This window comes from Imperialibacter sp. (assembly GCF_040222385.1).
In the GTDB taxonomy this organism is placed as follows: Bacteria; Bacteroidota; Bacteroidia; order Cytophagales; family Cyclobacteriaceae; genus Imperialibacter.
Genome location: NZ_JAVKDF010000035.1, coordinates 288,151 through 403,220, shown reverse-complemented (window position 1 = coordinate 403,220; position 115,070 = coordinate 288,151). Strand labels below are relative to the sequence as shown.

Annotated in this window: 117 protein-coding genes (2 of these 117 only partly in view); 51 read left to right on the top strand and 66 right to left on the bottom strand. The window is 46.7% G+C overall.

Annotation, left to right across the window (positions count from 1 at the left end; genetic code table 11):
• The 5 genes from RIG68_RS17670 to RIG68_RS17650 form a co-directional block, all read right to left on the bottom strand.
• Positions 1-487 carry the 5' portion of a GSCFA domain-containing protein gene (locus RIG68_RS17670; RefSeq protein ID WP_350125179.1) on the bottom strand. Its footprint begins 476 nt before the window's first position, so 487 of the gene's 963 nt are visible here — the first part of the coding sequence; it begins with the start codon at positions 485-487; the stop codon falls past the left edge of the window.
• 77 nt (positions 488-564) lie between these two features.
• Positions 565-1,008: a 50S ribosomal protein L9 gene (gene rplI / locus RIG68_RS17665; RefSeq protein ID WP_350071986.1), complete on the bottom strand. Its 444-nt coding sequence runs from the start codon at positions 1,006-1,008 to the stop codon at positions 565-567.
• Positions 1,009-1,021: 13 nt separating this feature from the next.
• Positions 1,022-1,276 carry a 30S ribosomal protein S18 gene (rpsR, locus tag RIG68_RS17660; protein ID WP_151997139.1) on the bottom strand — a complete coding sequence of 85 codons (255 nt, stop codon included), beginning with the start codon at positions 1,274-1,276 and terminating at the stop codon, positions 1,022-1,024.
• Positions 1,273-1,632, bottom strand: a complete 360-nt coding sequence (gene rpsF / locus RIG68_RS17655) for a 30S ribosomal protein S6 (RefSeq protein WP_350125176.1) — start codon at positions 1,630-1,632, stop codon at positions 1,273-1,275. Before rpsF ends, rpsR begins: the two co-directional genes overlap by 4 nt.
• A 131-nt stretch (positions 1,633-1,763) precedes the next feature.
• Positions 1,764-2,666 carry a DUF8428 domain-containing protein gene (locus RIG68_RS17650; RefSeq protein WP_350125173.1) on the bottom strand — a complete coding sequence of 301 codons (903 nt, stop codon included), beginning with the start codon at positions 2,664-2,666 and terminating at the stop codon, positions 1,764-1,766.
• 98 nt (positions 2,667-2,764) lie between these two features.
• Between RIG68_RS17650 and RIG68_RS17645 the strand changes: the two genes are divergently transcribed.
• Positions 2,765-3,346: a methyltransferase domain-containing protein gene (locus tag RIG68_RS17645; protein ID WP_350125170.1), complete on the top strand. Its 582-nt coding sequence runs from the start codon at positions 2,765-2,767 to the stop codon at positions 3,344-3,346.
• A gap of 19 nt (positions 3,347-3,365) precedes the next feature.
• Here the strand turns inward: RIG68_RS17645 and RIG68_RS17640 are convergent, their stop codons facing one another.
• Positions 3,366-4,157: an O-methyltransferase gene (locus RIG68_RS17640; protein WP_350125167.1), complete on the bottom strand. Its 792-nt coding sequence runs from the start codon at positions 4,155-4,157 to the stop codon at positions 3,366-3,368.
• A 3-nt stretch (positions 4,158-4,160) separates the two neighbouring features.
• Positions 4,161-4,547 carry a Co2+/Mg2+ efflux facilitator ApaG/CorD gene (apaG, locus tag RIG68_RS17635; RefSeq protein ID WP_151997133.1) on the bottom strand — a complete coding sequence of 129 codons (387 nt, stop codon included), beginning with the start codon at positions 4,545-4,547 and terminating at the stop codon, positions 4,161-4,163.
• 91 nt (positions 4,548-4,638) lie between these two features.
• Here apaG and ung point away from each other — a divergent pair, with 91 nt between their 5' ends.
• From ung to RIG68_RS17565, 14 genes are all read left to right on the top strand, one after another.
• Entirely contained in the window at positions 4,639-5,301 is a 663-nt protein-coding gene (gene ung, locus RIG68_RS17630; protein WP_350125164.1) for a uracil-DNA glycosylase, read from the top strand.
• 54 nt (positions 5,302-5,355) lie between these two features.
• Positions 5,356-6,456 carry a glycoside hydrolase family 43 protein gene (locus RIG68_RS17625; RefSeq protein WP_350125161.1) on the top strand — a complete coding sequence of 367 codons (1,101 nt, stop codon included), beginning with the start codon at positions 5,356-5,358 and terminating at the stop codon, positions 6,454-6,456.
• A gap of 14 nt (positions 6,457-6,470) precedes the next feature.
• Positions 6,471-6,863: a DUF7793 family protein gene (locus RIG68_RS17620; RefSeq protein ID WP_350125158.1), complete on the top strand. Its 393-nt coding sequence runs from the start codon at positions 6,471-6,473 to the stop codon at positions 6,861-6,863.
• Positions 6,864-6,944: 81 nt separating this feature from the next.
• On the top strand, positions 6,945-8,951 hold the full coding sequence (locus RIG68_RS17615; RefSeq protein WP_350125155.1) for a sigma 54-interacting transcriptional regulator: 2,007 nt from the start codon (positions 6,945-6,947) through the stop codon (positions 8,949-8,951).
• A 155-nt stretch (positions 8,952-9,106) separates the two neighbouring features.
• Positions 9,107-9,523: a DUF1348 family protein gene (locus RIG68_RS17610; RefSeq protein WP_350125152.1), complete on the top strand. Its 417-nt coding sequence runs from the start codon at positions 9,107-9,109 to the stop codon at positions 9,521-9,523.
• 355 nt (positions 9,524-9,878) lie between these two features.
• Positions 9,879-10,436: a hypothetical protein gene (locus tag RIG68_RS17605; protein ID WP_350125149.1), complete on the top strand. Its 558-nt coding sequence runs from the start codon at positions 9,879-9,881 to the stop codon at positions 10,434-10,436.
• An 89-nt stretch (positions 10,437-10,525) separates the two neighbouring features.
• On the top strand, positions 10,526-11,083 hold the full coding sequence (locus RIG68_RS17600) for a hypothetical protein (protein WP_350125146.1): 558 nt from the start codon (positions 10,526-10,528) through the stop codon (positions 11,081-11,083).
• Entirely contained in the window at positions 11,080-11,304 is a 225-nt protein-coding gene (locus RIG68_RS17595) for a hypothetical protein (RefSeq protein WP_350125143.1), read from the top strand. The genes RIG68_RS17600 and RIG68_RS17595 overlap by 4 nt, the downstream gene beginning before the upstream one ends.
• Positions 11,305-11,314: 10 nt before the next feature.
• Positions 11,315-12,739, top strand: a complete 1,425-nt coding sequence (locus RIG68_RS17590; RefSeq protein ID WP_350125140.1) for an amidohydrolase family protein — start codon at positions 11,315-11,317, stop codon at positions 12,737-12,739.
• Positions 12,740-12,979: 240 nt separating this feature from the next.
• On the top strand, positions 12,980-15,376 hold the full coding sequence (locus tag RIG68_RS17585) for a TonB-dependent receptor (RefSeq protein ID WP_350125129.1): 2,397 nt from the start codon (positions 12,980-12,982) through the stop codon (positions 15,374-15,376).
• 12 nt (positions 15,377-15,388) lie between these two features.
• Positions 15,389-16,333 (top strand): DUF4249 domain-containing protein, encoded by a 945-nt coding sequence (locus RIG68_RS17580; protein WP_350125126.1) that lies wholly within the window; start codon positions 15,389-15,391, stop codon positions 16,331-16,333.
• 257 nt (positions 16,334-16,590) lie between these two features.
• On the top strand, positions 16,591-16,962 hold the full coding sequence (locus tag RIG68_RS17575) for a DUF6567 family protein (protein WP_350071997.1): 372 nt from the start codon (positions 16,591-16,593) through the stop codon (positions 16,960-16,962).
• 75 nt (positions 16,963-17,037) lie between these two features.
• Entirely contained in the window at positions 17,038-17,748 is a 711-nt protein-coding gene (locus tag RIG68_RS17570; protein WP_350125123.1) for a DUF4386 domain-containing protein, read from the top strand.
• Between the two features lie 41 nt (positions 17,749-17,789).
• The gene (locus RIG68_RS17565) at positions 17,790-18,749 is read left to right on the top strand and encodes an NAD(P)-dependent alcohol dehydrogenase (RefSeq protein WP_350125120.1); all 960 of its coding nucleotides are present in this window, start codon (positions 17,790-17,792) and stop codon (positions 18,747-18,749) included.
• A gap of 19 nt (positions 18,750-18,768) precedes the next feature.
• Here the strand turns inward: RIG68_RS17565 and RIG68_RS17560 are convergent, their stop codons facing one another.
• Positions 18,769-19,347, bottom strand: a complete 579-nt coding sequence (locus RIG68_RS17560; protein ID WP_350125117.1) for a Crp/Fnr family transcriptional regulator — start codon at positions 19,345-19,347, stop codon at positions 18,769-18,771.
• Between the two features lie 180 nt (positions 19,348-19,527).
• Between RIG68_RS17560 and RIG68_RS17555 the strand changes: the two genes are divergently transcribed.
• Positions 19,528-19,995: a nuclear transport factor 2 family protein gene (locus RIG68_RS17555; protein WP_350125115.1), complete on the top strand. Its 468-nt coding sequence runs from the start codon at positions 19,528-19,530 to the stop codon at positions 19,993-19,995.
• A 73-nt stretch (positions 19,996-20,068) separates the two neighbouring features.
• Here RIG68_RS17555 and RIG68_RS17550 read toward each other — a convergent pair whose 3' ends face one another.
• Positions 20,069-20,242 carry a hypothetical protein gene (locus RIG68_RS17550; RefSeq protein ID WP_350125112.1) on the bottom strand — a complete coding sequence of 58 codons (174 nt, stop codon included), beginning with the start codon at positions 20,240-20,242 and terminating at the stop codon, positions 20,069-20,071.
• Positions 20,243-20,319: 77 nt separating this feature from the next.
• On the bottom strand, positions 20,320-20,904 hold the full coding sequence (locus tag RIG68_RS17545; RefSeq protein WP_350125110.1) for a porin family protein: 585 nt from the start codon (positions 20,902-20,904) through the stop codon (positions 20,320-20,322).
• A 251-nt stretch (positions 20,905-21,155) separates the two neighbouring features.
• On the opposite strand from RIG68_RS17545, the gene RIG68_RS17540 reads away from it, so the two are divergent.
• The 22 genes from RIG68_RS17540 to RIG68_RS17435 all read left to right on the top strand — a co-directional run bounded on the left by RIG68_RS17540 (position 21,156) and on the right by RIG68_RS17435 (position 43,284).
• The gene (locus tag RIG68_RS17540; RefSeq protein ID WP_350125108.1) at positions 21,156-22,589 is read left to right on the top strand and encodes an RNA polymerase sigma factor; all 1,434 of its coding nucleotides are present in this window, start codon (positions 21,156-21,158) and stop codon (positions 22,587-22,589) included.
• A gap of 207 nt (positions 22,590-22,796) precedes the next feature.
• Entirely contained in the window at positions 22,797-23,930 is a 1,134-nt protein-coding gene (locus RIG68_RS17535) for a Gfo/Idh/MocA family protein (RefSeq protein ID WP_350125105.1), read from the top strand.
• Between the two features lie 41 nt (positions 23,931-23,971).
• On the top strand, positions 23,972-24,550 hold the full coding sequence (locus RIG68_RS17530) for a Crp/Fnr family transcriptional regulator (protein WP_350125102.1): 579 nt from the start codon (positions 23,972-23,974) through the stop codon (positions 24,548-24,550).
• Between the two features lie 108 nt (positions 24,551-24,658).
• On the top strand, positions 24,659-24,967 hold the full coding sequence (locus RIG68_RS17525) for a type II toxin-antitoxin system RelE/ParE family toxin (protein WP_350125099.1): 309 nt from the start codon (positions 24,659-24,661) through the stop codon (positions 24,965-24,967).
• 15 nt (positions 24,968-24,982) lie between these two features.
• The gene (locus RIG68_RS17520; protein WP_350125096.1) at positions 24,983-25,285 is read left to right on the top strand and encodes a helix-turn-helix domain-containing protein; all 303 of its coding nucleotides are present in this window, start codon (positions 24,983-24,985) and stop codon (positions 25,283-25,285) included.
• 158 nt (positions 25,286-25,443) lie between these two features.
• Complete coding sequence (locus RIG68_RS17515; RefSeq protein WP_350125093.1) at positions 25,444-26,421, top strand: cyclase family protein; 978 nt, start codon at positions 25,444-25,446, stop codon at positions 26,419-26,421.
• Positions 26,422-26,425: 4 nt separating this feature from the next.
• A complete protein-coding gene (locus RIG68_RS17510) occupies positions 26,426-26,872 on the top strand; it encodes a DMT family transporter (protein WP_350125090.1) in 447 nt (148 codons plus the stop codon).
• A 5-nt stretch (positions 26,873-26,877) separates the two neighbouring features.
• On the top strand, positions 26,878-27,507 hold the full coding sequence (locus RIG68_RS17505; protein ID WP_350125087.1) for an NAD(P)H-dependent oxidoreductase: 630 nt from the start codon (positions 26,878-26,880) through the stop codon (positions 27,505-27,507).
• 152 nt (positions 27,508-27,659) lie between these two features.
• Positions 27,660-28,586, top strand: coding sequence for a hypothetical protein (locus RIG68_RS17500; RefSeq protein ID WP_350125084.1), 927 nt, complete (start codon positions 27,660-27,662; stop codon positions 28,584-28,586).
• A gap of 494 nt (positions 28,587-29,080) precedes the next feature.
• Positions 29,081-29,800, top strand: coding sequence for a YARHG domain-containing protein (locus RIG68_RS17495; RefSeq protein WP_350125081.1), 720 nt, complete (start codon positions 29,081-29,083; stop codon positions 29,798-29,800).
• Positions 29,801-29,972: 172 nt separating this feature from the next.
• Positions 29,973-30,413, top strand: a complete 441-nt coding sequence (locus RIG68_RS17490; RefSeq protein ID WP_350125078.1) for a hypothetical protein — start codon at positions 29,973-29,975, stop codon at positions 30,411-30,413.
• Between the two features lie 32 nt (positions 30,414-30,445).
• On the top strand, positions 30,446-31,012 hold the full coding sequence (locus tag RIG68_RS17485) for a hypothetical protein (protein ID WP_350125075.1): 567 nt from the start codon (positions 30,446-30,448) through the stop codon (positions 31,010-31,012).
• 313 nt (positions 31,013-31,325) lie between these two features.
• Positions 31,326-32,378, top strand: a complete 1,053-nt coding sequence (locus RIG68_RS17480; RefSeq protein ID WP_350125072.1) for a ThuA domain-containing protein — start codon at positions 31,326-31,328, stop codon at positions 32,376-32,378.
• A 79-nt stretch (positions 32,379-32,457) separates the two neighbouring features.
• Positions 32,458-32,646 carry a hypothetical protein gene (locus RIG68_RS17475; protein WP_350125069.1) on the top strand — a complete coding sequence of 63 codons (189 nt, stop codon included), beginning with the start codon at positions 32,458-32,460 and terminating at the stop codon, positions 32,644-32,646.
• Positions 32,643-33,014, top strand: coding sequence for a type II toxin-antitoxin system death-on-curing family toxin (locus RIG68_RS17470; RefSeq protein ID WP_350125066.1), 372 nt, complete (start codon positions 32,643-32,645; stop codon positions 33,012-33,014). Before RIG68_RS17475 ends, RIG68_RS17470 begins: the two co-directional genes overlap by 4 nt.
• Before the next feature lie 115 nt (positions 33,015-33,129).
• Positions 33,130-35,109, top strand: coding sequence for a hypothetical protein (locus RIG68_RS17465; protein ID WP_350125063.1), 1,980 nt, complete (start codon positions 33,130-33,132; stop codon positions 35,107-35,109).
• A 24-nt stretch (positions 35,110-35,133) separates the two neighbouring features.
• Positions 35,134-36,282: a YncE family protein gene (locus RIG68_RS17460; protein ID WP_350125060.1), complete on the top strand. Its 1,149-nt coding sequence runs from the start codon at positions 35,134-35,136 to the stop codon at positions 36,280-36,282.
• A gap of 167 nt (positions 36,283-36,449) precedes the next feature.
• The gene (locus RIG68_RS17455; protein ID WP_350125057.1) at positions 36,450-38,918 is read left to right on the top strand and encodes a glycosyl hydrolase 115 family protein; all 2,469 of its coding nucleotides are present in this window, start codon (positions 36,450-36,452) and stop codon (positions 38,916-38,918) included.
• 156 nt (positions 38,919-39,074) lie between these two features.
• The gene (locus RIG68_RS17450; RefSeq protein ID WP_350125054.1) at positions 39,075-40,349 is read left to right on the top strand and encodes a serine hydrolase domain-containing protein; all 1,275 of its coding nucleotides are present in this window, start codon (positions 39,075-39,077) and stop codon (positions 40,347-40,349) included.
• 185 nt (positions 40,350-40,534) lie between these two features.
• Complete coding sequence (locus RIG68_RS17445) at positions 40,535-40,906, top strand: BlaI/MecI/CopY family transcriptional regulator (RefSeq protein ID WP_350125051.1); 372 nt, start codon at positions 40,535-40,537, stop codon at positions 40,904-40,906.
• On the top strand, positions 40,903-41,979 hold the full coding sequence (locus tag RIG68_RS17440; protein WP_350125048.1) for a M56 family metallopeptidase: 1,077 nt from the start codon (positions 40,903-40,905) through the stop codon (positions 41,977-41,979). Before RIG68_RS17445 ends, RIG68_RS17440 begins: the two co-directional genes overlap by 4 nt.
• A gap of 36 nt (positions 41,980-42,015) precedes the next feature.
• Positions 42,016-43,284 (top strand): alpha/beta hydrolase-fold protein, encoded by a 1,269-nt coding sequence (locus tag RIG68_RS17435; RefSeq protein ID WP_350125045.1) that lies wholly within the window; start codon positions 42,016-42,018, stop codon positions 43,282-43,284.
• A 31-nt stretch (positions 43,285-43,315) separates the two neighbouring features.
• Here RIG68_RS17435 and RIG68_RS17430 read toward each other — a convergent pair whose 3' ends face one another.
• The 17 genes from RIG68_RS17430 to RIG68_RS17350 form a co-directional block, all read right to left on the bottom strand.
• The gene (locus tag RIG68_RS17430) at positions 43,316-43,645 is read right to left on the bottom strand and encodes a putative quinol monooxygenase (RefSeq protein ID WP_350125042.1); all 330 of its coding nucleotides are present in this window, start codon (positions 43,643-43,645) and stop codon (positions 43,316-43,318) included.
• A gap of 2 nt (positions 43,646-43,647) precedes the next feature.
• Positions 43,648-44,427 carry a glutaminyl-peptide cyclotransferase gene (locus tag RIG68_RS17425; protein ID WP_350125039.1) on the bottom strand — a complete coding sequence of 260 codons (780 nt, stop codon included), beginning with the start codon at positions 44,425-44,427 and terminating at the stop codon, positions 43,648-43,650.
• Between the two features lie 112 nt (positions 44,428-44,539).
• A complete protein-coding gene (locus RIG68_RS17420) occupies positions 44,540-44,950 on the bottom strand; it encodes a DoxX family protein (RefSeq protein ID WP_350125036.1) in 411 nt (136 codons plus the stop codon).
• A 122-nt stretch (positions 44,951-45,072) separates the two neighbouring features.
• Positions 45,073-45,522: an SRPBCC domain-containing protein gene (locus RIG68_RS17415; protein WP_350125033.1), complete on the bottom strand. Its 450-nt coding sequence runs from the start codon at positions 45,520-45,522 to the stop codon at positions 45,073-45,075.
• A 68-nt stretch (positions 45,523-45,590) separates the two neighbouring features.
• Positions 45,591-46,586 (bottom strand): 2-hydroxyacid dehydrogenase, encoded by a 996-nt coding sequence (locus tag RIG68_RS17410; protein WP_350125030.1) that lies wholly within the window; start codon positions 46,584-46,586, stop codon positions 45,591-45,593.
• Positions 46,587-46,767: 181 nt separating this feature from the next.
• A complete protein-coding gene (lepB, locus tag RIG68_RS17405; protein WP_350125027.1) occupies positions 46,768-47,859 on the bottom strand; it encodes a signal peptidase I in 1,092 nt (363 codons plus the stop codon).
• Between the two features lie 315 nt (positions 47,860-48,174).
• Complete coding sequence (gene dapB, locus RIG68_RS17400; protein WP_350125024.1) at positions 48,175-48,909, bottom strand: 4-hydroxy-tetrahydrodipicolinate reductase; 735 nt, start codon at positions 48,907-48,909, stop codon at positions 48,175-48,177.
• Positions 48,910-48,911: 2 nt separating this feature from the next.
• On the bottom strand, positions 48,912-49,568 hold the full coding sequence (locus RIG68_RS17395) for a DUF5683 domain-containing protein (RefSeq protein WP_350125021.1): 657 nt from the start codon (positions 49,566-49,568) through the stop codon (positions 48,912-48,914).
• Positions 49,568-50,479, bottom strand: coding sequence for a ParB/RepB/Spo0J family partition protein (locus RIG68_RS17390; protein ID WP_350072029.1), 912 nt, complete (start codon positions 50,477-50,479; stop codon positions 49,568-49,570). The genes RIG68_RS17395 and RIG68_RS17390 overlap by 1 nt, the downstream gene beginning before the upstream one ends.
• On the bottom strand, positions 50,479-51,267 hold the full coding sequence (locus RIG68_RS17385; protein WP_151997090.1) for a ParA family protein: 789 nt from the start codon (positions 51,265-51,267) through the stop codon (positions 50,479-50,481). Before RIG68_RS17385 ends, RIG68_RS17390 begins: the two co-directional genes overlap by 1 nt.
• A gap of 254 nt (positions 51,268-51,521) precedes the next feature.
• Entirely contained in the window at positions 51,522-53,342 is a 1,821-nt protein-coding gene (gene yidC, locus RIG68_RS17380) for a membrane protein insertase YidC (protein WP_350125016.1), read from the bottom strand.
• 24 nt (positions 53,343-53,366) lie between these two features.
• Positions 53,367-54,989 (bottom strand): CTP synthase, encoded by a 1,623-nt coding sequence (gene pyrG, locus RIG68_RS17375; protein WP_350125013.1) that lies wholly within the window; start codon positions 54,987-54,989, stop codon positions 53,367-53,369.
• Between the two features lie 197 nt (positions 54,990-55,186).
• Positions 55,187-55,759, bottom strand: coding sequence for a YceI family protein (locus tag RIG68_RS17370; RefSeq protein ID WP_350125010.1), 573 nt, complete (start codon positions 55,757-55,759; stop codon positions 55,187-55,189).
• 100 nt (positions 55,760-55,859) lie between these two features.
• Positions 55,860-56,981 carry an aspartate aminotransferase family protein gene (locus RIG68_RS17365; RefSeq protein ID WP_350125007.1) on the bottom strand — a complete coding sequence of 374 codons (1,122 nt, stop codon included), beginning with the start codon at positions 56,979-56,981 and terminating at the stop codon, positions 55,860-55,862.
• Between the two features lie 111 nt (positions 56,982-57,092).
• Positions 57,093-58,310 (bottom strand): DUF5050 domain-containing protein, encoded by a 1,218-nt coding sequence (locus RIG68_RS17360; RefSeq protein ID WP_350125004.1) that lies wholly within the window; start codon positions 58,308-58,310, stop codon positions 57,093-57,095.
• Positions 58,311-58,400: 90 nt separating this feature from the next.
• On the bottom strand, positions 58,401-59,306 hold the full coding sequence (locus RIG68_RS17355; protein WP_350125001.1) for an aminotransferase class IV: 906 nt from the start codon (positions 59,304-59,306) through the stop codon (positions 58,401-58,403).
• Positions 59,307-59,469: 163 nt separating this feature from the next.
• A complete protein-coding gene (locus RIG68_RS17350; protein ID WP_350124998.1) occupies positions 59,470-60,282 on the bottom strand; it encodes a sulfotransferase-like domain-containing protein in 813 nt (270 codons plus the stop codon).
• 69 nt (positions 60,283-60,351) lie between these two features.
• Here RIG68_RS17350 and RIG68_RS17345 point away from each other — a divergent pair, with 69 nt between their 5' ends.
• Entirely contained in the window at positions 60,352-61,491 is a 1,140-nt protein-coding gene (locus RIG68_RS17345) for an MFS transporter (protein WP_350124995.1), read from the top strand.
• A gap of 15 nt (positions 61,492-61,506) precedes the next feature.
• Here the strand turns inward: RIG68_RS17345 and RIG68_RS17340 are convergent, their stop codons facing one another.
• The 10 genes from RIG68_RS17340 to RIG68_RS17295 form a co-directional block, all read right to left on the bottom strand.
• Positions 61,507-62,769 carry an outer membrane beta-barrel protein gene (locus tag RIG68_RS17340; RefSeq protein ID WP_350124992.1) on the bottom strand — a complete coding sequence of 421 codons (1,263 nt, stop codon included), beginning with the start codon at positions 62,767-62,769 and terminating at the stop codon, positions 61,507-61,509.
• Between the two features lie 100 nt (positions 62,770-62,869).
• The gene (locus RIG68_RS17335) at positions 62,870-63,871 is read right to left on the bottom strand and encodes a nucleoside hydrolase (RefSeq protein ID WP_350124989.1); all 1,002 of its coding nucleotides are present in this window, start codon (positions 63,869-63,871) and stop codon (positions 62,870-62,872) included.
• A gap of 34 nt (positions 63,872-63,905) precedes the next feature.
• The gene (locus RIG68_RS17330; protein WP_350124986.1) at positions 63,906-64,208 is read right to left on the bottom strand and encodes a DUF1330 domain-containing protein; all 303 of its coding nucleotides are present in this window, start codon (positions 64,206-64,208) and stop codon (positions 63,906-63,908) included.
• Positions 64,209-64,219: 11 nt separating this feature from the next.
• Positions 64,220-64,759 (bottom strand): NUDIX domain-containing protein, encoded by a 540-nt coding sequence (locus RIG68_RS17325; protein WP_350124983.1) that lies wholly within the window; start codon positions 64,757-64,759, stop codon positions 64,220-64,222.
• A gap of 20 nt (positions 64,760-64,779) precedes the next feature.
• Complete coding sequence (locus RIG68_RS17320) at positions 64,780-66,306, bottom strand: TonB family protein (RefSeq protein ID WP_350124980.1); 1,527 nt, start codon at positions 66,304-66,306, stop codon at positions 64,780-64,782.
• The gene (locus RIG68_RS17315) at positions 66,303-66,665 is read right to left on the bottom strand and encodes a BlaI/MecI/CopY family transcriptional regulator (protein ID WP_350124977.1); all 363 of its coding nucleotides are present in this window, start codon (positions 66,663-66,665) and stop codon (positions 66,303-66,305) included. Before RIG68_RS17315 ends, RIG68_RS17320 begins: the two co-directional genes overlap by 4 nt.
• A 149-nt stretch (positions 66,666-66,814) precedes the next feature.
• Positions 66,815-68,071 carry a beta-ketoacyl-ACP synthase II gene (gene fabF / locus RIG68_RS17310; RefSeq protein WP_350124974.1) on the bottom strand — a complete coding sequence of 419 codons (1,257 nt, stop codon included), beginning with the start codon at positions 68,069-68,071 and terminating at the stop codon, positions 66,815-66,817.
• 37 nt (positions 68,072-68,108) lie between these two features.
• Positions 68,109-68,675, bottom strand: a complete 567-nt coding sequence (locus tag RIG68_RS17305) for a TetR/AcrR family transcriptional regulator (protein WP_350120438.1) — start codon at positions 68,673-68,675, stop codon at positions 68,109-68,111.
• Positions 68,676-68,797: 122 nt separating this feature from the next.
• Complete coding sequence (locus tag RIG68_RS17300; RefSeq protein WP_350124971.1) at positions 68,798-69,067, bottom strand: hypothetical protein; 270 nt, start codon at positions 69,065-69,067, stop codon at positions 68,798-68,800.
• Between the two features lie 66 nt (positions 69,068-69,133).
• Positions 69,134-70,711 (bottom strand): N-acyl-D-amino-acid deacylase family protein, encoded by a 1,578-nt coding sequence (locus RIG68_RS17295; protein ID WP_350124968.1) that lies wholly within the window; start codon positions 70,709-70,711, stop codon positions 69,134-69,136.
• 208 nt (positions 70,712-70,919) lie between these two features.
• Here RIG68_RS17295 and RIG68_RS17290 point away from each other — a divergent pair, with 208 nt between their 5' ends.
• The 5 genes from RIG68_RS17290 to RIG68_RS17270 all read left to right on the top strand — a co-directional run bounded on the left by RIG68_RS17290 (position 70,920) and on the right by RIG68_RS17270 (position 78,514).
• Complete coding sequence (locus tag RIG68_RS17290; RefSeq protein ID WP_350124965.1) at positions 70,920-72,914, top strand: tetratricopeptide repeat-containing sensor histidine kinase; 1,995 nt, start codon at positions 70,920-70,922, stop codon at positions 72,912-72,914.
• Positions 72,915-73,098: 184 nt separating this feature from the next.
• A complete protein-coding gene (locus RIG68_RS17285; protein WP_350124962.1) occupies positions 73,099-73,491 on the top strand; it encodes a BlaI/MecI/CopY family transcriptional regulator in 393 nt (130 codons plus the stop codon).
• On the top strand, positions 73,488-75,578 hold the full coding sequence (locus tag RIG68_RS17280; protein WP_350124959.1) for a M56 family metallopeptidase: 2,091 nt from the start codon (positions 73,488-73,490) through the stop codon (positions 75,576-75,578). The genes RIG68_RS17285 and RIG68_RS17280 overlap by 4 nt, the downstream gene beginning before the upstream one ends.
• 90 nt (positions 75,579-75,668) lie before the next feature.
• A complete protein-coding gene (locus RIG68_RS17275) occupies positions 75,669-76,103 on the top strand; it encodes a hypothetical protein (RefSeq protein WP_350124956.1) in 435 nt (144 codons plus the stop codon).
• A gap of 272 nt (positions 76,104-76,375) precedes the next feature.
• On the top strand, positions 76,376-78,514 hold the full coding sequence (locus tag RIG68_RS17270) for a hypothetical protein (protein WP_350124953.1): 2,139 nt from the start codon (positions 76,376-76,378) through the stop codon (positions 78,512-78,514).
• Here the strand turns inward: RIG68_RS17270 and RIG68_RS17265 are convergent.
• The 3 genes from RIG68_RS17265 to RIG68_RS17255 are packed head-to-tail and all read right to left on the bottom strand — an operon-like array spanning position 78,511 to position 80,129.
• Positions 78,511-78,957 carry a DinB family protein gene (locus RIG68_RS17265; RefSeq protein WP_350124950.1) on the bottom strand — a complete coding sequence of 149 codons (447 nt, stop codon included), beginning with the start codon at positions 78,955-78,957 and terminating at the stop codon, positions 78,511-78,513. The two genes, RIG68_RS17270 and RIG68_RS17265, sit on opposite strands and share 4 nt — an antisense overlap.
• A 13-nt stretch (positions 78,958-78,970) precedes the next feature.
• A complete protein-coding gene (locus tag RIG68_RS17260; RefSeq protein WP_350124947.1) occupies positions 78,971-79,555 on the bottom strand; it encodes a TMEM175 family protein in 585 nt (194 codons plus the stop codon).
• Positions 79,556-79,607: 52 nt separating this feature from the next.
• Positions 79,608-80,129: a hypothetical protein gene (locus RIG68_RS17255; RefSeq protein ID WP_151997062.1), complete on the bottom strand. Its 522-nt coding sequence runs from the start codon at positions 80,127-80,129 to the stop codon at positions 79,608-79,610.
• 428 nt (positions 80,130-80,557) lie between these two features.
• On the opposite strand from RIG68_RS17255, the gene RIG68_RS17250 reads away from it, so the two are divergent.
• Entirely contained in the window at positions 80,558-81,475 is a 918-nt protein-coding gene (locus RIG68_RS17250; protein WP_350124944.1) for a ThuA domain-containing protein, read from the top strand.
• Positions 81,476-81,485: 10 nt separating this feature from the next.
• Here RIG68_RS17250 and RIG68_RS17245 read toward each other — a convergent pair whose 3' ends face one another.
• From RIG68_RS17245 to RIG68_RS17230, 4 genes are all read right to left on the bottom strand, one after another.
• Positions 81,486-82,073, bottom strand: coding sequence for a hypothetical protein (locus RIG68_RS17245; protein WP_350124941.1), 588 nt, complete (start codon positions 82,071-82,073; stop codon positions 81,486-81,488).
• A 70-nt stretch (positions 82,074-82,143) separates the two neighbouring features.
• A complete protein-coding gene (locus RIG68_RS17240; RefSeq protein ID WP_350124938.1) occupies positions 82,144-83,337 on the bottom strand; it encodes a Gfo/Idh/MocA family protein in 1,194 nt (397 codons plus the stop codon).
• Between the two features lie 100 nt (positions 83,338-83,437).
• On the bottom strand, positions 83,438-84,628 hold the full coding sequence (locus tag RIG68_RS17235) for a nucleoside permease (protein WP_350124935.1): 1,191 nt from the start codon (positions 84,626-84,628) through the stop codon (positions 83,438-83,440).
• Between the two features lie 49 nt (positions 84,629-84,677).
• Positions 84,678-85,535: a phytanoyl-CoA dioxygenase family protein gene (locus RIG68_RS17230; RefSeq protein WP_350124932.1), complete on the bottom strand. Its 858-nt coding sequence runs from the start codon at positions 85,533-85,535 to the stop codon at positions 84,678-84,680.
• 222 nt (positions 85,536-85,757) lie between these two features.
• On the opposite strand from RIG68_RS17230, the gene RIG68_RS17225 reads away from it, so the two are divergent.
• Genes RIG68_RS17225 through RIG68_RS17215 form a run of 3 tightly spaced genes read left to right on the top strand, consistent with a single transcriptional unit; the run spans position 85,758 to position 88,715 of the window.
• Complete coding sequence (locus RIG68_RS17225) at positions 85,758-87,071, top strand: gluconate:H+ symporter (protein WP_350124929.1); 1,314 nt, start codon at positions 85,758-85,760, stop codon at positions 87,069-87,071.
• A gap of 58 nt (positions 87,072-87,129) precedes the next feature.
• Positions 87,130-87,591, top strand: coding sequence for a RidA family protein (locus tag RIG68_RS17220; RefSeq protein WP_350072064.1), 462 nt, complete (start codon positions 87,130-87,132; stop codon positions 87,589-87,591).
• Positions 87,592-87,602: 11 nt separating this feature from the next.
• The gene (locus tag RIG68_RS17215) at positions 87,603-88,715 is read left to right on the top strand and encodes a D-TA family PLP-dependent enzyme (protein ID WP_350124926.1); all 1,113 of its coding nucleotides are present in this window, start codon (positions 87,603-87,605) and stop codon (positions 88,713-88,715) included.
• Positions 88,716-88,759: 44 nt separating this feature from the next.
• Here the strand turns inward: RIG68_RS17215 and RIG68_RS17210 are convergent, their stop codons facing one another.
• The 6 genes from RIG68_RS17210 to RIG68_RS17185 form a co-directional block, all read right to left on the bottom strand.
• Positions 88,760-89,965, bottom strand: a complete 1,206-nt coding sequence (locus RIG68_RS17210; RefSeq protein ID WP_350124923.1) for an alpha/beta hydrolase-fold protein — start codon at positions 89,963-89,965, stop codon at positions 88,760-88,762.
• Between the two features lie 46 nt (positions 89,966-90,011).
• Complete coding sequence (locus RIG68_RS17205) at positions 90,012-90,986, bottom strand: glycosyl hydrolase (protein WP_350124920.1); 975 nt, start codon at positions 90,984-90,986, stop codon at positions 90,012-90,014.
• A 147-nt stretch (positions 90,987-91,133) separates the two neighbouring features.
• Positions 91,134-92,060, bottom strand: a complete 927-nt coding sequence (locus RIG68_RS17200) for a DUF6624 domain-containing protein (protein ID WP_350124917.1) — start codon at positions 92,058-92,060, stop codon at positions 91,134-91,136.
• Positions 92,061-92,207: 147 nt separating this feature from the next.
• The gene (locus tag RIG68_RS17195) at positions 92,208-92,945 is read right to left on the bottom strand and encodes a rhamnogalacturonan acetylesterase (RefSeq protein WP_350124914.1); all 738 of its coding nucleotides are present in this window, start codon (positions 92,943-92,945) and stop codon (positions 92,208-92,210) included.
• A complete protein-coding gene (locus tag RIG68_RS17190; protein WP_350124912.1) occupies positions 92,917-93,384 on the bottom strand; it encodes a histidine triad nucleotide-binding protein in 468 nt (155 codons plus the stop codon). Before RIG68_RS17190 ends, RIG68_RS17195 begins: the two co-directional genes overlap by 29 nt.
• A 25-nt stretch (positions 93,385-93,409) precedes the next feature.
• Positions 93,410-94,636 carry a DUF711 family protein gene (locus RIG68_RS17185; RefSeq protein ID WP_350124909.1) on the bottom strand — a complete coding sequence of 409 codons (1,227 nt, stop codon included), beginning with the start codon at positions 94,634-94,636 and terminating at the stop codon, positions 93,410-93,412.
• Between the two features lie 177 nt (positions 94,637-94,813).
• Here RIG68_RS17185 and RIG68_RS17180 point away from each other — a divergent pair, with 177 nt between their 5' ends.
• The gene (locus RIG68_RS17180) at positions 94,814-95,467 is read left to right on the top strand and encodes an FAD-binding oxidoreductase (protein WP_350124906.1); all 654 of its coding nucleotides are present in this window, start codon (positions 94,814-94,816) and stop codon (positions 95,465-95,467) included.
• 24 nt (positions 95,468-95,491) lie between these two features.
• Here RIG68_RS17180 and ablB read toward each other — a convergent pair whose 3' ends face one another.
• The 8 genes from ablB to RIG68_RS17140 form a co-directional block, all read right to left on the bottom strand.
• Positions 95,492-96,328, bottom strand: a complete 837-nt coding sequence (gene ablB, locus RIG68_RS17175; protein WP_350124903.1) for a putative beta-lysine N-acetyltransferase — start codon at positions 96,326-96,328, stop codon at positions 95,492-95,494.
• Between the two features lie 3 nt (positions 96,329-96,331).
• On the bottom strand, positions 96,332-97,606 hold the full coding sequence (locus tag RIG68_RS17170) for a peptidase (RefSeq protein ID WP_350124900.1): 1,275 nt from the start codon (positions 97,604-97,606) through the stop codon (positions 96,332-96,334).
• Entirely contained in the window at positions 97,599-98,249 is a 651-nt protein-coding gene (locus tag RIG68_RS17165) for a 3-oxoacid CoA-transferase subunit B (RefSeq protein ID WP_350124897.1), read from the bottom strand. Before RIG68_RS17165 ends, RIG68_RS17170 begins: the two co-directional genes overlap by 8 nt.
• A complete protein-coding gene (locus RIG68_RS17160; RefSeq protein WP_350124894.1) occupies positions 98,228-98,926 on the bottom strand; it encodes a CoA transferase subunit A in 699 nt (232 codons plus the stop codon). Before RIG68_RS17160 ends, RIG68_RS17165 begins: the two co-directional genes overlap by 22 nt.
• A 3-nt stretch (positions 98,927-98,929) precedes the next feature.
• On the bottom strand, positions 98,930-100,333 hold the full coding sequence (locus RIG68_RS17155; protein ID WP_350124891.1) for an aspartate aminotransferase family protein: 1,404 nt from the start codon (positions 100,331-100,333) through the stop codon (positions 98,930-98,932).
• Positions 100,308-100,946: a cation efflux transmembrane domain-containing protein gene (locus RIG68_RS17150; RefSeq protein ID WP_350124888.1), complete on the bottom strand. Its 639-nt coding sequence runs from the start codon at positions 100,944-100,946 to the stop codon at positions 100,308-100,310. Before RIG68_RS17150 ends, RIG68_RS17155 begins: the two co-directional genes overlap by 26 nt.
• 55 nt (positions 100,947-101,001) lie before the next feature.
• A complete protein-coding gene (locus tag RIG68_RS17145) occupies positions 101,002-103,431 on the bottom strand; it encodes a CehA/McbA family metallohydrolase (protein ID WP_350124885.1) in 2,430 nt (809 codons plus the stop codon).
• Positions 103,432-103,585: 154 nt separating this feature from the next.
• A complete protein-coding gene (locus RIG68_RS17140; protein WP_151997037.1) occupies positions 103,586-104,137 on the bottom strand; it encodes a DUF3124 domain-containing protein in 552 nt (183 codons plus the stop codon).
• A gap of 174 nt (positions 104,138-104,311) precedes the next feature.
• Between RIG68_RS17140 and RIG68_RS17135 the strand changes: the two genes are divergently transcribed.
• Positions 104,312-105,358: a potassium channel family protein gene (locus RIG68_RS17135; protein ID WP_350124882.1), complete on the top strand. Its 1,047-nt coding sequence runs from the start codon at positions 104,312-104,314 to the stop codon at positions 105,356-105,358.
• A gap of 2 nt (positions 105,359-105,360) precedes the next feature.
• Here the strand turns inward: RIG68_RS17135 and RIG68_RS17130 are convergent, their stop codons facing one another.
• The 6 genes from RIG68_RS17130 to RIG68_RS17105 all read right to left on the bottom strand — a co-directional run bounded on the left by RIG68_RS17130 (position 105,361) and on the right by RIG68_RS17105 (position 112,005).
• Entirely contained in the window at positions 105,361-105,831 is a 471-nt protein-coding gene (locus RIG68_RS17130; RefSeq protein WP_350124879.1) for a DUF6265 family protein, read from the bottom strand.
• A gap of 210 nt (positions 105,832-106,041) precedes the next feature.
• Positions 106,042-106,311: a DUF3303 domain-containing protein gene (locus RIG68_RS17125; protein WP_350124876.1), complete on the bottom strand. Its 270-nt coding sequence runs from the start codon at positions 106,309-106,311 to the stop codon at positions 106,042-106,044.
• 16 nt (positions 106,312-106,327) lie between these two features.
• Positions 106,328-107,851, bottom strand: a complete 1,524-nt coding sequence (locus RIG68_RS17120) for a sulfatase family protein (RefSeq protein ID WP_350124873.1) — start codon at positions 107,849-107,851, stop codon at positions 106,328-106,330.
• Positions 107,852-108,011: 160 nt separating this feature from the next.
• On the bottom strand, positions 108,012-109,361 hold the full coding sequence (locus RIG68_RS17115) for a DEAD/DEAH box helicase (protein WP_350124871.1): 1,350 nt from the start codon (positions 109,359-109,361) through the stop codon (positions 108,012-108,014).
• A 270-nt stretch (positions 109,362-109,631) separates the two neighbouring features.
• The gene (locus tag RIG68_RS17110; protein ID WP_350124869.1) at positions 109,632-110,360 is read right to left on the bottom strand and encodes a hypothetical protein; all 729 of its coding nucleotides are present in this window, start codon (positions 110,358-110,360) and stop codon (positions 109,632-109,634) included.
• A gap of 289 nt (positions 110,361-110,649) precedes the next feature.
• Positions 110,650-112,005: an Lcl C-terminal domain-containing protein gene (locus tag RIG68_RS17105; RefSeq protein ID WP_350124866.1), complete on the bottom strand. Its 1,356-nt coding sequence runs from the start codon at positions 112,003-112,005 to the stop codon at positions 110,650-110,652.
• A 598-nt stretch (positions 112,006-112,603) separates the two neighbouring features.
• Here RIG68_RS17105 and RIG68_RS17100 point away from each other — a divergent pair.
• Positions 112,604-114,037 (top strand): ATP-binding protein, encoded by a 1,434-nt coding sequence (locus RIG68_RS17100; protein ID WP_350124863.1) that lies wholly within the window; start codon positions 112,604-112,606, stop codon positions 114,035-114,037.
• A gap of 108 nt (positions 114,038-114,145) precedes the next feature.
• Here RIG68_RS17100 and RIG68_RS17095 read toward each other — a convergent pair whose 3' ends face one another.
• Positions 114,146-114,895, bottom strand: a complete 750-nt coding sequence (locus RIG68_RS17095) for a CPBP family intramembrane glutamic endopeptidase (protein ID WP_350124860.1) — start codon at positions 114,893-114,895, stop codon at positions 114,146-114,148.
• Between the two features lie 60 nt (positions 114,896-114,955).
• Positions 114,956-115,070, bottom strand: partial view of a dihydrofolate reductase family protein gene (locus tag RIG68_RS17090; protein ID WP_350124857.1) — the final stretch only. 437 nt of this gene lie beyond the right edge of the window; 115 of the gene's 552 nt are visible here — the last part of the coding sequence; the start codon falls outside the window, past its right edge; the stop codon is at positions 114,956-114,958.

Here is a 115,070-nt window from a genome sequence, read left to right as displayed (position 1 = left end):
CGTAAGCCCTGATCACCTCTTTAACCGACAGGATACTCTTGGTAAACTGATTAGCTGGCACCTTGTGGCAATTGGCTACTATTTCTCCTGAGCGTTCGTATACTACGGCCGTGCCTAAGGTAACGATTAGCCATTTCGCTTCAGCGAGGGCTTTGTCGGTTTTTCGCTCAAGTTGTTGGATCTCTCTTTCGAGTTCTTCTTTGGTTCCCTTTCCAAACTTTGAATGCAGGTCGAAGTGCTGGTAAATGCCCTGACTTTCGACGATTCCTTCTTTTGTAAAACTCGTGTTGTTTGCAGCTTGCGAAAGCAGCTTGAAAATGGAGACAGGATTGTAAACGGTGCCAAATGGATTGATGTCGACTGAAAACTTGTTTTCAGCCAGGCGATTGCCTATGATGTCAGCAAAACAGGAGCCAAGGGTTAGGATCGAATCCCGATGGGTGATCAAATGCTGATGTGGTGTTGTGCTAATTTCGGTGCGGAACATCCAGCAAGTTAATGTAAAGAAAAGGCACAAAAAAAGGCGCCTTATGAGCGCCTTTTCTTTATGATCTTGTATTCGGATTATTCACCGACAACATTCACAGTGATCTCGTGCTTCACATTCTTGTGAAGATCAAGCAGTACTGTGTGTTCACCAACGTTCTTCACAGCCTCTTTGAAAGTGATTCTCTTACGATCCACTTCAAATCCTTTGTCTTTCAGAGCGTCAGAAATTTGAAGAGCTGTAACAGCACCAAATATTTTGCCGCTTTCGCCAGCTTTGGTGTTGATAGTTACAACCAACTCGCCGATAGATGCTGCAAGCGCCTGAGCGTCCTGAATGATCTTCTCTGCTTTGTGAGCAGCCTGGCGGATGTTTTCTTCAATTTGCTTCTTATTGGAGTTATTGGCGATAATGGCCAATCCCTGAGGAATCAGGTAGTTACGTCCAAACCCTGGCTTTACAGAAACTGTATCGTTTTTGTAGCCAACGCCTTTTACGTCTTCTTTTAGTATAATTTCCATGATCCTCGGTGGTTTACTTCAATGAATCAGTTACGTACGGTAGAATAGCAATGTGCCTTGCTCTTTTTACCGCCTGGGCTACTTTCTTCTGGAACTTAAGGCTGGTGCCTGTTAGTCTTCTTGGAAGAATTTTACCTTGTTCGTTTACAAATTTCAACAGGAAGTTAGCATCCTTGTAATCGATGTATTTGATTCCGTTTTTCTTGAAACGGCAATACTTCTTAATTTTCTGGATGTCCCTGTTGATGGGCTCGTTCATCAGTGTCATGCTGCGACCTCCTTTTCTTTTTTGTTGAATTCGCCTTTCCTACGCTTGTTGTTGTACTCGACTGCGTCTTTGTTCAACGCAACGGTAAGGAAACGCATAACTTTTTCGTCACGGCGGAACTCGGTTTCAAGTGCTGCCACAACCCCAGGAGCTGCTTTAAATTCAAAATAGTGATAGAAACCTGTGGTTTTGTGCTGGATCGGATACGCCAGCTTTTTCAAGCCCCAATTTTCCTCATTCACCATGTCGGCACCATTTTCGGTCGCCACGGTTTTGAATTTGTCAACAGCATCCTTCATCTGAGTATCAGACAAAACGGGAGTTAAAATGAATACTGTCTCGTAATTGTTAAGCATTGTATAACTTATTAATTAAATGGGCTGCAAAGGTATGTAATCGAATCGTAATTGGCAAGGAGCCGTCAGATAAGTTGATAGGCCTCTTGATTATGTATTGTAGTCCCCGAAGTGGAGTGGAGATGCCAGGCTTATTTCACAGTGAAAGAGCCTGCACCCATCAGGTAGCCATCGGTATATACCTCTACTTTGTGGATTCCTATAGCATATTCACTGCCTTTGTTGTAAAGGAAGGACAGTTTTTGGCGGGTGTTGTCGAACAGGATTTCCTGCTTGGCAGTGAAATACATCTCCCGGTTGTCGAATATAAAGGTGCCTGATCCCCTTGTAACGTCGAATAGCACATTGCCATCTGGTGCCACAATCCGTACCAATACATCTTTGCCATCTACGGGCGCTACTTTGTTTTCTGCGATATTGAAGGTGACTTTGATGGACTCGATCTGGCGATTTTTAAACTCGCCAACAGTTTCTTTGCCACGGCTGTTGACAGCTGCTATTACCATGTTTTCGACCTTCAGTTGAGAGGCGATAGCCACTTTTTCTTCCAACTTGTTTTTGGATTGATTGAGGTCTCTTATGGAGGCTGTCAACTCATTTTTCTCTTCTTTAAGACCTGTGTTCTCAGTCAGTAGCTTCTCATTGATAGCTCTCAGCTTGGTTATTTCTTCATCCTGTGCTACCAATAGTTCACGGTAACCTTCCACTCTTGCCTTCAGCTGCCCAATTTCTCTGTTGCTCCGTGTTCTTATGGCCTCTTTTTCTTTTTCCAGCTGCTCTTTCACTTTCAAAAGTGTGTCTACTTCACCACCTAGTTCGGTAATGGTTTGGATTCGTTTGTCCAGCTCAGATGATACCGAATCAAGACTGAAATATGTCTCAGTCAGCTCCTCCTGCTTCGCCATATTGTCTGCCGTGAGCGATTTATTAGTGCTGTAGTCGATACCGATCTTCACTAAAGCCAGCAACAATAGGATAGCCAGGGCTATGACGATTGATTGCTGCTTTTTATTATTACTTCCTCCTTCACTCATGGTATTGGTCTATTACTGTGCTGTAATGTAAAAACAGCCGCAAAATTAGGGAACTAATGTCTTAAAACAATGTTAATTGCCGTCATTACAGCCAGTTTATGAATTTGGATACCGATTTCTGGACAAAAAGATACCGTGAGGGGTCAACTGGTTGGGACGCCGGTGCCATTACCACACCACTCAAAGCCTATTTCGATCAGCTCACCGATAAACAAATCAAGATTCTGATCCCAGGAGCGGGAAATGGCTATGAAGCCGAGTACCTTTTCAAGGCGGGCTTTGAAAACGTCTCAGTGGTTGACTTGAGCCACGAGCCGCTGGATAACCTCCGGGCGAGGGTGCCGAAGCTGCCGCCTGACCAGTTGATCCAGGGCGACTTTTTTCACCACCAGGGTCACTACGACCTCATCGTTGAGCAGACTTTCTTTTGTGCTATTGATCCGTTGCTAAGGCAAAGCTATGCAAGGAAAATGTATGAACTGTTGAAACCAGGCTGTAAGCTGGTAGGCGTTTTGTTTAATAATCCGCTAAATAATGACCGTCCTCCTTTTGGTGGCAATGCTGCGGAGTACAAGGCGTATTTCGAGCCACTATTTGATTTTAAAGTATTTGAGACCTGCCACAATTCAATACCGCCCAGGGCTGGCAGGGAGCTATTTATCCATTTGACAAAAAAGTAAATCACTTCTTAGACGTCAGTTAGCACCATAGTACCTCTGTCTCTTTCCTCAAGTCGGGGTTGAAGAAAAGAATACCGGCATGAAAAATATCTACCGACAGTGTCACCGATTCATGCTGGGTTAGCTGCTGCCATGCCCGCTCCATGCCTGCCGACCAGTGAATATCTCCGATCACTAAGATACTTTGCTGGTGCAGGCTTCCACTCAACAAGTCAAAAAAGGAAAGTGTGGCTTCTTCGCTATGATGAGCATCTATGAAGGCTAGGTCAAGTTTTGGTGTGGTTTGAATGTAGGAGATGAGCACTTCCTGCGCTTTCCCCTCTATTAGCCTAATGTTTTGACAGCCCAGATGATCAAACGTGTCTCTTGCTATGGCGGCAATGGCCGGGCTTCCTTCAATAGTCGTTAATGAACCAGAAAAAGCTTGTTGGAGGTATGCGGCTGAAATACCCAGAGAAGTTCCAATTTCCAGCAGGCATTTGGGCTGCTGAAATTGAACAAGGCGATACAAAAATGAGCAAAAGGCTGGTGATGAGAGGCTATGTTTCGCTACACTGCCCACTGTTCGTTGTTGTGAGCGACTGACGAGCGAACCTGCTCCAGGGTCTTGCAAGTCGATGAGCCTTTTGTCTTTTATTAAAGCCTTTCGCTGCTGTTCAATGGGCTCGAAAGGTGCAGACGGGCTTTTCGGTTTTAGTACCTCATTGTAAAACTTAAATAGGAAGGGGCTGTGCAAAGACTGCTCGTCGACCGCATCTAGCCAGTAGGACAGATAAGCTTTGGCAGGATAAAGCCTTTTGAGCAGCGACAAGAATCAATTGAGTTTATACGGCACCACCATGGTGAATTCGGGAATCTTCACCTGGAATTTTTTACCATCAAGCACTTTTTCCATAAGGTAGGAGCCGAGCATTTTGCCAACGCCCGATCGGAGGTTGCATCCGCTTACGTACTGATGGGTTTCGCCGGGTTCCAGAATCGGTTGCTGGCCCACCACGCCCTCGCCCTCTACTTCTCTCACTTGCGTGTTGAGGTCGTGGATGTACCAGTGGCGGCGCAAAAGCTGTATGGTATTGTCTCCGCAGTTCTCAATAGTAATCTTGTAAGTAAACACAAAGTGCATCTGCTTCGGATTGGAGTATTCCGGCTGATATTCTGTGATGACGCTCACTTTTACCCCTTCTGTAATTTCAGTTACCATGAAATTGTAAGACTTAAATGCGGATGCCTATATTAGGGTTGGTTGTTGCCAGGAGGCGATTAAGATACAAAGAAAATCAAAAAAATGATTCATGGATGTAAAAATTGAAGAAAGCTGGAAGAAGAAATTGTTACCTGAATTTGACAAAAGCTATTTCGTCGACCTTACTTCTTTCGTAAAAGATGAATATTCAAAGCATATTGTTTACCCTCCAGGCAAAGAAATTTTTAGTGCATTTGCCCACTGCCCCTTTGATCAGGTAAAGGTGGTGATCATTGGCCAGGATCCCTATCATGGGGCAAATCAGGCTAATGGCTTGTGCTTTTCGGTAAAGGACGGAATTAAAATGCCGCCGTCGCTGGTCAATATTTTTAAAGAACTGGCCAACGACCTTGGAAAGGATATTCCTCCTTCGGGCAACCTGGAACGGTGGGCCGATCAGGGAGTGTTGTTGCTAAATGCTACCCTGACAGTAAGAGCCAGCAGCCCTGGATCGCATCAGAACAGGGGGTGGGAAACTTTTACTGACGAAGTAATAAAGCTGGTGTCAGCCGAAAAGGAAAACGTGGTTTTTATTTTGTGGGGAGCTTATGCTCAGCGAAAAGGGGCCGTTATTGATAAGTCGAAACATTATGTGATAGAATCGCCGCACCCTTCTCCTTTTTCTGCTCACAGTGGTTTTTTTGGTAGCAAGCCGTTTAGTAAAACGAATGAATACTTACAATCAAAGGGATTAAAGGAAGTTGATTGGTGATCAACAGAAACTAAAAATTTCATAAATTGACCTCACCAAACTAATACCTACAAAATGAAACTACTTACCAAACTCAATCAGTTAGTCCTGCTCTGCGCAGTTATTTGCTTTAGCGCTTGTGATCAAAAAACTACTTCCAATTCCTCCGAAACTGAGGCAGAAACGGATACAGACAGCTTGGGTGCCATTTCCCAACCCCTGGTAACAGACCTTTACACGGCTGATCCGTCGGCCCATGTTTTCAATGGAAAAGTCTATATCTATCCTTCGCACGATTTTGACGCTGGTATTCCTGCCAACGACAACGGGGACCACTTTGGCATGGTGGACTATCATGTTTATTCCATGGATAAAATTGGTGGGCCAGTAACAGATCATGGCATAGCGCTCCATATAGACAATGTGCCGTGGGCGGGCAGGCAAATGTGGGCACCCGATGCGGCCCTGAAAGACGGTAAGTACTTTTTTTATTTTCCTGCTAAAGACAAAGAGGATGTGTTTAGAATAGGCGTGGCAGTGGCTGCTACGCCCGAAGGGCCATTTACACCAATGGATGAGCCTATTGAAGGTAGCTACAGCATCGACCCGGCAGTATTTACCGATGCCGATGGAAGCTCTTATATGTATTTCGGTGGTATCTGGGGTGGGCAATTACAGCGCTGGGAAACCGGCGAATACGAGCCGTACGACTCCTTTCCAGCCGGCGACCAGCCAGCCATCAGGCCCAGGGTAGCTAAAATGAATGATGATATGCTGGGCTTCGCCGAAGAGGTGAGACAGGTGGATATTCTGGATGAAAATGGAGCTCCATTGCTTGCGGCGGACAATAACCGCAGGTTTTTTGAGGCGGCCTGGTTACACAAGTACAACGGTAAATACTACTTCACCTATTCTACAGGCGACACCCATTTTATCTGCTATGCTACGGGCGACAATCCTTACGGGCCGTTTACCTACCAGGGCGTTGTGCTCAATCCTGTTATTGGCTGGACCAACCACCATTCGATTGTAGAGATTGATGGTAAATGGTATCTGTTTTACCATGACAGCACCCTTTCTGGCGGGCAAACCCATTTAAGAAACATAAAAGTTACTGAGCTTACTCATCGGCCCGATGGAAGCATTATTACTATTGATCCCTACACCAAAAAATAGAACAGAGCGAGCCCATGGATGTAAAAGTACCAACCGACAGGCCGACCTGGGAAGGCGAAATTGCCACTTATTGGTTTGAAGATGAAATACTCATATCGTTATCAAAAAGTATTAAGAGGACGGTAGAGTTGATCAGAGGGAATGTGGAATTGGTAAAAGACATAGCTCATAGCAAACCTGTGCCATTACTCATTTATCTCAAAAACTCGCCTGTGCCCGACAAAGAAACCCAGAAGTTTTCCAGAGAAATGCTGCCGGAGATTTATACGGCCATGGCCATGGTTTCGAAGCCTGGTCTGTCGAGGTTCATTATGAACCTGCTTTTCAGCATGAGCAAACCGCCCATTCCGATGAAAAGCTTTACCGATGCGGAAAAGGCGAAAAAATGGCTGAAGAAGGTGGGTTGACCATATGACCGATACACAAATACTCCTCTCATGATGTAGCGATGCCTTGAGGATAATTATAGGGAATTTATAAATTTGGCTATGGGCCAGGATCAATCACTTGCAGCGCTGCTGGAACAAGCCATTGAAAAAGTACTGAGCGGATCAAGCGATGTTCAAATCTCCCTTACAGGGAACGATCAGGAGGATGCCATTATTTCCAGTGTAAATAAGCTTTTCCAAGTCTTCGACCAGCAAAAAAAGTCTCTTGCTGAGGGGAGTATTTTCAAGGAACTTTTCGAAAGGTCAGGCGACGCCATCTCTATTATTGAAAATGGCGTTTTTATTGATTCCAATTTTTCGGCGATGCGTCAGTTTCAGTACACCACAAAGTCGGAAATTTTGAAGGTGCATCCTTCCGCCTTGTCACCTGAGCAACAGCCCGATGGAAGAAGCAGCCGGGAGAAAGCCGACGATATCATGAATACAGCACTTGCTCAAGGGTCAATCCGCTTCGAATGGTGGCACAAACTCAGAAGTGGTGCTCTTTTTCCCGCAGAAATCGTCCTCACCACGTTAGTGAACGAGCCTGGGCGTAAGGTGTTCCACTCCGTGATGCGTGATATTACTGAGCAAAAGAGGAATCAGAAAGAGCTGGAAGACGCCAATGTGGAGATTAGCCGATTACACAAGGAGACGGAGCTCATTTTGCAGTCGACAGGCGAAGGGATTTATCGACTTGACGACCAGGGAAAGATCACCTTTATGAATAAGGCCGGGTTGACATTGGTAGGCAGGGTGCTGTCCGAGGTGGTAGGGTATTCTCCGCATGACCTGATTCATTCACCTACTCAAAGTGAGCACGAAGAACCAAGAAACTGCCCATTGTGCAATACAGTGACTTCCGGTAAAACACATCTCACTGATGATGGAGTTTTTTGGCGGAAAGACGGCACAAGCTTTCCGGTGGAGTACATTAGTGTTCCTATCAAATCGGACGAGGGAGTATTGCGGGGGGCAGTGGTTTCATTCCTCGATATCACCGAAAGAAAAAAAGCGGAAGCAGAATTGAAGCATTCTAACGAGCGGCTGAAGCAAGCCGTTGAAGAAATTCAGCGCTTAAAAATGCAGTTGGAACAGGAAAATGACTATCTGCAGGAGGAGATCAAGTTGGATCATAACTTCGAGGAGATCATTAGCAAGAGCAAAGTTTTTAGAAAGGTGCTGAAGGACATTGAGCATGTAGCACTCACTGATGCCACGGTGTTGATTGAGGGAGAGTCTGGCACTGGCAAGGAATTAATAGCCAGAGCCGTACATAATTTGAGTGACCGAAAGAGCAGAGCGTTAGTGAAAGTGAATTGTGCGGTGCTCCCGGCAAACCTTATTGAAAGTGAACTGTTTGGTCATGTAAAGGGGGCTTTTACAGGAGCCTACAGCGACAAAACCGGACGATTCGAACTGGCTGATAAAGGCACTATTTTTTTAGATGAAATAGGCGAGATGCCCATGGAACTTCAGGCCAAACTGCTGCGGGTGTTGCAAGAAGGAGAGTTTGACAGGCTTGGCTCTAACCGAACCTTAAAGGTTGACGTTCGGGTGATCGCCGCTACCAACGTGAAGCTGAAAGAAGCCGTGAAAGATGGGAGGTTCCGGGAAGACTTGTACTACCGCCTGAATGTGTTTCCGATGAGAATTCCGCCTTTGAGGGAAAGAAAGGAAGACATTGGTATATTGGCACAGCACTTCCTTATGAAGTACAACCTCAAGTTCAACAGGCATATTGAAAGCATTTCACGGCATGTGTTGACCCAACTTACTAATTACAACTGGCCGGGCAACGTACGGGAGCTGGAAAATGTGATAGAAAGGGCCGTTATCACCTCGAGAGGAAAAAGCCTTGAGATAACCGAAAGCCTACAAATGACAGAGGTTGATAATCAAAATGATGGTATTGCGACCTTGACAGAAATAGAGAAGAGTCACATAACTAAGGTGCTTAACAAAACCAATTGGCGTGTCGGCGGCGACAATGGAGCAGCCTCGCTCCTTGGCTTGAAAAGAACTACCCTTGTGGAGAAGATGAAAAAGCTTGGCATCGAAAGGTAAGTGTCAATATTTTGACATTACGCCAAAATATTGACTTTTCAATCCTGCTCATTTCCTCAGAAACAATCAACAAATAGCTAATAATCAATTAGTTATTCACTTTGGCATCATGCTTGGTATCGGATTTGAAAAACAAACGATACTGCACTGTCAAGATGAAAATTCAAACATTACAATTTCCTTTTACACTTGAGACAGTCAATGCTGTCAACCAGCAATTAGCCAACGCATGGAATTCCAATAACCCCGATAAACTGGTGCTGCTATTCTCTCCGGAGTCAAGGTGGCAATGTGGCGAGCATACTTTCGCTGGCCGGGATGCTATCAAAAGCTTTTTGATCCGGAAGTGGTCAATGCAGCGCCACTACCGCCATGTGGTTGAACTGTGGGCATTCCACGAAAATAGGATTTCGAACAGGGTGGCCTACGAATGGCAAAGCGCCGAAGATGGACAATGGTTTAGGGCAACGGGCGTCGAGAATCTGGAGTATGAAGTCAACGGCCTGGTGACCGCCAGGTACGAATACATCTTTGATACTAAAATTCTGGAGGCACACAGGTGGTTCAAGTGACAAACACGGATGCTGGGGCTTTTCTTAAGGTAGCTTAAGATATATGGCTCCGGCAAGTGTCACCTTTGAATAGCCACGGCGACGAAAGTGGTGACTAATTAAACGGCCGGAATGATGCAAAGAGCACTTTTTGGAGAGGTTTTGAAGGCTCTGTTACGTCATAACTTATATGTTTTCGTCATAGTTTTTGGCCAGATCGCCAAAATTTATGGCTTTTGCTTCATACGTGTTGAGTGTGCCTCGGCCGACCGCCAGACCTTTGTAACGGTAACAAGAAATTCATTCCGCTGACACTGGCGGTAGCTTTAGAAAAGAGAATTATCAATAAAAACGAAAACCAAAAACCACAATCAAAATGAAAAGGATTATTCTAACATCAATCTGCGTGCTGGGCTTGTTTGCTGCCAAAGCACAAAATGTAACACCCATCAGAAAAGGATTCAGCATCGGCGGGTCATTTGGCGTCGGGGTACTACACTTTACGAAAGGAGCTGGTGACGCCGAAACGGGTGGAGATATCTCTTTGCCTAACCTTAAAATAGGCTGGCTTTTTAACGACAAGCTCGGAGTGTACCTGAACGCACCAGGCCAGATGTATCAGCAGAACAGTCGTGACAGAAGTTTTGAAGGGCTGATTCCGGCGGTGCAGTACTGGCCTGCCAACAAATGGTGGATAAGTGGTGGCATGGGGCTGGCTATGGATATGCCTGCTTTTTATGATGTTGTAGACTTTGGGAAGGAAGAGTTCAACTTCGGAAAAGGAGTGTTGATCAGCACGGGTTATGAAGTGCTCCAAAGAAGAAAGTGGGCCATTGATCTGCAAGGCCGGTTGCTCATGAGCAGCGTGAATATAGAGGCAGGAAAGCGGGAAGGTACCAGCCTGACGCTTGCTTTAGGATTCAATTTCTATTAACAGGGTAGCCGGCAGACCATACCTGACAAGAAAGGTCACCTGTCGGGGAAGGCTGTCGGCTCCAATTTTGCCACTAATATTTTGTAGCTATGACACTTAAGACTACTACACTCCGAGGAGTGATCAGGCTTCAGATCATGGTCAACCACTTGATACGGCCGTTGCCCATCCAGTCTGCCGTGATCAATGGATTGATACTGATACTCAGACTGGTGCTGGCTGCCTTTGTCTGCACTGATTGGGGAAGAGCGTTGCTTGGTCTATCGCTGCGGACGGAGCTTGATCCGGAAGAGTGGAAGGCCCTGGGCATGACTGACACATGGCAAATGGCATGGATCAACAGCCTTGAGGTTGTATTCCGTTGGCTTGAGGCGGGTGTTATCGCAGTGGGCCTCAATACCCGCTTCATGGTGCTTGCTGTTGTTTGCACGATGGTGTATCAATCATTCTGGGCGTCACCCGATGCTAATCTGGTGGTGCAATTCGTAATTATAGCCCTGGTGCTAATTCTCCTTGTGCTTGGATCGGGCCGCTATGGGCTGGATCAACTCATTGTGATCAACGGTCGAAAAACCAAACAGCATTGGTGGGCAACAGCTTTTAAAAAACTGGCTGGAAAAAGGGCTGTTAAACCGGAAATGCAATGAAAAAGCTTCTCCTGATCATACTTGGAGTGTTGATTGCCATTGTTACACTCTTTTTTAGTAGCCCTTCCAATGAGCAGCCCGGAGACGTTGAAAAGGGTGGCGGAGAGTCGGCCGGGCAATCCACAGGTGGAGGCTTCGAAAGGTTCGACTTTTTGGCAGACTTTGATAACTTTCCTTCAGAAAGTTTAAAGCAAGCATGTTACACGTTTACAAAATTTTAATAGCTGGAATATGAAGTTTTTGAAAATAGCCACCATTGTTGTATTGTCTTTAATCACCATTTGTGCGCTAAGTGTTCTGGTAATTTTGGGAATAGACAAGCGCAGTGCCGATTATCTCAGCATAGCCGAGAATGAGCAACTCAAAGCAAACTCTTACTTGATTACCAACATCAATCTGGTGCCGATGACTTCGGATACTGTTTTGATGAACCAGTCGGTGCTGGTAAGGAATGGGCGTATTGAGCAAATTGGCCGTGGTATTTCGGCAGAGGGCATCACGGTAGTCGATGGACAGGAACAGTACTTGAGTCCGGGCCTGATCGACATGCATGTACATGTTTGGGACAGGCAGGAGCTGGGGCTTTATCTCGCCAACGGCGTGACGACAGTAAGAAACATGTGGGGCATACCCTTCCATTTGAGACTTAAGCAGGAAATAGCAGATGGTGAATTGCTGGGCCCCACCTTTTCTACAAGTACGCCCAAACTTACAGGGCCAAATGATGAAGGCGTCGACAAAGTGCAGATTCAGTCGCCTGAGGAAGCAAAAAACCTCATAGCCCAATACAAGGCTGATGGATACGATTTCATAAAAACTTATGCCGGCATGACGGAGGAGATCTTTGATGCCGTTCTTGAGCAGGCCAAAGAAGAGCAAATGACCATTGCGGCGCATCCCAGCTTTGAGGTCGCCTATAGCTATCATTTCAAACCGGCATTTGAGAGTGTTGAACATACCGAGGAGATTGTGCAAACAGCACTGAGATTTGACATAGATAGTGTAAAGTTGAAGCAGGTGGTGGACTTGTATGTGCAGCACGGCATGGCGCACACGCCGACGCTGAGCATTTTCCAAAACATTATTGATATCATCGAACAGGGAGAAGGTATGCTGAATGGTGAGGAGGCCAGCTACATGAACCCCACTTTTGTGGCCCTAGGCTCTATGGATGATTACAATAGATGGACGAGTGAACAGCTTTACAACCCGGAAACTTTGGAAAGAATAAGTAACCAGCATGAACTGCATCAGGATATAGTGAAGATGATGCACGAAGCAGGAGTTACTCTTCTTTGCGGCACCGATGCGGGTATCATGTTTGCAGTGCCTGGTTTTTCGCTACACGAGGAGTTGTTCTATTTTCAGCAAGCTGGACTTACGCCTTATGAGGCATTAAAAACAGCAACAATTAATCCTTCGAAGGCATCGCAAAGGTATGCTGATGCCGGTACCATCGAAGTGAGAAAATGGGCCGACCTTGTCCTCTCGAAGAGCAATCCGCTTGATGACCTGAGCACCCTGCACCAGCCAGTGGCAGTTTGGGCTCAGGGGCGGCTGATTGATGAGGAGTGGATACAGCTACTCAAAGACCGGGCGAAAAGTAGAAAAACTGGAGCCGCTACTTTACTTCGAATCGTCGAAAGCCTGCTGTGAAACATACCAACATGGTAGAATAAACCTGATTATCCTGAATAGACACAGGAACATTTAAACCAAAATTTACAGTGATACGAATGATTTATCTGGTCATGGAGTGACCATGAGTGGCATTGCCATGGCTAAAAGCCAGTGCCGATTCATCACCAGCCAGGTAATCGCTTCTTAACTAAAGTCAATGAAACACATCATTGGGGTGACTTGTTTTGCCTCATCAAACTCAAAACAATAAGAACTATGAAAACAATCTTTACCGGAGCGCTATGTCTCCTGCTAGCCTTGACCGCCTTTGGCCAGGGAAAGCAATTCACAATCAGTGGATACCTTAAAGATGAAAGCAATGGAGAGGCTCTGATCGGTGCCAACGTTTTTGTCAGAGAGATATCGGGTGGCACCACGGCCAACGTTTATGGCTTTTATTCCATTACGTTGGCAGAGGGTAGTTACAACCTGGACGTCAGCTATGTTGGTTACGGCGACACACACAAGGTTATTGACCTGACCCAGGATATTAGACTGGATTTGGAACTGCGGTCGGCTGACGCAGAACTGGAAACAGTAGTGATCACCAGCGAGGCCATCGACGAAAATGTGGCCAGCATTGAAATGAGCACCATTGAGCTGGAAATGAAAGCCATTGAAAAGCTACCGGCATTTGCCGGGGAGGTGGACGTGCTTAAAAGTATTCAGTTGCTGCCTGGTGTCAGTTCTGTAGGCGAAGGTACTGCTGGTTTCAATGTGCGTGGAGGAAGCGTCGGGCAGAACCTTGTATTGCTTGACGAAGCTCCGGTGTACCAGTCGTCACACCTGTTTGGCTTCTTTTCGGTGTTCAACCCTGACGCTGTGAAAGATGTGAAGCTGTACAAAGGTGGTATACCCACCCGCTACGGTGGCCGCTTATCCTCCATTCTCGATATCCGCATGAAAGAAGGCAACAACAAAAACTATGATGTAGCCGGAGGTGTTGGTACCGTGTTTAGCAGGCTGGCGGTGGAAGGGCCAATTAAGAAGGATAAGTCTTCCTTCATTATTGCGGGTCGCCGGTCGTATGCCGACGTGCTGGTGCGGCCTTTTACCAACATGCTGTCCGACGGCGCAGGCATGTATTTCTACGACCTCACTGCCAAAACCAATTTTAACATCAATGATAAAAACCGTGTGTACGTTTCCGGCTACCTGGGGCGTGACGTTTTTTCGTTTGACGAGTCACAGGGTTTCGACTGGGGCAATCGCACAGCCACGGTACGCTGGAATCACCTGTATGGCAACAAGCTCTTTTCCAATTTCTCAGCTTTTTACAGCAACTACGACTACGGCTTCAGCTTTGGCACCAACAAACTGGATAAGTTCGACTGGGCCGCTGAAGTAAGCACCTGGAATTTCAAGCCGGAGTTCAACTGGTTTCTGAATGTGAACAATGAGCTAACCTTTGGAGGGGAAGCAATTTTGTACGGCTTTGAGCCAGCCAATGCCTCGACTGTGAACAATGGCATCAGAACCGATATCAGCCTCGACAGGCGCAAAGCCCTGGAAACAGCTGTTTATCTCAGCAATGACCAGAAGCTTAGTAACAAACTGTTTGCTCAATACGGAGTGCGGTTCAGCTATTTTAATAATCTGGGGGGCAGCCTAATGACCTATGGCGACACTCTGGCAGGTGTGGAGAAGCCGTTACTTTCAGTTACAGAAAAAGGCAACTGGGAGTCGATCGCTTCTTATCAAAACGTTGAGCCGAGGGCCTCGCTGAGGTATCAGCTTTCGGAGTCGAGCTCTATAAAAGCCAGCTACAACCGCATGAGCCAGTACATCCATCAGATATCTAACACTACCGCTTCTACGCCAATTGATATTTGGCAGCCATCGGACAACAACATTGCTCCGCAAATGGGTAATCAGGTGGCCATGGGCTACTTCAGGAACATCGGTGGAAAGCATTTCGAGACCTCTGCCGAAGTGTACTACAAGTGGAACAAGAACCAGGTCGACTACATTGATGGGGCTGAGCTGTTCATCAACGAATTCATCGCCTCTCAGCTGTTGTCAGGCGTTGGCAGGGCTTATGGTTTGGAGCTTTATGTGAAGAAGAACGCCGGGAGACTGACCGGCTGGGTGAGCTACACACTTGGCAAGTCGGAGCTGAAAGTGGATGGGATCAATTTTGGAAACGACCGCAAGAATCACGAGGGCAACTGGTATGCTACCCGTTTCGATCAGCGCCACAACCTCAAGGTGGCTGGCTTCTACGACCTGACTGAGAGGGTTTCCCTTTCCGCCAACTTTAGCTTCATGTCAGGCACACCCACCACGTTTCCAACGGATCGTTACATGTCAGCAGGTTACGTCATTCCCTACGTGAGCGGAAGTGAGAGAAACAATTTCCGGATTCCAAACTACCACAGGCTGGATGCTTCACTTACCATCAACAATGTGTGGCGTGGCAAGAAGAACCGGTCGGGCAATGACCATATCGTTTTCTCCGTGTACAACCTGTACGCCAGAAAGAACCCTTTCAGTATCTACTTTTCTCAGGGCAGGGACAGACAAATGGCAGATGCCCCACAGCAAACAGCTGCTAAGCAGCTTTCTCTGATAGGCACGCTGATTCCCGCCGTTACTTACAACTTCAAATTTTAACATTCAACAACAATGAAAAAGATCATATATATCGCATTAATCGCTCTTGGCATTGGTTGCGAAACAGCCATTCAGCCGGAGCTCAAAGAAGCCGAGGAAATACTGGTGATAGACGCCTGGCTTACTCAGAAAATGGAAAGGCAGAAAGTGATGGTGTCACGATCGCAACCGTATTTCGATAACTCCTACCCAAGCCTGACACCTGGAGCGCAGGTAACGGTGGAAGACCTTAACACAGGAGTGGTTTACAACTTTCAGGAAGGTGCCGATGCCTACTACTGGGATCCTGCCGATGCGCCGCTGGGCGAAGTAGGCCATACTTACAAACTGGAGGTTACTTACGGTGGAGAAACTTTCGAGGCGCTGTCAACGCTCGGTCGTGTGCCTGAGGTTGATACCATATTGTACAAGTACAATTCCAAAGACTTCAATATACTGGAATCTTATTATTCAGCTGAGTTTGTGGCGGTTGACCTGGTGGGGCCCGGCGATGCATATTGGATCAAGGCCTGGAAAAATGGTAACTACCTGAGCAAACCGTCAGAGATCAATATTGCTTTCGATGCGGGCCTATCTCCCAGCCAGTCGGTGGATGGGGAAGTGTTTCACCAGGTTATTCGCCGTGACTTTGTGAACCCGTTGGATCCAATGCCAGACAGAAAAAACTACTACCATCCGCCTTACAAAATCGGCGACTCGTTGTATGTAGAGATTCATTCGATTGACCCTGTGGCTTTTGAGTATTTGACAGGCGTTATCCTGCAGACCAACAGGCCAGGAGGTTTCTCTGAGCTTTTTGCTACGCCCCTTGCCAATGTGATGACTAACGTGAAGAGTACCAACGAAAATTCGAACACCAGCGTGGCAGGTTTCTTCAATGTGTCGGCTGTGAGCAGCGGCGGAGGAAGGATCACCCTGGAAATTGCAGACGAGGCGAAGGCGGACGCTGGAAAATAGTGAAGTTTCTCTTCTGGTGTAACTGACGATTCATTTTTAATAGGGTTCAGACCCCGCCAGGATGGTTGCTTTAGTTAACGAGCAATCCCTTTTCAAAGGGATTGCTCTTTTATTTTCCAGGCATTCTTTTGAAAAAAAACAAGTATTCTCTCTTCTTAACCAAAGTCAATGAAATCGGTTTTTCACCACTCTAATTTTGGGTATTCAAAAACGAAAAACAGTTAAATCAATTTCAAAAACTCAAAACAATGAAGAAGATGAAAAAGTCAATTTCAACAATCGCAGTAATGATCATGATGGTGGTTATCAGCTCTTGTGGAGCTGGTAGAGCCATCATGCTTAACCAAAATCAAAGCTCCACTCAGGTGCATCTGAAGGAGGATAATTTTAAGGTGGTCAGCAGTGTCAGCGGTAGCGCTGAGGCAAAGTACTGGGTGCTGATCGGTGGAAGAAAAAGACAGCAGATGTACAACGAAGCGTACGCTGAAATGGTGAAGTCGGCAGAATTGATCGACGGCCCCAGAGCGTTGGTGAATTTGCTTACAGAGGAGCATGTCGGTGGTGTGCCTCCATTCTTTATCAAGAGAACCATTACCGTTAGCGGCCACGTGGTAGAATTCAACAGATAGTTAAAAACTCAAAAGGCCGGTGTTGACCACCTCGGTTGACCCCGGCCATTTTCTTCAACAACAAAAATTAAAACCATGAACTCAAATAAAAAAATGGCAAGGATCGCCGGATTCTTGTATCTCATTATTTTCATTACCGCTGGTTTCAGCGAAGGCTACGTACGGGCCGGTGTGATGGTGCCTGGCGATGCAGCAGCGACGGCTCAAAACATTGTAGCTGCTGAAGGGCTGTTTCGTCTCGGCTTTGCAGCCGACCTGGTGGCTTTTCTGTGCGACCTGGTGGTGTCCGTGCTGCTGTATCAGCTGCTTAAGCCAGTGAATAAAACCCTTTCGCTCACAGCAGCGCTACTTCGGTTGCTGGCTCATCCGGCCATCGCCAGCGTAAACCTGCTCAACCACTACATGGCCCTGCAGCTACTCAATGGCTCCGACTACCTGGCGGTATTCAGTCCCGATCAGCTCAACGCTTTGGCGCTGTTTTTCCTCAACATGCACACAGTTGGCTACCTGATCGCAGGGGCATTCTTTGGCCTTCATTGTGTATTGCTTGGCTACCTGATCATCAAGTCCGATGGCTTCCCAGCCTGGTTGGGGACTATGATCATCATCGCCGCTTTGGGCTACTTAATCAACAGCTTCGGCAATTTTCTGGCTCCGGGACACGAAGAGCTCTTCGACAATATAGTGGTGGGGCCGGCAGTGCTGGCAGAAATGTCACTCTGTCTGTGGCTACTGATCAAGGGTGTGTCAGTCAGAAAGGTGACATCGAAGGCCGTCGGAGCCTGATTGTAGAAATAAGATCAGAAAACTCAAACTCATTAATCAAAATGAATGCAATTATATATCAACGATATGGTGCGCCGGATGTACTGGAACTGAAGGACGTACAAAAGCCCACGCCGGGGCCCGGTGAGGTGCTCGTAAAAGTGCATGCAGCCTCCGTAAATGCGGCTGACAAGCACCTGTTGAGAGGGCAGCCGTTTCCTGTTCGAATGATGGCTGGTTTTTTCAAGCCGAAGAACAAAATCCTTGGTGCCGATATGGCCGGAGAGGTTGAAGCCGTTGGCAAAGGCGTGAGTTATTTCAAGCCTGAAGATAAAGTGTTTGGTGAGCTGTCGGCTTACGGCTTTGGCGCATTTTCAGAGTACGTAGCAGTTTCCGAAAAAGCGTTGGCACACATGCCATCAGATGCCTTGTTCGGAGAAGCTGCCGCTTTGCCGATGGCGGCTGTAACTGCCCTACAGGGGCTACGGGACAAAGGGCAGATCAGTCCCGGAAAGAAGGTGCTGATCAACGGAGCTTCCGGCGGCGTGGGCACCTTTGCCGTGCAGATAGCCAAAGCTTTCGGTGCGGAAGTGACTGCCGTAGCCAGTACCGGCAAGACGGAGTTGGCGAAGATTCTGGGTGCAGACCACACCATTGACTACAAACTGGCTGACTTCACAAAGGGTGATGAGTGCTATGATCTCATTTTTGACGTCGTGGGTAATCATTCGGTGTCAGCGCTGAAGCGAGTGCTTAACAAGCATGGCAGGTATGTGACAACCGCTTTTTCGCCTGGAGCCATGTTTTTGGGCCCATGGATTGCTATCACTGAAGGCAAGAAAATGATCAATATGCTAGCCAGTGCCAACAGAAAAGACCTCGAGGCAGTCAGGCAGATGGTGGAGGCTGGCGAGGTAAGGCCGGTAGTGGAGAGAAGCTATCCGCTGGCAGATGTTGCAAAAGCCATCAGCTATATGGAAGAAGGGCACCCGTTTGGGAAGATAGTGATACAAGTACAGTGAAAATAAGGCGGGCGGAGGACTACCTCTTCTCCGCCACCCTCTTCCTGATCCTGCTCAGCGACTCCGGTTTCACACCCAGGTAGCTTGCCAGGTGATACTGAGGTACCCGGTTAAGCAGACCTGGTCTGGTTTCGAGAAGGTTGAGGTAGCGCTCTTCGGGGCTCTGGATGATGTAGTTGGCCAGCATTTCCTGCTGCTTGCCGAAATCATCCTCCATCGAAAGCCGGCAAAGCGATTCAAACTTTGGATGCTTTCGGTACAGCTCCTTCTCCTTTTCGTACCCAAATACAGCCAGGGTGGTGTCTTCTACGCACTCCAGATAGTGGTTGGCGGGCACTTTGTTGAGGTAGCTGTTCATGGAAGCGATCGACTGCTCTTCGGTATAAAACTGGGTGGTCTTCTCTTCACCATCAGAAAGGTAGTAGTGGCGTACGCAGCCTTTGATGTTGAAATAACACTCGGTGGCTATTTGGCCTTCCCTCAGCAGGATCGTACCTTTTTTGAAGCTGCGAATGGGAATGCAGTCGTTGAGCACCTCGGTTTCTTCTTCGGTGAGGGTCATGTGCTGACCAATCATTTCGGAGATATTCTTTACCATGACTTCTGGTTTGGTTAATAGCAGGCGGCCAGATCATGCCTTGTTAATGATATGTTAAAGATAGAAACTATCTGCAATTTGGTTAGGCTATACGTTTATTTAGAGGTGTAGTTCTGACTTTTTAAAAATGAACCCACAACTAATGGTTGGGGTAAAATCTAAAACTCAAGAATTTCAACAATGACAAAAAAAGCAATACACTTTTTTCTATCTCTTTTTATGGCTTCAGCTGCTATTGTGGTAAATGCCCAGGATGGGAAGCTGACCCACGAAGACTCTCTGAACACAGTGCTCGAAAAGTATTATGAACTTAACTTGAAAGTCTTCCAAGCCAACTCCCAACCGAAAGACATAGACAATATTTTTGACCTTTTCACAGACGACTTTGAATATATCCATCCCCATTATGGCGGCACTTATTCTCGTCAGGATCTTTATGATGGCTATGTCCGTAATCAGAAAAATGGAGGCTACGATGGGAGCGTTGTAGACATCAAAATCCACAACAAAATCGCAGGGCTCAATGCTATTGCCGTTAGCAGAAGCTATGTGACCAGAAAAGACGGGAAAGAGGAAGTTGGCGAGGCCCAAATGACCCTTTTCGAATTCAGGGACGGGAAGATTGCCAGGATCTACGAATACTGGTAGAGTTTCCCTTTGGGTAGGATGGTAAATGAAAAGATGGTTGTTTCGGTGTGCCCTGCCCAAGGGAAGTTAATGCCTAGATCTCTCTAAAAGTCGTGCCGGCAGCCAGCACCAGAAAACCTACTAATAACAGCGTGTAGTTGTACTCGCTCAGAATCTGTACATGGGCGTAGTGACCAATGATGCCGAGAACGCCAGAGATTAGTCCGATGATCCAGGTAATTTTCTTCGGTGCGGAAGGTGCTTTCATATTGACTGTTTTTTTAAGGTCGATGGATGTGAGAAAAAGAAATAGGGCAACAGAATGGCTATTGCCCTATTCTGATATTATGATTTGTGCTGAAAAAGGTAGAACAAGCCTAATTGAAAGCCTCTGTTGTAAGAGTTAGACGCATTGTTTTCGCTGATGTCGGTCAGGCCATGAACGTATCGAAGGTCATATCCAAAACCTGTAGAGGGCTTCACGTAACTCATTCCCACTACTAGTCCTATGTCGGTGCTTTTATAGTTATTTTTCACGTCGGTACTGTTACTGCCGATTTCCGATTTAGCACTGGCCAAAATGCCCAACTGCGGGCCTGCTTCCAGTCTGAACCCATTGTCGAACATGTATTGAAAGAGTAGCGGGATGTTCACATAGTTCAGGTTGAGCTTTACATCGTTGTCGCCACTTTTGTATTGAGTACCCTGTCCGGAAAAAACAATTTCCGGTTGAAGCGCAAATTGATTGTCCATATGGATATGACCCAACAAACCCACATTGAAACTGAGTTTGGGGTCGAAGTTGCCGCTATTGTCGCCCTTGATCGTGTAGGCGTTCAGGCCGCCTTTCAGGCCGACATTTACGTGTTGTGCCTGGGTAGAAACAGTTACCAACAGAAGGGCAATAAGTGTGAATAAAAGAGATTTCATATTTTTCTTGGGAGTGGAGTCCACCACTACATTATGGTGGATCATCAAAGTGAATGCAAAGCTCACTGCAATGGCCGCTGGAATTGTTGCACAAGCGCAGCTATTAGTTACATATATCACGGATGGAGGGGTCGCTTTGACGCAAGCAGACTGGGTGATGAGGTGGCTAGAATGGAATATAAATTGTAGTTTTATTTGCCGGCGTTACTTTTTGCTCACATGTGCGACTATCTGAGCAAAACAGGAATCCCATGGACAACAAATCTAAACAGCAAGTATTCAAGGAGGCGTATCAGCCTTGTAGCAAACCATTTCTACGCTATTGCTCCGCATTGGCCTATGGAAAAATGGAGGCGGACGATCTGGTGCAAGACGTTCTTCTGACTGCCTATGAGCGGTTTGAAAGTATCAGACAGAAGGATCATCTGCTACACTATTTGATCAGGGCAGCGAGGAACCGTGCCATCAGTGTTTGGCGGAGGTCAAAATTCAAAGCAGACTGGGTAGAGCACCATATCACTCAAATGTCAGCTGGTGATGTTTCACAGGACACGCTTGTTGATATCCAATTTTTGTATGGGGCCTTGGACGAGTTACCCTGGAAGCAGCGGGAAGCCATCATTCTTTTCGAGATCAACGGGTTTCATATTAAAGAAATAGCTGCCTTACAAAACACTTCTGAGGGAGCTATTAAAAGCGCCTTGGTAAGGGGACGAGCCAAACTCAGGCAGTCGCTGGAGTCGCCGGAGAAGAAGCGCAAGATTTTTATTTGGCTTTTCTCAACGGGTTCAGCTGGCCATATGCCAAGTCTGGGTTTAGATGAACTATTTAAAAAGCTGGCACAGTCCGACATGGGAGTAAGTGCCGGTCATCTGGAAAGAGTCTTTGCTAAGGCAATGACTCATCACGGAGCAATTTCTGGCGCCTTTTCGATAGCCAAGGCAGGGTCTTTCGCCAAAAGCGCTCTTTCAATTGCACTCGTAGGCTCTCTGGTTTGCATGAAGCCGGCAGTTGACAAAGATCCGGAGATCAGTTCTGATGCTTCATCCATCGAGCGGGCGAGCGTGCCAAATTTCAACCTTTCCTGCAAAAGTATGAGCCAACCTGGTATGACTATTAAGCCGTTAATGTTAGGGGGTTTTCAGGTGCAAGTGGTGGAGCTGCCTGAAGTGAAGGGGCCCGATGAACGACCAACCTTCTCTTTTGCTCCGGTCGCAAAAGCTCAGTCGCCCATCAGACTGGCTTCGCATGTCGTAGCTTCCGCCACAATCGGCCAACAAATTATTTTCCCGGCGAAAAACGAAAATTCGCCTGACACCAACAGCACCAATACCTGGGGTACGAACTGTGATACCGAAATAACTATTTTACCCGAGCAATTAAAGGTCTTCAAAAGGAAGTTACTTGACCGCCTCAGATCTGATAAGCTAAGCAATAGAAAGAATGGGAAAACGACTATTATCTTTAAGGAGGGAGGGTTAATGTTGAATGGACAACTCATTCCGGATGATTTGGAAAAAGGATACTATAGACTACTAGGTGATTTTGAGATAACGCCATGCCCCATACGCCTGATAGAGATTACGGATGACTATGTCGCCGTCGGGGATATCATGCCGGATGGCTTTCACGGTACTTTAATGGGTAAAATTGACCTCATGGATCTACCAAAAAGCCTTAACTAGCAAATAGACTTTCATGGGAGTGTAGACAGAAGAGGTGGTGGTCAGACAGGATTAAGTCAGGGGAAAGCAGGCATTCATTTAACCAACTGTGTAGGATGCCTTACCATTTTAAATTCTTTTCAGTATAATTATAGGAGCTGACTTAATGATGCCCATGCATGATTGGTCAGCTCTTACATTCTACTTAAACACAACCACTGTTAACCTATGACACATCCTCAATCCAGCCGCCGCCAATTCATTAAAAATACCGCTTCTGCAGCCACCGGCATCGCCTTGCTTTCTTCATTACCCAAAGGAGCCATGGCGATGATGCAGGAAAAACCAAGGATCAGGTTCTCTGTCATTGGTATGAACCACGGCCATATTTATGGTATGACAGAGGCCGTGAAGCGAGGAGGAGGAGAACTTGTTTCGTTCTACGCCCCAGAGCGAGAATTAGTAGCAGCCTTTTCTAAAAGATATCCTGAAGCAAAACTGGCCAAAAGCCAAAAGGAAATACTGGATGACAAGTCCACTCAGGTGGTGCTGAGTGCTGGCATTCCGGTAGACAGGGCTCCTCTTGGTGTCGAAGTAATGAAGGCTGGCAAAGACTACCTGGTGGACAAACCGGGCATCACTACCCTGGCGCAGCTGGCGGAAGTGCGCAAGGTGCAGAAGGCCACAGGGCGCATTTACGATATCATGTTCAGCGAAAGGTTGGAGAACAAGGCGACCGTTAAGGCTGGGGAACTTGTGCAATCTGGCGCCATCGGTAAGGTGATCCAAACAATAGGCATGGGCCCACACAGGATAGGTCTGACAAACCGGCCGGAGTGGTTTTTTGACAAAAAGTACTTCGGAGGCATTATCACCGACATTGGCTCCCATCAGTTTGATCAATTCCTGTTCTTCACAGGCTCTACCACAGCTGAGGTGATTGCGTCCCAAGTAGGTAATAACAAATACCCGGAATATCCGCAGTTTGAAGACTTCGGCGATGTGATGGTAAAAGGCAATGGCGGAGCGGGTTATGTGCGAGTCGACTGGTTTACACCCGACGGACTTGGCTCCTGGGGCGACGGACGCCTGACAATACTCGGAACGGAAGGCTATATTGAGATAAGAAAAAATATCGACATCGCCTCCGGGCACAAAGGTGGCAACCACCTGTACATGGTGACCCAGAAAGAAACCCAGTACATCGACTGCAATGATGTGGAGCTGCCCTTTGGTAGGTTGTTTGTGGATGATGTGCTCAACCGCACCGAAACTGCCTTGCCGCAGGCACACGTATTCCTTGCTACAGAATTGGCTCTCAAGGCCCAGGATCAGGCAAAGAAGCTGGTGATTACGAAATAGCCGAATGGTTTTGAGTTAAGTGACTGAAGAACGTCGATGATATGACGCCATCCGATAAACTCATACATCACCTGCAGCAAACCATTCCGCTTACGGAGAACGAGGCGGAATTGGTGAAGCAGAGTTTTAAGGAAGTTACCTTAAAGAAGAAGGAGATGCTTCTCTTCAAAGGCGAAATTTCTTCGCACATGCGGTTCATAGCCGAGGGCTGCCTCAGGAGCTACTACATGGATGAGGAGGCGAAGGAGCACGTTATCCAGTTTGGTATCGAGGGGTGGTGGATCAACGACTTGTATAGTTATCTCACCCAAACGCCCGCCAGGCAGTTTATTCAGGCCATCGACGACAGTGTGCTTCTTCAAATTCACAGAGATACCCTAAACAGGCTTTATGATGAGGTGCCCGCAGTAGAACGATTTTTCAGAATGAAATTCGAAACTGCCTACGTGGCCCTGCAGGATCGCACCATCAACTCAATGAGTAAAACCGCCGAGCAGCGGTATGTGGAGTTTCGCTCCAGGTACCGGGACATTGAGCAGCGGGTACCCCAGTACATGGTGGCCTCCTACCTAAAAATCACCCCCGAGTTTTTAAGTGCTATCAGAAAGAATTTGAATTGATAGAGAAGTTCAGTCAGGTGCATGCGTGATCTACCTGATAGAGCAACTATGCGGACAGAGGCGTGATGCTAAGTTGTACTAAAGTGAAACTTTTAATACATTTGCCAGGTGAATAGTAAAGTTAGAAAGGTCGTCTTCTACAAAGATTATTTCGAATTCTTCTTCCTAAAGCAAAGTGATAAAGTTCAGAAGAAAATTATCTGGACAATTAACTTGATAGAAGAGATTAAAGGGATTCCTGAAACTTATCTGAAGCGCATCAAAGGAACTGACGGGTTGTATGAAGTGAGGGTTCAAACCGGAAGCAATATTTACAGAATCTTTTGTTTCTTCGATAATGGACAGTTAGTGGTGTTAATGAACGGTTTTCAGAAGAAAACTCAAAAGACCCCAGGGCTGAGATCGAAAAGGCATTGAAAATTAAACAAGAGTATGAGCAAGAAAAGTAATATAATGACCCTTGATCAATTCAAGAATAAGCATTTTGGTGAGGTTGGCACGCCGAAGCGAGATGACTTGGAAGAAAGCTACGAAAATTTCAAAATCGGAGCACTAATCCACGAGGCTAGACTTGAAAGGGGGCTAACTCAGGAAGAACTTGCTCAAAAGGTGGGGACTACCAAGTCATATATTTCAAAAATTGAAAACAATATAAAGGAGGTTCGGCTATCGACCTTAAAGAAAATTGTGGAGCTCGGTCTTGGTGGACAAGTTGACCTTTCCATAAAGCTGTAAATCGATAACGGGATCATTTGAAGCTCTTTTGGGATGTTTCGCTGGCGATCCCAGGGAGCAGTGCTCTCAGGAAGAATTTGAGTTGATGGGTCGTTCTTAAGATACCTTAAGGCAACCGGTTTTCATGACGCCCAACTTTGTAAGAAAAAGTTAAAGTCATGAAAACAACAACATTCATTTTGGTCACGCTGCTCACCACTACGGCCGCAACGGCACAGCAAAAAGAAGCAGTAGGTGAAAGTCCCTGGGGCCCGGACGATGAAATAGGCACCCTCAACATGATGACAGAGGCATCGCAGCTAAAAGTGCTGTCGGAGATTGTCTCAGGTAAGGTTTACGACCTCAGCGTCGACTACTTCGTAGGCATGCCAAGCTTCCATTCCCTGGGCGACCCCGGTTATCAGTACTGGCTCACGCACACCCCTCACGGCACTGTTGTCGATGATCCTAACGGTTTGGGAGAGGCCATGAACCAAAAGGTAAGCTACACCGGAGATGCCATATCTATGTATACCCACATGGGTACCCACATTGATGCGCTGAACCATTTCGGGCTGAACGGACAAATCTGGAACGGCTTTACACCTGAAGAACACCTGGGCGACAAAGGGTGGAAAAAGACAGGTGCGGAAACCATTCCGCCTATCATTGCCCGGGGTGTGCTACTGGATGTGGCAGCTTCCAAAGGTTCACTTCCCAAAAACTACCGCATTACTGCCAGCGATTTGCAGCATGCACTCAAAAGGCAGCAAATGAAGCTGCAAAAGGGTGACGTCGTGTTGATTCGCACAGGCCAGGCTCAGCACTATGAGAATGCTGCTGACTATCTTGACAACTACCCAGGCATCAGCCTCGATGCCGTGAAGTGGCTGGTAGAAGAAATGGACATCATGCTGCTGGGCGCCGACAACCTCAGCTTCGAGGCTTTTCCACCTGAGCGAGCCGACAACTGGGTGCCGGTGCACACTTACCTGCTGGCTGAAAAAGGAGCCATGTTTATAGAGCAGATGTTCCTAGAAGAGCTATCGGCTGACGAAGTGTATGAGTTTGCCTTTGTTGCCGCCTCACTCAAGCTAAGAGGTGCCAGTGGCTCTCCTATGCGTCCGGTGGCATTTCCTATTCAAACAAAGCAATAAGGTCATGAACAATGCATTATTACTCCTCCTTTCATTTTCAGTAGGCGTTATGGTCGTGATCCAGGGTGTGATTAATTCCCGCCTCGGTGTCATGCTCCACAACTCGCTTGTGGCCACTGGCATAGCCCTGGTGATGAGTGCGAGTGTCACGCTGCTGGTGGTGGTAGCCACTGTAAGGCATCTTCCGACAGCAGGCGAGCTGAGGCAGATCCCCACCTACATGTGGTTTGCAGGTGGCGTTTTTAGCTTCATCGCTGTGTCGCTGTTTTACTATGTTATTCCCAGGGTGGGCATATCTACCGCAGTCACCTTCAGCCTTACCGGGCAGGTTATTTTCGCTGCCGTCGCCAGTCATTTTGGTTGGTTTGGTATGCCACTGGAGCCCGTATCAATAAAAAAGATCGCCGGTATGCTTGTAATGATTGCCGGCGTAGTACTTGTAAAATCATAAATAAGATGAACTTAATAGATAAACTTAACTGGCGTTATGCCACCAAAATATTTGACTCCGAAAAGAAGGTAAGCGCTCACGACCTGGCATTCCTGAAGGAAGCGATCAGGCTTTCGGTGTCCTCGTATGGCTTGCAGCTCTACAAAGTGCTCATCATCGAAAACGGTGACATCAGAAAGGAGCTCAGGAAGGCTTCGTGGAACCAAAGCCAGATAACCGATGCTTCCCACCTTTTCGTTTTTTGCAACTACACTCGCAACTACGACCAGCATGTGGATAGCTATGTTCGACGGATCATTGAATTGCAGGGAAAAGGTGATGACGGCCTGAAGCAGTACGGCGAATTTATCAAGAAGACCATTGCGGGCATGCCCACGGAAGAGCGAAAGAGCTGGTCTGAGAAGCAAACCTACCTCGCTTTGAATAACTTGCTGATGGCCTGTGCAGAGCTGAAGATCGATGCTTGCCCGATGGAAGGGTTTGATAAGCAGGACTACAATCAGCTCCTCGGCCTTGATGAACTGGGATTGAATGCGGCAGTCATTGCGCCGGTAGGTTATCGCTCTGATAACGACGAAACCCAGCAACGACAGAAAGTAAGAAAATCGATGGAGGAATTGTTCCAGATGGCTTGATGACAAGGAGGGGAATGCGTTCAGGCTTTTTGCCATTGGCGAGGTGTCTTCGTACCTGACAAGCATTTCTTAAAACAAGAATAACACGCAGCCATGTGTGTTATTTTTGTTTTAGTGCCATCTTGGTGGATTGTTTAAAGTCAACGCTTGTCATGTTCAGCAATAATTTAGTGAGACTGTTCTTTCTGCATGCTGTCATCTGTGTGCAGCCAATCGTTAGCCAGGCCCAGCAAGTAAAAAATGTGCCAGCAGCTTTTGAAGCCTTAAGTCCCGAACCCGAAGTGATTTTGCTAACGAATGACATCGACGTGCCTACGAAATCAGGCCATTTGCAGGGTGTACAAGTGATGGAAAAGGACGGAGCTGAAAAGCTGCTGATGTCGGGCAGCTCGCTTACCCAGGCCTATATTTTGCAAGCCGATTTGGAAACAAGAAAGACTGACAAGCTCATTCCTTTGATGAAGGAACCGTTTCGCCATGCGGGAGGCATTCAGGTGACTGATAAGTACCTGGGCGTGGGCATTGAAGACAATATGAAGAAAACAGTATCGAAGGTGCACTTGTACAACTACAAAGACGGAAGCCTCTACGGGGATAAGCCAGCAATAACCATCGACAGGGAAGGAGCACCTGAGCTGAAAACTTCCGGTGCAACGGGGGTACTGGCGTTGGAAAATGACTACCTGATGGTTGTGAGCAATTGGGACAGCCGCAACTGGGACTTCTACCGAATAGACCCCGACAAACCAGATAAGTCGATCATAGCTTCTTTTGCTGCTCCTTCCGACTGGGGGAGCTACCAGTCCATCAACCTGATCAGGGATGAGGAGGCCATTTACGCCATTGGGTTTTACAAGACTGACGATGGCAACTACGCCGATCTAATCCTTGTGAGTAAGCCCGGGGCTTTTGAGCCGATCATGGAAAAAGTGCTTAGCAAAGCCTTTAACTGTAAAGGCGACGTGAGTTTTGGTGCCGCTGCTGGCTTGCAAGTGGACAAAGAAGGAATATTGCACCTGTGGGCCAACCAGCCAAATGCCCTAAAGCAGATTACAGTGAACAAATTTTCTCAACGATAAACTACCTCGTGAGCCCCATCTTTTGGGTGAAAATTTCGTATATTAGAAAAGGCAGTCACTGCTCTTCGTTCCTTTCTCTGTCAAATATCCCCTTTTCTTTGCAGCGCAGCTAATACTCATTTGCTACGCAGCAAGTACCCTGTTTGCTGCGCAGTAAACGACTGAAACATGCCTATCTTTCAGGTCAAACATAGCTATGATGCCGGTGAAATGTAGCTATGTTGAGGAGAAATTGTAGCTATAATGGAAGTTCATTATAGCCATGTTTCGAGGTGGCCCTTGTTATGACAGTTAAGTAAGCGGTTTTAGTTGTGCAAGGTGCGGAGTAGACGGACGATCAATAGTCGCATAATATGTGTATATTATACGTTTTTAAACGGATAGAGGTATCAGAGTGTCTTTTGTTGGTCATTTTAAGAATGAGAACAAAAGAAAGTTATAAGGGAAATATAGGTAACTAGTTGCGTATATTCGGATGGACAATGTGATCTGCTATGAGAAAATTAATACTGACTTTTCTGCTATTTCCCAACCTATTGCTCGGTCAGGTGATTGTGGACGATCAGGTAGACGAGTCTCTGATAACCGTTTGGTCGACCGAAAACCCTTCAGGGTACGAGGGTGTTTACAGGTTTGGCTGGTCGGAATGGGAATCTGAATTTTATCTGGCTGTAGATGGAAATATTATCTCCGCTCAGGTTAAGGACCATGATTGGGTAGAATCAGAAGACGAGAACCTTAGGGGCTGGCAAGCTCAATATCGCAACTACCACAATGTGAGAATTATCGGGAATAAATTTTTCAGCGACGAGACCAACGGAGAATTTGTTAGGTATGTGCGTAATGGCGAGAAAATTAATGGATTGAAGCTGGACACTCCTCCAAACGTATCCGAGTCTGGATATGAAATTGGACTATTTCAGACTGGCGATAAATTGAAATTCTTCGATGGAAAATATCGTCAAACAAAATTTGAGATATTATCAGATGAAACCTTAAAATCGTATTTAACAGAACAGTTGAAAATTATGCGTAACGAAATATTTGCTAGATATGGCCACGCTTTTATAAAGGGCGGGGAGATGGCTGAATATTTTGGGCGACAACGGTGGTATTACTCACTCGACCGAGATGCAACACCATTTTTGACTGAGATAGAGAAACAAAACATTGCTCATATTCGAGCCGTCGAGGCGAACAAAAAAAGTCCATAACACAAAGCTAAGACATTATGGGGCCTTACCTGCAAGGAAATCGCAGTGGGGATTGCAGTCCCCGCCACTTTGTGTATTTTTATTCATCGGCGTGGCTATTTGCGGAGGGCAGCGGTATCTCTTACCAATCCCCACGCTGCTTAGCTAGGTTAGCATCAATAGGACTGCGTAAATGAAGAAGTACATAATCCTGGCAACCCAGTTATCAACTATATTTATCCTAGGGATTCTTCTTTTAATGCCAATAATACGGAACACTTCTCTCGACATGGAAGCCACAATGATTGGCTCATTCTTTCTGGCATTTGGCGTTTCTGGGGTTGTGGGATTTTTCTGGAAGACCAAAGTGGGGTATATGGCTACATTGACTTTCCAATATTTCACAACTATATTATTTTTCTTTTCAGCACTAGCCTGGAAAGGAAATTTTCTGTTCAATTCATCGATCACAGCAATTTCTGGACTATCATTCTACGCAGTCTTTCTACTGAACTCTGAAGCCTTCCGCAAGGATTACGGTCATGAAACAGTCGGATATGGGCGAAATATTACCTCGGTAATCTTGGGTCTGCTCGTAGCAGCTTCACTTGCGATTTTGTATCATCACACTTAATGTTTTGCGTTGACATCAATGGGATCTTCTAAATGGCTAAAATTCTGTGCGTAATTCTCATGACACTAACCACCGCTGTATCAACGGCGAGACAGGTTGAGCAAAGCCAAGCAAAAAATGCTTCTCTTAGCTTCATCCGAATAAACAGAAACGGCCATCAAATCGATACGACCTACAAGCATCTGAACTCAATCGCTTTCAAGGACTCGATATATTACCTGACTTACACAACTCTAGATGCTGATGGTGACATTACCAGGACAAGTTACGAACTTCCAATTTCCAACTCCCAACGGACAAAACGCCTCCTGCTAGACTCCACTGACTATCGGCTCAAATACAAAGGTTTAATGTATTTAAAGTACGACAAGCAATACACCGCATACAAGTTTCTATTTGACGACCCAAATGCCGACGACGAAGAAATGAACTATTACTTCATTCCTGAATTTGGCGTCGTAATTTTCAGATTCCGAGCATGGGGAGGTTATGAGCGACTGATCAACAACGGCCAGCAGGACGATTTCGACAGACTCTTCTATCTGACGGAAAAGATAGTAAGCGACTTTAACGGCTTCTACCATCCAACGGACGAATAAAAGATGCTAACAAGGGCCTAAAAATGAATGTGGGCTGTTCAAGTAAGTGGAGTGTTGCTGGCTTGGAATGCCCGGCACAAAAGTTAATTTTATCATCGGCGTGGCTAGGTGGTGATGGATGCGGAGCTGCATAAAACCCCCACACTCATTTTACCGAGGCGTCAGCAGCATTGTCAACTGACAGTAACAACCCCGACCAATCTATACCGCTTTTCACAAAGCTTTTTGTAGGCATTCTGTAATCCTTTAACTTATCTTTATTCCTGGCAAATGCCGGATGTCATTAGCATGACCCTATCTTAAACTACCTATAATGAAAAAAATCAATTGGATTGTTGCAGTCGTACTTCTGGCCACGGCTTGCGGCCCGGCCAACAAGGAAGAACAGGCCAGCAACGAAGAAGCTGAAGCTTCGAAACTCAAGGTGCTGATCGTTGACGGTCAGAACAACCACTACATATGGCCTAAAACCACCATGATGATGAAGGACTACCTGGAGGAGACTGGCCTCTTTGAGGTTGACATCCACCGCATGGATTCCGTGTGGCTGGGTATCAAATACAACAAGTCCCGCCCTGCTGCCTACGAGTACTATATCCAAACCTATCCATTGGATTCAACCGCATACGCCATTTCTAAAGATCCGGTGAAAACCTCCCGGTTTTCAATTGACTTCAGTCAGTACGATTTAGTGGTTTCTAACCTCGGTGCGGCAAGTCCAAGGTGGCCTGAGGCTACAGAAAAGGCTTTTGAAAAGTACATGAGCGAAGGCGGTGGGCTGATCGTGGTGCACGCCGCCGATAACGCCTGGGGCGATTGGGAAGAATATAATAAAATGATTGGTGTGGGTGCCTGGGGTGGCCGTGACAGCATCACAGGCCCTTATGTGTACTACAACGATGCCAACGAGCTCATCATTGATCCTTCCGCAGGCTTTTGCGGCTCACATGGCGCTGAGTACGAATTTCTAATGACCACACGTGCCCCCGAGCACCCCATTATGAAGGGTTTGCCTGCCGCATGGATGCACACGCAAGACGAGCTATATGAGCGCATGAGAGGCCCATGGGAAAACGCCACCGTGCTGGCTACTGCTTATGCAGACGTGGAGGGCAATTCACCTCCATGGAACCCTAAAGTAAAAGGTATGGGACAGCATGTGCCACTGCTGATGGCGATGGACTACGGCCAGGGCCGTGTTTTCCACACCGCTCTTGGTCATTTCGACTACTCCATGGAATGCGCAGGCTTTATCACCACGCTACAGCGTGGTGCAGAGTGGGTGGCAACAGGTGCGGTTACCCAGGCCATTCCGACAGATTTTCCTTCAGAGGAAAAGGTAACTGTTAGGAAATGGGACAAATAGAAACGACGGGCGTAAGTGTCTTTCGTTACCTTGAGTTCAGTGAGAGGCAAGTTTCACGGCGTTTTCGTAAATTTGAGTTATGAGCAGAGAAGAAGTAAAAACAGCCATTCAAGAGCTCCTGGATAATTCCTCTGAACAAGTGCTCAATGAGGTTTTTGAATACTTGAAAGCTACGAAAGGAAAATCTCCGGAAGCCGTGTCTCTTTCCAGCCATCTTCGGACTATCCTGACTGAAGACAAAGAACTGCTGGAAAGACTGGCCCAATGATTTCGGAACAAGAAGTTCTTGGAATTCACTCGATCCTAATTGAACGGTTTGGCGGATCAAATGGAGTCCGGGATGTAGGGCTTTTACAATCGGCGCTGGGTCGGCCTTACCAAACATTTGATGGTGGAGAACTTTATCCTACAGCAATTGACAAGGCAGCGGCAGTTCTGGAAAGTATCGTCAAAAATCATCCATTTATTGACGGAAACAAGCGAACTGGATATGTGCTGGCCAGGCTTCTGTTAATGAACGAACAAATGGATATTTCTGCCAGCCAACAAGAGAAGTATCAATTTGTGATCGATGTTTCAACTGGTAAGCTGACCTTCGAACAGATCAGGGACTGGCTTCAAAGAAACTCAAAGTAAGCGAAGCAGGATAGATATGCCCGCTGCGCCAGCCAACGACACCACCATTTGTCCCATTCTATCATGGTCAATACTTAGCTTTTCGCTACATTCAACCATCAATCAAACCCAACCTATGAAAAAGTTTATACTCCCCTTTATTACCCTGCTCCTTAGCGTAGGATTTCTGCAGGCACAAAAACTGTCTCTTAAAGTCGGCTCAGAAAATGTGTCCATGAAAATCGGCCAGTCGGTGCAGCTAGAAGCTGTGGTGGTAGATGCCGCCGGAAAAAAGGTAGCAGACCGGGACTTTATTTTTTATTCAAGAAACCAGCGTGCTCTGTCTGTAGTAGACAGCACTGGAATGGCTACGGCGATCAGGCATGGAGAATATGGTGTGGTAGTGATAAGCCCGGGAGAGCCCATGCTCAGGGCGAACATTACCGTCAATATCGCACCAGCGCCCATAGCCAAAGTAGCTTTCGGCCCAATCCCTGACAAGATTTATGCAGGAGTGAACGTGCCACTTACGTTGGTAGTTACCGATGAAGCCGGATTTGAGCGCCCCGAAGTCACTGTCTCGCTGAAATCGTCAGATGAAAGCAAGGTGGCTGTTGCGCCGTTTTATAAATTAATTCCCCGTGAAAAAGGCAAAGTGACCCTAACAGCCTCGGTTGGCGGTGTGCAGGGAAAGCTGGAGGTGAATGTATTGGAAAACCCCATTGCTAAAATCGATTTGAAAGCCGACATGACGGAAGGCCGATCTGGCGATGTATTTACACTGACTGCCGTGGCGATGGATAAAAGCGGCAATGTAGTGGCCGATGCCCCCATCAATTACTCATTTACTGGCGAATCGTATGATGTGTCTGCCGCTCCGTCGGGTTTAATGACAAAGGAAGGAAAGTTTGTAGCAGATCAGCCCGGGCTCTATGTGTTGAATGCTACCTGTGGCCCGGCTGCAGCCTCTGTCACTGTGAGCGCCAACAACCGCAATATCTCACGGAAAATCGACCTGGTAGGTCAGGGTTCAGTCAACAACAAGCACACATCCGACTTCTGGATTTGGGAGGGGGTTGATGGAAAAGACTACGCCGTAACCGGCACATGGGGCGCCGACGGCACGGCCTACTTCTGGGATGTAACCGATCCAGCCGACATGATGCTGATTGACTCTGTGAAAGTAGATGCCCGGACTGTGAACGATGTAAAAATCTCGGAAGATGGGAAAATCTGTGTGATCTCCAGAGAAGGTGCTTCCAACAGGAAAAACGGCCTGGTAATTATCGACGTGACCAACCCAAGGGATGCAAAAGTGATCTCAGAATTCTCTGAGAACCTCACTGGCGGTGTGCACAATGTATTCATTTACAAGAAGCATGTTTATGCGCTAAGTGCCGGTAGAAAATACTACTCGATTAATATTGAAGACCCGACCAAGCCTAGAATTGTAGGTGAGTTTGAGCTGGACACCCCCGGCCACTCCATCCACGATGTGTGGGTGCATGATGGCATCGCTTATTCTTCTAACTGGGACGACGGCGTGCAACTGGTCGACGTGGGCAATGGCATTGCCGGTGGCTCTCCCTCGAACCCGGTGCAGTTTGCCAGCTACGCCTATCCAAGCGGATCGAACCATGCGGCGTTCCCTTACAAAGACGAAAAGACTGGTAAATTCTACGTCATTCTCGGCGACGAAGAGTTTCCTTACGGGCTGGATCCCGATGGCCGTAAGCCAGGCAGAGCGGCAGGATTCCTTCATATCATTGACTTCACAGACCTTAAAAACCCCAAAGAGGTGGCCTGGTTCCAGGTGCCATTTGCTGGATCGCACAATTTCTGGATAGAAGATAATGTGCTGTATGCAGCCTTCTACAATGGAGGTGTGCGGGTTGTTGACATCAGCGGCGAGCTACTTGGCGACCTCAACCGTCAGGGCCGTGAGATTGCCTGGATAGTGCCGGAGGATCCCGATGGCTATATATCCAATGCGCCATTTACCTGGGGAGCACAACCACACAAAGGCCATATTTTCTATTCCGACTGGAACAGTGGCTTGTGGTCGGCCAAGCTTAGACCAGTGGTGCCAGAGAATGCTAAGATACAAACTAAGTAGGCTGACGCTTTGCATATGAACACTATGATCAAATCATTCCTGCTGTCAGCGGCCATCTTCTTTGGTTACACTGCTGGTGCGCAGAATTACTATGTGTATGTTACTGCTGAGTCGGAGGATGAGGTAGCGCTCATAAAATTTGACGGAGCAAAGGCCACAGTGGAAGAGACCATTGCTGTGGGCATCTGGCCAGCAGAAATTGAAGGGCCGCATGGTATCAATGTAAGCCCCGACGGCAAGTATTGGTACCTGTCGCTGGCACATGGCAACCCTTATGGCACGCTCTATAAGTTCTCCACTGCAACGAATCAGGTAGTGGACACAGTCAGGCTGGGGCTTTTCCCCGCCTCTTTGCAGGTGTCGAAAGCGACTGGCCTGTTGTACTGTGTGAATTTCGACCTGCATGGCGACATGGTACCCAGCACGGTGTCGGTGGTAGACCCCGAAGAAATGATAGAGATCGACCGAATAGAAACCGGGGTCATGCCGCACGGTTCCAGGATCTCTTTCGATGGGATGTACCACTATTCCGTGGGCATGATGTCGGGCGAGCTTTTTGAGATTTCAACAACTAAGCTAAAAGTCACCAGAAAGCTGAACCTGGACGGAAAAGAGGAAGAGCCGGCAATGGCCAGTATGGGTGGTATGGATCACAGTTCGATGGATCATTCAAAGATGGATCATTCACAAATGGGGCACTCTATGATGGCCTCTGGCGGTGAGAAGATGTATCATAGCGCTGTGAAACCTACCTGGGCCATTCCTCATCCGACAGAGAGAAAAGTGTATGTGGCTGGCAACGGATCGGATGAGATACTGGAGGTAGACCTCGATAAGTGGGCCATCACCAACCGTTTCAAAACAGGAAAAGCACCCTACAATGTGGACGTCTCACCAGATGGCCGTTGGATGGTAGCGACCTACAAAGGCAGCGCCGAGACAGGTGTGTGGGACTTGAAGAAAGCGAAGGAAACCGCCAGGATAAAGAATACCCGCAAAGTATCGCATGGGGTCTCCATTTCATCCGATAGCAAGTACGCTTTTGTTTCCGTAGAAGGGATAGGAGGTGAACCAGGCACCATGGATGTAATCGATATCAAAAAAGGGACAAAAGTAGCTTCTGTTGACATGGGCAAGCAGGCTGGTGGGATTATTTTCTGGAAGATGGAGTAACCCCATGGTCGCAAGAATTTTAACAAAAAGGGTCAGTTGCTGACCCTTTTTGTTTTACCAGCTGCTACTTTTATTGATGGTGGGTTTCTGAGCAGGAGGGTGCAGTATGGATATGTCATTGGCAAGAATTTAATTGGCTTACCGAAGTGAATAAATATCAGATTGACATGAAATTCTACCCTTTCCTCTTACTACTCTTCACCTTTTGCACCTCAAAGCAGAACAACGAATTCATTGTTGCAGATGAGTCATCGGTGACGACGATCTACGTGGATGAAAGCACTGACGAGCTTGTCAAGTGGGCCGTAGCCGATCTTGCCAGCGACGTTGAGCAAATGACTGGAAAGAACGTGCAAGTGGTTGCCGCCAACGGCTTTAGCGCAGACCTTGCCGGGATTTATGTTGGTGTGCTTAATGATCAGCTCATTGAAAGTTCGCCCGCTGGCTATCAGGCCCGGCTTTCCGGCCAATGGGAGAAATTCATCATCAGAAAGGAAAGTGGAAGCTTGTTTTTGGTAGGTAGCGACGTTAGAGGAACCGTGTATGCCGTGTTTGAGCTGGCAGAAAGGATAGGCGTCTCTCCCTGGAAGTGGTGGGCCGACGTTACGCCAGGCAAAGCAGCATCCATTAAACTGGCGTTGCCTGCCGAAGGAATTGAGGAGAGCCCATCGGTGCAGTACCGGGGTATTTTTTTGAATGACGAGGATTGGGGCCTGCAGCCCTGGGCAGCCAAAACCTTTGAGCCTGAAACGGGAGACATTGGGCCTGGAACCTATGAGAAAATATTTCAGCTGCTACTCAGGCTAAAGGCTAATACTATCTGGCCTGCCATGCACCCCTCCACGAAGGCATTTTTTCAGATTCCCGGCAATAAGGAAATGGCCGAAAAATATCACATATCCATTGGCACTTCCCATGCCGAACCTATGCTTAGAAACAATGTGGATGAGTGGGATGAGGAAGTATATGGAGATTTCAACTATTTCACGAACAGCGAAAGGGTAAAACAGTATTGGCAGGAGCGAATTAGTGAAGCCAGGAATGGAAATAATATCTACTCGCTTGGAATGCGGGGTGTTCACGATTCGGGAATGCAGGGAGACGCCACTACTGGTGAGAAAGTGGAGTTGCTGGAAACGATCATCGCCGATCAGCGGGAAATGTTGATGGATAGTATGGACAAGCCGATTGAAGAGGTGCCGCAGGTTTTTACTCTTTATAAAGAGGTATTGGATCTTTACAATGAAGGCTTGAAAGTGCCCGACGATGTCACCCTGATGTGGACAGACGATAACTATGGCTACATTCGCAGGCTAAGCGATGAAGCGGAACGGAAACGCAAGGGAGGAAGCGGTGTCTACTACCATTTGAGCTACTGGGGGCGTCCCCACGACTACCTTTGGCTCTCCACCACCCAGCCGGGGTTGATTTGGTACGAAATGAGGAGGGCCTATGAAAATGGCGCTCGAAAAATATGGATCGCCAATGTGGGCGATATCAAACCTGGCGAGTATGATATGGAGCTTTTTCTCGACCTGGCCTGGAATATCAATAGCGTTTCTGAGGCGACAATTGAGCAGCATTTGATCGATTGGTTTGCAAGAGAGTTTGGAGGCGAAAGTGCGAGTGAAATAACCGACGTACTACAGGAATACTATCGTTTGGCCATGTTACGCAAACCTGAGTATATGGGGTGGAGCCAAACGGAACCTATTACACCCACAAGAATGAGTGAGTTTAGTACAAAGGGCGGCAACAACGAGGTGCAGCGGCGAATGGATGCTTATGCTGAACTTGTTAGAAGGGTAGACAAGATAAAAACGGCTGTTTCCGAAGGCAGGAGGGATGCCTACTTTCAGCTGGTGGAGTACCCTGTGAAGGGTGCCGCCTTAATGAATGATAAATTTTTGCTTGCGCAGCAATCCTTCGTTGCCACTGACCCTGCCGAGAAATTGCAACTGGCCGACCAGGCACAAAGCGCCTACGAACAAATTGCTACTCTTACTGAAAAGTACAACACAGGGGTAAGCAATGGCAAATGGGAGTGGATGATGTCGATGCATCCACGGGATCTTCCTGTGTACGCTATGCCGGACTATCATTTATCGCCTCCGTCAGATGGGAGTCAAAGTGCCGGAGAAAGCCCACAAGATTTTCAGATAGCCATACAGGCCAATGAGTTTGTAGCAAGCAAAGGCGCTGAAAACTTTGAGTGGAAAGTCGTTGACGGACTTGGTTATAGCTCCGCAAGTGTGACGCTCTTCCCATTTGAAAACCACAGTTTTTCGAATGAACTGCCTTATCTTGACTACCAGTTTAGCCTGGATAAAGCAGGGGGCTATGAGCTGGAAGTTAGGTGCCTCCCTACGCACGCCAACCAATTCGACTTTACTGTAGATATAGAAGTAAATCGGGGAGAGCGAAAATCTTTTTCTATCAATACCAGGGGGAGGAGTGAGAAGTGGAGGACCAATGTGCTGAGGAACTTTGTTTCGGTGATGTATCCATTTACTGTTCAGAAAGCTGGCATCCAGACGGTGCGAATCTATGTCAATCAAACGGGAATAGTCATTGATCAGCTCGCCGTGTTGCCTGAAGGACATCCGGGTTACTACGAAATCGTTCGCTCAAAATAGACGTCTTGCGGCTGGTTAGCATAGCTGCTATGCAGCAGCCCGGTCTCAGTGAGTAAAGTATGTCAGGCAACCGAAAAGCTTTGCTATATTTAACAACTGAATCTTAATAAAAAGGCAGGTTAATATCTGTAAAAAAGCGAACCTACTCTATCTACTATGAAAGCTACCAAATACCTTTTTGCCATTCCTCTCCTTTGTTTTATCGCCTGTAGCGCACCCAAAGAGGAAGCAGGCGTGGTTGCCAACAATGAAATAGCCAAAGCCAGGCTCGATTCGACGCTCAACGGCCTGGTAGAAACGGGCATGGTGGCGGGCGCTTCTGCGCTGATTTTTGAAAAAGGAGAAGAAGTATACTTCAATGCCTATGGATATGCTGATCGGGAGGCCAAAGCGCCCATGGACAGAAACACCATCGCCATCATTTATTCAATGACCAAACCGGTGACGGGTGCGGCGCTGATGACGCTTTACGACAAAGGCGCCTTCCAGCTAGACGAGCCACTGTCGAAATATGCTCCGGAGTTTGCGGACATGCAGGTGTTTGCAGGGATTGATTCTGTTTCCGGGGAAATGATACTGGAGCCGCTGGATCGTCCGATTACCATCAGAGACATTACCCGCCACACGGCAGGTTTTGCTAACAATCCCAACATGCCGGGCTTGGGAGACATGCTGCGGGAGGTAGACCCCGCTAACCCGAAAAATACCCTGGTGCAAATGGCAGAGAAGATGGGCACCATACCGTTGATGTTTCAACCCGGCACACAGTGGGCCTATGGTCCGTCGGTAGATGTACAGGCGTTTTTGGTAGAAAGGATTTCGGGGGTGCCTTATGGCGAGTATGTGAAGAAAAATGTGCTTGACCCACTCGGGATGAACGAAACCAGGTATTTCGTGCCTGGGAGCGACCGTGACAGGCTATCGGCGCTGTACAGAAAAGACGAAAGTGGTAACCTGATCCAGTTACCTGACTCAACAGCGCATGCTTTTAATACCAATCAATGGGCACTTACTCCCGGTGGCTTCGGCCTTACCTCAACTGTAGACGACTATATGCGCTTGGCTCAGATGTATGTCAATGGTGGCAGTCTTGACGGTGTTACGATTTTAAAGCCCGAAACCGTGAAACTGATGGCGACCAATCACCTCGATGAAAACATCAAAGAGCGCATGTGGCTGCCCAGCAAAGGGCAAGTTGGCTTTGGGATTGACTTTGCCGTGAGGTTACGTCCACCTGCGTCTGCCGATGAGAACCATGGCATTGTAGGTGAATTCTTCTGGGATGGCGCTGCCAGTACCCTGTTTTGGGTGGATCCTGTGAACGACCTGACGGCTGTATTATTCGTGCAGATCATGCCGTTTGCCGGACAGGTACACAAGAAGTTTAGGGATGCAGTGTACGGGCCTTATGTGCCAGGCGAGGTGAAGTAAGCGTTTCAACTTTTAGGTATAACTATTTATCCCCCAGATCGACTGCCGTCAAAGTCGAACTGGGGGATTACTGTTTTTAAGGGCCACGTCGTCCGTTGGAATAAGTTTTCACTGCTCTACGTTTGTAGAATAGAAAAGTTTCTCTACATTTGTAGAGTAAGATAGATAACCAACATATATCGCAGATGAAGTTGTCACAAAAGGAAGAGGAATTGATGAATTACATATGGCAATCGGACGAGACCTATATGAAGGACCTCATCGATGCCTACCCCGAGCCAAAGCCGGCAGTAACTACCATCGCCACTTTGCTGAAGAGACTTACCAACAAAGGAGCCATAGGATTTCGGGCCAATGGCAATTCGAGGGCTTACTACCCACTGATCGGGAAGTCAGACTATTCTACGTCTTATGTCAAGAATATGATTGCCACCTTCTTTCAGGGGTCGTCCGGGAGGTTTGCCTCCTTTTTTACAAAGAACATTAAGTTAAGTAAGGAAGAACTGCTTGAGCTTCGGGATATGATTGATGACCAACTTAAAGAGTCGGACAAATGATTATTTACGTCATCCGCTTCAGTCTGTCTTTGGCCATTGTTTATGTTTTCTACAAAGCTTTTTTTGAGAACGAAAAGGGTCATGGGTTCAACAGACTGGTGTTGTTGGGTGGTCTGGTCGTGTCGCTAGTGGTGCCGATTATCTCCGTCGATACGTCGCAAAGCGTAAAAAGTGCCATCACGGCCATTGAGCCATATATCCCGACGAACTATTTCTTTTGGGAGTGGCTGGCAGGTGCTGTCTATCTACTTGTCGTTGCCGTATTGCTGGTGCGCTTCTGCGTCGATATTTACAGGTTTCTCAGGAAAGCAGCCCGCCATGAACGGTGCCGGTACGGCCGGGCTATAGTTGTGCTCCTGACAGAAGAGACCTCACCTTATTCCTTCCTTCACTATATTTTCATCAACAAGGCTCAGTTTGAGGCCATCCCGCCGGAACTATTAAAGCACGAGTTGGCTCATGTGCAGCAGTGGCATACGCTCGATATCTTCCTGGTGGAATTGGTGAAAGTGCTCGTTTGGATCAACCCAATGGTGGGGAGGTACAAAAGGGCGATGCAGCTCAATCATGAGTTTCTGGCCGATGGCGATGTGCTCAGAACGCACGATCTCCGCCACTATCAGGCCATTCTGCTGAGCTATCTTGATGGCCAGCAACCGATGAACATGGTTAGTGGTTTCAATTTTTCTCCTACCAAACAACGATTCCAAATGATGACAAAGGGAAAGAGCCGCATGTACTCACTGAAGCAAGTACTCATTATTCCGATGCTGGCGGTCATTTTGATCTCTTGCTCCGATAATCCCGGTGTGTCGGGCAAGGAGATGCTGTACTACTGGCGTTATACCGCTGGTATGCGAGAAGTGTTGGAAACCGGCGAAATGAGCGAAAAGGACCTGAAGGAGGGGATTCTGTTGCCGATAGAAACAAAAGGGCAATACGACACGCTTATGAGTATCTACAAAAACATGAGCAATGGCCAGCGGGGGTCAGTTTATAAACTTCCCGCATACCTTGAGCCTCTCACCGACGAAGACTGGCAACAAATGAAACAGAGCATGCAAGCTCAGTAAATCAAGTCTCACTACTACATCTAATACTTCCATCATATGAACTATCATGGCTTGAACAACTATGCAAAAATTTTCCTGGCCCTGGTCTGCCTGGTCATCAGCGGCCACACCGCCAGTAGCCAGGAGCAGCAGTCTTCTTACCTGCTTCAGCTAGGCATGAAGGACAGCGTCTATTCGAAAGTCTTGAAAGAGCAAAGAGACTTCTGGGTGCAACTCCCTGAAGGCTTCAACCCGGAAAGCAAGACGACTTACCCGGTCATTTATCTACTGGACGGCGGCGCACAGTTGGGTGCACTGGCGGCAGTGTATAGCTATTACACCGGCCACCACCTGCCCGACATGATTCTGGTGGGTATTTCCAACCGAACCAATCGGACGAGGGATTTGACCACCTCTGAAGTCAAGTTTCGGAATGGGGGCGAAGTGAGAGAGGCTACCGGTAGTGCCGAAGCCTTCACCCGTTTTCTTGAAACTGAGTTGATCCCCTACGTAGACGGAAAGTATCCAACCTCACAGTTCAAAACGCTCATAGGGCATTCTTACGGCGGCTTGTTCACCATCAACACGCTGGTCAATCACACCCATGTGTTCGACAATTACATCGCCATCGACCCCAGCCTCGATTGGGACGACCAAAAGCTCATGAAAGAAGCAAAGGAAGCGCTAAAGAGCCGGCAGTTCCAACGGAAGTCGCTTTTTATAGGTTTAGGTGCTGGGCAATTGCATATGCTAGATGAATCAGTTACCCTGGATAACGTGATGCAGGACACCTCGGAATACAGCCTGTTCGGCCGTTCTATTATTGAGTTTTCCAGGTTCGCAGAAAGCCAGCAACAAAACGGCCTTTCCTTTTCTTGGAAGACGTACCCCGATGACTATCATTGGACTGTGCCGCTACCTGCTTTGCGTGATGGGCTCATCAGGCAGTTTGAGTGGTACCAGCTTCAGTCGCCCACAAAATACAGCAGCCCTGACACACCTTTGAGTGAATTGCTCACCCTGATCAAACAGCGGGAGAAAGTGCTGAAGGACCACTTTGGTTATTCGTATCCAGCCATGCCGGAGGAGCTTTTTATCCAGACAGGCTACATGTACCTGCAAATGGGGCAGGTAGCGAAATCAGAGGTGTTTTTTAAGATGGGGATTGAGTACTATCCGGGAAGTGCCAATGCCTACGACTCAATGGCTGATTATTATGAATCACAGGGTGATTATGCCAATGCCCTGGCTAACCTGACAAAAGCGTTTGAGATTAGCGGTGCGGAGTACTATGCTGAGAGGATGAAAAAACTAGAGAAGATGTAGCTGTTGGCGATGAAAAACCTTGTTGGGTGGGTTAGCTCGCTAGCCCCAATCCACCCACTACTTCCCAAACAATACCCTTCTCAGGCATGCCGTCCAGTAGAGGCATGGCTTTGGCAATAGCTGCTCTCACACTTTCTAGTTTCAATGAGTTCGCATGATCTTCCTTGGATTCCCAAACCTCCGATATGAGGATGATATCCTCGTTGTCCGGGTCTTTGCCGATAAGATACTGCAGGCAGCCTGGCATGCGGATGTCTGTCCCTGCGCTTTCCATAAGGATAGCGATTAACTCATCGCATTTTCCAGGCTTGGCTTTAAGTTTGCCGAAAAGGCCGTATTTGGGATTGGTTTTAGCTGCCATGTTTATTCTTCCAGTTTTAGTGCGTAGATAGTGGGCCAGTACTTGCCGGTTACCAGCAACGATTTGGTGCCTTCGTACCAGGCAATGCCGTTGAGTACATCCACTTCAGGGTTTTTGATCCTGGCTTGTTCGGCCAGGGCGGAGAGGTCGAGAACGCCTATGACCTCACCATCGGCAGGGTCAATTTTTACGATGGAATTGGTTTGCCAGATGTTGGCGAAGATATATCCGTTTACATATTCCAACTCGTTGATCATGGTTACGGGCTGGCCCTGGTAGGTAACAGGAAGTGTTTTTATGACTTTGAGGGAGGCGCTATCAAGATAAAACAGGCTGCTTTTGCCGTCGCTCATGATCAGGTCTTTGCCATCGTGGGTAAGTCCCCAGCCTTCGGTTTCATAGGTGAACTCATTCACTTTTTCGAACGTGTTCAGGTCGTAAACAAAGCCCTGCTTGTTCTTCCAGGTGAGCTGATACACTTTATTGTTCAGGATAGTAATCCCTTCGCCAAAGTACTCTTCAGCCAAATCCACCTTCTTTTCCGGCTTGCCTGTTTTGATATTAAGCACACCAAACCATGAGTGCCCTTCTTCGCCGGTGCTTTCATACAGCTTGCCATTGTGCACAACAAATCCTTCGGTGAAGGAGCCGGTATCATGAGGTAATTGGCTGTGGATTTTAAAGTCTATTATATCCGACGTAGCTTCTTCCTTTTTGTCGGTTGAAGTACAGGCCGCTGCCAACACGGTAATGATAAGCCAGGAAAAGCTTTTGTAAGTCATATAGTACAGTCTACTTTTCCTGGCAATTTAATTACTTTACTTTCTCTATAGGAGAAAAAAAGGCCCAACTTTTCCAGAAGAGCAGTTTCTTGAAGAAACGCTGGTCTCCATATTACTTTGCTGCAATCGGTGCTTTTTTTGACCTTCCCCAGCCCACAAAAAAGGCCAACGCCATAAAGACCAGATTAAAAGCAATGCCTGAGTATTCGCCTCTGCCGGCATGAAACAAGGCAGCCAGCAGCATGACGATGACCAGCCCCCAGCCAGCGTATGCTGTGAGTATAGGCTTGATACGGGTGAGGGCAGGAAGGATTAAACCCAACGCCGCTGCAAGCTCAGAAGCACCGATGAAACGGACAAGTGCGGCCGGTATGTCGCCGGGCCACACCATCTGGGCAGCCAGGTCGGAAATTGGTGTCGTAAGTTTCATAAAACCGGCCATGCCGAAAGAAAGGGCAAGGAGGACTTGTACTACCCATAGTGCGACATGAAGTACTTTTGAGGGTTTTTGTTCTGTAGCCATAGTATTTTGCAGATGTTTCTTTAATGAATGTACATACATTGATAAGAAAAAACATCTTTATAATGACTTACTTACACTATACTTCAGGATAGTATGGCCTCAATTGTAAAAAAAAACACAATTTATGCCTCCACAATGCCTTTTATCTGCTCGAGAATGCCTGCCCATCCTCCTTCATTCATTGTGTCATCATACCGTTTTTGTCCTTCGGCCACTGTTGAGTAGTCTCCCTGGGTGACTGTGAATTCGGTGCTTCCACCTTTCTCCACTAGCCTATAAGTAACGATAAGGTGATTTTCAGGCAAATCGGGGTAGGTGCCATTGGGATCGAACGTGGTGTAGGCAAGTGATTTTCCTTTGTCTATGCTGACCACCTTGCCGGTAACCGCCACCAATTCTTGCCCGTCAAACACGCCTCTCCAAATGATTGAACTCCCAGGCACCCAGTCGGTCACAGGTTCGCAGCCAAACATGTATTTTTTGGTTTGTTCGGGGTTAACAAGAGCATCCCACACTTTGGAGGCGGGCGCAGCAATAGCAACAGTGTTTTTGATTGTCATTTCTTTGGGCATGAAGCAACGGCTTTAGATGAAACATACGACAAAGAAACGTGGCCTACTGACAACCCTATGTCAGTGGCTCAGCTGAGCACCTCGGGGTTGATGATATAGGGAACCTTACCAGTCGTGTAGAATTCGATAATATTGACGGCCGCCATTCTCGACATTTCATTTCGGGCGTTGACCGAAGCAGAGCCAATATGGGGCAGCACAGCCACGTTTTCCATTTCGAGCAGAGGGTTGTCTGCTTTCATAGGTTCGGGGTTGGTTACATCAAGCCCGGCGCCCCAGATCGTACCTGCCTTCAACGCTTCGATGAGGTCGGTTTCATTATGAGTGCCACCACGGGAAGTATTGATAAAAATAGCCGAAGTCTTCATTTTATCGAAGGCTTCCTTATTGAATATACCTCTGGTTTCATCGCTGAGTACGCTGTGCACAGAGATAACGTCACTTTTCTCCAGCAACTCATCGAAGCTCACTTTTTTGGCTCCAAAGCGTTTTTCTGCTTCTTCGTTCTGGCTGCGGTTGCAGTAAATGATCTCCATGTCGTAGGCACCGTGGCACCGTTTGGCCATTTCCATGCCGATGGCCCCGAGACCAAAGATGCCCAGCGTTTTCCCTTTTTGCTCCAGACCCAGGTTGGCTTTTGGCTGAAAGGCACCCCATTCGCCTCTGCCAATGGTTTTATGCATGTGAAAGAACTTGCGGCTCACTGCCATCATCAGACCGAAGGCAATGTCGGCAGTCGCATCGCTCATGGCTCCGGGCGTATTGCCAACTGGGATACCTGCCTTGATCGCAGCCGGTATGTCGATGTTGTCGTACCCTGCCGCAAACTGCGATACAATGTCGAGATGGCTGCACTCCTGAAAGAAATTTGCGTTTAGTTTGTCGGCGCTGAGGGTAACGATGGCGTGCATTTGGTTTGCCTTCTCGATCAGCTCTGGCTGTGTCATCGGTGTCTTCCCTGGCCACACCGTTACCTGAAAGCCTGCCTCTTTCAGCATGTTGATACCGAGGTCTGGAATTTCTCTAGCTACAAGTACTTTGGTTTCGTGGGCCGGTCTTTTCATAACAACGTGATGGGGTTTGATGCAAAGATAACAGCCAAACCGGGTTTATTGGTTTTGAAGACTGCTTACTGATGTAACGAATGACAGGGTCGTTTGTGTTCGCTTGCAGCTACATAAAAAAGGGCCACCCCTAAAAAAGGATGGCCCGTATTATCACGCCTGGGAAGTTTCTACAATATAGTTAATCAATCAGATTGAAGAACCTGCGCCACCTGATTTTGTTCAGGAAGCTTTCCTGGGCATCAAGTGACAGCCAGATGAAGGCAGCCTCACCCACCACGTGGTCGGCAGGTACAAATCCCCAAAAGCGGGAATCTTCAGAGTTGTGGCGATTGTCGCCCATCATAAAGTAGTAGTCCTGTTCGAACGTGTAGTCGGTCACTTCCTGGCCGCCAATATACAGTTTGTAGTCTTTTACCTCAGCATTTTTATGGCCTTCGTAGTCAACAATGGTGCTGCCATACTTGGCAACGAGTGTGTCGTTCAGCTGAAGCTTCATGCCCTCATAGGGTATTTCAAGAGGCCCCCAGTTGTCGGCATTCCATGGGAAATAATTGGCGTCAGGAAAAATTCGAGGGTTGGGCTGATCCGACGGCATCAAGGTGCTTATCACATCTTCTATAAAAGGTTCTGCCTTCAATAGTTCGGCGGTGGCTGGGGTAGTATGCACCAGATAGCCACCCTGAAGCTGGTTGTGCTCTGAGATTTCGTATTTCGCAAATACCCTGTCGTTGATCCTTTGATTAGTTTTTATAAAGTACCTGTATTGCATCAGCTCGGGGTTTTCACCCTTTTCACCGTTTACGTACACTTGCCCTTCTCTTACTTCCACCACGTCGCCATGGATACCAATACACCGCTTGATGTAGTGGGTTTTCAAATCGACCGGATGCTCGAACTCGGGTGGATAGTTAAAAACAACCACATCGTTTCTTTCCACTTCGCTAAAGGCCGGCAAACGATATTGCGGCAATTGGATCCAGTCGAGGTAAGAAGGGACGTCGGTACCCCAGATTTTGGCATGCGTTAAAGGTATTTGAAGAGGAGTGGCCGGGGTGCGGGCACCATACGACACTTTGCTTACAAAAAGGAAGTCGCCAACGAGCAGAGATTTCTCCATGGAAGGGGTGGGGATGGTGAAAGCTTCCATGAAAATCCACCGGATGAGGGTAGCGGCTACCACTGCAAAAACAATGGCGTCTAACCACTCTCTCAGAGGAGATTTTTTCACTTGCTCCTTTTCTTCCCTTTTACCAAAAAACTTCAATTTCATCTGTATAAAATTTAATTTTTAGCGGCCAGATGGAATAGCCCAAACCCTTTGAGAATGAAAGTCACTTATCTAAATGCCTTCATTCATTTCGCTGGGTATGGCTCTCCTTATGGCTATTTCATGTGTATATAATTGTTTTTCAATGGCCACATCGATCGCTCGGCGAACCGCCGCCGAAGCGGGAATAACCTAAACCCCTTTGAAAATGAAAACGGCTTGTTTAAATACCTTTACTCATTCCGTTGGATATGGTATTCCTTATGGCTATTTCATCTGTGTCTCTAATTTATTCCGGCTATTCGCCCGCAATAATAACTAAAATTTTTCACCTTCTTTTGACCCCATCAAATCATCCATGCCTCTTACTCCTTTTTTGTCGAGTAACCACTCGGCAGCCACTACAGCCCCAAGAGCGAAGCCTTCCCGGCTGAAGGCCGTGTGTTTGATTTCTATTTCGTCGATCGGTGATGTGTAATGTATGCTGTGGGTGCCTGGCACATTCGTCATTCTGAAGGATTCGATACCTAGCACACCGGGATTATCACATTTATCATTGATCAGTTTGGTGAACTCAGGGCGCTCTTTTTGGATCCCTTCAGCCAGTGTAATGCCTGTGCCACTTGGAGCGTCTTTTTTCTCTGTGTGGTGAATCTCCTTTAGCCCTACTTTGTACTCAGGGTAGTCTTGCATTAGCCTGGCTAAGCCTCTGTTCAGCCGAAAAAACAGGTTGACGCCAAGGCTATAATTGGAAGCATAGAAAAAAGCTCCATCATTTTTTTTGCAGCTCTCCACCACCTCATCCCATTTGCTAAGCCAGCCAGTGGTGCCGCAAACGGTCGGGATGTTTACTTCCATCAACGAGGTGATGTTTTTTACTGCACCTTCCGGTTGGGTAAATTCTATGGCGATGTTGGCGCCGCTGTCTTTCACAAGCTTTCCAACATTCTCCACCTGGTTTTCAAGCGTTCCTGCAATCTCGTGGCCACGTGAAATGGCTATTTTTTCAATGGTTTTACCCATTTTTCCATAGCCAACTAAAAATATCTTCATCCTTAAAAACTTATTTTAATGCCCAGGCCTGCGTAGGCGTAGCCATTTATATTGCCAATAGTGGGTGTGTAATTGATGACAAGTTCGTCATTTATATCAAATTCATCGAGGTGGGCAGCGATATGTGCGTCTACAATATTCAGCATGTATACCACGCCGGAAATAACAATCATATAGTCCCTGTTTCGCCGAAAGCTGTCAGTATTTCGGCGCAACGCCGTTTCGTTAAACCTCGGAAACGGGTTGATAGTGTTCGGATCCTCGTCTACTTCAGCAAAAAGAGATTGCCGGAAGATGTTGTAAAGACGGTTGTTGGTGTAAATCATATGTCCCAAGACGATGAAGGCACCATAGTAAACAGGCACTTTCCATATTTGTCCAACATAGGCCTGTCCCATACCGGGAAATATGGCGGAAAGCATGGCAGCTTTTTGAGGATCAAGCGTGCTGAGCTCTTCTTCAAGCATGATGCCTTTGGGGAGGTTTGAAACGCTATCTCCACGTATGATCAGGGGCTCGCCGGTTATTACTTCAACCGAATCACCTGATATTTCCTGGGCTTGCACAAATTGACATAAAAAAAGCAGCAACGCCGCCAAAGATATACATCTCCAGGCAGGTGTAGCTGCAATCAATTTTAAAGCTTCCTTTCGGAACATCAGATGTTCAGTATTTCCAAAATTCTGTTGAGGTCCTCGGTAGAAACAAAAGGTATTCTAATTTCTCCTTTGTTTTTTTCATCTGCCTTAAGCGAGATCCGGGTGCCAAAGTGCGAAGATAGTTTATTTTGGAGGTTTTTTACTTCGGGTGATAACGAAGGATTTGCCGTTTTATTGAGATTGGGTGATTCCGGCGCTTTTTGAGTGTACTCCCTTACCAACGACTCTACTTTTCTGACAGAAAGATCTTCGCTGATAATTTTCTTAAAGATACTCAGTTGGGTAGCAGGATTGTCGATACCGATAATAGCTCTTGCATGCCCCATGGAAAGCCTGCCATCACGCAGTGCTATCTGGATATCAGGAGGAAGCTTCAAAAGCCTGAGGTAGTTGGTAACAGTTGTTCTGTTTTTGCCAACCCTGTCACCCAGCTCTTCCTGCTTCAGGTTGCATTCTGAAATAAGCCGCTGATAGGAAAGTGCAATTTCAATGCTGTTTAGGTTTTCCCGCTGGATATTTTCTATTAGCGCCATTTCCAGCATTTGCTGGTCGTCGGCCGTTCTGATATAAGCGGGAATGCTTTCCAAGCCGGCTAGCTTTGATGCCTGCAAACGACGTTCGCCGGAAATCAGCTGAAACTGGTTTTTGCTTAATTGCCTAACGGTAATTGGCTGAATAATACCCTGAACCTTGATGGACTCAGAAAGCTCGGCCAATGCTTCTTTGTTGAACTCAGTTCGTGGCTGAAACGGATTGACCTCGATATGCGCTACGGGAATCTCGCCGATAGCGTTGGCCGTACCTGCTCCTGAACCACTTAGTTTTTCGGAAGTGTTGGTATTGTCATCAAGCAAAGCCCCAAGGCCTCTTCCTAAAGCATTTCTTCTTTTAGGTAGTTTATTGTCCGTCATCAAGCGCTCACTTTTGGAATCCTCATTTCATTCCTTTTCAGGATCTCTTCGGCCAGGTTGAGGTAGCTGATGGCTCCTTTGCTTTCTGCATCATGAGCAATAGCCGGCAGGCCGAAACTTGGAGATTCACTTAACTTAATATTTCTTGGTATGATTGTTTCAAACACCAGTGACTTGAAGTGGGTATTTACTTCTTCCACCACCTGGTTAGAAAGCCTGAGTCTCACGTCGTACATGGTGAGCAAAATGCCTTCTATTTCAAGCTCTGGGTTAAGCCTGGATTGAATGATCTTGATAGTATTCAGGAGTTTCCCTAAACCTTCGAGGGCGAAGTACTCACACTGAACGGGCACCATTACGGAATCGCTGGCAACAAGGGCATTGATGGTGATCAAACCCAATGATGGAGAACAGTCGATGATGATGAAATCGTACTCATCCTTCACCAGACCAAGAGCCGTTCTCATTTTTTCTTCTCTGCCGCTGATGCTTACCATTTCTACCTCGGCACCTACCAGGTCAATGTGGGAAGGCATCAGGTACAGGTACTCCAAATCTGTTTTTACGATGGCGTCGTGCGGATCGTCTCCGTTCACCATACACTCGTAAATACTAACTTCCACCTCCTTTGGGTTCAAGCCTACACCTGAAGTAGAGTTGGCCTGAGGGTCAGCGTCTACAATGAGGGTCTTGTACTCCAAAGCGGCTAAGCTGGCAGCTAAATTGATGGCCGAGGTTGTTTTACCTACTCCGCCTTTCTGGTTCGCAATCGAAATGATTTTGCCCATGAGAAAATCCAAAAATTGGTTCAGGAAACTGGTTTAAACCTCCAAATAAGCGACTGATTTAACAAAGGTCTTCTTGGGGGAAGCACAAATATAGATGAATAAAGAAGAATTGTTAGTGAATGGCTTATTTGGTAATCCCCAAGTTATCCACGGGTAATTCACAATCGCAGGATGTTATTTGTTAATGGTTATCAGTTAACAGTTTTCGTCACTATTAACCAATAACCAATAACCAATAACCATTAACCAATAACCTATTTCTTCTTCCTTGAAGCGTTGCCTGCCTTCATGGCTTCGTCGAGTCGCTGCTGGAACGATGATTTTTTCTTGTTGGCGTTCTTCTTTTTGTTCTCTTCCAGCTTCAGTTTGATTTTGTCTTCATCCACAAACCGTCTGATCAGCACCTGCTGCCCAAAAGAGAGGATATTGGAAACGAAATAGTAGTAAGTCAAGCCAGCTGCGTAGGAGTTCAGGAAGAACAGGAACGTAATCGGCATGATATACTGAAGCGTTTTCATAGGCCCCTGCACGGTGGTCATCTGGCTGTTGCTCCAGGTATAAAGTATGGTAGAAGCCGTCATCAGCAAAGTGAACAAACTGACGTGGTCACCATAAAATGGGATGACGAAGGGTAGATTGAGTACGCTGTCGTAGGTAGACAAATCGTGCGCCCAAAGGAAGGACACCTGCCTGAGCTCGATGGCATTTGGGAAGAAATAGAACATCGCAAACAAAATTGGCATTTGCAGTAGCATGGGAATACAACCGCTGAGAGGGTTAATGCCAACCTTCTGGTACAGGGCCATGGTTTCCGACTGCTGCTTCTGCATGTCGTCAGGGTACTGTGCTTTGATTTCATCTATCTCGGGCTTAAGCACCTTCATTTTCGCCATGCTCATGTACGACTTGTAGTTGAGCGGGAAAAGAATCATTCTCATCAGAATCACGATAATGATAATGATGATACCGTAGTTGGTCATGAAGCCTTCCAGGAAATGAAAAACCGGGATCGTAAATCCTTTATTGATCCAGCCCAGTATGCTCCAGCCCAGGTTGATATTACTGCTGAACTCTGGCGCTACGTCTTTAAGGGTATTGTATTCGTTAGGACCAAAAAACAATTTGCCAACCAGGCCACTGGTTTTCCATCTTTCGGCTGGGAGGGTAAGGCTCACCATGGCCTCTTTCACCTTGGTGGTATCTGCTACGGTATACTTGGTAGCCACATAAGCACCGGAAAACCCATCATTGGCAATAATAGCCGCTGTAAAGAATTTCTGTTTGATGGCTACCCATTGAATGGATTCACTAATCGTTTCTTCTTCCAGGTCTTCCGATGTGGCACTGAGTTCATCAGTTTCGCCTGCTGTTGTGTAATAGTTGATGGTCGTCCGAATGCGGGAATCTTTGAGATCACTCTCAACTCTTTTCACATCATTTTTCCACTGGAGCACAACAGGTTCCTGACTAAGGTAATTGTCCAGCCCTTTGGTAGTCAGTGAATAGCCAATCTCATAGCCTTTACCATAAATGGTGTAGGCCTGCTCGATATACTGGCCAGTGCTTAGGGATGCTCTAAGAGTAACTGTGACAGAATCTTTGCCCGATACTTTCTTTGATGTAACAGAAGGCTTGAAATAGAAATCATCGAGCTTCAGGTTCCTGTTTTGGCCGCCAAAGCTCAGGTTCATTTTAGAGCTTTGCTCATCCAGCAGGATAAGCGGTTTGCCATCGTACGTTTTGTAGTTCTTCAGCTCAACTGAGGAAACAAAACCGCCCTTGGTGCTGATCGACACTTTGATGTCGTCATTTTCCAGGGCAACCTCATTGTTCTTACCTGAAGCAATGGCTGCAAATGCGCCAAACTTTTCTTTGAGCTGGCTGTCCTTCACCGAATCAGCTAAAGGCATGAAGGCGGTGGTAGTTGTGTCGGCTGAAACCTGCGAGGGCTGCACCACGCTTTCGGTAGTGGCTACTATCGGCTCTTCAACTGGAGGATCGGGGGCAAAAAATGTAAAATAAACGGTGAGCAAGATCAACATCATGACCATCCCAATTACTTGCTGTCTATCCATTATTTCTTATTCTGAGGTGATGTTTTATTTATATGTTTCTTTTTTAAAGGCAAGAGCAGCCTTTACGAAGCGGACAAAAAGAGGATGGGGGTTCATCACGGTGCTTTTAAGCTCCGGGTGAAACTGACTACCAACAAACCATGGATGGTCTTTCAATTCCATTATTTCCACAAGCTTAGTGTCGAGGTTTATACCCGTAGCAAGAAATCCAGCTTCTTCAAATTGCTCCAGGTATTTACTATTAAACTCATAACGGTGTCTGTGGCGCTCCATAATTTTTGAGTGACCGTAAGCCGAGAAAGCTTTGGAACCTTTCTTCAGCTCGCATGCATAGGCACCCAGCCTCATGGTACCACCCATTTTGGTTACTTTTTTCTGAGCTTCCATCATATCAATGACGGGTGCTTTTGTCTTCGGATCCATCTCAGTTGAGTTGGCCTTCGGTATATTTAGTACGTTTCTTGCGAATTCAATTACAGCGCACTGCAAACCAAGGCAAATTCCGAAGAAAGGAATCTTATCTTCTCTGGCATATTTTACCGCCTGAAGCTTGCCTTCCCAACCACGTTCGCCAAACCCTGGCGCTACTAAAATGCCATGTTTGTCCTTCAAAAGACGCACCACATTGTCGCCGTCAAGTTCTTCGGAATTGATCCAGGACAGTTCCACACGGCACTCATTATGTGCTCCTGCATGCACGAATGCTTCTGCAATAGACTTGTAGGCATCTTTGAGTTGCACATATTTACCCACAAGGGCGATTCTTACCTCATCTGTCGGATTCTTAAGCCTGCCCAGGAATTCCTTCCACTGCTCAATTTGAGGTTCTTTCTTATGAGAAAGCTTCAGCTTGGTGAGTACTCTTTCATCCAGCTTTTCTTTTCTCATGAGAAGAGGCACATCGTAGATGGTCTCAGCATCCTGTGCTTCTATGACGCAGTTGCTGGCCACATTGCAGAACAGTGCCAACTTCTTGCGGATTTCGCTGGTGAGCGTGTATTCCGTTCTACAAACGAGAATGTCTGGTTGGATACCTGCTTCCAGTAGTTGTTTTACAGAGTGCTGCGTTGGCTTGGTTTTTTGTTCGCCTGCGGCCTTCAGATAGGGAATAAGCGTGAGGTGAATGGAAACGAAGTTATTAACGCCCAATTCAAACCTTGCCTGGCGAACTGCTTCAATAAAAGGAAGCGACTCAATATCGCCTACGCAACCTCCGATTTCAGTAATGACGATATCGTAGTCGCCTGTTTCTCCCAGCTTGTAAAAGTTGTTTTTTATTTCGTCAGTAATGTGCGGAACCACCTGAACGGTCTTTCCAAGAAAATCACCCCGGCGTTCTTTGGTGATCACATTGTTATATATACGCCCGGTAGTGACATTATTATCCTGTGAGGTTTTTATGTCCAGAAATCTTTCGTAGTGGCCAAGGTCAAGATCGGTTTCTGCGCCATCATCAGTTACGTAACACTCACCGTGCTCGTAGGGATTTAATGTACCCGGATCGATATTAATATAAGGGTCAAACTTTTGGATAGTTACCCGAAAACCCCTGGCCTGCAATAACTTGCCGAGAGATGCTGAGATAATACCTTTGCCTAGTGAAGACGTAACGCCGCCCGTTACGAAGATGTATTTTGCTTTGGACATAAGAGGTGAGTTCCGAAATATTCTTTCGGGACACAAAGGTAGGCCTAAAACTGAAATAATTAAACTTTAATGAAATTTGATTGGACGCTATAACCCAATCACTCGGAAAAAGTAAAAGGCAGGACTAGCCTGCCTTTCTATAATCAAATTAGGGTGATTCTCGGGTTATGTTAAAATGGAAACCTCCACAAAGTTAATTAACTTTTCGGAGCATTCAACTCAACATTACAAGTAATCTGTACTTCGTCGGCCACCACGAGCCCGCCCGCTTCAAGGGCGGCATCCCATTTCAATCCATAGTCGAATCTGTTGATTGCGCCTGTTACTTTGAAGCCAGCTTTCATGCCTCTTCCTGTATCAACCTTGCCATTATACTTAACATCGAATTTTACTGGCTTAGTTACATCACGCATGGTGAAGTTTCCTGCCAGGTAATACTTACCTCCCTCATTCACGATTTTGCCGCTGAACTTGATGGTAGGGAATTTTTCGGCATTGAAGAAGTCATCGGATTTCAGGTGGGTGTCTCTTCTCTCGTTGTTGGTATCAACAGACGCAGCTTGAGCAGTGAACTCAACGACAGCGCCAACAAATTTATCGTCACCACCGGTCACTGTTCCCGAGAAATCCCCAAAAGTCCCATCGACTTCAGAAACAACCATGTGAGTAACGGTAAATTTGATGTTGGTGTGAGATTTGTCCAACTCCCAGCTTTGTGCAAAAAGGTGTGTGCTGGCCACTGCGAAAATTAGTGTAAGAAGTTTTTTCATAGTACAATCAGTTTATGTGTTGGTACAGATAACGGATTGCCTCGGCTATTGTTTTGCTAATAGACTAATGATCGTAATTTCAGGAAGTTCGCCGATACTTTCAGGACAGCACCGCTTTCAGTGACCTGTTGAATAAATCGATTTCTTCGGCTTTTAAAGCTAGTGACGGAAGCAGGCGAATGGTATTGGGCTTGGCTTCGCCGGTGAATATCCGGTGCTTTGTGAGCAGGTCTTTTCTTACCGTTGTTTTCGTGTCAGGTAAGTCAAATCCTATAATAAGACCTCTGCCCCTCACATTTTGAGCACCAACAAGCTCCTGGATTTCTTTGATCCACTGGCTGCCGAGAGAGAGCGTATTGCTCATTAATTTCTCGCTTTCCATTACCTCAAGAACGGCCAGGCAAGCGACGGCTGCCAGGTAGTTGCCGCCAAATGTTGTGCCCAGCATGCCACTCCACGGTTTGATGTCGGGGTGAATGAGCACGCCTCCCACAGGAAAGCCGTTACCCATCCCTTTGGCAGTGGTAATGATGTGAGGTTTGATGCCTGCGTACTGGTGAGCGAAGAATTTGCCGGTGCGGCCATAGCCACATTGAATTTCATCGAGAATCAAAATGCATCCTTTCTTTTTACATTTCTTATCGATGAATTGCAGGAAGGAGTCGTTGGGCATGCGGATGCCTCCTACGCCCTGGATGCCTTCTATGATGACCGCAGCGACATCGCCATCCAGCGCTTCGGTGAAAGCTTGCTCATCGCTGAGCGGGCAAAAGACGATTTCGTGACCAGCATTGAAGGGCGCCACGATCTTAGGATTGTCAGTGGCAGCCACAGCACCGGATGTGCGACCGTGGAAGGCCTTGTCAAACGCAATGACCTTCTTTTTGCCAGTGACGAACGAAGCGAGCTTCAGCGCATTCTCATTGGCCTCTGCGCCTGAGTTGCAAAGGAAAAGCTGATAGTCAGGATACCCGGACATGTTGCCCAGCTTTTCTGCCAATTGTTCCTGCTGCGGATTCTTGATGCTGTTGGAGTAAAATGAAATTTTCGAAAGTTGCTCGCTTAACCTCTCTACATAGTGCGGATGGGAGTGACCGATGGAAATAACCGCATGACCTCCGTAGAGGTCGAGGTATTTGTCGCCTTTGTCGTCCCACAGCCAGGAGCCCAGTGCCTTCACAGGCGTGATGTCGAAAAGAGGGTAAACGTCGAATAGTTTCATTTTGCTTGAGAATAAGGGGGCAAAGATGAAAAAAAACGTCAGATTAAGTGTTAAAAATGAGAATGCTTTTACCGATCAAGCCAGGCTTAAATGCAAGTGCTCAATCACCGCTTAGAGTTGTATGAGGGTGTTTCCGATAGACAATTCAGTGTTTGATAGCCAGTCTATTTTTTGATCGAACCACCCACCTCTTTCAAAACCAGTCAGCTGCCGGTAGCTTGTGTTTGAAAACTCGTAAACCCAAAGCTCCCTTTGACCGCTTCTTGTGCTGTAAAAAGCCAATTTTTGTCCATCCGGAGATAACGATGGAGAGAATGATGACCATTGATCATTTAATACGACTTCTGCTGTCCCGGACTTTTGGTTATACCTGTAGATTTTAGAAACCTCGTTTTGTGATCCAGAAAAGTAAATATCCTCTCCATTGGAGTGGATGCTGATTCTATCTATTTCAAAGCCAGTTGTTTTCTCGAGACCGGCAGTTTGTCTGCCAACAACCATCTCCTTTTGTTGTCCATCAGTTTTGATCCTCCAAATCAGGTTGTTCTCGCTGTCATCTACATAGTAAATCCATTTACTGTCCGCAGAAAACTCAATTGAAGCTAAAGATTCGGATTGTACAGACAAATCGTTGAATGAATTGGCTTTAATAGTATAGACCGAGAGTTTAAGGTTTTTATCAATCGAATTACCGTCATCCATTTTCTTTAGAACTGCTATCAATTCCCCGGATGGTGACCATTCGCATTCTGCAATGTTTTTGCCCACCTGCACGGATTCATTGTAGTAAGGGTAGATATATAAATCGGGCGTTTCGCTCCAACCACTGTAAGTTATTTGCGCAATAAAAGCCGCACTGTCGGTAGTAGGGGAGAAAGTGATTTTTTGTGCCTGGTCGTAGCGCCAGGAAATACTGCGTGTCTGCTTCAGCTTTGAAGCCACTACCATAATAGTGTCGTATTGCACTAACGAGAACCCTCTTTTGTTGGCTCTTACGGTAATGTAGTAGGGTATCCCGTTTTCAAGGTCATTAAGGGAAATTCTGTTTTCGTTTGTGAACTGAGTAGCAGTTCGTCTGAAATCGATGCCAGGTTCTTTAGAAATAAAAATATCGTAGGACTCTGGTCTGTTTACCTTCTGGGGGAGTTGGCTAAGAGCTCCTGGTAGCAATCCGTGACCGGGCCGGGTAAACCGTATGTCGACTCCAGACTCTTTTGGATAGCCAACAAGCTTATAAGGGAGCAGCGGTTCATCCGAAAAATCCTCTTTGCTGCATGAGAATGAAGTAATCAGCCCAGAAATAGACAGCAGTGCAACTAATTTTCTCATAGGGTATCCTTATTAAGATAAATATAAGAATATTAGAAGAACGAAATGGTTGGGAGCGGAATATAAATATTTAGTATTTTTTGCTAAAAATCAACCAATTTTTACTCCCCGCACCCTTGTCTCTTCTTTATGCCATTTCTGGAACTGTTTAGTCACAGGCCCAACTTTTCCATCCCCAATTTGCCTGCCATCCACTTCAACAGCTGCTGCTAATCCGCCCTCTGTGCCAGTGGTGAACATCTCATTCATGGTGTACATTTCGGCAATGGTCACGTTCTTCTCTTTCCACTTCACGCCATTTCTATCGGCTAGTTCGAGCATAAGTGCTCTGGTGATACCAGGCAGACAGAAATCTGCGAACGGTGTGATGAGCTCTCCCTTTTTCACAAAGAAAATATTGGTGGTGTTGGTCTCGCTCACATAGCCATTCAGGTCAAGCATCACAGCGCCGTCGCAATTAGCATGGTTAGCTTCTATCTTCGCCAGGATATTATTGATCAGGTTGTTGTGGTGGATTTTTGAATCCAGACACTGAGGAGAGTTGCGGCGAATGGAGGACGTAATCAACGTCAGACCCTGCTCCGTGGTGTAAATAGGTGCCTTCCATTCTGCCAGCACAATGAGCGTGGGGCCATATTGGTTCAATTTTGGATTCATCCCCGAAGTAATTTTTTTGCCTCTGGTGAGTGTCAGCCTGATATGGGCATCGTTCATCATGCCATTCACTTTCAGCGTTTCTACCACAGCCTTTTTCACTTCCTCTTTCGATGGAGTGCCCGAAAAAGCCATTGCTTTGGCTGAGTTGACTAATCTTTCGAGGTGTTCGTCAAGCATAAACACTTTCCCGTCATACACTCTCAAGCCTTCCCAAACGGAATCGCCGCCCTGCACTACGCTGTCAAACACCGACACTTTGGCGTCTTCACGGGCATAAAATTCACCGTTGATGTATACTCTGATATCGTTGTTTTTTGGGTTAGGTAATTTTGGATCCATGAGGAGAAAGTTAATGGTTATTGATTAAACGTTATTAGGGGAGGAGGACGGTAATGGACAATTAATAGTGTACAACAGATAATGGATAATTGGCAATGGGTTAATAGTTAATGGTTAATAACCTTGAGCATACTATTAACCATTAACTATTTCTTGATGCAATTTACACTTTGACAGCACTTTTGTAAAGCTCTTCATATAGTTCAATGCTTTCATCCATCAGCGGCTGTAGATCGGGCCGGATCTTCTCATTTTTAGGGGTGTATTGGGCGAAACCAGTCGACTTGTGCACGTTGTCGTACCAATAGGGAGCCCAGGCTCCATCTTCCGGCCTTGCTCCAGCTTCCCACGCCAGCATTTGTTTGTAAAATGGAATACCGACAAAGCTGCAAAATGCTCTTAGCATACCCTCGGGATTAAGCAGAAGGTCTTTGGAGTCGAAAATGAATGTTTCTTTGCCTGCGGCTTTTAGTTTCTTAAAGAGCTCCAATTGCTTGTCCAGACCGGTATCACGTAGCACAGGGTGTGGCAGCTGATTGACAAGCGACGGAAGCATTTCCCTGGGGTCACGAATGAGAAACAGATTGACCAACTCATCAAGAAACGATTCATCGAGGCCGACGAGGTGGTGGCACATGTTTTTGATAAAGTAGACCGGTTTATCGTTAAAGCCCAGGATAGTTTTAGAGATAATCTTGTCAGGATCTTTTTCCAAAACTTCCAGCAAATGGTCTTTCCCGGGGTGCTCTGAACCAGTCACTTTTAGGTAATAGCCGTACAGCGGCTCATCCACTACCGCAGTGTCGGGCCGCTGGGCAAAAGAGTACATCAAAGCAGTGGAAACATTGCGTGGGCCGGACCAAACTGAAATGCGAAGCGTCATAGACTGATGATGAAAAGCGAATATATTTTGATTTGGGTGTAAATGGTAGTAATACAATCGGTTTCGGTGATAAATACCCCATGAAGCTTTCATGCGTGCATCAGTTTGATGATTTTTGCGTGCTTATTCATGGATATGACCGACCAAACTTCCTCTGTAATTTTGAATAAAACAAGGCTTCGCATTGCCGTGGCTTCTATCTTTTTTGTGCACGGTCTTAACTTTTCCAGCTGGGCAGCGAGGATTCCCGATATTCAGCTTAAACTGGGACTTAGCGAAGCAGCTCTTGGCGGTGTGCTGTTGATTTTGCCGTTAGGCTCTCTTGCTTCGCTGCCGTTTTCCGGTGTTATTATCGATAAGCTGGGCAGCCGCCTGGTGGTGCTGGTTGCAACACTTGGGTACGCTCTTACTTTGCCTTTTCTCGGTTTTTCATCCAGCGTGGCTATGCTAAGTGTCGGGCTCTTCATTTATGGTTTTTTTGGGAATACGGTGAATATCGCTGTGAACACACAAGCCATCGGCGTTCAGACGCATTACGGGCGAACCATTATGGCTTCGTTTCACGGCACCTGGAGCCTGGCGGGTTTTACCGGAGCGGGCATCGGTACTTTGATGGTGGCGCTTGGCGTTGAGCCTCAGATGCACTATCTGATCATGTTGGCACTGGTAGTAGTAATTCTATCAATTAACTACCCGCATACCCTGAAAGAAGATGTGAACAGGAACACCGGTAAGTTCAAATGGGTAAAACCCGACGGAACACTGGTCAAGATTGGCCTTATTGCGATGTGTGGTATGATGAGTGAAGGTTGTATGTTCGACTGGAGCGGTGTCTATTTCAAAAAGGTGGTGGAAGCTCCGGAGGCTTGGGTTCCTCTAGGTTTCAGTGCCTTCATGATGACCATGGCAGGGGGTAGGTTTATCTCCGACCGGCTCACGAATAGGTTTGGGATAGGCACGGTGTTGAAAGCCAGTGGCATCCTCATTGCCAGCGGCCTGCTGTTCGCAGTGGCTTTGCCCTATTTTGCAACAGCGCTGATTGGGTTTCTTTTGGTGGGCTTTGGCGTGTCTTCGGTAGTGCCCCTTGCTTATTCGGTGGCTGGCAAATCAAAGACAATGTCAGCTGGCATGGCGCTGACCATGGTAAGTTCTATCTCGTTTCTCGGATTTCTTTTAGGCCCGCCACTGATCGGGTTCATTGCCGAGGCCAGCAGCTTGCGTGCTTCTTTTCTATTCATTGCTGTTATTGGTAGCCTGGTGGCAGTTATTACCTCGATGAGCAAGACGATTCAGCGGGCCTGATTTTCTACGCCATCTTTAAAATCGATAAGTACCGGTGATGTATATCGTTTTGAAAGTTGGTTGCAGGACCGAGAAATTAAAGCCGCTACTCATTTCATAGTCGATGCCGAGGTAGATTTTTTTAATGCCAACACCTGCTCCAGCGACTATTCCTCTCTCTATTTTTTTGTCAGGCGGCGGTGCAATGGTCTCTGTGTCAGATGTATAGAAATGCTTCTTAGTGAGCACTTTTTCTTTAACGAGAAGTCCGTTCAGCATCCCGCCTTGAAAGTATATTTCAGTTCCTGAGTTGAATTGATGAATATATCTAAACATCGTATGAAGCTTGATATAGCTAAACTGGTAGGTCGTTATCTCGTAGTTGTCAGCGTTTGCCGCAGTTCGATTGCTTGCTTCTTTGTTAAAAGAGGTAAACCGAAGGTTATTCTGAAGCGCCCAGCTCGTCCTGGGGATTTTTGCATACACTCCTACTCCCAAGCTAGGGCTGAACGACGATTGCACCTCTTTGTTGAAAGTGCCGTCTTTAACATTGACAATCGCTGCAACAGCACTAACCTCGGGTCGAAACTTGATCGTTTCATTTGCTGCCACGTAAGTAGACCTGTTGTTGTATTTATCAACGATAGTGATCAGGGCTTTCTGTTTGTACTCAAGTCTTTCAAAATCTTTGGCCACAAAAGTGCTATTATCTTTCATTAAATTATAGAGCTCATTTTTATAGCCCTCATTGGTTCTTACCTGCGCAACACCAGTTGACGTCGTGATACTTGACACCGTACCGTCTGGATTTGTTGAATAGTAGTATTTTCGGTAGGTGAGTTCTTTTGGAGAGGATGATCCTTTGGAGACGAAGTAGTGCGATTTATCATTGGTGTCGGTTAAACCATAGAGATCAACAGTGCCATTCACCAGGTTTCTGACAAATACCGTCTTGTTTGTCAGTGTTGGTTCAGCCTTTGTGTCAAGCTTTTTTAGGTCCATTGATCCAAAATCAATATCAAGATTGAAAGAAGTGAAAACCTCTTTTACATCGTCTTCCAAATAGATTGTAACTGATTGAGTGTTATCTGCTGTGTAAATGGCGGCAGTACCATTCTGGTCGTGAAACTCAAAAGAGGTTGGGGTTTCCTTTCGTGCTTCATAGTTTATTTCACCCTGTAATACAGTCCCGTCAGAAGTTATTAACTCGCTGGGGAGTAGTTGCTTTTGTGAAATGGCTTCTGAAATGGAACAAGTAAAGAGTGTTGGAACTAGATACCAGTATATTTTATTGCTCATTGGTATTATTATGAATTTTAGCAAGAATAGATAAAACTCTCAAACAAATAAAATAGCTTATCAAATAGGGACTGTCGATCCGATTTTTTTTGCATTAAAACTACTTTTTGGTTTTCGGCTGATACATCATCAACTCATCAATCAACTTGTTGACTTTGCTGACCTCCATTTTCTCCACCAGACGAGCATGGCCCCTACGGCTTGTGTCCCAGGTGTTGGTGCCGGTTGAGTCGACTGACATGTGACCTGTTTCAATGCTGTAGTAAGGGTCGTAGCCTTTTACAGCTACCAATACTGCCGTTTGATCCCAACTCATGCGCCCTGCTGAGTCTTGTGGATCCAATGGAATGGCAATGCGAAACGCATCTTTCACAGGACTGTTTTTGATGGCTGCGTTATTTATCAGGGGAAGTCCGGTTTTTATTTTTTGCCCAATGTGAAATCCGCTAAGAAGGATGGGCGTCGGCCACTGTTCCATTACCTGCATTGATGCAATAGGGTCTCTTTTTACGTTGTACTCGGCTCCCGTGGGAAACCAACCGGCCATGCTTACCAGCTGCTTTACCTTTTTGGATACCAGCTGCTTGCCGGTGAGGTCGCTGAATTCGTCGGGAGCCGAGTTGAGGAGGTTGGCAAGATTGGTAAAGAAGCCCACCGTAACGACGGTCACGCTGCCGTCGGGTTGGGCTGCCAGTACCTTGCGGTAGACCTCCACTGCGTCTGGTGCCTCATCATTTGACCGTAGCCGGTGGGGGTAATTAGCAGTTACCGAATCGGTCCAGTGCTGCTTGTCGGTGTCGGCTACCGATGGGCCTTTAGGAACGCCGATGGGCAAGCCAGGCCTTCCAAAGTAAGTGTTGAACACGTCAATGGCCGCAGCAGCATTGGGGTGGCTACAGCTGGCAACGGTCGCCAGGATGTTCACCTGACCACTGTCGGCTAATGCATGGAGGACTGTGATAGCTCCGACATCATCGTAGTCCGGTCCAAAGTCCGTGTCGAAGATCAATTGAACAGGCGCTGTCTTAGTTTTGGCCTTGTCATCGCAAGCCGCACTGCCAAGGAGAACGACTACCGCAGTTAAGAGACTGAAATTCTTCATCTTTTTTTGCTACAATATACTGCTAACTGCCACTCTATAGTTTCTCTCCTTTTATTAAAGTCACCGACTTTATGGATTCTTCCTTCAGGTGCAGAAATTTCTTTCTTTCCTCATCTTTCAGGTATGCCTCGAAATCGGCCTGCGATTCGAAGCTCACATAGTGAATTTCGTAGGGTTCTTCCACCGCAATGTCGATATACGACTCCTTTGATGGACGCAGCCTGAAAAGCAGTTTCCCATTGTAGATAGGTATTCGTGGAATGGCTACCGCTTCAAACTGGTTGAAGACGTCTTCTTTTCCTTCTTTTATGTAGATAAGTTGCGTTAAGTAAATCATGTGGTGTACAATTAAGAGACGTAATTGTACAGAATATTTCTCGTGAAGTCTGAGCCCTTTCTTTTTAATTCTTCAAAAAATCTTTTCGTAAACCCACCCAGACTATAGTTTTCAATTTCTTCCAGCGACACCCATTCAAACTCCTCCGCTTCGTCATTCAAAACCACTTCGAAAGAGTTGGTTTTGCAAATAAAGTCGATGAAAATAAAATGTTTTTTGGCCTCAAAGGTGTCGCTGTAAACGGCCTCCTGCAGGCTGATTAGTTGAATGTCAAATATATCGAGTCCGGTCTCTTCCTTTACCTCTCGGACCAGGGCATCTTCCATTTTTTCGCCCAACTCTATGTGGCCGCCGGGGAATACGTACTTGTCTCCCCATTTACTGGACCTGCAAAGTAAAACCTCGTTGTCCGGGTTGAAAATGATAGCGCCTACTGTCGGTTCAGGGTATTGTTTCATGCTTGAAAGTTGGAAAAAAATATGCCCTCCAAAAAGTGGAGGGCATAGAATAAAGTAGTCGTAGCTTTTAATCCCGTCAATAGCGAGGCCCATATGTGGAGCTTTTTGAAAAATCAAAAAGCCACTTTCTCTGTAGTATAGCCAACAAATGAAACGGCCAGACTGCCATTTTCATCGCCGGTTACGAGTTTGAATGATCCGTCAAGATCAGAAACGGTGCCCGAGGTAGTGCCTGCTATAATGATGCTAGCACCTGGGATTCCCTCGCCATCTGCTGTCGCCACTACGCCGCTGATTACAGTCTGATTACCCTCATTCTCCGATTTTTTGATGGTTACCTTCAGTTCTTCGCCGACAATGGTCGGAGTTGCCGGTACTTCAAGGTCCGCATTGCCGCTTAATGTAAAGTAAATGGGAAGTATTAACCGGGTTCGTACACTTTTACCTCTTTGGCGGCCCGCCACCCAGTCAGGCGAAGAAGCAATTACCCGAATCGCTTCTTCGTCGCATCCACTTCCAATTCCTTTGATCGCCTTTACATCGGATACCTTCCCGTCTTTACCAACCACAAACTCCACAAACACTTTTCCTTCAGTGCCGGCAGCTTTGGCCTGAGGCGGGTAGGTGAGGTTGGTGCTAAAGTACTTGTAGAGACTTGTCATGCCACCCGGAAATGCCGGCAGCTCTTCCACTACGGTAAAGATTTCTTTGGCAGCATCATCCGTGGCCACCTCGATCTCGCCAATCGGCTCAGTGGCTGACTGCTGCTCACAGGAAACGAAAAAAAAGAACAGTAGCCCAACCGGGGCAATAGCGGCAAGTTTCCACCATCTTACTTTTAATTTATCAGACTTGATCATGGCAATTCTTTTTAATGTTAGAGATTTATTGAAGTGATTCGCTATGTGGTAGCCGGCTCCGTTCAGCGCCAGCCTGGCAATAAGGCTGCAATACACCTGCTCTTCCCCTTTACTTATCGACAACTCGTCGGCTCGGTACTCGTGGGTTTCTACGAGGGCTTTTTTTAGCATATAAATGGAAGGATTGAACCAGAATAGGATTCGCAGGAGTTCCACAAAAAGAATGTCCAGGCTATGCCATTCTTTGTAATGCGCTAGTTCATGTGCAATTATTTTATTTTTAGAGTGCTCATCCAAGTTGCTTAGCTGCCCAATGAAGACATGGTTGAAAAAAGAAAAAGCATAGTCGGTGCTATCCACTTCGTAAACTTTCACCGACCCGATATTTTTTACGAAACGGCCTGTAGATCGCTGTTTCAGCAAGGCAGCTATTCTTAATGTAAACTGAATAAAAAGGGCTGAGACTATAACCCAATATATCCACAGGCAGATGGTCAGCAGGCTGAGAGATTCGGGCGTCGTTGGCGTAGTGGCTTTTTCTGCCGTCAGCAGAATGGCAGGTAGGTAATATCCATTCATGCCCATCGGGTCAACTGCAAGTGAGCCAAAGGCTGTATGGAAAGACAGCAGTGGCAGCACTGCCGCCGCAGTCATCATGCCGAGGAGCAAAAGACGCTTTAAAAGAAATATTTGCTCATGTCGCAAGAAGACAATGTAGGCCAATGCGAAAAGAAGCAGGCCAATGTTCGCTTCGATCAGGTAAGAAAAGTAATTGTTCATTCTTGTTGTTTTTTTACTTCCTCCATCAGTTTTTCAATTTCCTCCTCAGATAAATTGTTTTCTTTAACAAAAAAAGAGACTAGCCCCTCAAAAGACCCATTGAAGTAACCCTTTAGGAAGTTGTTGAGGTAGAAGACGGTATATTTTTCTTTGCTTATAAGAGGGAAATATTCGTGGGTCTTTCCGTAAGCCTTGTGCGACAGGAACCCTTTTTTCTCCAGAATACGGACTGTCGTCAACACCGAATTGTAAGCAGGTTTCGGTTCGGGCATTTTCTCCAGAACGTCTTTCACCAACCCTTTCTTCAGGGCCCAGAATATCTTCATTATCTGCTCTTCAACTCTCGCTAATTCCTTCATTCGAAATTTTAAAACTAATTAATTAAGAATAAAACTAATCTATTAGTTTTAAAATTCAAACAGCCGAGTAAAATATTTTTTTGGCGCCGTAAAAAACAAAAAAGGCATCCCGACTGGGGTGCCTTTAAACTTTCGGCAATTAATAGTTTCTAGCTGAACCGTTTCAGAATTACTGTGGCGTTGTGTCCACCAAAGCCGAAGGTATTGCTCATCACATAGTCTACCTTTCGTTCCTGAGCCGTTCCAACCGTTAGGTTCAACCCTTGCGGCAGCTCAGGATCCAGTGTTTGGATATTGATCGTAGGAGGCACCAGCTGTTTCTGGATAGCCATGAGCCCTGCCAGGGCCTCAATCGCCCCTGCCCCGCCTAGCAAGTGGCCAGTCATAGACTTGGTGGAGCTGATATTCAGCTTTTTGGCGTGGTCGCCAAATACTGACATGATTCCTTTCAATTCGCTGGGATCACCCACTGGTGTTGAGGTTCCGTGTGTGTTGATATAGTCAATGGACTCCGGGTTTATTTCAGCATCCTCCAGTGCTGCCCGCATGCCCAGAGCAGCTCCTTCGCCCTCCGGGTGAGTCGCCGTGAGGTGATACGCATCGGCTGACATGCCGCCGCCCACAACTTCGCCATAGATAGTGGCGCCACGCCTGGTCGCATGATCCAGGCTTTCTAGTATAAGCGCTCCGGCTCCTTCGCCTATCACGAAGCCATCACGGTCGATGTCGTAAGGGCGGCTAGCAGTTTCGGGACTTTCGTTTCTTGTCGAAAGGGCTTTCATAGCACCAAACCCACCCACACCTGTTTCATTTACCGCTGCTTCTGAACCTCCGGTTACAAATGCTACGGCTTTACCCCACTTGATATAGTTAAAGGCGTCGATGATGGCGGTGTTGGAGCTTGCGCAGGCTGATACGGTCGTGTAGTTGGGCCCACGGAAGCCATGGCGCATTGAAATTAAACCGGCAGCAATGTCCACGATCATTTTGGGAACAAGGAAAGGGTTGAACCTCGGTGTGCCGTCGCCCAGAGCAAACTCCATAATGTTTTCCTGAAGGGTAAGCAGCCCGCCGTTGCCCGACGCCCAGATGACACCTACTTTGTCTCTATTAAGTCCTTCAAAATTCAGGATGCCTGAATCAGCGATGGCTTGCTCTGAAGCTGCAATAGCATATTGAGAAAACAAGTCATTGCGGCGAAGCTCACTTCTCTCAAGATATGGGCTTGGGTCGAAGTTTTTGACCTCGCAGGCAAAGCGGGTTTTAAACTTCTCTGCATTGAAATGCGTGATATTGGCTGCGCCAGACTTTCCGGACGCCAGGCCATCCCAAAACTCTTTTACTGAATTCCCAAGCGGGGTAATGGCACCAAGGCCAGTGATAACTACTCGTTGAGGATGTTGCATGGTTGTATGTAAGCGTTAATATTCATTTCAGATGGTTTTATTGGTTTACTCCCAGATCGATTTTGATGCCCTTAATCAAATCACTGAAAGTCTCATTTCCCATGAGCCTGGCTATTTGCACTCCCGCCGCAAGGTTGGTAATGATCATTGTTGCTTTCGTTTCGGGTTTCATGTCGAACGTAAACATACCTTCGGCTTTCCCTATTGCCAAAAGATTGGTGGCCCAGTCATGAATAAGGTGTGTAAGCCCCTTCATCACATTCGTCATATTCTCTGGTAACCCGTAGAATTCAACACTGATGGCACCCACGAGGCAGACTTTGTCATTTTCTGAGTTTATTGAATAGGTTTGAATGAAGGCATCCAGTTGTTCCTCAAGCGACAATGAGGCGGTTTCTTCCTTGAAGTCTTTGAACCGTTGTATAGCACTCCTGATTACTTCAAGGCCCAGTACCTCTTTCGTTGGGAAGTGGTAGTGAACAGCTGCATTTTTCACACCCAGCGTATGAGATATCTCATGGTAGCTAAAGGAGTTGTATCCCTTGCTGCGGATGAGGTCTTCAGCCAAATCCAGTATCTGCTGACGTGTATCAAGGCGTGCCACAACGCAAACTTACTTACTAATTAGTAAGTTTGCAAGAGTAATGTTTTTGATATATAAATATCAGGCTTTTTCATTGGGGGATTTAAAGATTCGGAGAGTGAAACGAATGTCAAATCAAATTTTTAAAGATTACCTTGGTCAGGCCGTTTTTTGATATCGACTATCTCCTTTTTTATCACGCTTAAGTCATTCTCTAATGCGTCTTCCACTGCTATAAAGCCCACTTCCACTTTTTTTGAGAACCGTTCCATAGCCTCAATGGTCAGCTGTGAAGTTTCCTGAATCTTCTTTTGCAAGGAATCATTATTCGATTGGAGTTGATTTTCTAGTTCGATAAACCCCACCTTCATCTCATTCCTTAGTCTTCCGATTTCATTCAGTGCTTTATCCATGACTTTGTGATTTCTATTTCAAATATAAAAGAAAACGATTTACGAAAAGTCGACATTAACCTAAATTCAATCGGGGAAGCCCTTTCTGAGCACCTTTCCAGCCCCTGTTTTTATTGAGCCATCGGGTTTTACAGAAATCACTCCATTCACAATCACATAGCTAATGCCCTCCGGATACTGATGAGGATTTTCAAAAGTTGCTTTGTCGGCAATGGTCTCAGGATTGAAGATGACCAGGTCGGCGTAGTTGCCAACTGCAATACTTCCCCGATCTGTTAGCCCAAGGCGAGCCGCAGGAAGTGAGGTCATTTTTCGGATTGCTTCCTGCATTGGGATCACTCCAAGGTCTCTGCTATAATGCCCAAGCACTCTTGGGAAAGTGCCATAGCTCCTGGGGTGCGGATGGCCATCTCCTGGCTCTACCAGCGAACCGTCGCTGGCCACCATAGCCATAGGGTGTTGCATGATCCGTTGCACATCTTCTTCGCTGATAACGTGGAAAATACACGAGGCTCCCCCGTTTTCCTGTGCCTTCATCACCAGCTCAGCGCCAGTGGAAACTGTAGGCTTGAGCCCCTCCATTTCTGCCCAGTCTTTCAGGGTTTTTCCTTCCAGCTCTGGCTTCCACGTAACTCTTCCAAATTGCACCCTGTTCAAATCTCCACCTCCTCTGTCGTTGAGGATATTGAATTCTACATCAGCTTTTATGTCCGATCTTGTTTTTTTGTCGTTTAGCCTGGCTCTGTACTTTTCGAGCCCGCCTTCCATCGCCCATGCGGGAATAAGTACTGCAATGCCTGTTTGACTGGCAGTATATGGATATTGATCCATCATCACGTCGAGGCCAATGGCCCTGGCAGAGTCGACCATGGCCAGGGTCTTTTTGCTGGCGCCCCACATGGGTAGTCCAATGGCCTTGTGGTGGGTAAGTACCACGGGAATTTTGGCTTCTTGTGCAATTTGAATGGCCTCCTGAACCCCGTCAATCAGTCCAAGCCCTTCTTCTCTGAGGTGCGAGGTGTAGATTCCGCCGAACGACGCAGCGACTTTTGATAGCTCGATAACTTCGCCCACTTCTGAAAATGCCCCGGGCAGGTACTTAAGCCCGGTGGACATGCCAAAGGCTCCGGCTTTCATGGCAGTTTCAACCTGTGCTTTCATGGCGGTGAGTTCTTCTGGGGTAGGTTGCCTGTCTTCCAATCCCATGATGTTGCTTCTCACCGTGTTGTGTCCTACAAGATAAGCGACATTGGGGCCCAGTTTGACTTCAGTAAGTGAATCGAGGTAGGGTTGAAATGGCCACGGGCTGCGGCCATCGGGCCCGCCCAGGGTGAGGGTGACGCCCTGCCTCAGGTGGGAAGAGGCTGAAGGAATTTTCAATAGCCGTTCAATATGTGTGTGAAGATCGATGAAGCCAGGAGACACCGCCAGACCAGAAGCGTCGATGGTGTCGTTGCCACCGTGTTTTAGCTTCCCAATAGCGGCAATGGTGTCGCCATTGACGGCAATGTCACTGAGGATGGGCTCATTGCCGAGGCCGTCGTACACCTGGGCGTTAAGAATGACCAGGTCGTACGGCATTTTTTGCTGACAGCCGACGAAAAGAGTAACACCTGTGAATAGGCCGAATAAGAGATATTTCATAGCGGGGTTGGCTTGTGATGATAGAAGTTGCAAAAAATTGGGATTGACCCTAACCGATTCTTATATGACTGGAAATTTACCGTCGGCTAATTTCCCGGAATGCCTTGCAGATGGCTATTTATCTAATTCTTTTACCTTATTTTGTCCAGAAATCGCCTTCATTGCGTATAACCCGTTTTTTTATCGGTTGGGTGCGGTTTTGTTAATTATGAGAATCCTTCTTAGTATCATTTTCACTGTTTTTCGCCTTAGCTACTTGTTGGCTGACGGATCTCAGGATGTGGCGCCTCTTAACGACGCAGATTATTCCCCATCTTTCTACAGAGATTATTTTCATGAGTTGAGAAAGAAAGCGAACAGGGATAGTGTGATTGTATGGCTGAAAGGCGAAATCGTCAAGCAGGAGCAGGTTAACCACACAGCCAATAGTATCAATTTGCAAATAATACTCGGCCAGCTAAGGCGGTCTGTGTCGAGAACAGATGCTTATTTAGATCTTGAGAACGCAGTGAAAACTGCTGAGAGATTGAATATGTATTATGAGGCCGCACTGGCTCACCTTGAAATAGGTAATGTATACAATTCTGTGGGCTCCAAAGAAGAAGCGCTGCAACATTTTTTATTAGCGGCAGAGCTTTCGGAACGAAACGATTATGCTGATCAGGCCTTCCGGGGGTACTATCATGTAGCTAATCTTCACTACTCGTCCGATAACTATCAAGAGGCTATTGAGGTGCTCAATAAGGGGCTTGGCTTTTTTTCTACTGAAGAATGGATGGGGCGGGACAAATTTACAACGATGGATGTGGTGAGTGCTTACAACACTATGGGGCTCTGCTATTTTGCACTTCAAAACTATTCGGAAGCTATTGCGGCCTACAATAAAGGATTGATGGCTGCGGAAAAACGAGGAAGTGACTTTTGGGTTGGTCTAATTCACGGCAATATGGGTAGCGTTTTCTTTGAGCAAGGCAAACTCGATTCAGCTGAAATGCTTGTCAATATTGATCTCCTTGCAAGTAAAAAGCACAATGCCTTCCGCAGTGTTGCAGCCGACTATGTTTCGATTGGTAGAATATACCAGGGTCGCAACGATCTTTTAACCGCCCGAACATATTTTGACTCGGCTTATCAGGTTGTAACGGAAAACAAAATGCTATATGCCAGTTACTTCAAAAGGAGAGCGGAGTTGGCATATGCTATGCAGGATTATAAAATGGCCATCGATTTCAAAAATACCTACGATGTGTTGGCTGACTCATTAGAAAAGTTGAAGAAATCTAAGGAGCTTATTTTACTTCAGTCAAATAATGATTTCAAAACCAAGCTCGAGACTTTGCAGCTTCTGGAAAAAGAAAATGAGTTAAAGGACAAGGAGCTTGAATACAAGAATGTGCTCATATATGGAGGCACTTGTGTTACAGTGCTCGCCATCGCATTGCTTATTGTCCTGATCAGAAGCAATCAACTGAAAATCAAACTTAATAAAGAGCTTGAAAGAGAAGTTGAAAAGAGAACCAGGCGACTGGCCAGTACGGTGAAAGAGCTTGATACTTTTATTTATCGGTTGTCGCATGATTTCAGGCGCCCACTTACTACATTAATTGGGCTCGACTCATTAGGTCGAACACTTAGCAAAGACCCAGACACAAGCGAGCTGTTTTCTAAAGTGGGAAAGACCGCTAAGCAAATGGATAGGATGCTGCTAAAGATGACATATATCCACGAAGTCAATACTTTGGAGCCAACTATTGTTCAGACAAACTTGAGGGAAGTTGTGGAGGAAGTGATCAATGGATTTGATGATGACTTCTCGGCCTTAAAAATGCAATTGATTGTAGAAGTGCCTGGTGAAATGACCGTTGAAACCGACACACGATTTTTGCAATTGATACTGACTAACCTTTTGGAAAATGCTTTCATTTTTACCGATGAGGGAAAAAAGCGAAAGATTATCAAGATAAGTTCCAGATTAACTGAAAAGGGATGGAAGATCTTGATCAGCGATAATGGCGTAGGTATTTCACACGAAATCAGAAGTAGAATATACGAGCCTTTTTTCAGAGGCAGCCCAATTTCTCAGGGCAATGGCCTTGGCCTCTATTTGGTGAGGAAGGCCACAAGAAAGCTGAAGGGAAAGGTAGTTGACTATAACGGCGACAAGGGAGAAAGCATCTTCATGCTCGAGTTCTTCGTCTCTTGATAAGACTTTCTGCCTTCATTACTTTTTTCGAACCAGTTTAATGCATGCTATAGTTGGGGCTTGCCTCAGGCTGTGAGTTGCTTTCAGAAACCTAATTACGAAATATTTCGTAGAACTTCTTGCGAGTTCAAAATCAGTTCCTATATTTGAATTACGAAACTATTCGTACATCATAGAAATCACAATGAGTAAGAGCACACCGACAGATGCTGAACTAGAGGTACTCAACGTCCTTTGGGCAAAAGGCCCCTCTACAGTTAGGGAAATCAATGAAATGCTGAGCCAGGAGAAGGAAGTGGGATACACCACCACACTGAAGATCATGCAAATTATGACGGTGAAGGGCTTGCTCGAAAGAGATGAGAGTAGCAGAACCCATGTGTACAAGCCCCTGATGAAGGAGAGCGATACGCAGCGAACTATGATGGATAAACTTCTCAATTCGGCTTTTGGGGGCTCGGCTTCCAAACTTGTGATGCAGGCACTTGGCAATAATAAAACAACAAAAGCTGAGCTGGATGAAATCCGCAAGTTTCTGGATGACCAGCTGGAAAACAGGAAAGGAGATAGAGAATGAACATGCTTCAACCTTACTTATCCGACACACTGGTGCAAGCCCTTGGGTGGACATTCCTTCACTCTTTGTGGATTGGGGCACTGTTAAGCGTCATATTTCTTGGAGTGAGATGGATCATGAAGTCTTACAGTGCGCAGTCGAAGTACCTGGCAGGACTGTCATTTCTTAGCTTGCTCCCCGCCATTATGCTGCTCGTTTTTGTTTACACTTTTAACGAACTGGCCCAGTTGAGCTCTTCCGATACGCCGGAGATGGAGCTGGGCACGACCCAGCTGGCTGAATTTACCACAGGAGCTGCTGATGTTGAATCACAATCGGCTGAAGTACCATTTTATGTAGGATGGCTCAACGAAATCAGGACTTATTATTTTTACAAATACCATTCGTTTCTGGTCACTGTTTGGCTTCTTGGAATAGCCTTGCTGTCAGCTCAAAATATTGGTGGCTACCTCTATTCAGGCAGGCTTCGCAAGCAGGGACTTTTAGAACCGGGCGATGAATTGATAAAGGCGTTTAATTCATTGCTCAAGACTTCCGGGGTGAGCAAGAGCGTTCTTCTTATGGAGTCTCTTCTTGTAAAAGCGCCTGTGCTTGTCGGTTATTTTAAGCCTGTAATTTTGCTCCCAATCGGTCTGGCATCCAGCTTGTCAGTCAGTGAAGTGGAGGCTATACTTGCCCATGAAATAGCTCATATTCGTCGCCATGATTTCCTTGTCAATATTCTGCAGTGCTGCGTGGAGGTACTTTTCTTTTATCACCCTGGTGTTTGGGTCATTGGTTCAGCCATCAGAAGCGAAAGGGAAAACTGCTGTGATGATATAGCCGTCCAGCTAAGTGGCAACAGCATGAGCCTGGCTTTGGCACTCACGCATGTGGAAGAGTGGAAACTGACCAGCAATGTGGCTTTAGGATTTTCAGGCAACAAAAACTCATTACTCAATAGAATAAAAAGGATAATCAACGACAAAACAATGAAAGCACAAAACAGAGACGGTAATTTGCTGGCGATAGCCATCATTGCCGGTCTTTGCCTGAGCACGCTCACGGCATTGAAAGGAATCGACTATGAAATAGTCCAGGAAATACCCGCTCAGGAGGAAGTGGCGCAGGAACCATTAGAGGTGGAGCCAGCGATAGAGATGACCGAGCCTGTTGAGTCCAAAGAGCCCCTGGCAATCGCAGAAGTTGAACCCGTGGAAGAGCGTGAAGCCGTTGCGGCGGTGGTAAACGCTGACACGTTGATTCAAGGAGAGGCTCCATTGCCGGCGCTGGCCCCGGTGAGCGGTCGGGCTAGTATGCTCCCTTTACCAGGAACTCCTCCTTTGCCTCCAATGGATGCGGTTTTGCAGGCGGGTTCTCCCGACATGTACTCTCTGGCAGCCCCGAGAGCCAGGTGGAGCTATTCATCGTCCGCCGACAGCAGATGGAATGTGGTGGCGTCAGGCAGCGATACCGTCGTGTGGGATGCGCCGGCGCCAGCCGATACGGAGGAATTTGCGATGCATATGCAGGATATGGCCCGGGAAATGGCACATATGCAAGAGCACATGGCGAGGGAAATGGCCGAAAGGGCTGTAGAAATGAGCAAGGCTGCTGAGAATATGTCGCTTCACCATGAAGAAATGGCATCAGAAATGGCCAGACATCAGCAGCAGATGGCCGAGGAAATGGCTGAACGACACAGGGAAATGGCAGAAAAGCATGCGTTAATGGCGCAGGAATTTGGTGAAAAACATCAGGAAGAAATGCTGAAGCATCAGGAGGAAATGATGAAAGAGCAAAAAAAGATGCTTGCGATTCAGCAGACTGAAATGAAGAAGATGGAAGCCGAAATGAGAGTACACGAGGAGAAAATGAATATCTTCGAGAAGGAACTCAGGTCAGAACTGGTGAAGGACGGTATTATCTCTTTGAAGGACGACCATTTCAAACTGAGGATTAATGGGGAAGAGCTGACAATTAATGGAGAGAAACAGTCCGCCGAGACCTACAAAAAGTACCGGAAATTCATCCAGGGGAAGCTTGGCGATAGCTATCGTTTTGACGCTGATAGCAATGAAGAGATGAATATAAGCTTTAGTTTCTAGTCTTGAGCACGAGAAAACAACGCTTTCTTGGCGATATGATGTCGTTGATTTTCTATGACAATGTTATTTGAGTCCCTAAATAATTCTTCTATGAAAACATTATTCGCATCGTTGCTCATAATTGCTGGCACTACCTGTTATTCTAAAAGTGGGAATGATTTGGAAATACTTAACAAGTTTATCAGGGCTAATAATTCAGGAACTGAAGAAGCTATTGGTGAATTTATTAAAGAGACTTATGAACCTCATCTTTTTGAAAAAATTGATCTAGAAAAGCACATTGACTTTTACATGATGATATCAAAAAATTTCGGCCACCTGAACACTATGGTTTATAAAAAAATTGAAGAGAATCCGTTAAGACTTGTTGTTCATCTTATTAAGGAAAGTGAAAGTGTATTAAACAAATCTATTGATCCATCGGAGATATTGGTGGTGGAAATCGACTTGAATAAAGACAACCCGAAGTACCTAAGTCGCGGTCTTGGATTGGGAGCGTTGGTATGTGAATTAAGAAAGGAATAGTATTGGTATAATCGAAAAACAGTAATGAAGAGCTAGCTATTATAGGTTAGCTTTTTTTTTTGCATTTATGTTTTTTCTTCCTGGGATAGTGTTAAAAAAATTGAGAAGTCAATGCAAGGAACTTGTTTGGTTGCCGTTTGTATAGACTAAGGCACCTCCGCCTTATTTCCCTTGGCTTGTGACAAAATATAATTCTAATTTTGAGGCCGGAAGTTCACCTGGCCTTATCTTTTGATCTAAGTTTTCACGCACCTTTGTAAAAAGTGTTACTCATGCGCATAGCAACCACCGCAGTATTCTTTCTGTTTCTAAGTGTTTCTTCAGCATTGGCTCAAACTCAAAGCGACCCCAGGAGTCTGTCTTATTATTTTTCGGATGTAGAAATGCACGTCGATACGATGGTGTATTCGTGGAAGAAAAATTCTCAAATCATTCAAAACAGACGCCAGCTGCCGTTTGCTTACGACGAGGAAAATGAGGTGGCTGAATTTTATTTGAGATTTAGTCAAATTGGTGACAGCAACAACCTGAGACTGGCGCCTTCAAAAGACTATGAGCTGATTGACTCTTTGTTGGTTTATCCCGGCTATGCTCGTTTCAAAGTGAGGTTTAGAGGGCTTACTGAGAGTAATTTCCTCAAGTTTACCTTTGAGGTGAGTACTGATACTTCATCCTATCAGCTAACAGAGCTTCCATTGTTCCCATACACCCAGACCTACGTTGAAATTTACCCTCCTGCCGATGAGGTGTTCATTGGGGAGGAAGTTTCGTTCGACATAACAACCAATAATGCCGGCAATATCGTTTACGATAATCGCTGGACTTCGGGGCTTCCTATTAACTATCGAATCGACAAACAAGGTAGCCAGCTTGTTATGTCCATTGTGCCAAGAAACCTCGGGTATCAGCAAGTATCTATCCCTCTGCTTGTTCGGAAGCCGATTTTGACGTCGGAGGGATTTTCTTACCATTTGCAGCCACTTGAGTATACATTTCAGGTGAAATCAGGTCGGCTCGTGTTTCTGCAAATGGATAAGCAGGAGGTCACACCGCCCGATGACAATACGGAGCCTATTGAGATTCTTATAGACAATAACCGAAACCTTGAGCTGGGCAAAACCTACCGGGTAGAAAATCAGGAGGCGCAGGGCGGTCCGCTGATTGCTGAACTCTACACCAAAAGCAGGCTTACCACCAATAAGATTCTCTGCCTGATGCGGGTGTACGGCAATCACCGAAAGTCGGCGGGCTATTTGTACATCAAAGACGGGGACGAGGCTAAGTTTGTGACCAACGTGGATATTACACCTAAGACTGATATTCAAACTATCTATGTTCAAAGAGAAGGTAAGGATTGGCAGGCGGGAAACACCGTTTATCCCGGAGAGACGGTTTCTATTAAGCTTGAAGGTCAGGGACTGCACAAGGGAAATTTCTTCTTTCAGGGAGCAGATAATTTATTGCTCGATTCGCTGATCAGAAATGAAAACATGGCCGTTTTCCGGATCAAAGTACCTGAGACGACATCGTCGAGGAAGATTGAGATTTTTAACCACAGGGAAAATACGGGAAAATTTCTGACTGTGACTGAGTATCAGAGGGCCCGCAAGTTTGACTTCATGAAACTTGATTTCGGCAATGAGCAACTGCAATTGGACGAAATCAACAAGCCGATTTATTATGAAGGCACTATTACCGACCTGGTGTTGGCATTCGATCGTTCTAAAATCGACCGGCCCGGAGACCTCAACGGAAAACAATATCTTAAGATTGATGTAAAGGTTAGTAACAAGCAAGGCAACCTGCTTGAGATTTATAAGTTCGATCAGGTGGCGGTGTGCCCTGGCGAAAACTCACCCCGATTCGGGAACTATAGTCAAACAGACTGTCAGTCAGAGAACATCAACTTCAATAATTACTTATCCAGAAAGACTTACGATCTGGACGAGTGGTCAAAAATAGAAATTGACATCAGTCATGTGAATGAAAAATATCCCGGGCAGCAGGTGTCCAAGAAAAGGATCACTATTTACCTGAAAAGAAATCACACATTCGATGTTGACGTGTCTTTCCCTGGGGGACTTTTGATCTTAAAAGCTGGCAGTGAGGATTTTGCGAATTTTGGTGGCATTAGCTTTGCCATGATTGCTCAATTTAGTTTTTATCAGGAAGGGAGGATTGCCAAAGTGAAACCATATAAGCTGGGAGCAGGCTTCATTGCCATTAATGCATTTAATTTCTCGGAGGCAGCACAGGCCAACAGAGACGTAGGGCTAGTCGTGATGGGATCCCTCTATCCGATTTCCAGTACCAACAAATTGACCTTCCCTTTGTATGTTGGGTTTGGCTACTTAATGAAGGAGGGCACATTATTCTCCCTGGTAGGGCCGGGAATCAGGGTGCAGTTTTAGTGCCTGCCTGTTATTTGCTTCAGGTGGTGGAGCATATGAGCGTGGTAGTCTTCGATAAGAAATTCAAGACTATGGAGTTCAACAGCTTCCTTGCCGGTGTTGCAGGTGTTCCTTAGCGCTGAGGCGGGAATATTTCTGACTGTCCGCACAAGCTGCTTATTGATAAGCAGCCAAAGCTGTTGAAGCTCGTTGATATCGGCCGACTGGTAGTTTTGGTGCAACACCCATTCATCCTGGTGGTAAATTATCTTGTTGTCGGGCTCATGTTGACTGACAATGAACCGACGAAGGTTGTTTTGAGCGCTATCGATCAAGTGCCCAAGTATTTCTTTTTTGGACCACTTTTTGGCTGTAGGTTTTTGATTCCATTCGTTATCGCTGATGGACGCAAAGCTGGCATATCCCGCCGCAATTGCTTCTTCTATGTCGTCTGCAATTGTCATACAATTTGTTTCTTTATGTGGCTCCGTCTTTTAGCTTCTTTTCAATACGTCGGTCGGGAATGAGCCACATTAAAGCCACCAGGCCATAAATGCCGCAGGCGATCCACTCATTGATAAATGAACATCCGATTGCAATTGTATAGAGCACGGGGGAGGCCTTGCCTTTGGCATCGCTGCCGAGTGCCTTGGCTAATACCGAGTCTTTTCCGTTGGCTTTGATAATTTTTATTTGCAAAATGAAGTAGGAGACTGCTGCCATTAGAAGCACAAAACCGTACAAGGCGACGGGCACAGGCGCAAAATGATTTTCGCCCATCCAGCCGGTAACAAAAGGTACAAGTGACAGCCAAAACAGCAGATGAAGGTTGGCCCAAAGGACGCCACCGCTTACTACTCTGGCTGCGTGTAGCAGGTGGTGGTGATTGTTCCAGTAAATACCCAGATAGATAAAGCTCAGAATATAGCTTACGAAAACAGGGAACAATGGCTTGAGCGAAGCAAAACTGGTTCCATGTGGTACTTTCATTTCCAATACCATGATGGTGATGATGATGGCCAGCACGCCATCGCTAAATGCCTCAAGTCTGTTTTTGTTCATGCTTCAAAGAACGTGAAAATTGCTACACGTGAGTCCCCCGTAGCGGCGGTGCTTACTTTACTGGTTTCAGGTTTTTCAAATACCTTGTTAGCTGACTAATCTGTCCATCTCTTTCTTCACGAAACTGCAGCCTCAGTAACTTGTGAACTTTGCCTGACTTGGTACTCAAAAACAGTTTATAAATATAGTCGGTGTTGCCTTCCTTGAAGGCACTCACATCGGAAGAAAGCTCATTTTTCTCACCATAAAGGTCATAGATGTCGTGGATGGCAACTTCGTTTCCGAGGATAATCCCTTTTTTGATATAGACAGCCTCTTCATGGATATTAAAAGTTATCATCTTAGGGAACTTCCATCTGTCGTACAAAATTGGGACGAGCAGTAAAAGCAGGACTAAAAGAAGAATTGTGGGGTTTACACCAAATAAAAAAGCAAAAATGGCGATTGTCAGCGATACCTGGGATTCAAGCTGTTTGCCAGAGGACATCTTAATTGTGATGGAGCCAGTGTCGTAACTAACAACGTATTTGTTGTCGTTGAGCATCTGCACCAGGTGTTGATCCAATTTTAACATCTATTTCTTCAGTTGGCCACTAATCTGTTCTCTTTGCTCTAGGAATACTGAATGAGCCGGTTTGCGAACTAAAAATACCTCTTTTGGAGATTTGATTACATTATACGTAGAAAAAATGGAAGTATGGGGACAAACGCCATCGTTATATCCAAAAGAAAACCAGAAGGGCGCACCAACTTGCCTTTGGAGCGAAGGGCGAAAAATCAGGTTTAAAACGAGTAGTAGATCTTTTCTCACGTAAAAAATGAATCTGGAACTCTAAAATAAGACAGAAATATAAGAATGCCTATAATGGCGGTGTTGCAGGTAGCCAACTGACTAAGTGAGACATTGTTCATATAATGGTCGAAATGCTTTGGCAGAAAGTGCCTATATTGGGTGTGTGCTTTATTAGCTTTTTTAGATTGAAAGCCAACCAGAGAATAACTATGATGAATAAAACCCTTTCCACAATTTGCCTGCTTTTGTGTGCTGCTTCGATGTTCGCTCAGGACTTGAAACCTTTCGAATTGACGGATACCTGGCTTGCTGGAGTTGATAAAATTGCCCCTGCTTCCACCACAATCTCAGTGAAGAAAAAGAAGAATATCCTGATATTCTCTCTACACACCGGCTTTGAGCACTGGACGATTCCACATACAGAAGCTGTTGTAAAGCTGATTGCTGAGAAGAGTGGTGCGTTTAAAGTGGTAACCTCAAAAGACATAAGCGTTTTTGAAAAGGACAATCTAAAGAATTACGACGCTGTTGTACTCAATAATAACTGCTCAATAAGTGATGAACGAAATATATTCTGGGACGTGTTGAAAAAAGACAGCACGCTTACCGAGCAGGTGGCACGCATGAAAGCAAAGCAACTGGAAGACAACCTCCTTAGCTACGTGGATCGTGGTGGTGGATTGGTGGTGCTGCACGGGGCCATAACAATGGAAAATAAGTCAGACAACTTCAGCCAGATGGTAGGTGGGAGTTTTGACTACCACCCGAAACAACAAAGCATTGCCGTGAAACTGGTGGATCCAAAGCACCCAATGGTTCAGGCATTTGGGGGTGAAGGGTTTGAGCATGTAGATGAGGCCTATATCTTCAATAATGCCTATTCACAGTATAACTTCCATCCTTTGCTGTATATGGAAGCGGACAAAATATCAGGGCTAAAAGAGCCTATTGGCGACAATATCAAGTATATCTCGTGGATCAAACGGTATGGCAAGGGTCACGTTTTTTATTCTTCGCCCTCTCACAATGCCCAGGCATTTGAAAACCCAAAACTACTGAGATTCTTCCTGGATGGAATTCAATATGCTGTGGGAGATTTAAAATGTGATGAATCGCCGATTAGGTAATTGGACAGGACTATTTTTTGCCACCTTTTCTATTCAAGCCCTTTGTCATTCTCTCAAAGTAGTCTTCCATGCTTTCTCCGGGCTTGATTGGTAGATTTTTCAGACCATCTTCAACGATATCAATCAATAAAGTGTAACGGCTAAAGTTTGCCTCCAACACACTTTTGTCGTTGGTTTCCCAGTATTGTCCTTCATCTGACAAAACAAAGTCTTCGAGATATTTCTCTTTCAGATATTTCAATAAGTGAATGATCACTTGGTGGGTATGAATTCCGGCAAATTGCGTTTTTGTGGAGAGATGGTAGAGGTACTTCTTTTCATCTTCATCTCTCTGTTCTCCAAAGAATTTTAGCGCAACTGGGGTACTCATCCGCCCATTAGATAAAAAGGATACCCACACTGGTTCACAGTTTGGCGGGGAGAAGGCAACCCCATAAAGCTCACCATCGACCAACTGTCCTTCATCGTCTTGAACAGGAAACTCCTCTTTGAAAACAGATAACTTCCATTGATAGATATTGGTGATGTCTTTTATCTCTTCTATTAAATTAGGCAAAGATGCTCTGTTACTTATTCTTCCGCTATAGTGAATGGACAATCCCATGGAGGTTTAATATCAGTTTAATCTGTCAGCTTTCAAAGCTTCAAAATCCCAAATACCCGACTCCTTACTTATCCACCCTTTCTATAAATTTCCCGGTAGCTTTCTCTTTTAGGATCAATTTTTTGGCACCATAGTGAGTCATTTCTTCTTTCACCAGGTAGTGGTCAGCGTCATATTCTACCAGGTGGCCGTCTTTAGTCACACCAGTCTTGCCACGCCAAATATCGAGTTGCACTGGTTCCCATTGTTTCGTTTTGGCAGACTTATAGCAAGCGTCTAGGATACAGTTGACCACATAGCCGTCGTAAAACGTTTCCTTGGCTTCCCTGCCCTCTTCTATGGCATCGAACATGTCCATGAACATGTGGTTGTAGCCCAACTCATTCATTTCATCTCCAACCGGAAACAGCCAGCCGGTATTGCTTTCTGCTTTTTCAGCTACATAATCTGCCCCTTTGCCGGTGGTGAACATTTCGAAGCCGGTGCGCAAAAAGCTATTGATCCAGATGGTGCCTTCGGTGCCCATCACTTCGTCTCTCAGGTCCATGCCGCCACGGAACGTCCAGCTGACTTCAAATTGACCAATAGCACCGTTTTCGTACTTCACCAGGGCTATGCCATGGTCTTCTGCATCAATAGGCTTTACCTGGGTATCGGCCCAGCACATCACTTCCACCGGCCTGATGTCTTTGCCGATGTAGCTGCGGGCAATTTCCACGCAATGACAGCCCAAGTCGAGCATACAGCCGCCACCGGCCTGCTCCATGTCCCAAAACCAGTTGCTGTGCGGCCCCGGGTGCGTTTCTCTCGACTTAGCCCAAAGGATACGGCCCAGTGCGCCATTCATTACACTTTCGTGGGCTTTGATGTGCTTGGGTGTGTACACGAGGTCTTCGAGGTAGCCGGCGAAAATACCTGCCTTCTCCACTGCTTCCAGCATGCGTTTGGCTTCAGCTGCATTTCGGGCCAGGGGCTTCGTGCAGATGACCGCTTTTTTATGTTTGCAGCAAAGCAACACGGCTTGCTCGTGGAGGTTGTTAGGGAGTGCCACGCAGACCACATCCACTTCGGGGTGGGCAATAGCCTCTTCCATATCTGTCGTCCAGTGTTTTACGTTGTAGTCCTTGGCAAACTGAGTGGCGGTTTCCTCTCTGCGTGCATATATGCTTACCACCTTGTCCTTGTTGCGGTAGCCCTGAATGGAGTCAGTGTAGAAGCGGCCAATAAAACCGCCACCAAGCATAGCTAATTTTCTCATCGTCGAAGTAGGTTAAATGTTCATTTCAAGATTCGATGAAGGTCTGTCAGGGGACGAGCCCCGGATTTTTCAGGCAGACCTTCGAGTTACAAGATAGTTGCTAGGCTGCCACTTTTACCTCTTTCTTCTCTCTGAAGAAAAGGATAAAATAGACCATCACACCAATGGCGATAAAGGCAGGCACCCACCAAATGCTTGTCCAGTCTTTCACTCCGCCAGTGGTATACATGTCCACTGCGTAGCCTGAGAACCACGTGCCTATCGTCATGCCTACGCCGTAAGTGGCGAAAGTGAAAAGCCCCTGGGCTGCATTCTTGATTTTTGCGCCCGCTTTCTTTTCGGTATACATGTAGCCTGTGACGAAGAAGAAGTCGTAACAAATACCATGAAGGATGATCCCTGCGTAGAGCATCCACATGCCAGCGTCTACATTTCCGTAAGCAAAACACACGTAGCGGAGAATCCAGGCAGCCATGCCGAGTAGCAGCATTTTCTTTACACCGATACTGTTGAATAAGAAAGGTATGGCGAGAATAAATACTGCTTCAGACACCTGTCCCAGGGTCATTTTGGAAGCGGCGTTTTCCATCCCTACATCGTTCAGGAAGGGGTTGGCAAAGCCGTAGTAAAACGACAGCGGGATACACACCAAAATGGCAGCGATAAAGAAGATCAGGTAGGGTTTGTCTTTGAAGAGGACGAAAGCTTCTGTACCCAGTGCAGCTGAGGCATCTTCACCACCCTTTGGTGGCGTGTTGGGTAGCATAAAACTAAATACGCCGAGTACAGCAGAAACTACAGCCGCCATTACGAAGGTGGAAGGCGTTTTTTCAATCCCTAGAAAGCCAATCATTAAGCCAGCCACAATCCAGCCGAGGGTTCCAAACACTCTGATCCAGGGAAATTGCTTGCCTGGATCCGTCATTTGCCCGAAGGCAATACTGTTAGAGAGGGCGATGGTAGGCATATAGAGCAACGAGTAGGCCATAATGATCCAATAGAACGACGAGTTGTCAGCCACCTGGGTGGCGAGGAAAAGCAATGCCGCTCCCAGTAAATGAAGCACTCCCATGATTTTTTGTGCGGCAAAAAACCTGTCGGCTACCATGCCCACGAAAAACGGCGAGATCATGGTGGCGATGGCCAGGGCACTGTAGGCGGCACCAATGTGGATGCCCGTTGATCCCAGGTGTTCTGACATATATGTGCCCATGGTTACATACCAGGCGCCCCATACAAAATATTCGAGGAGCATCATGATGGAAAGTGAAATTCCGGTAGTTAGCTTCATTTGTAGCTGAGATGTTAGTTGTTAATAGTTAATGTTTTGATGTGTAGTTCTACTTTGTGACAACCTCTTTTTCCCAGCCTGTTTCTTTTAATGCGGGGTCTTTTTCCTTTTTCAAGAAATCGGACTGGGTAGTAGCTCCGACGGCTGCTGCCTTCATCAGTGCATCATCTTTTACCATTGATATCGGCTCACGCCATCCCAGAGAATCGTCGTTGTAAGCTGGGTTAGAAAGGGAGTTGTAGCAAGAAATAAGTGACCAACGGGGGCTGTCAGATGTGTTGGCTTCCGACCGGTGCAAAAGATTGGGATGGAAGAAGAGCGCATCACCTGGCTGCAACTCCACATACATATGCTCCAGTGTTGCCAAAGCGTGATCCACCATGACCATGTCTGCTCCCACCTGCTCGCCTGTGAAGCCGTGATTAACACGACCCATTTTGTGTGATCCTCTGATGATCTGAAGACAGCCATTGGCCTTATTGGCTTCGGTAAGCGCTATCATTACGCTGGTGAGCTGTTCCGGATATAGAAACTGGTTTTTGTACCAGTAGCCATAATCCTGATGCCATTCCCAGGCACCGCCAACCTTAGGCTCTTTTTGCATGAGTTTAGAATGGAAATGACAAACAGGGGAAGGGCTATCAAGAAGTTTCTCAACAGACTTCACCATTCGCTCACTTCGCACCAGCAAGCTGTAGATATCGTCGCCGGGCTTAAACCAGAGGGTTAGCCTGGTTTTCTTGCCGGTTTGGTCATTCAAATCGACAGCATTCTCTTTCATTACCTGATCGCCGGTGGCCACCTTGTAAAGTTTATCTATTTCGGCCTTGCTGAATAAATTTTTGATGATAACGAAGCCATCTTGTTGATAGGAATGAACTTCTTTGTCTGACAAGACACGTGCCATGGGTGTAAGTTTTGGGTGTTCAGTAGTAGCTAATTTACAAACAAAATGATGGATTGGAGTGCCAGCCAGATAAATTCTGTGACAGGTATTTTCTACTGGCTGTGTAAATACATCAATGGTAAGCGAGCGCTGGTTCGGTGGATTCCCCGGATAATTTTTGTTGGCACCAGCGAGTAATTCTGCTATCTTCCAATTTCAATTATAACTCACCTACTTTTAACCATGTCGATATTCATCATCCTGCTTTGCATCCTCGTGCTTGTTCTGCTAATCACCTGGGGCAAGGTCAACCCATTTCTGGCCTTTCTTGTAGTTTCCATTGGTACCGGTTTGGCACTTGGCATCCCCCTTGAAAATGTGGCGGGTTCTGTGCAAAAGGGTATCGGCGGCCTCCTGGGTGACCTTGTTATAGTGATTGGTCTCGGTGCCATGTTGGGTAAACTGGTGGCGGAAAGTGGTGCTGCGCAAAAAATCAGCCAGGTACTGATGAACTCCTTTGGAGAGAAAAATATACAGTGGGCATTGATGGCTACCGGCTTTGTGGTGGGTATTCCACTGTTTTATAATGTAGGCTTTGTGTTGCTGGTGCCGCTTATTTTCTCAGTGACCTACCAGTACAAGCTGCCTGCAGTTTATATAGGAATTCCGATGCTTGCAGCGTTATCTGTGACTCATGGATTTTTGCCGCCCCACCCGTCACCCGCTGCATTGGTTGGTCAGCTGAATGCTGACATGGGCCTGACGCTTTTATACGGCTTCATTGTGGCAGTGCCGACCATCATTGTCGCCGGGCCAATTTTTGCCAGGACACTGAAGGGGATCGACGCCAAGCCGCTGGCCACTTTTCAGGCAAAGCCCTTGCCTGACGATCAGCTTCCAAGTGGGTTCACCAGTTTTTTCTCCGCACTGCTACCAGTAGTTTTGCTGGCCGGTGCGGCACTTCTGAATAGATTTGGTGACTTTTCGGGAGGAACAGCCAAAGTGGTCTCTTTCTTTTCTGACGCCACTATTGTCATGATTATTTCGCTGGCTGTTGCCACCTATTCCATTGGGCTTGCTTACAAAAAGAAAATGAGCGAGGTGATGGGCTACTACACAGAGGCCATTAAAGACGTTGCACCCATTCTGTTGATTGTTGGAGGAGCAGGCGCTTTAAAACAAGTATTTAGCGATAGTGGAGTGAGTGTTGAGATAGGAGCTTTGTTACAAAACATGGACATTCACCCTCTGATATTGGGTTGGATGATTGCCGCTTTTATCAGAGTATGCATTGGCTCGGCTACGGTGGCTGGATTAACCTCTGCCGGTATTCTAGCTCCAATTATGCCACAGCTCGGCGTGGACCCTAACCTCATGGTGCTGGCGGTGGGCGCTGGCAGCCTGATGTTTTCACACGTCAACGACTCTGGCTTCTGGATGTACAAAGAATACTTCAATGTGAGCATCAAAGACACCATTCTTTCCTGGTCGCTGATGGAAACGGTGGTTTCGGTGGTGGGTATGGCTGTGGTGTTACTGATCGACTTGTTTATATGATTATCATTCAGTGTACAACTGAGAATTTTGAAACTAACAATTGAAAATTGGATATCGAATGACTGCTGACGAAAGATTTGCCCAGCTAGGCCTTGAATTACCACCGCCGCCCGCTCCAAAGGGAGTGTATAAGCCCTACTTGATTGATGGCCGACACCTCTATGTATCTGGTCACGGCCCGGTAAAAACAGACGGCACCCTGATCTTTGGCAAGGTAGGAGGTGAGCTGGATATTGAGGAGGGGAAGCTGGCCGCCCAGCAGGTTGGTTTGACGATCCTTTCGACAATTAAAACCAATCTTGGTAGCTTAGACAAAGTAAAACGAGTGATTAAAGTACTGGGCATGATCAATGGAGTGCCAGCATTTGACAAACATCCTTATGTAATCAATGGGTGTAGCGAGTTGTTTGCCGAGGTGTGGGGGGAGGAAAATGGCATTGGAGTGAGGAGTGCAGTAGGCATGGGTATGCTGCCTGAGAACATCCCGGTGGAAATTGAGGCACTTTTTGAATTGAAATAACTGAAGGAGCTATGAGTAGTGAATGGTATACAATTGACAACATAGATGAGCTTGATTCGCCAGCCATGGTGGTGTACCCTGAACGGGTGCGTGAGAACATCAAAGGGGTGAAGGGAATGATTGATGATGTGGACAGGCTGCGGCCCCATGTGAAGACCAACAAGGCAAAGGAAGTGTGTAAGATGCTGATGGATGAGGGCATCAAGAAGTTCAAATGCGCCACCATTGCTGAGGCAGAAATGCTGGGGATGATCAGGGCGCAGGACGTGGTGCTGGCCTACCAGCCAACCGGACCGAAGCTGGCCAGGTTTATGCAGTTGATCAGGAAGTATCCAACCACCACCTATTCCTGCCTTTATGATAATGCGCAGTCAGCGCAGGACATATCTATTGCCTTTGCCAATCAGGGACTCCGCATCAACGCCTATATGGACGTGAACAATGGTAACGACAGATCGGGTATCATACCAGGCCCGGAAGCTGTCGCCCTTTACGAAAAAGTAGCCACGATGAAGGGCATCGTGCCAGTGGGGTTTCATGTATATGACGGTCAGCATCGGCAAGTTGATATTGCGGAAAGAACCAAAGCTTGCAACGCAGCTTTTGAGGCGGTGGAGAAACTTAAGACAGATATTCAACAGCTCGGTTTTCCTGAGCCTGTCATCCTGGCTGGTGGCTCACCAACATTCCCTGTTCATGCGCAGCGAAAGGATGTAATATGCTGCCCCGGCACTTTTGTTTATTGGGACAAGGGCTATAGCGATATTTGCTCAGAGCAGCCTTTTGTGCCAGCTGCCCTCGTCGTTTCCCGGGTGATTTCCCTGCCCACAAAAACCAGGATATGTACAGACCTTGGGCACAAGTCCATTGCCTCCGAGAACATTCTAACCAACCGGGTTCACTTTCTCAATGCGCCTGACCTGAAACCTGTGAGCCAGAGCGAGGAACATCTCGTGCTGGAAGCGGGAGAAGGACATGGTTACAAGGTGGGCGATGTATTGTACGGGCTGCCTTTTCATATTTGCCCAACCGTAGCACTTTATGAAAGAGTTAATACAGTGCAAAAAGGGAGAGTGAACGGCGAGTGGAAGGTGATAGCCAGAGATAGAAAGATTGAGGTGTGAGTTACTTGTCAGCCTCCTCAACTGTCGGTAGGCGGTGACTTGGCTTAGTTCTTTAACTCCGCTAACCTCGATTTTATTTCTTCGTTGGATGGGCTCAACTCGAGCGCCCTTTTGTATTGGGCAATTGCCTTTTCTGTTTCACCAGCCTGCCGGTATCCTTCAGCCAGGCTTAAATAAGTGATGTGTGAATTGGGATAGCTCTCTGCGCTCAGTTCCAGTATTTTTATGGCATCAGCTATTCTTTCTTCATCTTCCAATAAATACATGCCGACCTGATTTAATAATTTACCTGGCGGAGAAAGCTGGCCTCCCATTCTGCCCGACAGGGCCTCGTAGTGTTGCCTGATCGACTCACCTGTCGAGCCTTTTATTTGATAGAGAGGATACTTGTACCCTTCAAAAACGAACTGAATGCCATCATACAAAGTAATTAGCGGAATGGAATAGTGGTCTTCATGCTCGTAGAAGTGGGTTTGGTACCTAAGGCCGGCTAAATGTAAAGTGTCCAGTGTTCTGGTAAAAGCCTGCACTGCTCTTCCCAGCCTTCCGGCTTCGATGCCCTCGTTGAAGGGATTGTTGGCCTGGCCAAAGTAGATGGAAGAGGTAAAGGTTTCTTTCTTGGCTAAAAGCTCTTTAGCCCTTTTTATCAACACCTGATCGTCCCACCACAGACTTGGGTCAATAGCGACAAACCCTTTAAATGAATCGTTCTCAAGGAAAGTATCCACAGCAAACAGGCCCGAATACGAATGTCCGACAAGTATCCGGCAGTTGGTTGTCCGGTAGGCAATGTCAACCGCAGGCAGGAGTTCTTCTTCAATAAATCGTCGGAATTCGACTGCGCCAGATGCGGCTGCTTCGTTAGCGTAATTGGGTAGCATATCCCTACTTCGGTCGGTGTTTGGAATGCCGATTACGATCATCTCCGGAATTTGCTCTGTACCGCCCGAACTCATGGTTTGTACCATGCTGGCAGACAGTTGAAATAGCCGTTCTCCATCCAACACAATCATGACCGGGTAGCTTTTATCGATGTAAAAGTCATCGCCCCGGTAGGACGCAGGCAGGCTGACCATATACTGTCTGGTTTCACCGAGCACCTTCGAATCAATTGAGTAAGCTCTCCCAATGACAATATCTGTTGCAGGTTGGCCATTTAAATTAAAGAGGCTGAACGAAAGGAAGAGAAGGGTCAGAGCTTTTTGCATCACGTAAACAGGATAGGTTCCTTTGGCTATACGTAAGCACATGATGCAAGGGTTATGCTTCTGGCAAAAGCGAAGCTGCAACCTCTAACTATTTTAATGTCACAATTTTCGGAGAGTTCATCAGTTCAGCTCCGTGCAAATTTCCAGTGACGTTGTAGAAGCCGGTGTCGCTCCAAAAGACAAACCCTGCCAGCTCAGGGAAGGTGTTTTCGAGCTTGTTTAGCACATCCAGGCAATCTCTCGGAGCATCTTTCTCGCCTCTGATGCCTAGTTCTGCCCACCAAATTACTTTATCGTGATTTTTTTTCTTCTCAACTGCCCAGTCGTACTCGGTAAACACCAAGCCGGTTCCGTAGGCTGATTTTCCAATGACATCTACATAGGCATCGCCTGGGTAGTAGTCAATCAGGGCACCTTGCCTCTGTGTGGTATGGTAAGCCCAAATGATGTTTTTCAGCTTTTTGGTATTTGCGAAGTAGTCGTGAACCAGTTGGTATAGCTTAATAGCATGTTCAGCCCCTTCTTTGGCATGCCACTTGTTCTTATCGTCGCTTTCCACGAAAGGCGTGTAGACAACCGGTATTTTCTGGTTTTCCAGCCACTGGAGGTTGGCTGCCATGCGATCCATTTGTTTGTAAAAATTTGATTTAGTCGGATTGTCGCCGTCGGCGAAAATAGGGTCGATGTCAAGTGGGTCGTTCCATTTGCCCCCGGCGGGGTTGGCATACCAGCTATAAATTCCCACAATCATTCCTTTGTCCCACATTTTCCTGGCTGCGTTGTTCCATTCTTCGTCGGTAAATGGATTGTCGTCAAAGTCGTAGGTGATGCAGCCGTACCGTGGTATTTTTCCCGTGTGGTCGTACACCTTTTTGATCCAGTTGCTTTCATCGTCCATGTCAGGATTTTCATTGTGTACCCAGGTACCCACCTGACCAAACAAGTAGGTGCCATGACCGAGACTTTTCATGTATTTGAGTATTTTTTTCGTTGGGCGGGAATGACCCTGATAAGCGCCGAACAAAAGCATTAGTAGAAAGAAGAGGATGTGTGCTAATCTCATGATCTATTTTCGAAATGTAAATTGAAGAAGGGTATCGTCATGAAAATACTCAAAAAAATAGAAGTCCAGCCTATTCTGAATAATGAAAGCTCACAAACTTCGCTGACTCCGAAGCTTGAGGGTGCCAGGTAATGCTGTAATTAGCGTTTATTTTTCCTGTGCTACGTCCCAGTCAATCTCGAACCTCTCTTTCAGGTAGGGCTTCAAGGGGCCTAAGCCGATTTTGGCTCTTCGTTGGTCCACGGACTGGGGATTTTCAATAGGGTACGGTGTTTTAACCAGGTTTTCAAATTTGATTTGGGTGCCGTACAGTTGCTCCTTTCCTTCTTCCACCAGCAGGCGATCCTGCATTTTGGCAAACCGGAGAGGTTGAGCCTCACCTTTCTCAAAGGCTTCCTTCAGTAACGGAAAATATTTTGACCGGAGCTCATAGGAGCTATGATTGATAATAAGCGCCGCACCAGCTGCGGCATATTCTGTTACAGCACTTGCAGTAGGCCAACCATATTTGTCGAGTAGCTGTAGCAGCGTCTCCTGGTTTTCCTTCATGTTCCTCTCCTCCATGGCCAATACCGGGAAAATGGAGGGCGAACTGAAGTGCCCGCCGTTCTGAATGTACTTTCGGCGTTCGATGTTGCCGACATACATAAAACCCTGGTCTTTGATGATCATTTTGAATAGCTCCCGAGCGAAGGGCTCGTTTTGGATTGCCCCGTTTTTTGCCTCATACTTTTTGATTTGCCCGGTTTCCATCTCTTTCCATCTGGGGTCGTCGATCAGGCTTAGGAACTGAGGGTCATACAATACTTTCAACGTTTGGTCCTCCACCAGCGCACGATCCAAAAAGTAAAATGCTGTGTCCCTCATTTGGGTTGTCCACAAAAGGGCGCATGTGGAAGCAATTTCATATGACAGCTCAGGTGTGGGGTTGGCAAAATAAGCCTGGCCGTATTTTTCGAGAGCCGGCGTTAATAAGCCGATGCTTTTAAGACTGTCGGCTTCTTTAGTTGATTGTTGACCAATTGTTGCGTGCTGTACACAAATGCTTAATAAGAAAATAATTGATTTCTTCATGTTATTTTGAATTTTGTACTGGGGCAAGGGTACAAATATTTACATGGGTAAACAGAAGAAATCGGTGAATGACGACTCTGCAGCCGGATTTAGCGAGTTTGCGTCAGCGTTTGAAAACGGCAGATTGATGTCCAATGGCCGTTGAGCCTACCTGAACTGCCTGGCGATTGACAACCCCTGCCCTTTGGCATTTTCCACAAACAGCCCTGCGACAATGTCGGCTCCTGTCACGTTCAGATGGGTGGAATCTTGTTTTGTGTCGGTGAAGAGAAAAATGTCTTTTGATTTTTCCGGCCCCAGGCCTGACACCAGTTGGCGGGTAAGCGCTTCCATGTTCACATACGGTGTCTTAGTTTCCCGGGCGATTTGCTCCGCAGCTACGATGTAGTCGCCATGGGTATCTTTCAGGTTACCTTCTGCATCAAAATGGCGCCTGACAATGGACGAGCAAACGATGGGAATGGCTCCTTTTTTTCTCGCTTCTTCAATGAACTTGCGGATATTGTCCTGATAGCTACCAAAGGGCTCGGTATGGCGGGCGGTGTCTGTTTTTTCGTCGTTGTGGCCGAACTGTATGATGACGTAATCTCCTTTTTGTAGGCTATCGAACACCGATTGCCAGCGGCCTTCATTGATGAAGCTTAGGCTGCTTCGGCCGTTAACCGCATGGTTGTGGACTTTGGTTTTCTTAGTGACAAAATCAGCCAGCCCCTCCCCCCAGCCAAGTTCAGGATAGGCTTTGACAGACTTTGGTGCCATAGTGGAGTCACCTATCAGCAGATGTTGATTGTGCCCGGATCTTTCGATGAGAGGAAAATGCAGCTGATTGATAGAGTCAGAAAGATTTTTAGATTTCTCATTTTTCGTCAGTTTGTTTCTCTGCACCCACCATCTGGCCAAGTTTTTCCCCGCCAAGCAAATGCATATGCAAGTGAAAGACAGACTGCCCGGCATCCTCATTGGTATTGACAGACAGGCGGTAGCCAGTTTCCGCAATTCCTTTTTCTTTGGCCAGTTTTTTGGCGACCAGCATCATCTTGCCGAGCACGATTAAGTCTTCATCCGTCGCATCATTGATCGTGTAAATTTCTTTCTTAGGAACAATCAACAAATGAACTGGCGCCTGTAACCGCAGTGGTACAAAAGCGATAATGTCATCATCCTCATAAACGATATCGGCGGGTAGTTCCCTATTTATGATTTTAGTAAACACTGACCCTTTTGCTATTTTTTCAGCTTTTTGTTGCTGATAATCAGCGCTCTGACTCCATCCCGTTGACGAGAAGAAGAGTGCCAGTAAAGTAAAAAAGACTATTTTCTTCATAAGAGATTTGGGTTGTATCATAAGGCTACTCCACCTTCATCACCTTCGCCGCAGTCAGGTAAGGATTGTCGAATGTCACTTTGTCGTCCGCTTTTTTCCCTGGGATAAGGAAAAGCCTGGCTGACAGGGCTTTGTTGGTGTATTTGAGGGAAAGAGAAGCAACGTCTGTAAAGATGCGTTCGACGGTAGCTGCTGAGGTGCTGCCGGCAAGAGGGATGACGTCCAGCCCTGTGCCTGAAACGGAAGAGAATAACAAAAGCTCCTGCACGGTATACCGATTTTCGTTGGCTCGTTGTGCCAATACTTTGTCTTCAATGACGGGCAACATGAGGCCGGAGTAGCCGCAGGTTTTAAGGTCAAGGCTTTTGATGACATCTGTGACCAGGGAGCAGGCGCTTAGTGTGGAGGGCCCACCGAAAGGCTGCTTTGTCAGGGTTTCGATAGCCGTGCCAATGCTGGCATCCAGTCCGGGAGCCGGAGACGTATCGATGCCATCGTACTGCCAGCCATAGGTGAAAGATATTTTTGTAGCGAGGGCCTGCACGGGTAGGAACTGTTTTTCCAACTCGGCTTTTAGGGCTTCTCTCGCATTGACCATGGTCGATTTCGAGAATACTTCTGTCAAAAGGTTGGGGTACTCAAGCCCGACGGCGAAACTATTTACTCCCGAATGAAAGGCGGCTGGAAAAAACGGAATCCCAGCTGGACAATTGGCTGAAGCAGTAAATCGGAAGTTACCTTCGCCGCCTTTGCCCACTTTAGCGACGGCTACCACTATTTCGGCGGCGGCTTTGATGCCGTTGCGATGGATACCTAGATCGGTGGAGGAAACGGGCAGGCTGAAGTTGATTAGATCAGTTTCTCCGATGAGTTTGGCGGCCCAGCTAGCGACTTCTGCACTATATTCGTTGGGTGGAAGCACTGCCCCGATGGCAAAAGATACATCATCTCTCTGTGCGATTTCATCAAATTTCTTCAGGTAGGGCAGGGCCTCGTTCAGTGTTTTTTCGCCGAGGTACTCATACAGGTTCTGCGTAGCAATTCGGATGGTTTGCACCTCATAGCCAGCATTGGTGTAGTCGGTTCGGGCCTGTTTCAGGAATTCGACCGCTTTGATCACCGAGGTAGTATCCGAGAGGCTTTCTACGGTAATGCCCGCTGTGATGGTTCTGACTCTGAAGAGGTGAGGATGCTGGCCGTAGGATACCAGTGCCAGGAAAGCAAAGCCAATAGAAAGTAGTAAGCGAAACATGGGATAGGGTTTGGTGGAGTTAAAGTTAACAAAGAAATGGATAGCCAAGGCGAATTTGGGATGCTATACACACTTACTCTATCAGTGTTGTTTGAAACAATTTGGCTGGGAGCCGTTGTTAATAAGTAGGTAGAGAAAATTCATCGCCTGAATTATTCAATGTAAACCAGCAAACACATGCAGTATAAAGAAAAAATTAAAGCCATCAATTGGCTAGCCCATAATGTAATTCAACTTGAGATACCTAAGCCAACAGAATTTGAGTTTAATGTTGGTGACGCCGTTGAAATTAAAGTGAATAACCAGGAGCCTGGGCCTTTTACCATAACAAATTTGCCTGGCGAAGGCAGGCTGGAGTTTGTGATTCGTGTTTATGCAGAGCACCACGGGAAAACGGAAGCCCTTAGTCGACTCAAGCCAGGTGATGAAATCAGCTTTACCGAGCCCTTTAATACTTTTCAGCCTCAAAAAAGGGCCGTTTTTTTGGCTGGTGGCACAGGCGTTACGCCTTTCATTGCTATCATGCGGTACATGCAAAAGCAGGATACGCTGGCTGATTGTTTCCTATTCTTTTCCAACAAAACCAGAAAAGACCTGTTTTTGGAAGAAGAACTGACTGACATGTTAGGCGACCACTTCCAAAATATCATTGCCAACGACAAGGATGACCCCGACTACTATGGAAATATCGACGAAGCGTGGCTCAAAAACCACATCGACGACCTGTCGAGGCCTGTACTGGTGTGTGGCCCTCCGGCTTTCAATAAGGCCATGGCAAAAGCCCTGAAAAGTATTGGAGTGAAGGAGGGGCTGATTGATTTGGGGAGTTAGTAAGCACGACAAGTGAGCAGCCGCTTATGTGCTGAATTTCGGTTGCACCGCCTTGTGCCACACATTCATGTCTTCCAAGCCCGAGAAAATATAACAATTGTTGATCAGCGTGCCCCCGTAGCAATATCCCAATTGATAAAAGGCCTTGTTCATGGCATACGATTCCGCTCTGGCAATAGTGTACAGGCACTGGATGCTGTCAACAGCCAAAACCTCTTCCAATTTTGACAAGAGCTTTTTTATGTGTCCTTTTCCCTGGGCTTCCGGTAAGGTGCCGCAGTCGGTCAGCTCGGCATTGCCATACTGTGCATTTATTTCAGCGGAAGCGGCACTTACGATTTTGTTTTGCTCCCGAATGACCACATACTTTGTGCCATCCTGCATGGTTTTCAGGATGTAGGCCGACTCATTGACGGGCGTTGGGTACACGTGAAAAATAGCGGCATACAGTTGCGCCAGTCCATCTGCATCTTCCACGGTAGCCACGGAAACGATTTGCGTATCAGTTTTTCTGGCAATAGCAGGCTGGCTCAGTATACTTTCAATCATTTGCTGCTCCTGGTAATGCCCGGGATTGCTACCTCTGGTTGGCTTTTGATACTTTGCCAGAAAATGCATATCTACTCCCTGGAAATACCCTTTTATCAGGGCTTCTTTTGAATAGCCATTTGATAGAAAAACCGGCAGTTCCTCTTCCCGTGCCTTGACGATGATTTTTTCTACCCAACTATATTCAGACCGGGCAATGAGTGTAAGCACTTCCTGAGCGTCGCCGGAATAGTCGTCGATCCTGATTCTTTTGTTGAAAGAATCGGAATACAAAGTGATGCTGGCTGAGCCATTTTTGATGATTGAATTCATGGACTAACCTTTTGGTTCCACTCCACACCAGGAAGTAAGGGTAAGTGCAAAGAGCTTGGCCGCCTGTATCACTTCTTTTATTTCGATATACTCGTTGGGGTAGTGAGCCATTTTGGTTTCACCCGGCCCGATTACCAGCGAAGGTATATTGCCCACCTTTCCCAGTAGCCCCGCATCTGTTCCCCAGGGTGAGGCTTCTATTTTTATCTTTCGCTTATAGATTGTCTCAAAGTTCTCTTTCATCAATTCTGCGAATGGGTGATCCATTTCCACCGCATTGGGCACCCACTGTGCCCCGAAAAACTCCACCTTCACCGGATGGTTCTTCAGCCAGTCGTCAGTAGCGCAAAGGTTGGCCAGGTGGTCAATCAGTTCTTTTTTCACCTCCTGCATGTTCTCGTGCGGCCCCACACCCATGCGGCCTTCCATTGTTACCAGGTCGGGTACCGACGACGGCCATGAACCGCCTTTGATCGACCCCACATTGATGGGTAGCGGGATAGGAATATGGCTGTACAATGGATCGTCAATAGAGGCATTGCGCTTTTTCTCCAACGCCAAAATGCCCTGGTGGACTTTGATCGCCTGCTCAATGGCCGAGACTCCTTCGTAGCGTGTGCCTCCATGGGCAGAACGTCCTTCTACCGTGACCCGAAACCACATAGAGCCCTGCTGTTTGATGAACAGCTTCATGTTGGTGGGCTCTGGAATGATAGCGGCATCCGCAGTATAGCCACGAAGTACAGCGGCCAGCGTGCCCACTCCCCCCGACTCTTCCTCTATCACCGAATGGAAGATTACGTCGCCTTTCAGTTTTGTGCCGCTTTTGATCACAGCCTCAATGGCCAGTAGCAGCGCCACGTTTCCGCCCTTCATGTCGGTGGTGCCACGGCCATACATTTTGCCGTTCTCGATCTTACCTGAAAATGGATCGTCTGTCCATTTACTCCTGTCTCCTTCCGGCACCACGTCAATATGGCCATTGTAGATGATCGACTTTCCGCCACCCTGTCCTTTCAGCACGCCCACCACATTGGGGCTGCCCACATAGGTGTCACGGGAAGCTACAAAGTAGGGGCTTTTGGCAAGCTCGTCATAAACAGGATCCCAAACGTCTACTTCAAGGCCTAGCCTGTTCAATTTTTCGATCACGATCTTCTGCACGCCCTGCTCGTTGGTTTGTACGCTGGGCTGCTGAATCAATTGCTGCAGGTAGGAGATAGCTTCATCGGCGTGTTCATCGATGTAGGCTTCCAACGTCTTTTGAAGGTCAGTCATGGGCTTTGAAGTTAGCGGAGAAGGAAAAATCAGCTTCGGTATTGTTTTTCACATCGGCTAAAGAATAGCCTGGCATTAGTTCATCGAGATATAGCTGCTGATCGACAATGGAAAACACAGCTATTTCGGTGATTATTTTCTTTACGCAGTGATAGGTCGTCACAGGAAGGGAGCACTCAGTCACAATCTTGGGTTTTCCGTCTTTGTCGCAGTGGTTCATCACGGCAATGAGGTTTTTGGCGCCATAGGCGAGCTCCATGGCACCGCCAACACCGGGTACTCTTTTGCCCGGCACTATCCAGTTGGCCAGGTCGCCTCTGGCGTTTACCTGTAGCGCTCCAAGAATGGAAAGGTCAATGCAGCCTCTGCGGATCATGCCAAAGGCAATGGCGCTGTCGAAATAGCTTGCCCCTGGTAAAACCGTTACGGGCAGACCGGCAGCATTGCTCAGGTTGCCATCCGCATTTTCTTTGGGGGTTGGCCCCATGCCCAGAATGCCGTTCTCTGCCTGAAAAAAAACTCGAATATCTTTGCCAAGAAAATCGGGCACCATGGAAGGAATGCCAATGCCAAGGTTCACGATCATGCCGTCCTTCACTTCCTTCGCAGCCCGCTGAGCTATTATTTGTCTTTCGTCTCCCATACCCATTTCCAGTTATAGCCTTTCGATTGCACGATGTATTTCACAAAGATGCCCGGCACCACAATTTCCTCCGGAGCAAGTGCTCCCATGGGCACAATTTCGTCTGCTTCCACAATGGTCACCTTGCTGGCCATGGCCACATAAGGATTGGTGTTGCGGGCTGTTTTATCAAAGATCAAATTGCCAAAGGTGTCAGCTTTCTTAGCATAAACAATCCCAACATCACCTGTGACAGGCGCTTCGTAAATGTATTCTTTGCCACCAATGTTCACTTTTGGTTTGTCGTATTCCAGCTGCGTGCCTTTGCTGAGTTCAGTTAAAAAACCATTCAGTCCCACACCGCCTGATCGTATCCGCTCCACCAAAATGCCCTGCGGGGAAAACTCTACCTGTAACTTGCCCTGGTTCATTAAGTCGCCCGCCGTAGGGTTGGAGCCGATGTGAGAGGCCAGCAGGTGTGTGGCTCGCTCAAGGCAAACGAACTTGCCAATGCCGATCCAGGGGAAGCCTGCATCGTTGCCGATGAGCTTCACGTCTTTCACCCCGGAGTCTATAAGGCAGTCGATCAAGCCGGGGGGCGTGCCGACACCACCAAACCCACCAAAGAGCAGGGTCATCCCATCAAAGAAAGCTGATTGAGCAGTGGCGAAGTCGGTAACTTTATCGAATAGGTGCATAGGTTAGCTGCATTCTTTTAGTGATTGCTCCAGCTTGCCGAGGAGTTCTTCGGCTTCACTTTTGCTGATAATGAATGGCGGTGAAATTAATACACCATTTTCATCAATACCTTCTTTTCCTCCCACAGAGGGATAAATCAACAGTCCGTTTTGATAGCAGCGCTCAACGAGTTTTGCCTGTATTCCTTTTATCGTTGGATCCAGTTCAAGCCCCATCATCAGGCCTTTGCCCCGCACAATTTGAATGACGGGATATTTCTTTTGCAGCTCATACAGGGCCGATTTGATCGTAGCTCCCTGTCTGTCGACGTTCTTCAGCAAATAATCTTCCTCTACGGTTTCCAGCACCTTCAAGGCAGTGGCACAGGAGAGTGGATGCCCGCTATAGGTGTGGCCACTCATGATGAGCCCGCTTCCTTTTTTTATAGGCGCAAAAATCTTGTCGGTCATCAAAGTGGCAGCTATGGGCGCATAGCCTGCACCCAGGCTTTTACCTATGGCCACAATATCAGCTTGAGTACCCCAATGCTCCATGCCAAACCATGTTCCGGTTCTTCCCAGGCCTGTCATTACCTCATCGGCGATGAACAAAATCTCATTCTTGTCGCAGACTGCTTTGAAGCAGGCATAGTATTCGTTTACCGGTGCCAGGGCAGTGCCGGCCGCTCCCACCATCGGTTCGGCGACGAAGGCAGCAATCTTCGAAGCTCCAATGTCGTCTATCACTTTTTCAAACTCAGCTACCTGGTCTTCCAGTGCATCGTTTTCCAGGTCAGAGGATAGTGCAGGGTATTTCTCCAGCATGCCTTCAAATCTTTGCCTCCTGAGCACATGGCCTGATAGGGAAAGCGCTCCCATGGTGATGCCGTGGTAGCTTTTCTTCCGGGTAATGAAGTGTGTCTTTTCAGGTTTGCCTTTTTCCTGCCAGTACTGAATGGCGATTTTCATGGCCGTTTCAATGGCTTCGGTACCACTGTTGACGAAAAAGCTGTGGCTGAGTGACCTGTCAGGTGATAGTTCGTACAACTTAGTGGCCAGCTGTTCGGCTTCTTCAGAGGCAAACTGCGACCGATAAACAAACTGGAGCTTATCGAGCTGTTTTTTGATAAATGGCAGGAGCTTTTCGTGGGAATGACCCAGCGAGCAAGTCACCGCTCCGGAAGACCCATCGAGGTATGCCTTGCCGTTTTCATCATAAATGTAGACGCCTTTGGCACTAGTTGCCTTGAGGTACGTCTTGTTCAGGTTGGGTTGTATGTTGTGCACTTTCCTTTCAGTAAATATCGTATAGGTTTTGATTTCAGCATGAAGCCTTTTGTCGGTACATTCCGCTGAAATACAGCCGTTTGATTGGTGCTGTTTTAATGCTGTTGTTTCTGTTTTAGTCGGAACAGCAGTGTTTGTCACTTTTTGCTTTCTCAAAACATTCTTTCCCTTCTTTAAACGCAAAGTATGAAAGCCCTAAAGTTCCAATACTGTCTATATATGAAAGCCTGAAAAGCTCATATATTCCACTACTTATAAGCAGAATGATTGACATATAAACGCATACCAAAGTACAGTTGGCATCTGCTAAAATAGGTGCAGAGTTCAGTTTAGTTCCGACGTTTCTTTTCCAAACTACCAAAATCCACATGACTATGATTGAAATGATCGAAATCACAACTCCCCAAAAAGTCGTAATTGGTCTATGCCCCGTCCAGATATTATAAACACTTGTGAGAATCAGACCAAAAACCAATATGTAGAAAGCCACTCCTGTTATCTTTAAGGCAGTTCGTTCAAAGTCATCCCTTTTGCTATCTATATTATTTTGGATTCTTACAATCATATGAGCAATTCCAAGCCCCGATATAACTTCGATGAAACTATCAGAGCCGAAACCGAAAAGGGCCAAACTTTCGTCTTCAAATCCTAAATAGGTGGATATCAAACCTTCTAAAACATTGTAGATTATTGTGAACGCTGCAAGTCCAAAAGCAACTTTATACAGTTTTCTGTTATCAGTCATTGTTGTCATTTCCAATTAGTTTTCAGTTGAATAACAAAGTAGAAATACTCTCAGTTTAATGTGATCATCTGCGACCTTCGAACACCTTGCGTGCGCTATTTATGTCGCTCATCACCCTGACCTTTTCAGCTTCAGTATTCCAGGTGGTGACAGCCGATGCCGCCTCTTCAATACGATCGATCCAGGTGAGAAAATAATCAGCGTCTCCAGTCGAATGTATGGGCTGCCCACCCACGTTTACAAACACTGCATTGGTAGTGGCATACGGATAGATATCGAGGACTTCAGGATTGGGTGCGCTATGAGCCCGGAGAAGCACCCATGAACTGTTAGCAATATTCAAGGTTCCAGTGAAATCAGCCGTTGTGCGGTCGCCGCTTAACGTAATGGTTTTCACCACCTTCCCATTTTGAATAATTTCCAACTTGTCGATAGGCACCAATGAGCGAACAAAGCCTTTATAGTTGAGCCTTCCTTTTTTCGAAAGCGCTATGTCTCCGCCAGGCTCTTGATCATCGAGAGCAAACCCAAGCATAGGTCCATTGCTGGCAAAAGTCTTGCCTTTTTTGACGCCTTCAATGAATTTCTCATGCAGTGGCCGTTCATCACCTTCCTCCATTTTCACAAACGCTCGTGTCAGTCCGACAGGCCCCCGTAGCGAGGCGTAATTAGCCATGGCGTCGGTGCCACCGACAGGAGTCAGCCTAAATCCACAGTTCATCAGCTTGTACCATACCCCGGCTGAGATATGATGATCGCTATACCCAACCGCCTCATAGTAGTCCACTTTGCCCAGAGCTACATCTACAGGCAAGGAAAAGCTCGTGGGTTGGGAGAGGTCAGGCTCCGTTTCGAAAGGATGGACATAGCCCACAATGCCATTTTGGTCATGTGCGATGTCGGCTACCACGGCGTTGGAAGGATACGGACTCTCGGCGCCAGTATGGGTATAGCCGACGTACCCTGGAAGGAGATAATTGGACGTCAAGCCCAGTAAGCCCATGTGCCCCCAAAAGCTGGTGTGGTATTCCTGACCATGCATGATGAGGGTTTGTTCGTCTGAAGCATTGTCAGGGTCTACAGAAAAATACTCAATATCAGGAATGCGCTGTTCTTTGTTAACCACCAGGTTGTACACAATGTCGAGGTCTTCTGCCTTGGCTTGTAAGGCCAGGTGCTCGGGCGTGTTGCGGTAGTGCCCACCATAGTTCATATGCACATGCACGTCGGCTGACTTCCAGGTGCCGTGGTACGACGGAATGGTGGAGGGAGCCCATGAAAAAGCAATCTCTTTTTCCTCGCCTGCTTTCACTGCGACGGTAGCATCATTTGCCTTTCGGAAGCCTTTCCAGGCGGTAATTTTCACCTCACCGACAGGCACTGTCACTTTCACTTCTCCAGGAGAATGGAAATAGTAGGTTTCGAATTTTTGCGCCTCCCGGTTAAAAACCTCGTTGCCATGCATCCATGCATCGTCAGGTGCATAGCTCCTGTCACCAACCCTTACCGTCAGGCGGGCAGGTGTCGGTTGCTTGCTATCGTGGTAGGTTTTTATAGTAACAGTTGCCGTTGGGTGGATGTACTTCTTTTCATTGATCAGCAATGGCCACTTTTTGCTGGTAAGCCAATCCATCAGGTAGAGTTCCGTGTTACCGTGTTCATTGCTTATGTAGGCGATCTTGCTTCCGTCGGGTGACCAGCGGGCATGGGTGGCGTCGAAATCGCCGTATCCCATGGCCATGGGGTAGCCTTTTTCATCGGCCGGGGTCATCCAGAGTTGGTGCCACTGCTGGCCGAGGTAAGACGAGTAAATGATTCGCTTGCCGTCAGGCGACCAGTCGGGGCTGGCCCGCCAGTTTGTTTCTTCCTCACGCAGCAAAACGGGGTTGTAGTTGTTTACTTCGGTTCTGTAAATATTGCCAGACCCATGCAGCACATCGGGGTTGGTCACAAATACCAGCGATTTGCCATCGGGTGACCAGGAAGGGCTTAGCTGATGATCGGGCTGGCCGTAGTAGTAGCGGGGAATGGCGGTGGTGCGCTCCGGTGAAAGAGGTTTGGCTGCCAGCGTAATGTTGTTCAGGCTCCCTATCCAAATCCGGAAGTTGCCCGTTTCTTTTGTGGAGACAAAAGCTATTTGCGAACCATCTGGTGAAAATCGTGGATCGATATTAACAGCACCGCCCTCTGTAAGCTGGGTTGTTTTCCCGGTTTGCAAATCCAGCAGGTGAAGCTCCATGGCATCGTTGTCGTAGCGAACAAATACGACGGTGCTTCCATCGGGCGACCAGTCGGGCCGGTAGTCGTAGCCTGGCCCGTCGGTAATTTGTGTGGCAGTTGTTTCATCTATTTTCTGCTCCCAAAGGCTTCCTCCCATGGAGTAGATCAGGCTTTTTCCATCGGGCGACCATGTGGCAGAAGAAGGGCCGGTGGTGAGCTGTGGCACATACATTTCCCGGTAGTAGTAGGGGTGGGGGATGTCGATTTGGCCCAACACCCAAGGCCTTTGAGCCAATAGAGGAGAGAATGCTAGGCACACCAGAAACAGTAGTAGATTGATCCGCTTATTCATTTAGCTAGTTCGGAAAAAAGGGATGACAATCAAAACGTTTTACAGTGCAGCGGACAGGAATCACCCTCACAGAACTTTAGTGGATGTGAACCCCCTGCGTAGTAAAAGAAATGCCCTGCTGGCCAGAAGTAGAAATCATTACGGCTTCAAACAATGGCTCATGCGTTTCATCTTTTACCGCCCAGTCAAAGATAAAATTAGCCCCGGTGCCTCCTTCATTGTCTACTTCATCAATCACTATTTCTATCGTTTCCATGGGGCTGATGAATATCGGATTCTTAAAGTATGTTCTTAGCAACTCGCCATGGGTATTGTAGTAATCAGCTTTCAGCATATAGATAGAGTCAGTCAGGCTGGTATTTCTCATGCTGATGGTGGACGTAAGATCGTGGGTCCTGCTTTCCGACCGGCTGTAAATTTGAGAATAGACCGACAGATAAGTTGATCCTGCGACCAGCGAGTCCGACTCGTTCAGTTCAATGAACCTTTGTTTCCAATTTACCGGGTTTACCGAACTTATAGGTTCAGGCTCGTTGCAGGCAAAAAGTACAACACCTAAAGTCGCCGCCAAAAGTATGTGGCGTGCAAGTGTTTTAATTGACGAAGTTCCCCGTATTGAAATACCCATAAATTACCTGGTTTCGTTTGTGATTCAATTTACGGAACAATTGACGAAAGCCATGCGATGGATGCCTTATTGATCGATCAAAGAAAAATGTATTGTCTCCCCCTGGAGGCTTCAGCTTTATTCCTTCCCTAAATTTCTCTAATTTCCGAGAACTATTCGGAGGCTCAATCGCAGATGTCGGAACTGAAGACCATCAATCATGTAAACAAGCAACTCAGGAATCTCATCATTTCGTTTTTCCTTTTCCTTTTCAGTTTGGGCGTGGGTTTGGCTGGATTCACGCTCATAGAAGACCTGGATTTTGTGAATGCTCTCTATATGACCATTATTACTGTGGGCACCGTTGGCTTTACAGAGGTAAAGGAGTTGAGCGCAGCAGGTAGGGTGTTTACCTCCATCTATATTTTATTGAATCTGGGTATTTTTGCCTATGTGGTCTCCGTGATATCCAGCTACATATTTGAAGGGAAACTGAAATCAATTGTCAAAAGCTATCGCTCGGGTATGGAAATAAACAAACTAAAGAACCACGTAATTGTCTGTGGGTATGGCAGAAATGGCGCCCGGTCGTGCCAGGAGCTCCAAAAGAGTGGCGAGCAATTTGTAGTAATAGAAAAGGATCCTGACATGGTGAATATTATTCCTGAGTCGATGAAGCTTTTTATTGGCGACGCCACCGAGGATGACAACCTTACCACCGTCGGCATAGACCGGGCCAGGGCTATTATCATCACCACTCCTTCCGATGCGTCGAATGTGTTCATAACCCTGACAGCCAGGGCAATGAATGAAAAGATCAGAATCATAGCCAGGGCTTCCAATATTGAAACGGAGAATAAACTCTACAGGGCTGGTGCCAACAACGTCATTCTACCAGACTTGCTGGGAGGCATGTTCATGGCGCAGCTGGTGACCAAACCTATCGTTATAGAGTTTCTAAATCTGCTCAATGGCGTGTCGGGCATGAGCTACCACCTGGAGGAAGTTGGCTACGACGACCTGAAGCCGGAGTTCAAGGACAAAACGCTTCGGGAACTGAATATTTCTGCATCTACGGGTGTCATTGTTGTGGGCGTAAAAGACAATATCAAAGGGCTTATCCCAGGCCCCTCCGCCGACACTTTTATAGGTGAAGACGACTACCTTATCGTTTTGGGCTCCAATATTATCCTGAAGAAATTCTTTGATCAGTACACGCAGTTGAAGTACGAGAAGATGTGAGGCTAATTGGCTCGCTTCATGTGAAAAGTCTCCGTTTCTATCTTGTCTCCGTTTTTTAACCTCAGCCGTATTTCCATCTCCTCGTCTGATTTTCGTTCAAACACCAGGCCCTTTAGCTCGATTTTGTCTTTGGAAAAAGCTATCATTTCAAAAGTGATATAGTTTTCTTTCGTTTCCCAACCCACCAGTTCAGGCGTAAAGTGCTTGAGGCGGAGCCCCGTTTTATCGAGCACCATAAACTCGTAGAAGTTGAGGCTGCCATCGGCATTGTGGTGGCGGTACACGCCCATCATAGTGCCGTCAGCTGAGGGTGGTGACCATACTTCTTCCGAGGTGCCGCCAAAGCCATCGCCCGTCCATCGCCCAGCCAGCCAGGCGTAGTCGTTGATGTTGAAAGGTGCAGGTTCATTGCCTGCGGAAACGTAAGGTGTGTGAAAGAAAAGGCAGATGACTAGAGAGATAATTGCTTTCATTGCTTGTTTCATTAAAAGTTTTGAAGTGTAGACAACACGACGCCTGGTGAATGGACAAAAGGTAGGATTTATTTTTTTTACTGCTTTCCGCCAGCTTCCATTTTTCACCACGCTCCCATGGGAAAAAGGAACGCAGCTACTCAACGATTGCCAATTGAAGAGCCTTGATACTCCGATAACAACCTGCGCTCTAAACCGGTGCAAAGGCTGTCAGCTTGAAAGCGCCTTTTGCTTGGCGTCAGCAGATGATATAACGGGGAAGACCTCAAACTCACAAAGGTCGCTCCATGCGTCCATCCATTCCTGTAGTTTTTCCATCGACTCGGCTTCCATTAGTTGGAAGCATACTTCCACTTTTTCGTCAATCCAGCTGTTAATGTAGGTCACACCTTCCGGCATCAGCCTGCCTTTTTCATCAAACCTTTTGTACAGTTCCTTCACCTTCCCAGGCCGGAACTTTTCAACAATCATGTAGTTCATTTTTTGTCTGTTATCATCATTCGTCTAGGCAGGGAATCTCCTCTTTTGTAAACGGAGGCGCTATGGTGTACTCATTGATGCCATTGGCGAGGTCAAAGTCATGATACTGATAGTTGGGCGTGTAAAGCACGGTATCCCAGTAGATTGTCTGCGGATCTGTGGCTCGCAAGTCGCCGGTAGACTCCATCCACTGCTGCAGGTCAGCCTGCAGGCTGCTGATGGTCGATCGGTACTCCGGGTCAAGAGCCAGATTGTGCAGTTGGAATGGATCTTTTTTGATGTCGTAGAGTTCTTCTGGCTGCCGCTTCGCAAAGGTCAGGTTGAAATAGTCCGGTCTGGTTTCTGCAGTTTTGCCTTCCATGGCCATTATCAGGTATTTGGTGATGGAGTTGTCTACATCGCCATATTGCCCCACCGACTGATAGGTGGTGGGGTCGCCAGCTGGCCACCTGTCGGGCATGAAGTTTTTGATGTAAAGGTATTGCTCTGTTCTCACACTGCGGCTGGGGTAGCTGAGGTCGCCAGCCCGCACGTTGGCATGGCGTTCTCTTTCCGAAAACCCCCGACTTCTGTCTTTGCTGTCAGTGCCAGCTAAAAGTGGCCACAAGCTGCTGCCCGAGGTGAACATGCTGGCGTCTAACCCAGCAGCTTCCACGAAAGTAGGCGCAAAATCCACAGCGTTTGTGAACTCAGTGACCACTGTGCCCTCGGCTATTTTGGAGGGAAAGCGCATCGCTAAGGGCATGTGAGCGCCATATTCATACAAGTTTGCTTTGGCCCTGGGAAAGGGCATCCCATTGTCGCTGGTCATCACCACAATGGTATTGTCGAGCTCACCGGCTTCCTCCAGCATTCTGAGGATGCGGCCGCTTTCTCTGTCGAAGCGCTCCACCTCGAAGTAGTAGTCGAGAATGTCGTTCCTCACGCAGGGCAGGTCCGGTAGAAAAGCCGGCACAATCACATCGTCCAGCGACATGCCCGTTTGAATGCCCGTGTTGGGCACGTAGTCCCGGTGAGGGTCGGTGCTGCCAAACCAAAAGGAGAAGGGAGTACCAGCTGGCTTCTGGGCAAAGAACTCTTCAAACGAGGTGAAGTCTTTTCCTGCAGGGTTGTCGGTGTAGCCACCTGCTTTGAAGTCGCCGGGGCCCCAGCCTTTCCTGGTTTTGCCGGTGAAGTAGCCATTCTCGCCCAGGATGGTGACCCAGTTCGCAAACTTCTTTGGAAACACCGACCATAAGTTGCCAGCCGACTCCAGCTGGTGCGGAAAGCGACCAGTGAGGATCGCTGCTCTCGAAGGGGAGCAACTTGGCGCTGCCGTATAGGCATTCTGAAACAAAGCGCCTTCCCTGGCAATCCGGTCGAAAGTGGGTGTGTGTACTACCGGGTCTCCATAAATCCCAGCGTGAGGGTACGACCAGTCGTCGGCGATTAAGAACAGGATGTTGGGTTGTTTTACTTCGGCTATCTCTTTGGATGGTTGCGAGCCAGGCGTGCAGCCAATGGTGAGGATTGAAAGGACGATCAGGAAAGAGTGTTTCACTTAGTTAAGTATGTTAGGGTTCAACTACAGGGATTAAGTTATAAAAATCCCTTTACTTACTGCCCTGTCGCACTTTGCTTTTGAAGTAAGCGTATTTAAAACAGTACGTCTTGAAGCTTCAAACTTGAATTTGTTTTAGATGCGTTTCCTTCTCTTTCCTCTACTTCTTCTTATTATTCTTGAACTTATCGCCCCGGGTCTTCGGCTTCGTGTATTTCAGTACGATTTCCCTTTTGTAAGAGCCACCCAGGTTAACCTTCTTGTTCTTCGCTATCTTCTCATGGAAGCTTGGCCCTGCCAGGTCTTTTTTGGCATTGCGATGCGGGTTTTTGTTGTCGCCGCTTTTGGCTCTCTCTTCGGGCAGCAACTGATGTGATACTTCAATGCCTTCCGGCATCTCCACTTGGGCGATTTCATGCAACATTAGCACCTCAATGGCCAGCTTGTACTCTTCCTCTCTGTCGGTGAAGAACAGCAAGGCATTGCCTTTTTCCTCCATCCGACCGGTACGACCAATGCGGTGGATGTAGTTTTCCGGGAAGTTGGGCGTGTCGAAGCTGATGACGTGGCTCACGGTAGCCAGGTCAAGGCCACGTGCCATGACGTCGGTGGCGATAAGGATGCGGTTTTTGCCGCTGTCGAAGTTCTCAATGGCGTTGATCCGGTTGTTCTGCGACTTGTCGGTATGGATGATGCCCAGCTCCGGCGCCCAGGGATCTTCCAGCAGGTCGTAAAGGAGGTCTGCGTTCTTTTTGCCCGTAACGAACACCAGCACTTTTTTGAACGTGTCTTTGTCACGAAGCAGGTGACCCAGCAGGTTGGCCTTGGTGTGGAAATTGGGCACCCGGTAGGCTATCTGGTCGATGGTTCCCAGCCGGGATCCGCTGATGGCGATGGTAATTTTTACTGGCGCAATAAAGCTATCGTTGATCAGCTCTTCCACCTCGTCGGTCATGGTGGCGGAAAACATGATGTTTTGGCGGCGCTCAGGGACGAGCTCAAACAGGTTGGTGAGCTGAAAGCGGAAGCCCAGGTCGAGCATTACGTCCACTTCGTCGATCACCAGCTTTTTGATTTCTTTGAGCTGCACAGCCTTGCTGATGGCCAGGTCGTAGATGCGGCCGGGGGTGGCCACCAGGATGTCCATGCCCTGGGCTACAGCCAGTGCTTGTGTTTTGATATTGGTGCCGCCGTATACGCCCATCACCCGCACGTTCATGTACTTGGCGTAGGTGTTTACCTGCTCCACCACCTGCAGGACCAGCTCCCGGGTGGGCACCAGGATGAGGATGCGGGGGTGCACCTGCTTCGAAAACTTGAGCTCCCGCAGCAGGGGCAGCATATAGGCCAGGGTTTTGCCCGTACCGGTTTGTGCAATGCCTACTACATTTTTACCCGACAGGATGACGGGAAAAGCCTCTTCCTGGACAGGAGTGGGTTTGGCAAAGCCCAGGTCGTCAAGGGCATTGAGAAGGGGGGTAGACAGGTTGAGTTCTCTGAAGGAATCCATGGGGTATGCGACTTATCAACGAACTGCAAAAGTCGGGAGTATTGGCGAGGTAAAAAAATGGGGGAGAGTGTTGTTCTCGGGCGATCAGTTATGGCTTCGCCTCTTCAGTCGGATTTCACCAATGGTTCAAGCGTCTTGGGCCTTTTAGTATTTTAGAATCGACACAAGCGGACGTTTGCGCCAGGGGGGGCTGGTGTGGAGATCTTTCAAATATTCACGAAAACAGGCTTAAAGTTACAATCCGTTCAGTATCGGTGATATCGCCTAGCGTCAAAGTTCTTTGTATCTTGAAGTTCCTGACAATGAAACTGACTCCAGAATCAGTTTTGTCGGTTTTCCAAATTCAATTTCAAGTAGCCATTTCATGCTGGTTAAGTTGCTTATTAATTCTGAGTCTTTCCAAAATTGTTGGTCAACCAACATAGTTATGAAATACTCGTCGTCAATAAATTGAAGCCGGGCAGTATTGCCGTAATCAGCGCCGAAGAAATCGTTGGTCTTAAATTGCTTTGCAAGTTTGTTGACGTCCTCAATTGGCACCAATTCAGCATCATAATAGAGTTTATTTCCCTCAACTATCATTACTTCTCCGTCATAAATCGGTTGGTCCATGGCAAGCCCGAAAATAATTCCAACATTAAGTGCTAAACCCAATATCGTTATGCCAGTTACTGCCCAGTTTGATCCTTTCTTTGCGCCAGCCTCGAATGCGTCATTTACATCTTTGGCCATGAAGTTTCTAAAGAAAATAAACACTAGTAATCCATAGAAGGCAGTGAAAACAAAATTTGGAATCTTATCAATGATACTATGAGGTACCTGAAATATTCCATAGAAAAAAGCGACTGTAAATATCAAGGTGGAAGCAAGTGCAATGTAGGCTTGCTTTTCTTTGCCAAGTGCGATATAATTTTTATAAATTAAGAATCCGGGCGGAATAGGGCCTGCCAAAATAGCCGCAATGTCTATTTGCTTTTCTGTAAATAGCTTTTTCTCCATTTTTCACTGTCTCTGGTTAGAGTCCGAATAGACACAACTGATTGGTAAAAACCTCCATAGCCCTCAATTGCAGCGAGGGCTGCTGAGACTTGCGCTTGAAGCGCATCATTCAACCAATATATCAATTAATTCTCTTCTTAAGTTGTAATTCCTGGCGCTGCATTAGATATAGTCCTCTGGTCTTCAATCTAAGGGGATGTTTTTTATTCTGGCCACAGACCCTACGACAGGCCTTCGGGCTTCTCGCTCAGCGATTTCAAATCCCGAAGAGCGGTATAAGTTTTGAAATCTAAAAATACCGAATAGCCCTAACAGCACATAATTGGGTTTTCCAAGTTGCTCCACCAGCAGCATCTGAGAAATTTATTACCCTCACTAAAGGTGGATTGACTCCTGAATTCAGCTCATTACTAGTCCAATAGCGTTCATTTATAAAGTCACCCAAGCCATTTAAATGTAAATTGGCCTTCATTAACTCAAGCTCCTCCCTGGCTGGAAGATACCAATCATCGTATCCTTCCAATTCTAAATCATAACAAATTTTTGCTGCAGAATTTTCTTCATTGCAATCATTGACTATTTCAGGTGTATTTAGGGCACCGCCACCCACTAAATTTCTTTCACCAACGTATAATGTCCCCTGATCACCAGTAATTTCGATATCTGCACAGCCCCATTCAATGTTTGTGGCCTGATCCATGTTTGCGCAAACAAAACCAATGCCGTTATCCGTATTTAAGTAAGATATTAGACCGCCCTGATAGGAAGCACCATAAAGTTGGTCAAGTGAAACTCCGCTATTATATATTGATATGGGTGTTTCACCATCATCAAGTCTCTCCTGGATTGTCTGTTCTGTTGCCCTTGCAGTTAATTCAACAGTTAGTGGAGTGGATGAATAGTGACCCAGGCTATCTCTGGAAAATGTGAAATTAAATGTTTCATATCCCTCATGTTCGATGGTCAAATCATAAGAAGCATATCCATCTTTAATAACTATCGAATTATTTGCAATGGGTGCTAATTCTTGATGAAATGAGTAAGATTCGCTCGTCACAATTAATTCAGCACTTAAAAGCGTCTCAAGGTTGCCTTTTTCCGAAACATTGATGTAGAACCTGAATAAGTCCACCAGTGACAGATCAAACCCAACTAAACCAAAATCTTCAAGCCCCAAATTTTCAGTTGACAACACCTCAACCTCTAAATCTAAAATATCATCCGCACTTATAGAAAACTCGATAGGGAGTGGTTCATTGACATTCTGCGCTTGAAGAGAGCCCTCTTCAGGTGCAGCGTATATGATGTTGCTGTCTTCATCGAGAATCAAAAATTCGGTCAATTTATAGTCACCTACCGGAAGCGAAATTTTTTGACTGATAAATTCACCATCTAGTTGATACAGCTCGATTTCAGATGTTGAATATTCAGTTGGTGAGCCATCACTCTTATTAATGGTGACCAAAATTGAAACCGCCTCACTCAAATCTAGCACCCTTCCGCCGTTGGCTGACTGATTGTCAAACTTAGGTTTAAAACTAATTTTTCCTACACCGTTCGGCTGGCCAGAATCATCTCCGCCACACCCTGTAGTCATGATTAGTAAGGTAAGTAAGCTTAGTAGTTTTGTTACAGCATATTTCATGATTGGATGGTTTTGGGAGTAGCTTTGTTTAGTTTTTCCTTTTTAAGAAAGAACTTAGGTGGTTAATTATACCTTTTGTTGGATTAAGTAATTGATCAAAAGCGAGCTAATATACACAACCACTAGCATATTTTTCCATTATATTTTACTGGTTTTTTTAGTGAAAGCAGCTATTCCTGGGAATTGATACTAATCTCCCGTTTGTAAGTGTCTGTTAAATACACAATACGCTTCTATTGTACGATCCAGCTGTTTTCCAAACTGAGGAATGATTAATCAATATAGCTCTGCCTTTTGTCCTTTCTTTTCGGTAGATATCAGGCCTGCTTTGCAGTCTTTTTGAGCTTTTCTTCATGTTCCGAAAAACACCGCTGAGTGGGAAACGAGCAGTGCCAGCGCATTGAGTTTTTTATACGGGACGCAGCAGGTCTTTGAGAAGGCCAGAAGCCCTACGATAGGCCTTCGGTTCTGCCAATTGACTTGTCTGCCCTTTTTCTATTTTTAAGCATTGAATTATTCAAAAACCACCTTATTTATGATTATTATTGCAAATAAGATGATTATAATGTTCTTATTTAGTTAAAATGAAGAGAATAGTATGACTTTGCAGTCTGTATCCGAGAAGCAAATCATAGAACGCCTCAAGTTTGAGAACCCATGGTGGGTTACTGGAGTGATCGAGGATTTTTATAACGAGATGCCCAGGAGGCTGTATTTCGGCCTGTTCAAAACGCTGGCCTACGAAACTGATGTGCGCAGGGCCCTGATATTGATGGGGCCACGGCGGGTGGGCAAAACAGTTATGATGTATCATACGGTGCAGGATTTGATTGCTTCAGGTGTTCCCTCCAATAAGATCATCTTTGTTACGGTGGAAAGCCCTGTTTATCTAAATGTAGGGCTGGAGCAAATGCTGCGGTACGCCATGACGGCAGCTGGCCAGGAAGACCTGTCTGGTCTTTATGTGTTCTTTGATGAGATTCAATACCTGAAAAACTGGGAGGTTCACCTCAAGTCGCTGGTCGATAGCTACAGGGCATGCAAGTTCATAGCGTCGGGTTCAGCGGCAGCGGCATTAAAGTATAAGAGTTTGGAAAGTGGTGCCGGACGCTTCACCGACTTCCTGCTTCCTCCACTTACCTTCAACGAGTACATCCATTTGAAAGGGTTGGAGAATTTAATCAGGCCTTCAAAAGTAGACTGGCGGGGGGCTGATATCGACTTCTATTCGACCACCCATATTGAGGAGCTCAATAGACATTTTATTGACTACATGAATTTTGGGGGCTATCCGGAAGTCATTTTTTCGGAGAAGATTCAGGCCAATCCGGGTCGGTTTATCAGGCAGGATGTGATCGACAAGGTGCTGCTGAGGGATTTGCCGAGTTTGTATGGCATTCGGGATGTGCAGGAGTTGAATTCGCTGTTTACCACCATTGCGTACAATACCGGCAACGAGTTTTCGCTGGAGACGCTGAGCAAAGAATCTGGAGGTGTGAAAAAGCAGACGATCAAGACCTATGTCGAGTATTTGGAGTCTGCGTTTTTGATCAAGACGGTCAAAAGAGTAGGCCAGGATGCCAAGCGGTTTCAGCGGGATAACTTTTTTAAGATGTATCTCACCAACCCGTCCCTTCGGGCGGCCTTGTTTTCACCTATGTCTGCCACCGATGATATGATTGGCAACATGGTGGAAACGGCCATCTATGCCCAATGGATGCACCGTGACTGGTTCACTCCCTGGTATGCCAGGTGGCAAAATGGGGAAGTGGATTTGGTTGCTCTGTCGGAGGCTAAGTTTGAGCCGCTTTGGGCGCTGGAGGTGAAGTGGTCGAACAGGTATTTCGAAAAGCCCAGGGCCTTAAAAAGCCTGCTGAAGTTCAGTGCCGAAAACCGCCTGAAACATGTGTTGGTGACCACCATCGACAAAGAGGGGAGCAAAGAAATTGATGGAGTTAACTTGCACTATTTTCCGGCAGCCACTTATGCTTATACCGTTGGGAAGAATACTTTGAAAATGAAGGGTGGGTAAATCCAGGTACCGTGTATTTGCAGTAACGTAACGAGATGCCCAGAAGGCTGCATGGTGTGTTTTATCGAGGGCACACACCAACAGGCTAAGAAGACGAACGAGGATCAACTACCCTTTTACCAGGTCTTTTCTGCCCACTGTATAAACGATCATCATCAACACCGACATATAGCCGATTAGCCACCAGAAGGTGTTGGTGTTTCCGGTAAACTCAGGCAAAATCACTAGATAATTGAAGGCTGCGTTGGCGCTAACATGAGCAAGTATGGACGTGAGCACACTTTTAGTATAGTAGTAAAGCCAGCTCATAAAGAGAGTCCCCAAAACTACCCATGAAAGGAATACATAGAAGTCCATTTGCAGGGGAACACCCGCTCCGATGAGATAGGCTGGAAAATGCCAGAAACCCCAGATCAGGCCGAGGATGATGCTTGCGTACAGCACATTCACTTTTTTCATCAATCTGGGGAGTATGTAACCCCTCCAGCCATATTCCTCGCCAATGGCAATTAATATGATCACAACAACCTGTGGCAGTAGTTGGGTAGTTCTTAAATGAAACCTGGAGGCGTCGAAGTCCAAAGATGTGAGCATGGCTAACAAGGCAATGGCCGGAATTCCGAACAGTGAGAGGAGGAGCCATTTTAAGGCCATTTTCTTTGATGTTTGTTTTACAAACAATTCCGTGAGGCCTTTCTTGCCAGTTGTGGCGGCAGTCATAACCAGCGCCACTATTGCAGGCGTGAAAACTGACAAGATAGAGATCCCAGGATTATCTAATTGATAGGCGATAAAACATATCAGTGAGCTGACTGCTATGGCAAGCGTCGAGAAGATGATGATTTCTTTTTTTTCCATGCGTAGGGCGATGTTGATCACTCTTCGTCAGACGCCACCCGGCTAGCTTCGGTTACCCACTTATTTCCTCACCTCATACCACAGCTCTACCATGCCATTCTTGTAGGCGGTCACATCCTTGAGGTGGAGGGGTTGTTCTACGCCAATAGAATCAAAGAACAGGAGCCCTTCTCCC

Coding starts and splice junctions, on each gene's coding strand:
- rplI (WP_350071986.1), bottom strand. CDS start 1,008: ATGGAAATTATACTAAAAGAAGACGTAAAAGGCGTTGGCTACAAAAAC.
- rpsR (WP_151997139.1), bottom strand. CDS start 1,276: ATGACACTGATGAACGAGCCCATCAACAGGGACATCCAGAAAATTAAG.
- rpsF (WP_350125176.1), bottom strand. CDS start 1,632: ATGCTTAACAATTACGAGACAGTATTCATTTTAACTCCCGTTTTGTCT.
- RIG68_RS17650 (WP_350125173.1), bottom strand. CDS start 2,666: ATGAGTGAAGGAGGAAGTAATAATAAAAAGCAGCAATCAATCGTCATA.
- RIG68_RS17645 (WP_350125170.1), top strand. CDS start 2,765: ATGAATTTGGATACCGATTTCTGGACAAAAAGATACCGTGAGGGGTCA.
- apaG (WP_151997133.1), bottom strand. CDS start 4,547: ATGGTAACTGAAATTACAGAAGGGGTAAAAGTGAGCGTCATCACAGAA.
- ung (WP_350125164.1), top strand. CDS start 4,639: ATGGATGTAAAAATTGAAGAAAGCTGGAAGAAGAAATTGTTACCTGAA.
- RIG68_RS17625 (WP_350125161.1), top strand. CDS start 5,356: ATGAAACTACTTACCAAACTCAATCAGTTAGTCCTGCTCTGCGCAGTT.
- RIG68_RS17620 (WP_350125158.1), top strand. CDS start 6,471: ATGGATGTAAAAGTACCAACCGACAGGCCGACCTGGGAAGGCGAAATT.
- RIG68_RS17615 (WP_350125155.1), top strand. CDS start 6,945: ATGGGCCAGGATCAATCACTTGCAGCGCTGCTGGAACAAGCCATTGAA.
- RIG68_RS17610 (WP_350125152.1), top strand. CDS start 9,107: ATGAAAATTCAAACATTACAATTTCCTTTTACACTTGAGACAGTCAAT.
- RIG68_RS17605 (WP_350125149.1), top strand. CDS start 9,879: ATGAAAAGGATTATTCTAACATCAATCTGCGTGCTGGGCTTGTTTGCT.
- RIG68_RS17600 (WP_350125146.1), top strand. CDS start 10,526: ATGACACTTAAGACTACTACACTCCGAGGAGTGATCAGGCTTCAGATC.
- RIG68_RS17595 (WP_350125143.1), top strand. CDS start 11,080: ATGAAAAAGCTTCTCCTGATCATACTTGGAGTGTTGATTGCCATTGTT.
- RIG68_RS17590 (WP_350125140.1), top strand. CDS start 11,315: ATGAAGTTTTTGAAAATAGCCACCATTGTTGTATTGTCTTTAATCACC.
- RIG68_RS17585 (WP_350125129.1), top strand. CDS start 12,980: ATGAAAACAATCTTTACCGGAGCGCTATGTCTCCTGCTAGCCTTGACC.
- RIG68_RS17580 (WP_350125126.1), top strand. CDS start 15,389: ATGAAAAAGATCATATATATCGCATTAATCGCTCTTGGCATTGGTTGC.
- RIG68_RS17575 (WP_350071997.1), top strand. CDS start 16,591: ATGAAAAAGTCAATTTCAACAATCGCAGTAATGATCATGATGGTGGTT.
- RIG68_RS17570 (WP_350125123.1), top strand. CDS start 17,038: ATGAACTCAAATAAAAAAATGGCAAGGATCGCCGGATTCTTGTATCTC.
- RIG68_RS17565 (WP_350125120.1), top strand. CDS start 17,790: ATGAATGCAATTATATATCAACGATATGGTGCGCCGGATGTACTGGAA.
- RIG68_RS17560 (WP_350125117.1), bottom strand. CDS start 19,347: ATGGTAAAGAATATCTCCGAAATGATTGGTCAGCACATGACCCTCACC.
- RIG68_RS17555 (WP_350125115.1), top strand. CDS start 19,528: ATGACAAAAAAAGCAATACACTTTTTTCTATCTCTTTTTATGGCTTCA.
- RIG68_RS17550 (WP_350125112.1), bottom strand. CDS start 20,242: ATGAAAGCACCTTCCGCACCGAAGAAAATTACCTGGATCATCGGACTA.
- RIG68_RS17545 (WP_350125110.1), bottom strand. CDS start 20,904: ATGAAATCTCTTTTATTCACACTTATTGCCCTTCTGTTGGTAACTGTT.
- RIG68_RS17540 (WP_350125108.1), top strand. CDS start 21,156: ATGGACAACAAATCTAAACAGCAAGTATTCAAGGAGGCGTATCAGCCT.
- RIG68_RS17535 (WP_350125105.1), top strand. CDS start 22,797: ATGACACATCCTCAATCCAGCCGCCGCCAATTCATTAAAAATACCGCT.
- RIG68_RS17530 (WP_350125102.1), top strand. CDS start 23,972: ATGACGCCATCCGATAAACTCATACATCACCTGCAGCAAACCATTCCG.
- RIG68_RS17520 (WP_350125096.1), top strand. CDS start 24,983: ATGAGCAAGAAAAGTAATATAATGACCCTTGATCAATTCAAGAATAAG.
- RIG68_RS17515 (WP_350125093.1), top strand. CDS start 25,444: ATGAAAACAACAACATTCATTTTGGTCACGCTGCTCACCACTACGGCC.
- RIG68_RS17510 (WP_350125090.1), top strand. CDS start 26,426: ATGAACAATGCATTATTACTCCTCCTTTCATTTTCAGTAGGCGTTATG.
- RIG68_RS17505 (WP_350125087.1), top strand. CDS start 26,878: ATGAACTTAATAGATAAACTTAACTGGCGTTATGCCACCAAAATATTT.
- RIG68_RS17500 (WP_350125084.1), top strand. CDS start 27,660: ATGTTCAGCAATAATTTAGTGAGACTGTTCTTTCTGCATGCTGTCATC.
- RIG68_RS17495 (WP_350125081.1), top strand. CDS start 29,081: ATGAGAAAATTAATACTGACTTTTCTGCTATTTCCCAACCTATTGCTC.
- RIG68_RS17490 (WP_350125078.1), top strand. CDS start 29,973: ATGAAGAAGTACATAATCCTGGCAACCCAGTTATCAACTATATTTATC.
- RIG68_RS17485 (WP_350125075.1), top strand. CDS start 30,446: ATGGCTAAAATTCTGTGCGTAATTCTCATGACACTAACCACCGCTGTA.
- RIG68_RS17480 (WP_350125072.1), top strand. CDS start 31,326: ATGAAAAAAATCAATTGGATTGTTGCAGTCGTACTTCTGGCCACGGCT.
- RIG68_RS17475 (WP_350125069.1), top strand. CDS start 32,458: ATGAGCAGAGAAGAAGTAAAAACAGCCATTCAAGAGCTCCTGGATAAT.
- RIG68_RS17470 (WP_350125066.1), top strand. CDS start 32,643: ATGATTTCGGAACAAGAAGTTCTTGGAATTCACTCGATCCTAATTGAA.
- RIG68_RS17465 (WP_350125063.1), top strand. CDS start 33,130: ATGAAAAAGTTTATACTCCCCTTTATTACCCTGCTCCTTAGCGTAGGA.
- RIG68_RS17460 (WP_350125060.1), top strand. CDS start 35,134: ATGATCAAATCATTCCTGCTGTCAGCGGCCATCTTCTTTGGTTACACT.
- RIG68_RS17455 (WP_350125057.1), top strand. CDS start 36,450: ATGAAATTCTACCCTTTCCTCTTACTACTCTTCACCTTTTGCACCTCA.
- RIG68_RS17450 (WP_350125054.1), top strand. CDS start 39,075: ATGAAAGCTACCAAATACCTTTTTGCCATTCCTCTCCTTTGTTTTATC.
- RIG68_RS17445 (WP_350125051.1), top strand. CDS start 40,535: ATGAAGTTGTCACAAAAGGAAGAGGAATTGATGAATTACATATGGCAA.
- RIG68_RS17440 (WP_350125048.1), top strand. CDS start 40,903: ATGATTATTTACGTCATCCGCTTCAGTCTGTCTTTGGCCATTGTTTAT.
- RIG68_RS17435 (WP_350125045.1), top strand. CDS start 42,016: ATGAACTATCATGGCTTGAACAACTATGCAAAAATTTTCCTGGCCCTG.
- RIG68_RS17430 (WP_350125042.1), bottom strand. CDS start 43,645: ATGGCAGCTAAAACCAATCCCAAATACGGCCTTTTCGGCAAACTTAAA.
- RIG68_RS17425 (WP_350125039.1), bottom strand. CDS start 44,427: ATGACTTACAAAAGCTTTTCCTGGCTTATCATTACCGTGTTGGCAGCG.
- RIG68_RS17420 (WP_350125036.1), bottom strand. CDS start 44,950: ATGGCTACAGAACAAAAACCCTCAAAAGTACTTCATGTCGCACTATGG.
- RIG68_RS17415 (WP_350125033.1), bottom strand. CDS start 45,522: ATGCCCAAAGAAATGACAATCAAAAACACTGTTGCTATTGCTGCGCCC.
- RIG68_RS17410 (WP_350125030.1), bottom strand. CDS start 46,586: ATGAAAAGACCGGCCCACGAAACCAAAGTACTTGTAGCTAGAGAAATT.
- lepB (WP_350125027.1), bottom strand. CDS start 47,859: ATGAAATTGAAGTTTTTTGGTAAAAGGGAAGAAAAGGAGCAAGTGAAA.
- dapB (WP_350125024.1), bottom strand. CDS start 48,909: ATGAAGATATTTTTAGTTGGCTATGGAAAAATGGGTAAAACCATTGAA.
- RIG68_RS17395 (WP_350125021.1), bottom strand. CDS start 49,568: ATGTTCCGAAAGGAAGCTTTAAAATTGATTGCAGCTACACCTGCCTGG.
- RIG68_RS17390 (WP_350072029.1), bottom strand. CDS start 50,479: ATGACGGACAATAAACTACCTAAAAGAAGAAATGCTTTAGGAAGAGGC.
- RIG68_RS17385 (WP_151997090.1), bottom strand. CDS start 51,267: ATGGGCAAAATCATTTCGATTGCGAACCAGAAAGGCGGAGTAGGTAAA.
- yidC (WP_350125016.1), bottom strand. CDS start 53,342: ATGGATAGACAGCAAGTAATTGGGATGGTCATGATGTTGATCTTGCTC.
- pyrG (WP_350125013.1), bottom strand. CDS start 54,989: ATGTCCAAAGCAAAATACATCTTCGTAACGGGCGGCGTTACGTCTTCA.
- RIG68_RS17370 (WP_350125010.1), bottom strand. CDS start 55,759: ATGAAAAAACTTCTTACACTAATTTTCGCAGTGGCCAGCACACACCTT.
- RIG68_RS17365 (WP_350125007.1), bottom strand. CDS start 56,981: ATGAAACTATTCGACGTTTACCCTCTTTTCGACATCACGCCTGTGAAG.
- RIG68_RS17360 (WP_350125004.1), bottom strand. CDS start 58,310: ATGAGAAAATTAGTTGCACTGCTGTCTATTTCTGGGCTGATTACTTCA.
- RIG68_RS17355 (WP_350125001.1), bottom strand. CDS start 59,306: ATGGATCCAAAATTACCTAACCCAAAAAACAACGATATCAGAGTATAC.
- RIG68_RS17350 (WP_350124998.1), bottom strand. CDS start 60,282: ATGAAAGCTTCATGGGGTATTTATCACCGAAACCGATTGTATTACTAC.
- RIG68_RS17340 (WP_350124992.1), bottom strand. CDS start 62,769: ATGAGCAATAAAATATACTGGTATCTAGTTCCAACACTCTTTACTTGT.
- RIG68_RS17335 (WP_350124989.1), bottom strand. CDS start 63,871: ATGAAGAATTTCAGTCTCTTAACTGCGGTAGTCGTTCTCCTTGGCAGT.
- RIG68_RS17330 (WP_350124986.1), bottom strand. CDS start 64,208: ATGATTTACTTAACGCAACTTATCTACATAAAAGAAGGAAAAGAAGAC.
- RIG68_RS17325 (WP_350124983.1), bottom strand. CDS start 64,759: ATGGGCCTCGCTATTGACGGGATTAAAAGCTACGACTACTTTATTCTA.
- RIG68_RS17320 (WP_350124980.1), bottom strand. CDS start 66,306: ATGAACAATTACTTTTCTTACCTGATCGAAGCGAACATTGGCCTGCTT.
- RIG68_RS17315 (WP_350124977.1), bottom strand. CDS start 66,665: ATGAAGGAATTAGCGAGAGTTGAAGAGCAGATAATGAAGATATTCTGG.
- fabF (WP_350124974.1), bottom strand. CDS start 68,071: ATGCAACATCCTCAACGAGTAGTTATCACTGGCCTTGGTGCCATTACC.
- RIG68_RS17300 (WP_350124971.1), bottom strand. CDS start 69,067: ATGGATAAAGCACTGAATGAAATCGGAAGACTAAGGAATGAGATGAAG.
- RIG68_RS17295 (WP_350124968.1), bottom strand. CDS start 70,711: ATGAAATATCTCTTATTCGGCCTATTCACAGGTGTTACTCTTTTCGTC.
- RIG68_RS17290 (WP_350124965.1), top strand. CDS start 70,920: ATGAGAATCCTTCTTAGTATCATTTTCACTGTTTTTCGCCTTAGCTAC.
- RIG68_RS17285 (WP_350124962.1), top strand. CDS start 73,099: ATGAGTAAGAGCACACCGACAGATGCTGAACTAGAGGTACTCAACGTC.
- RIG68_RS17280 (WP_350124959.1), top strand. CDS start 73,488: ATGAACATGCTTCAACCTTACTTATCCGACACACTGGTGCAAGCCCTT.
- RIG68_RS17275 (WP_350124956.1), top strand. CDS start 75,669: ATGAAAACATTATTCGCATCGTTGCTCATAATTGCTGGCACTACCTGT.
- RIG68_RS17270 (WP_350124953.1), top strand. CDS start 76,376: ATGCGCATAGCAACCACCGCAGTATTCTTTCTGTTTCTAAGTGTTTCT.
- RIG68_RS17265 (WP_350124950.1), bottom strand. CDS start 78,957: ATGACAATTGCAGACGACATAGAAGAAGCAATTGCGGCGGGATATGCC.
- RIG68_RS17260 (WP_350124947.1), bottom strand. CDS start 79,555: ATGAACAAAAACAGACTTGAGGCATTTAGCGATGGCGTGCTGGCCATC.
- RIG68_RS17255 (WP_151997062.1), bottom strand. CDS start 80,129: ATGTTAAAATTGGATCAACACCTGGTGCAGATGCTCAACGACAACAAA.
- RIG68_RS17250 (WP_350124944.1), top strand. CDS start 80,558: ATGATGAATAAAACCCTTTCCACAATTTGCCTGCTTTTGTGTGCTGCT.
- RIG68_RS17240 (WP_350124938.1), bottom strand. CDS start 83,337: ATGAGAAAATTAGCTATGCTTGGTGGCGGTTTTATTGGCCGCTTCTAC.
- RIG68_RS17235 (WP_350124935.1), bottom strand. CDS start 84,628: ATGAAGCTAACTACCGGAATTTCACTTTCCATCATGATGCTCCTCGAA.
- RIG68_RS17230 (WP_350124932.1), bottom strand. CDS start 85,535: ATGGCACGTGTCTTGTCAGACAAAGAAGTTCATTCCTATCAACAAGAT.
- RIG68_RS17225 (WP_350124929.1), top strand. CDS start 85,758: ATGTCGATATTCATCATCCTGCTTTGCATCCTCGTGCTTGTTCTGCTA.
- RIG68_RS17220 (WP_350072064.1), top strand. CDS start 87,130: ATGACTGCTGACGAAAGATTTGCCCAGCTAGGCCTTGAATTACCACCG.
- RIG68_RS17215 (WP_350124926.1), top strand. CDS start 87,603: ATGAGTAGTGAATGGTATACAATTGACAACATAGATGAGCTTGATTCG.
- RIG68_RS17210 (WP_350124923.1), bottom strand. CDS start 89,965: ATGTGCTTACGTATAGCCAAAGGAACCTATCCTGTTTACGTGATGCAA.
- RIG68_RS17205 (WP_350124920.1), bottom strand. CDS start 90,986: ATGAGATTAGCACACATCCTCTTCTTTCTACTAATGCTTTTGTTCGGC.
- RIG68_RS17200 (WP_350124917.1), bottom strand. CDS start 92,060: ATGAAGAAATCAATTATTTTCTTATTAAGCATTTGTGTACAGCACGCA.
- RIG68_RS17190 (WP_350124912.1), bottom strand. CDS start 93,384: ATGAAGAAAATAGTCTTTTTTACTTTACTGGCACTCTTCTTCTCGTCA.
- RIG68_RS17185 (WP_350124909.1), bottom strand. CDS start 94,636: ATGTTTCGCTTACTACTTTCTATTGGCTTTGCTTTCCTGGCACTGGTA.
- RIG68_RS17180 (WP_350124906.1), top strand. CDS start 94,814: ATGCAGTATAAAGAAAAAATTAAAGCCATCAATTGGCTAGCCCATAAT.
- ablB (WP_350124903.1), bottom strand. CDS start 96,328: ATGAATTCAATCATCAAAAATGGCTCAGCCAGCATCACTTTGTATTCC.
- RIG68_RS17170 (WP_350124900.1), bottom strand. CDS start 97,606: ATGACTGACCTTCAAAAGACGTTGGAAGCCTACATCGATGAACACGCC.
- RIG68_RS17165 (WP_350124897.1), bottom strand. CDS start 98,249: ATGGGAGACGAAAGACAAATAATAGCTCAGCGGGCTGCGAAGGAAGTG.
- RIG68_RS17160 (WP_350124894.1), bottom strand. CDS start 98,926: ATGCACCTATTCGATAAAGTTACCGACTTCGCCACTGCTCAATCAGCT.
- RIG68_RS17150 (WP_350124888.1), bottom strand. CDS start 100,946: ATGACAACAATGACTGATAACAGAAAACTGTATAAAGTTGCTTTTGGA.
- RIG68_RS17140 (WP_151997037.1), bottom strand. CDS start 104,137: ATGGGTATTTCAATACGGGGAACTTCGTCAATTAAAACACTTGCACGC.
- RIG68_RS17135 (WP_350124882.1), top strand. CDS start 104,312: ATGTCGGAACTGAAGACCATCAATCATGTAAACAAGCAACTCAGGAAT.
- RIG68_RS17130 (WP_350124879.1), bottom strand. CDS start 105,831: ATGAAAGCAATTATCTCTCTAGTCATCTGCCTTTTCTTTCACACACCT.
- RIG68_RS17125 (WP_350124876.1), bottom strand. CDS start 106,311: ATGAACTACATGATTGTTGAAAAGTTCCGGCCTGGGAAGGTGAAGGAA.
- RIG68_RS17115 (WP_350124871.1), bottom strand. CDS start 109,361: ATGGATTCCTTCAGAGAACTCAACCTGTCTACCCCCCTTCTCAATGCC.
- RIG68_RS17110 (WP_350124869.1), bottom strand. CDS start 110,360: ATGGAGAAAAAGCTATTTACAGAAAAGCAAATAGACATTGCGGCTATT.
- RIG68_RS17105 (WP_350124866.1), bottom strand. CDS start 112,005: ATGAAATATGCTGTAACAAAACTACTAAGCTTACTTACCTTACTAATC.
- RIG68_RS17100 (WP_350124863.1), top strand. CDS start 112,604: ATGACTTTGCAGTCTGTATCCGAGAAGCAAATCATAGAACGCCTCAAG.
- RIG68_RS17095 (WP_350124860.1), bottom strand. CDS start 114,895: ATGGAAAAAAAAGAAATCATCATCTTCTCGACGCTTGCCATAGCAGTC.